Raw genomic sequence first — 115,343 nt, 5'->3', positions numbered from 1 at the left:
ATAATAATTGTAAATAGTATTTTTAATTAATTTTCGATTAAATTAACCTTAATTAGCTCCAATTAAAAGCAAAGTTACAAAAAGTTTAAATTTAGGAATTTATGAACAATAAAAAGCAAATGGCGCATTTTGCGCATGCAAATGGTTTTCCTTCTGGCTCATATCGGGCGCTTTTCGATACGATTGCACCCACACTGGACGTTTTTGCATTGGATAAGTTTGCACATAATCCTAAATTTCCTTTGAATGATAATTGGCAGAACCAGGTGGAAGAGCTAATTGACTTTGTGAGTCAACACACCAAGAGGCATCAGCAGGTGCTTGCTATTGGGCATTCCTTTGGTGGCGTTATTTCTTATATTGCATGTTGTCAGCAGCCTAAGCTTTTTAACGGTCTTATTATGATCGATCCTCCGTTGATTACTGGCTTTGCCCGCTTCATCTTTAAGTTTGCAAAAAGCAATCCCTTGATTGATCGAATCACACCAGCCCGCAAAACCAAAGTGCGTAAAGAGCGCTGGCATAAAAACGAAGACCTTGTATCGTATTTTAAGCAGCGCGCCTTGTTTAAAAATATGGAAGAGCGCTGTATAAAAGATTACGTGACAAGCGTTACCCGTCTTCACCAAGACGAACAGAAGTTGTTATTCGACAGAGACATTGAGGCGAACATCTTTAGAACCATTCCGCATAATCTGCCTGAATATTACGGAAAATTGCAGTGTCCGGCAGCGCTTATCACTGCACGTTTTACTGATGTGTGCATTCCGCGTTTAAGAAATCCTTTTTTAAAAGGCAATCCGAGTGTTCAACACATTGAGCTAAACGCTGGCGGACATATGGTACCGCTTGAACATCCTGAGTTACTCGGACACCGCATCAATGAGTTGATAAATGCATGGTATTAGTTACCTCAGTTGTAGATAAGCGATATTTGGTGCTGTCGCTTATCTGGAACGAGCTTAATATGAATTACAAGGCTTGTAGCATTTCACGTGTTACGAGTACGACACCACCAGGTGAAACTCTAAAACCGCGGGCTCTATCTTCATCGTGATTAACACCAATTTTCATGTTGTCAGGGATTTGGCAGCCGCGATCTAAAATGGCTTTTTTAATGTGGCATCGCTGGCCTACTTCTACTCCCGGCAATGCAACCGTTTCTTCCATGACGCTATAGGATTTCACACGCACATTTGAAAAGCAGATTGTACGCCTTAAGGTCGCACCGGAGATGATACAACCACCTGACACCACTGAATTGAGTGCCTCTCCACGACGATCGTCTTGTTCCCAAACAAATTTAGCAGGCGGAAGCTGTTCCTGATACGTCCAGATGGGCCAGTTTTTATCATAAAGATTGAGCTCGGGAATCGGCGCAACAAGTTCCATGTTGGCATCCCAATAGCTATCAAGCGTACCTACATCTCGCCAGTACGCATCGTTTTTGGCACTTGCTCTAAAATCGAAAGCAAAGACCTTGTAGTTGTCAATGATGCTAGGAATGATGTCTTTACCAAAATCGTGGTCAGAGTCTTCGTTTTGACTGTCTTTTTCCAGTTGTTCAAATAAAAACTCAGTATCAAACACATAATTACCCATCGATGCCAGGCAGTAGTCTGGCTCACTTTTTAAAGGGGTAGGGTTTTCAGGCTTTTCTTTAAAGTCAGTCACCTGATTATTGTCGTCCACTGAAATGACACCAAAGGCATTACGCGCCTGTTCAATAGGAACAGAAATACAGCTCACCGTCATTTGGGCGCCAGATTCAACGTGCTTTGCCAGCATGGGCCCGTAGTCCATCTGATAAATATGATCGCCCGATAAAATCATGACATATTTTGGCAATTCGTCACGAATAATATCGATATTCTGGTAAACGGCGTCGGCTGTGCCTTGATACCAGTCCTCAGAAAAGCGCTGAGAAGCAGGCAAGACCTCTATAGATTCGCCTAGCTCTTTTTTAAAATGTCCCCAACCGCGCACAAGGTGACGTATTAACGAGTGCGATTTGTATTGAGTTAGGACACCGACATTTCGAATGCCGGAATTGATGCAATTTGAAAGGGGAAAATCGATAATACGAAATTTACCGCCAAAATAAAGAGCAGGCTTGGCTCGCCAGTTTGTCAGTTCATAAAGCCGTGAGCCTCTTCCACCTGCAAGAACTAATGCATAAGTATCGCGCGTAAGATTACTGATGTAGCGATTATTGATTCCTGACATTACTGTTCCCTTGTTTTGACTGTTTTGACTGTTTTGCTGTTGTTTTTTATAAAATAACTTAAGTGCATTACCGACTGCTAGAAGTCTTTTTTACAACTTATTTACATAGTAGTGTAAGCCCGTCATGGCTTCAACATTTAACAAATATATTTCGCCTTTTGATTTTAAGGCTGTTTCAATCTGCTTCTATGCTTACAGTACGGCGTCGTTCTACAGCGGGCGTGTGATCAACCGCTTCATGCCAAAGTTTAAAAAATGCCTGCGTGATCTTTTGTCTGAGCGGAATACTTTCTTCTACCGGGCAAAAAATATCGACAGCGATACAGATTTTGGCAAACTGATTGGTATCTACAGAAAAGTGCGGTTCAATGGGAATAAATTCTACATCTAATCGCTTTTCAATCACGCCTTTGTAGCGCTCTGCAACGTCCACAAAATCCTCGCAAAAAACCTTTGCCTGTTCTCTTAATTTATCAACAACTGGAAAAACGTCAATGGTGGGTTCACAAGTAATGGTAAAACTACTTAGGGTGTAGCGCCGCAAAAAATTGAGGTTTCGAACCGGCTTTAGTAAGATTTGATGATTGGGAATGAAGAGGTGCTTGCCCGTGTAGGAGTTGCTGTGCAGGTCAACTTCCAGCATCGTTATTTTTGTCCAGTCAGCCGCAATCACTTCGCCTACACCTTCATTAATTTGTATCCAGTCGCCGATCCTGAAAGGACGTGAACTTATATAGTAAAAGTAACCTAAAAAGCACTGGAGATATTCTCTTGTAGCAAAAACAATGGCTACCATAAAGGCTGCAATTGAAAAGGTAAAAGCCTGAATTTCATTCGCCCAAAATACAATCAGGATGAAGACCAAGGAAATATTCAGGGTATTTCGCATGGTATTTACTTTTGAGCGATACCCCTGCTTTTTACGCTTACTGTGATTAATGATAGCGCGCCCTAAAAATGATTTAATCAAGGCTACGCCAATGATCAGGCCAATGCTGATGATGGCTTTCTGCATGGTGGGGTCTGACATATACTCGTCAAAAATCCACATATCGATCCTTTTTTCCTGTGTGCCGTTTCAAAGATAGTGTTATCTTCAAAGTCAGTATTTTTGAAATCTTTGTTAGATAAGCATCTGTTGTAAAAAAGAATCTTATCGCGAAACGCCAAGGTTTTATACAAAAAGAAAGTAAATAATAATATGAAAAAAAGCACACGAATTGGGCTAATTTTGGTCGGTAACAAACTCAGTGATTTGTTACTTTCAGCTAAAACAACGCTTCCTACTTTGATGACGGGAGCAGGGGCACCTGCCTGGATGGCGCAATTGCTCGTGCCTATTCGAGAGTCTGGCGCTCTCTTACCGCAAATGGCCTTTGCGTATTTTTTAAGAAATCAGTCTCGTCGCGATTTGGCCTGGCAACTGAGTATGCTCTTGCAGTTTATTTCAGGTGTGCTGATGATTGCATTTGGTTTGAGCTTGGAAGGTAAAACAGCAGGTTATGCAATCCTTGCATCGCTCACTGTTATGGCCTTGGCAAGAGCGCTATCTTCTTTAACAACAAAAGATATTCAAGGCAAGCATATTGGAAAAGGGGATAGAGGAAAGTTGCTTGGTAGCGCTTCAACCTTTTCAAGCTTAATTAGCGTCACCGTCGCGATTTTAGCGTTGCTAGGTTCAGATAAGTTATCCTCCAACCAGTTGATTGTGATTGCGACTATTGCACTTAGTGCCAAACTGGTCTGCATGTATTTAATGCGACCATTAAAAACCTGTGTGGATACACAAGCGCGAGCGGTTGAGTCGGGTTTGTATTTTGACAAAGCCCTGGCAAAATTTGTGGTAGTACGCTCGCTTTTTGCGCACACCGCCTTGCTCGCTCCCTTATTTGTGCTGACCTATCAAGGAGATTTGGTCAATATTCTCGCGTATCTCATTATTGCGCAGGCCGTTGCAAATTTTTTGTCGGCTTACATTTGGGGATGGTTGTCAGATAAAAGCGCGCTTTGGTGTATGCGTTTAGGCGCTATCATTGCCATTATTGCATCTTTGGTCTTACTCATTTTGCCAAATACTACGCCCGCCCTTCGTGAAAACATCTACTTTGTAGTAGGTTTGTTTTTTGTGCTTGGAATAGGGCACCAAGGGGTGAGAACCGGCAGAAAGATTTACGGAGTAGATATTGCCGACGAGCAACACAGAACAGAATTTATCGCTACATCCAATACCTTGGTGGGTGTAGCGATTTTGGTCTTGGGCGTTTCTTATTCAATTGTGAACGCTTTCTCCCGAGACTTAAGCTTGACCCTTATGATTGCAGGTTTAAGTCTTGGCGCAATCGGCAGTCTGTTCTTAAAAAATGAAAAATAAAAAAGCTCAATGTCTTTAAGCTTTAAGTGCTTTGCCGACTTTCGAGCCATTGGCGCGATCTAATCTAACGCTGATGTCATGACCGACATTAATGAGTTTGTTTAAATCTATGCCGGTTTCGATATGCATGTTGCTAAGCATATAAACTAAATCTTCGCTGGCTAAATTCCCCGAAGCGCCTTGCGCATAAGGACAGCCTCCTAAGCCGGCTACAGACGAATCAAAGCACTGCACACCGTTTTGTAAACCAATTAGCACGTTCGCTAGTGCCTGCCCATAGGTGTCGTGCATATGCATGGCAAGTTTCTCAACAGGCAACTGGCTAATGAGTAAATTAAGGAGTTTCTGCGTTTTAAGTGGCGTTCCTACCCCAATGGTGTCACCTAAAGACACTTCATAACAACCCAGGTCTAGGAGGGTTTTACTGATATCCAGCACCGCTTCTGCGTCAATTTCGCCTTCGTAGGGACAGCCTAAAATACAGGATACATATGCCCTGACCGGAATCCCTTTAGAGGTAGCAGCTTGTATAAGTGGAATGAATCTGTCTATGCTTTCGGCAATGCTACAGTTGATATTCTTTTGCGAAAAACTCTCCGAAGCTGCGCCAAAAACGGCTACTTCGTCAGCATCTGCGCTTATTGCATCTTCAAAGCCTCTTGAGTTTGGTGTTAACGCTGAATAGACGACACCGGTTTTGCGTTTTATTTTTGTTAGTACCTCATGAGAGTTTGCCATTTGAGGGACCCACTTAGGCGAAACGAAACTCCCGGCTTCAATGCGCCTGAGCCCGGTATCTGAAAGCGCATCAATTAATTTCACTTTATCGCTAACGCTTAAAGGGGTTTTCTCGTTTTGCAAGCCATCGCGAGGACCAACCTCTACAATGCTCACCTTTGAAGGGACATCCAGTTTAAAACTCATATCGCCAATCTCATCATTTTTATTCCTTCTTATTCGTCGGCTTCAACGATTAAAAGCGTGGCGCCGCCGTCTACTCGCTCACCCGCCTGGAAAAAGCATTCGCCTACTGTTCCATCGAAAGGCGCTTTAAGACTATGTTCCATCTTCATTGCTTCAACAATGGCAATCGCATCACCTTTACTGACTTTATCCCCTGATTTGACAAGTATATCCACTACTGTGCCGTTCATTGGGGCAGCTATTTCTCCGGCCCCGTGCGCTTCGCTATCTTCACCTAAATCCTTGTCAGGAATTTTCGCAATAAGGTGTTTATCACTTGTAAATAAATGCAGGCTTTGCCCTTTTCGGATGATATCCAGGTGATATTGTTTTAGGTCAACCTGAATGCGACATTTAAGATGTTGAAATGAATCGGTGGATTCAGATAGCTCAGGATTTGACAGTTCGCTAATGCGAACGCGCTGTTCACTTGAGTCTTCTGCGGCCTTTTCAGCTTGAGCATGTGCAAACGAAAAAACGCGTTGATTATGCCTTGATGCATTCTCATCGCTCAATAGGCACGAAAGTACATGAGTTTCACCTTCGAGTTCAATATGACAGGATGGTTCCAAACGATGATTTAAACGGAAGCCCGCAAATTTAGAAAAGGGCGTGTTGGCGCTTCTTGCCTGTGAAGTATTTTCATCGTTTTGTTCTGCGCGCTCGCAAACAAGAGAAGCGTAAGCCAACATTGAAAGTGATTCAAGATCAGACGCAAGCTCAGGTTTTTTCAAAGCATCCGCATGGCGTTCAACAAAATCGGTTGTCAGTTGGGCTTGCGTAAATGCATCACTCGAGGCGACGCGTAACAAATAGTCAATATTGCTGGTGACACCAACAATATGATAGTCATTCAACGCTTTTATTAACTTCAAAAGTGCCTGCTCACGATTTTCGCCATGGGCAATGAGTTTGGCAATCATTGGGTCGTAGTAAATTGACACTTCATCCTGACTGACCACGCCAGTGTCGACTCTTATGCCGTCTCCTTGAGGAATTTTTACATAATTTAATACGCCCGTTGCAGGCAAAAATTCATTGTCTGGGTCTTCAGCATAGATGCGCGCTTCAAACGCATGACCATTAAAGCTTAACTCATCCTGGGATTTGGGAAGCCTTTGATTATCAGCAACTTGTATTTGCCAGGCAACCAAATCCTCTGAGGTAATCATTTCAGTGACAGGATGCTCCACTTGCAAACGCGTATTCATTTCCATGAAATAAAAACGCCCGTCGCTATCAAGCAAGAATTCTACTGTACCCGCTCCGCTGTAGTTAATCGCCTTGGCGGCTTTTAATGCGGCTTCACCCATTTGCTTTCGCAAAGTGTCAAACATGCCGGGAGCGGGTGCTTCTTCAATAATTTTTTGATGGCGACGCTGCACGCTGCAGTCTCGCTCAAACAAATACACGCCATTTCCGTGATTATCACAAAACACCTGAATTTCAACATGACGCGGCTGGGTGAGATATTTTTCAATCAACATATGATTGTCGGAAAAGCTCGCCATCGCCTCTCGTTTTGCTGCCTCTAGCGCTGCTAAAAAGTCCTCGTCCTTATGCACTTGTCGCATGCCTTTTCCGCCGCCTCCTGCCGCGGCTTTTAGCAAAACCGGGTAAGACATTTTTCTGGCTTGCTCATGCAAAAAAGCAGGGGATTGCTCATCACCATGATAGCCAGGAACAAGCGGCACACCGGCTTTTTCCATGATGGCTTTTGCTGCCGATTTTGAGCCCATTGCCCGAATCGCTTCAGGCCCAGGCCCGATAAACGCAACTCCCTTTTCTTGACAGGCTTGAGAAAACGCTGCGTTTTCAGATAAAAAGCCGTAACCGGGATGAATCGCATCCACATTCAGACGCTTGGCATGCTCGAGTATTAAATCTCCTCGAAGATAACTTTCACTTGCCGCAGAGCCCCCTAAATAAACAGCCTCATCTGCCTGCTTTACATGCTGCGAATTTGCGTCTGCATCAGAGTAAACGGCAACCGTTGATATTCCGAGCGCTTTTGCGGTGCGAATAATGCGACATGCAATTTCCCCGCGATTAGCAATAAGGATTTTTTTAATCATTTTGAGTTATCCAGTTTGCTTTTCGCTTTTCCAGGAATGCATGCAAGCCTTCCTGTCCTTCGTCCGACACGCGTATATGGGCAATCGCTTCACTGGTTTTATCTAAAAGCGAATCATTGATGGGAAGTTCAGCCACTTCAAGCGCCAATGCTTTCGCTTTGGCGACTGCTACAGGTCCATTTTTAAGGATATCACCGATAATGATGTCAATGGTTTTATCCAAGTCTTCTTCACTTACGGTTTCGTTTAAAAGGCCCAAACGGCGGGCTCTTCTCGAGGATATGACTTCAGCCGTCATAAAAAGGCGTTTTGCTTCGCGCAGTCCTACGGCCTGGATCACATAAGGAGAAATTGTGGCCGGTATTAAACCAAGCTTGACCTCACTTAAACAAAACTTGCTTAGCTTTGACCCCACGGCAATATCGCAACAAGCAACCAAACCAACGGCGCCTCCAAAAGCCGCACCTTGCACTCGCGCAATGGTTGGTTTGTTAAGCGTGTACAGTTTGTTCAACATTAATGCGAGTTGCTGGGCGTCTTCTTTATTTTCTGAAAACGCATAATTAGCCATCTTTTGCATCCAGTTTAAGTCTGCGCCTGCACTAAATGATTTGCCCTTGGCCTGCAGTATCATCACCCGCACTTTGTCGTTACTGGAGACCTGGTCAAAAATATCGATTAGCGACTGTATGACATGTTCGTCAAAGGCATTATGGACTTCTGGTCGATTAAGCGTGACTCGCGCAATGCCCGAAGCATCAATTTCAAGTTCTACCTTTTGCATAATTTCTCTTCTTTATTCACGCTGGCCTAAAAGCCAACTGAGCAAATATTATCTTTCCTGCTTGATAAGCGCATGTTGCACTTACATTCTAAATACACCAAATTGGGTATCTTCTATGGGTTTATTCAATGCGCTGGCAAGCGACAAAGCAAGAACTTTGCGCGTATCAGCAGGGTCAATCACGCCGTCATCCCATAATCTGGCAGAGGCATAATAAGGGTGACCTTGTTTTTCATAGGTATCAATGACCGGTTGTTTGAGCGCTTGTTCCTGCTCTGAGGTAAACTCCTCACCAGCGCGCATCGCCTGCGATTTTTTCACCTGCGCAAGTACACCGGCGGCTTGCTCGCCTCCCATGACTGAAATTCGTGCGTTTGGCCACATGAACAAAAAATGAGGGTCGTAGGCACGCCCGCACATGCCGTAATTGCCTGCGCCAAAGCTACCGCCAATCAACACCGTAATTTTGGGTACTTTTGCACACGCCACCGCGGTCACCATTTTAGCGCCGTGCTTGGCAATACCGCCTGCTTCGTACTGTTTGCCAACCATAAAGCCTGTAATATTCTGTAAAAAGACAAGCGGAATTTTTCGTTGTGCGCACAATTCGATAAAATGCGCCCCTTTTTGTGCTGATTCAGAAAACAATATGCCGTTGTTTGCAAGTATGCCCACTGGATACCCGTCAATGTGCGCAAAACCACAAACAAGCGTTTCTCCATAGAGTTTTTTAAACTCATCAAACTCACTACCGTCAACAATGCGAGCAATGATTTCTCGCACATCGTAGGGCTGGCGGCTGTCTTTGGGGATAATGCCGTAAATCTCGCGACTGTCAAAAAGCGGTGCTCTGCTTTTACGTCTAACAACATGTTCGTTTGATGGGCGATTAAGTCGTTTAACGGCGTCTCTGGCAATTTCCAGGGCGTGTCGGTCATTATTCGCCAAATGATCCACTACACCCGATGTGCGGCAGTGCACGTCACCACCACCGAGTTCTTCAGCGCTGACAATTTCACCCGTTGCGGCCTGAACGAGTGGGGGGCCTCCCAAAAAGATGGTGCCTTGCTCTTTTACAATAATCGATTCGTCAGCCATGGCAGGGACATAGGCCCCTCCTGCTGTACAAGAGCCCATGACAACGGCAATTTGTGGAATATTCTTTGATGACATATTGGCCTGATTATAAAAAATCCGTCCAAAATGCTCACGGTCAGGGAAAACTTCATCCTGTCTGGGAAGGTTAGCGCCACCGGAGTCCACCAGATAGATACAGGGCAAATGATTCTGGTCTGCAATCATTTGTGCACGAAGATGCTTTTTAACGGTAAGCGGGTAGTAGGTGCCACCCTTTACGGTGGCATCGTTTGCGACAATCATACATAAGGTTCCGCCAACTTGACCTATTCCAGCTACAACACCTGCACAGGGAACGTAATCATCGTATGCCTGATGTGCAGCTAGTTGCCCAATTTCCAGAAAAGCACTGTCTTTATCCAACAAGGTTTCAATGCGCTCTCGAGGAAGAAGTTTACCTCTTGATGTATGTCGCTCACGGCTTTTTTCGCCGCCACCAAGCATGATAGTCGATACCAAATTATGCAGATCGTCTACTTGCTTTTGCATGTGCTGCTGATTAAGCGCGTAGTCTTCACTGTTGGTATTGATAGAAGAGTTGAGTACAGGCACAAACACTCCAAATATGTTTATTAGCGTTTATTACATTCGCATAACTATAGTCAATATGCGGGATAAAAAAAGGCACTGTTTATACAGCAATAAATTAAATCGACAATGCCTCTTGGGCGCGTTTTCTCGCAAATTTAAATGCGGGCTTAAGCTGACTCGTTAAATAGTTCCCGCCCAATTAGCATCCGTCTTATTTCAGAGGTGCCTGCGCCTATTTCGTAAAGCTTTGCATCTCGTAATAAGCGACCTGTGGGGTACTCGTTGATATAGCCATTTCCGCCTAACAGCTGGATTGCATCTAATGCCATTTTAGTCGCCAGTTCAGCAGAATAAAGGATTGCGCCAGCGGCATCTTTGCGCGTGGTTTCACCTCTGTCACACGAGCGAGCCACTGCATAAACGTATGCACGCGCTGCATTCATTTGGGTGTACATATCGGCGACTTTTCCTTGCACCAGCTGGAATTCGCCAATGGATTTTCCAAACTGGGTGCGGTCGTGAATGTAAGGTACAACGGTGTCCATACATGCTTGCATTATGCCAAGCGGACCGCCCGAAAGTACTAGTCGTTCGTAATCCAGACCACTCATTAAGACCCTTACGCCACCACCTTCGCTGCCAAGAATGTTCTCTTCTGGTACTTCACAATCCTCAAATACAAGCTCGCAGGTGTTTGAAGAACGCATGCCTAGTTTGTCGAGTTTTTGCGCCTGGCTAAATCCGGGTGTGTCTTTTTCAACAATAAAGGCCGTAATGCCCTTTGACCCTGCAGTGACATCAGTTTTTGCGTAAATAATAAATACATGTGCATCTGGCCCGTTGGTGATCCACATCTTGTTGCCATTGAGAATGTATTTGTTGCCTTTTTTGTCAGCTCTTAATTTCATGCTCACTACATCTGAGCCAGCGTTTGGCTCACTCATCGCAAGCGCACCGATATGTTCACCAGACACCAGATTTGGTAAGTATTTTTCTTTTTGAGCCTGATTACCGTTTTTGTAAAGCTGATTAACACAAAGGTTTGAATGCGCCCCGTAGCTTAATCCAATGCCGGCGCTTGCGCGGCTTATCTCTTCCATCGCAACTGTATGTGCAAGATAGCCCATATCTGAGCCACCAAACTCCTCGCTCACCGTTACGCCGAGTAAGCCCATTTCACCCAGTTTTGGCCAAAGCTCATTAGGGAAACTGTTTTTCTCATCTGCCGCCTCTGCCAAAGGTGCAATCTCGTTTTGTGCAAAACTATTTACATGCTCTCTAAGCATGTCGATATCTTCACCTAGGCCAAAATTTAAAGTTGGGTAGGGCGCGTTTATCATGCAACACCTCGTGTTATGTCGTTAAGTTCTTCTTTACATCGTGCTTCAACATCATCCAGCTCATTCATCAGCATTTGAATGTCGTTTAACTGTTGCTCAAGCACCGCTCGTTTTTGTTCGGTTAATTGCAGCATAGTTTGTAACTGAGCTGCCGAATTTGGATTTGTATCATACAACTCAAACAGTTTTTTAATTTCAGCCAAAGAAAAGCCAAGCCGTTTTCCTCGCAAAATCAACTTCAGCCGCACTTTATCCTTTGTATGATAAATGCGAGCTTGCCCTTCACGAACAGGCTCTAATAGTCCCTGTTCTTCATAAAAGCGAATTGAGCGAGGCGTTATATCAAAGTCTTTCGACAACTCGCCAATAGAAAATGTTTTCAAATTTGTCATCGACTTACCAAAACTGTTTGCTAAAACGCCACAAAAATTACTTTTTGATACGGCGTTTTGCCATAAATCCGTTAATATAAATAAATTGTTAGCATAATGTACTTTACGTTTACGTAAAGTCAAGTTAACGTAAACGTAATGTTCAGCAAGAGTGCGTTATTACACTTACAACTAGCTATATTTTGCGGTGATATAACACCAAAGTCGTGTTCAAAGCTGGCAGGCTTCATCTATAGTAGTGTAGACACAATACAGATTTGCGTATCAGTAAAAATACGCGTGGGCTTTCTTACAGAATAGGAATTAAACATGAGTGAATCAGTGGTTATTGTTTCGGCAAAACGCACGCCAATGGGCGGTTTTATGGGAGGTCTCTCGACCGTTGCTTCGCCAAGCTTAGGGTCATCGGCAATCAAAGCGGCACTTGATGGTGTGAGTGTTGATGCCATCGACGAAGTGATTATGGGTTGTGTCTTGCCTGCTGGCCTTGGACAAGCGCCTGCTCGCCAGGCAACCTTAGGTGCTGATTTGCCGCTAAGTGTAGGTGCCACAACTATCAATAAGGTGTGTGGTTCAGGAATGAAAGCCATCATGATGGCGCATGATTTAATTAAAGCCGGTAGCGCAAGTGCAGTCGTTGCTGGTGGAATGGAGAGTATGTCTGGGGCTCCTTATTTACTTAGCCAGGCGCGAGGTGGTTATCGAATGGGGCATGCGCAAACCTTTGATCATATGATGCTAGATGGACTTGAGAATGCATATGATGGCAAGGCCATGGGTTGCTTTGCGCAAGATACAGCAGACGGTGAAGGAATTACCCGCGAACAGATGGATGAGTTTGCTGTTGCTTCTTTAACCAAAGCCCAAATGGCGATTAACGATGGTACATTCAAAGACGAAATTGTGCCAGTCACCGTTTCTTCCAGACGGGGTGATGTAACAGTGGATACCGACGAAGGGCCAGGAAATGCAAGAATTGATAAAATTCCAAGTTTGCGTCCAGCGTTTAAAAAAGATGGAACGGTAACGGCCGCTAACTCAAGTTCTATTTCAGATGGTGCAGCTGCCCTGGTCATTATGTCTGAATCAAAAGCCAAATCTCTGGGGCTACAACCACTGGCGCGAGTAGTGGCTCATGCAACAAACGCCATCAAACCCGAAGACTTTACCGTCGCGCCAGTGGGTGCAATAGAGAAGGTGCTTGATAAAGCATCTTGGTCAACTGACGATGTAGACTTGTTTGAAATTAACGAAGCGTTTGCCATGGTTACGATGCTGGCGATTAATAAATTAGGCCTCGACAGCGAGAAGGTGAACATTAAAGGCGGCGCCTGTGCACTTGGGCATCCTATTGGTGCATCAGGTGCGCGAATTGTTGTTACCCTTTTACATGCACTCAAACAAAAAGGTCTCAAAAAAGGTGTTGCGGCGCTTTGTATAGGTGGTGGTGAAGGAACTGCGCTTGCGGTAGAAATGTTTTAACATAGATCGCAAAAGCAATTTTTAAAAACGCCCTGTATTGGGCGTTTACTTTATTAGGTCACATAATATTTGCAAAAGCATTTCAAAAACTACATTTATATTAACGACTTAACATATAATCGGCGATAAAGTTTTAAAAATGGTGAGCGAGTTTTCATAACTCATCCTTGAATATATACAGTTTGTTTAGAGTTCTTCCGTATCCCAGCAAATGACCCAATGGGTTGTTTATCACCTTAGACCACTTAAACGATGCGCAAAAAACAAGATGGCTAGCAATCTGTTATATAATTTAGTAAGAAACCTAAGTAGTATAAAAATAAGACGATTGCTGGTAGAAAAATGACTCAATTGTTAACTATACAAGGAATGTTTAGAAATGGCGTTTTATCAGTTACTTTTAGAGGGTAGAAATTTCGGCTTTATCTTTAATGAAAAAATTGTAAAAGGTGGTTTTTACACAACCAGATGGGTTAAAGCTAACTCACCCGAAGAGGCCGAAGAAAAAGCGGTTGAACTTATCAAAAACGATCACTCACTAAAACATATGCTTGTGCAATCTATTGATACGAAGCCGATGATTTTTCTTGAAGAAATAAGCACTGTGAGTTGGTTTACTTATTTTAGGAAAAGTCCGGGTAACGGATATACGTTGTATGATGAGCAAAATAGTTAACATAACATTAAAGACAGACGTTCGCAAAGAGCGCGATCGCCGCTTATTGGAATGTTAGAATTTTTTACAAGTATAGGGATATCCGATGAGAAGAGGTCGATATTATCTTGGGCGAGTCGTTAAAATAAATCTCGATCAAAAAAGCTTGATGGATGCGATGACGAACGCTCCAACTATCACGATAGGAAAGTTCGACTGGACTATAACTGATATCGAGGACAATAGGGAAGATGAATTTCCATATGTTTTCGGAAAGCTGTCTAAGTATGCAAAGGATGGTCACGCAAAAGTAATTGACGAGATTAGCCGTTCACAAGTAGACACTGACGTCCCCAACTTACTTGAGGCTAGCTCATCATTTGTATATTTGCCCGAATGCTCAGGGATAGCGTTTTTGCATGTGTGGAATGGAATACAAGAAGACATATTTCCTCGGCGATTCAAGTCTGTAATTGAAGGAGCCTTTGATGGTTTTATGGTCGCTTGTGATGTCGAGCCAATATCTGATTATAGAGCATTCACTAGCCGACTAAAAAGACTGAGTCATTTTACAGAGTTTTCAGCAACAGTTTTCCCGCCAAACCCATTGTTCGGTCGGTTGTGGGGCAACCTAAATGAGTATATTAATAGACGAAATGCATCTGAAGTAGCAATCAAAGAGCAGACTTCTGAGTTAAAAGGCCTGAAATCAAAAATTGTTGAATTGATGGATAGGATCATGGAGTCACCAGACTATGAACCTGAAGAGATTCCTGCGATAGGCGATGCAGCAATCCTTATGGCTGCAGATGGTTATGGGAGAGGTAAAGTAGTTGGTATTGAAAAAGGCGATGAAGTAGTTATAAAAACAAGTGACACACAAAAAAGTTTTCTTCATGAAAAAGAGCCGAAGCCACTAGAACTTGCTATAAAGGCAAAATCCCAGTTTGATAAAGTTTCAAACGAAAGAGATATGAAACATCAATGAAAGCGTTCTACTATTTAAGGGTTTTCTTTATCAGCTATGAGTTCGCTTTTCTAATTTTTAGCGCGGCCATATATATCCTCTTCGGAGAGTTTCTTGAAGAATATTTCATCTTAGTTTCAATAAATGAGGATGCTTTAAAATGGGCTATGCTATTCCCTATTAGTATTGCTGGTTGGACATTAAGAGAAGGTGTTAGTTTAATGTTCCCTGATGACAAAACATCAAAAGTTCTGCATGAATGGCCTGATTTCTGGATGCTTAAAGTTCATTTTAATGTCGGCATTATTAACAGTATTATTTTTCTTCTGCCGTGCATAGCTGTCTGGCTTGTCGGCGGTCTCAATAAATTTGATGGCATTTGGTTGTTTTTTATGTTTGCCGTTGCGACATAACTCAATGCATTTAGTTTTTATACCGCCAAAATCTGCATTCGGAGCGCTTTAATTAAGGCTCGTGAGTAAAAAAATTCTAATAAGCGTGTTGATGAGGGCGCTCGCAAGCTTGTGCCTGTTCTGCGGGTTTTATGTGCCAGTGGTAACCAATGAATACTAAATCCTATATTAATTACTTTAATGAATTAGCGTCTTTAAGCAGCAAAGAACAATTAGAGGTTTTGGAAAAAGCTAGATATTGTGATGTAACAGCACATGATTATCGAAGGAAGTCAAAATGAATGATTTTCAAAAAGCAACCAAGCGTGTTTCCGTATCGAGTGGAGAGTCTGCTCGTATTCTGCGGGAGCTGCAAGAGTTGAGTCAAAACGAACTAGCGAGACTCGCTAATATCCCTCAATCTACAATTTCTGCAATTGAAAATGACCGTGTTAATCTTGGCATTGAAAGAGCTAAATCTCTAGCTAGAGCTTTAAGGTGTCATCCTGCAGTTCTTGTTTTCCCTGGTTGGGATGTTGAAAGTGAAAACGCTGCATAACAAGCATTCAAGCGGTTAAAATAAAGAGCAACTTTTACCGCTTAGCTCAGCACTACCGGTATTGTTTTTCTTTTTGCATCGTTTTCAGGCTTGTTTGCTTCAGGGCAAAAGCGTTGGAAGTGATTCTATTATCGTTCGATAATAGGTTGATACTCCCAGTTGCCATCAACAAGCAACACGCGAGACTTTAAGGTCTCTTTTTGTGCCCTGAAGATTCGCTTGTTCAGGCGAACTACTAATCCCGGGAACATTTCTTTGTTGGCAATAATGCGTGCGTTAGTTTCGTAATCTTTTTTGGCAATCGCCAAATCACTTTGAATTTTACGCAACCAATTTAGCAATTGACGCTCTTTGTCGATAGTGCTGTCTAATTGTTTGAGTTTCTTTTTCAGAGAACGTGGAATTTTACGAGCGTTTATCTTGCTTAAAATGACTTCGTGGTCAGCATTTTTAGATACGAGTTCGTCAAGAATGTCGTTAATGGCGTTCAAGCGTTCAGTCAGTACATTAAAGCCTTCTGAATAATCAATTTCCAAGGCACTACCAGACACTGCGCCTATGCTTCCTGCTCTTATACCCTTGTAAGCTGTAATTTTACTGGCGAATAAATTTCCCATGGGCTTTTCGATATCACCCACGTAAATTTCACCTTTACAGGTGATCCTTGAATAAGCAAGTTGACGCTTAACGTTCAAATCTTTTTTGACGTTAATATCCAGGCCCTGACCGTGCTGCAAAAAGATACTGCCATCAGCAATTAGCCGACAGTCCTCATCATTCATTTTGCCTGTAGCGCCTTGTGTAATGATGATATCGCCGCCTGATTTTATGAAAGCTGACTCAACAAAGCCATTAATGGTAATGTCACCCTTGGCAATAATCTGCATGTTTTCAGTTACGTCACCGTTGACGATCACCGCGCCCTCATAATTGATATTGCCCGTACCAACGTTCACACCTTTAGTAACAAAAGTATCGTCAATCGTCATGACGTTATTTTCAAATTTGGGCTGACCTGCTAATTCCGACAATATCAAGTTTTCGTCGTGGGGAGCAATTCTGGTGTTCTTGCCTAATTTTATTGCCTCCCAGTTTCCCTTATTCGCCTGTATTTTACGTCCGCTAACGCTAAATCCCTCTCGTCCTTTGCTCGGGGATACACGCTTTGCTACAGGTGAATTTGCTGTTACGCATAAAATATCGCCCAAATTGCGCATATCGACTTTATCACCGTCTTTTTCTTGCGGGCGCAAAATTCTATCCAGGGCATTGGGAACAAGAGGTACGATTTTTGACGGGCGCCCATCCCTTGGCGGTAAGCCTTTTGCAATTACATCAGATAAAGTTTTACCGGCATCGGTCTCGATAGCTTGACTGAGAAGATTTTGAATGCGCTTTTTGCTAATGCCTCGCTTAATGCCTTTTGATATAAGCAATTGCTTTACATCGCCATAGGCCGGAGGAGCAACGCTAGGGTTTGCTGTAATGCTCATGCTTACTGACATTTGATCAGTGGCAATGTCTATTTTAATGCCTTCCAGTTCGCCTGAACCATTTTCATGGTGCCCTGCGTGCATATCAGCAGTTTTACTGTTTGACGCGTTGCTCGGACTTATAGATTGTGAAATGGGATCAACCTCACCCGTATCCTGCGCTTGCTTGATGGCTTTTGCGAGCATTGTGATTTTCTGCGCGTCTAGCGAAAAGTGAGCGTGTTCAGTTGATTCAAGCTCTTGACGCAAAGTGTTTTCATCACACGTTCCGTCGAACAATAGAGGGTCGACTGTCACAATCAGTTCGTTGCTTGCACTGTTTACACTAAAAGAAACACCACTCATCCAAATAAAACCCTAATAAGTGTGACGGGTCTGTCACATTATTTATCTTAACTTACAACTCACTCGCGTAACGCTCTAGCGCGCGCAAGATAGCTAATTTGTTGGCATTCCCTGCATGCTCTTGAACCAAACTTTCAATAGATAATTGAAACGCTTCAATGCTTAAATATCCTTGATTACCTGATTCAATGAACCTTGATTTTCTGTGCGCCTGCCAGCGAGCAAGCATTGATTCATTCATTTGCGCTGGATAGTTTCGACCAATGTACCTAAATAACTGCCGCTTGATATCACCATTTGGCAAATTATCATAAATAGCCGTTAAAGACACTGGTTTGCTATCTCGTATTTGACTCATCACCGCTTTATCGGCCGGGCCTGGAAAATCACGAGTATAAAGTTGAGTATCGATATCTTGGTCGCTTGTGTCGGTAAATGGTTTATCAAATACGGCGATACATTTTTGTATGATATCGCTGCTTTGTTTTAATTGTTGATAACGGTGCAGACACAATTGGCGATCAATACCTAAACGCTGTGCGAGCTCTGGCGTCAACATCTTAGCCGGTGCCACAAAAGGACATTTATTAATGGCTATTTGCATAAAGGGCATTTGTTTACTGGCAAATAAGTCTGAAACAAAGTCCGGGTCGCTGAATGCATCAATATCGTTATCCAAAAGCGTGTCGGTGTCTTTGCTAAGATTAACAGCCAATACAATATTTTTGTTTTGCGGATGAAAACACAGCGGCATCATCCAGGCGCAACATCCCTGCGACGAATCAATAAATCCGGAAACATACAAAAAAGCTTGCTGCTTATAAACATCGATTATTTTAGCTACCTCATGTTTGTTACGAAGCGAAAAGAAAAAGTGGTAAAGTTTTGGATGCTTTTCTTTTATTAATTTAGCCATGCCGATAGTGGCGTACACATCGCTCAGTGCATCGTGCGCATCCGCGTGTTCAATACCGTTAGCCTTGCTCAGCATCTCTAATTTAAAGCAGGGTTTTCCATTTTCCTCATATACTGGCCACTCAATACCATCAGGCCTTAGCGCATAAGCTGCTCGTACCAGGTCAATAATATCCCAACGGGAATTGCCGTTTTCATATTCACGTTCATAAACAGGATAAAAATTTCGATAAAAGAGATGGCGACTGACTTCTTCATCAAATTTAATACTGTTGTATCCGGCGGTGCAGGTTTCAGGAAGTGACATCAGTGCGTAAAGTTTTTTAGCAAACTCCGCCTCAATATAACCATCGCGCAAACTTTGCTGTGGGGTAATACCTGTCACCAGACAGGCCTCAGGATGAGGTAAATAATCATTAGGTATTTGGCAGAAGTAATTTAAAGGTTTATCGATTACATTCAATTCCAAGTCAGTACGGATCCCCGCAAACTGAACCGGAAAATCTTGCCGAGGATTGACACCCCAAGTTTCGTAGTCGTGCCATAAAATACTGCTCATAATACCCTTTTATTGTTGTTAGCCATAAATAAATCAAACAAAACGCGTCATACCCTGTCCAATTGAAGTGATTATTTTGTGCTTTATGTTTAGAAAATTTAAAATTAAATCAGATAGATAACTAATATTTAAAACGCAAGTATCTGTTTTAAAGATATATTCTAGTTTTTACCAAATTAACGCTTATTTAGATTGATTATTACTTTTAGGAAGCCGTCAATTATTTGACTCACAGCGCTAAGTCAAACCTCAAGTATATCTTCAAAATGCAACTTATAAAAAGTAATAAGTGAAGAGGTTTTAATGGCATTTCATACTAAAAAATCTTCATCAGTCAAGGCTACACTTAGTGAGTGGACGCAACATGTAAGGAGAGGGACAATGAAAGAGTCAAACTTTGGCGAAGCTGAACTTGCTCATGCATACGGGGCAACGGCGTCTTTTACATTAAAGCCATCTAACGGGTTTATTCCAAATGTAATGCCTTTTTTTTCCATCCGTAAACTTAGACTGGTTTACAACGAATTGTGCAGTGACGAGGATTTTGAATTCAAGGATTTTGAGCATTTTAAACGTCATGTCTTAAGTTCAGTCGCACCGCAGTTAGAATTAAATAAGTGGCAAGCTATTGCGGCCCGACGTTAAGGCTGATTAGCTTGTAAGAGATTAGCTATTTCAAGCTGATTAACATTTCCTGATAAAATTAATAAAACATCGAAGAGCCTAAAAGCTTTTCGATGTTTTTTATTGGCTTGATGCTGTTTGGCGTTTTGATCTTGTGTTTGTGTGTGCTAATTTGGTTTTCGTCATTTAATTCTTCAAGTATAGGAAATGCTTATGTTTAAAGCTCTGTCTTTATGCCGCCCGGTTTTATCTAAGGTCTCATATTTTGTATCACCACTTTTAAAACATAAACGTAGCGTTTCAGCGGCTTGTTTAGCGCTATCTGTGCATTCGTTTGCCTTAGCAGCAAGCGACCCCGAGGTCGCCATTGCCATACATGGTGGCGCAGGAACAATCACTCGTGCGGATTTGAGCGCCGAACAGGAGGCGGCCTATAAAGATGCCATCGATGCCGCGCTTGAGCTTGGCTATGCGCAGCTAAAAGCAGGTCAGCCCGGAGAAGAAGCAATTATCGCGGCAATCACTTATTTAGAAGATTCGCCTTTGTTCAATGCTGGTGTTGGCGCGGTTTACACCTTCGATGGTACGCATGAACTTGACGCATCTATCATGCGCGGAAACGATTTACAGGCAGGCGCCATATCCAGCGTAAAAACAGTAAAAAATCCTATTAAGCTTGCTCGTTTGGTAATGGATAAATCGGTACACGTGATGCTATCAGGCGAAGGCGCAGAGTCTTTTGCTAAAGAGCAAGGGCTGGAAATGGTCAGCAATGAGGTGTTTAACACTGAGCGACGAGCAAAAGCGTTAGAGCGCGCTAAAGCCCGAATAATGGAAGAAGAAAAATCGGCAAATCAGGATGCCTCGACTTCTATTTATTCAGACGCCGAGTTTAACGACTTTAAATTTGGCACGGTGGGTGTGGTCGTGTTAGATGCACAAGGCAATATTTCGGCAGGCACATCTACAGGCGGGATGACTGCCAAGCGTTATGGTCGGGTAGGGGATTCGCCGATAATTGGTGCGGGTACTTACGCTGACAACGCATCTTGCGCCGTATCGGCTACCGGACACGGTGAGTATTTTATTCGTTTTAATGTGGCGGCCGATATTTGTGCGCGCATGAAATATCAAAACATTAGCCTTCAGAAAGCGGCCGATACCGTAATCAACGACGTTTTGGTAAAAGCAGGCGGTGAGGGCGGTGTTGTTGCTATTGACGCAATGGGAAATATTGCAATGCCCTTTAACTCCGAAGGCATGTACAGAGGAAGTATTGATAAACAGGGAAAGAAAACGGTGCTGATTTATAAAGATCAATAGACCCTAATTTTCCCTGTTCAATTCGTTTGTGATGTTTACTGGAATGGACATCGTGTGCGCTTGTCCCTACAATCTTGCACCCAATTAGATTGATATTAGGAGCAGCCAGGTTTTGGCTGTTTTTTGAGCAACGACAGTCATGACATCCATTTCACTTGATTCAGCCATTGTGCGCTGTATGCAAAAGGACCAATATCGCTTTTCGCGTCAGTTAAGCGATATTAATCGGCTTAAAGACGAGGATGCCAAGCAGGAGAAACTTGAGCAGCTAATGCTTCGTATAGCTGGCTCGCAGAAACTGCGAGAATTACGCCAGCAGTCGCTGCCTGAAATTTCCTATCCGGATTTACCGGTTGCCCATAAAAAAGACGAAATAAAAGCACTGATTGAAAAACATCAGGTTCTCATTATTGCCGGTGAAACGGGCTCAGGGAAAACTACTCAGATCCCTAAAATGTGCCTTGAGCTTGGACGTGGCGTAGCGGGTTTTATTGGTCACACACAACCAAGACGACTGGCTGCAAGAAGTGTCGCTAATCGTATTGCCGAAGAATTAGACACCCAAGTTGGTCAAAGCGTTGGGTTCAAGGTGCGCTTTAGCGATCAGGTTGGCGATACCAGTTTGGTAAAGCTAATGACAGACGGGATCATGCTTGCCGAAATTCAGCAAGACCGTTTTTTAAATCAGTACGATACGATCATTATTGACGAGGCGCACGAACGAAGCCTCAATATTGACTTTTTGCTTGGTTATCTTAAGCAGCTTTTGCCCAAGCGTCCTGATCTTAAACTTGTTATTACGTCGGCTACTATCGATCCCGAACGTTTTTCGACGCACTTCGACAAGGCTCCCATTATCGAAGTAAGCGGTCGAACTTACCCGGTTGAAATACGCTATAAAGATCCCGCTGAATTTGCTACATCCAAGTCTGAAGCTAACAGGTCAGGATCTGCCAAGTCGAAGCAAGAGCAATCCCAAGGCGCCGAGGTTGACACCTCTCAAATGCTGTTAGATGCGGTGGATGAACTGATGCGGGAGGCACCGGGCGATATTCTGGTGTTTTTAAGCGGGGAGCGGGATATTCGCGACGCTGCCGATGAGCTTACTCGACACCTTGCACATACTAAATACAAAAATACAGAAATTATCCCACTATATGCGAGGCTTTCTGCTGCTGAACAAAATCGCATATTTTCTGCCCACGCTGGAAGACGAATCGTTTTGGCAACGAACGTGGCAGAGACCTCTTTAACAGTGCCAGGAATTAAATATGTTATCGACACAGGTGTGGCGCGTATTTCCCGTTATTCACAACGATTAAAAGTGCAGCGCTTACCAATTGAAGCGATTTCACAGGCATCGGCGAATCAACGTGCCGGGCGATGTGGTCGTGTTTCAAACGGTATTTGCATACGCCTTTACTCTGAAGAAGATTATCTGGGGCGGCCGGAGTTTACCGATCCGGAAATTGTTCGAACCCATTTATCAAGCGTTATTATTCAAATGCTCGCCTTAGGCTTAGGTGAGATAAAGCGTTTTCCGTTTGTTCAGGCACCGGACGACAGAAACATCAACGACGGGGTTAAACTGCTTGAAGAACTTCAAGCCGTTGAACGCGCGAAAGGTCGCCTTCGATTGACGCCTATCGGGCGCGCGATGGCTCCCTTGCCGCTAGACCCTCGTTATGCGCGCATGATACTGGAAGCAAAATCGTTTGATGCTGTGTATGAAACCATCGTGATCACCTCCGGTTTGTCTGTACAAGACCCGCGCGAGCGCCCGCAGGACAAACAGCAACAGGCCGACCAGGCTCACGCAGAGTTTGCCGACAATGATTCTGATTTCATCAGCTTGCTGAATTTATGGGAAGCCTTTAAACGTCAACAAAAGCAACTGAGTAACAGTCAACTGCGCAAATGGTGCAAGCAACATTTTATTCACTTTCAGCGTATGCGAGAGTGGCAGGATATTGTGAGTCAAATCAAGCAGACCCTGATTAATATTGATTTACGAATAAACTCGCAACCAGCCGATTACGAGGCGATTCATCGCTCCTTAGCGATTGGCCTGCTGTCGCAAATCGGCATGAAAGATAAAAATAGACAGTATTTGGGCGCGCGGAATAGCCAGTTTATGATCTTTCCCGGCTCTAACGTTGCCAGGTCGCAGCCAAAATGGATAATGTGCGCCGAACTTGTTGAAACCTCTCGCTTATTTGCTCGTCAGGTCGCAAAAATTGAACCGCAATGGTTAGAATCAATCGCGAAACACGTTGCCAAATACCACTACGCAGAGCCCCATTGGAGTAAAAAGCGTGGAGCGGTAATGGCCTATTTAACTATTCAGCTTTTTGGTTTACCAATCGTTACGAGGCGCATTGTTAACTACAGCCAAGTTGATGCGAAAGTGTGCCGCGATATTTTTATCCGAGAAGCGCTTGTAAATGCCCAAACCAATCTGAATTATGATTTTCTTACGCATAATCAGAGGCAAATAGAAACGGTCGAATTATTAGAAAAAAAAGCGCGTAGAAGAGACATTCTGGTGGATGAAGACATGCTGTGTTACTTCTACGATGAAAAACTGCCTGAACATGTTGTAAGCGAAGTCAGTTTTAAAAAGTGGTGGAAATCGGTATCTACAAAACAACCCCGTCTGCTGCATTTTGACTACGAAGACTTACTAAAGCGTGACCCAAGCGGTATCTCTGCATCTGATTATCCAGATACCTGGCGTCAAGGCAATTTACAGCTAGCCCTGACTTATCATTTTGAGCCAAATCAGACGCTAGATGGTGTTGCCATTCATATTCCTGTTGGCTTGCTTAATCAGGTTCAAGACATTGGTTTTGACTGGTTGGTGCCTGGCATGCGGCACGAACTGATCACAAATTTAATTAAAAGCCTGCCAAAGCGGCTTCGCCGGAACTTTGTTCCAGCGCCAGATTATGCCTTAGCTGTACTCGAAGACATTTCTATGACAGGCAAAAATGGAGCGCCGGTGCGCATCGTAGACGCTGTGGCCAATAAGCTGTTTCGAATATCAGGGACGCGTGTTGAATCTGAGGATTTTGATTTAGATAGTATAGCAACTCATTTGCGTTTTAATTTTGTTGCCAACGATAGTCAAGGCAAGATGCTGGCATCAGATAAGTCACTTAATCAACTAAAAGCAAAGCTAAAAGGAGAGCTGAAAGAAACCATTGAGAAAGTGGCTACGCCAGCCCTGGAAAAAGACGATGTGACAAGCTGGGATTTCGGTAAATTACCTGAGACATTTACACAAAAACAAGCGGGATACGAGATTAAAGCCTTTCCAAGTCTGGTACTGGAAAATAATACTGTAAAGGTAAAGTTGTTGGATAACGCCAGTAAGGCGCATTTAGCGCATCAAAGAGGCTTGTATCAACTCATCAAGATGAATGTCCCTTCGCCTGTTAAATATCTTCAGGAAAAGTTACCTAACAAAGCGAAACTGAGCCTGTATTTTAATCCTTTTGGTCAAATTAAGCCTTTGATAGACGATATTATTATTGCAAGTATCGATAGTTTAGTGTGTGCGCAGCAAGCGCCGGAAACTGTGCGTTCAGCGGAAAATTTTAAAAAAATCTGCGACCATGTTCGAATGAATATCAACGATAAGGCGCTTGATATTGCCAAGCAGATTGAAACCGGGCTTGCTCAGGCTAATAAGGTAAGCAAGCTGATAAAAGGCAATATTCCGCTAAATATGATCAATAACGTCAAGCAAATTCAAATGCATTTGCAACAATTAGTATTTAAAGGCTTTGTATCTGACTTTGGTGAAGCTAAGCTGCCAGATTGGAATCGCTATTTAACTGCTCTGGTAATGCGCGCTGAAAAATTAAAAATTGATGTGAACCGGGACAGACTTAATCAACTGGAAGTAGATAAAGCAGAACAAGCCTATGAAGCTTTAAAAACCGATTTGAAAAACAAGCATCAAGACCCTGCGCAGGCAGAAGACATTCGATGGATGATAGAAGAGCTCAGGGTATCGTTATTTGCGCAGCAGTTAGGCACAAAGTTTCCGATTTCACTGAAACGCATTCAGCATAAAATTGCCGAGTATAAATGAGCATTTGCAATAATCTGTTGACAGATTATTAACAACTCCCTATAAATGGCATTCAACATTTTTGAAACGAGAGGTATGACTATGTTGGGTTACGACGATAAACGGAATTTCTATCGAATGATGGTGAATTCTCCGTGCGAGGTGTCACTGCTAGACAATCCATCGGCTACATCTTTCACTGCAGTTTGTCGCGACATCAGCGCAACAGGCATGTCACTCGAACTTGAGTTGCCGGGTATTGAACTGGGCACGCTTCTCGACATCACAATCGACTCAAATAATGACCAAATTCCTTCACTGGAAGCAAAGGCAAAAGTAGTTCGCTGCGATGAAGGCGACGACAACTCTTGCCTGGTGGGTGTAGAAATAAGCGAAATGAAGTAAGAGGCTAACGGTTTTTATTTGTCTGTTTTTGACAGTTACACCTGAGCATGTTTATCGCCTGATTAATATTGCATCGCCTTGCTCGTCTGTCGGCTTGGCTTTGAAATCTTGTTCTTTCATTTCCCGCCACTTTTCGGGCGGTAAACACCAAATTCTATCTTCAGGTGTTTGCGCATTTTCGTGTGGTAGCGACTGAATCTTCGTATAATCATGATTGCATTTCAATTGTTCGTACTGAGCAAGCCTCATGTTATGAAGCGCTCTTGGTTCTGACACCTCACTCGGCGTAAGAAATATTCCCAAATCTCTTAAAAATTCGCCAGCAGAGAGGCTACTGCTGAAATGAATAAGTGCAGGTGAAATTAAAAAACCGAAGGTGATAGGAGATAGCCACCAAAACAATATGGGCGTAAAAATATAGGTGAGCGCTGCCCACAGCAAAGCGATGCAAATTAGCAGGTAAGTTCTTTTAAAGGATTCCTTCCACGGCACACGACGGCCTTCACGACCCTGAGCTTCCCATTTGATACTCGAGCCGCACAATACGTTTAGCACAAAATAGGCATGAAAGGCCATCATGAGAGGCGCGATTATAATTGCGAATACCGTTTCGATTAACATGCTAATGGTGAGTTTGAAGCGGCCACCAAAGGGTTTAGCGTGGTAAAGCAGGGCGATGATAAGGCTCATGAATTTGGGGCCAATTAGCATAAAAGCCGTTGCGCCAAGCATAAAGAATATGGTGGCGGATTTATCAACAGACCATATAGGAAAGAGCTGATAATTTTGCGTAAAAAATACCGGATCGCTGGTAGCTCTGACGATCCCATCTATGGTGCTTAGAAATAATAACAAACACCAAACGAGCGAGGATATATAAGCAAAGGCGCCCAGAAAAAAATGCAAGCGACTTAAATTTCGCATACCTGCAATATTTAAAAGCCCTAGATGTTGCATGTTCCCTTGAACCCAACGGCGATCGCGTGAAGCATAATCAATAATATTGGACGGTAACTCTTCGTAACTGCCCTCCAAATTCGCCAATAGGTAAACATCATAGCCGGAGCGGGCTAATAGTGCTGCCTCTACAAAATCATGGCTTAAAATATCGCCGCCAAAAGGGGGACGGCCTCCAAGAGACGGCAGTCCGCAAGATTCAACAAATGCAGATATTCTAATAACGGCGTTATGTCCCCAATAGTTTGAGGCATTGGTTTGCCAAAACGCTTGCCCGTTTGCCAAGGTTGGACAGTATAAACACGCCGCAAATTGTAAGAATCGACCGAAAAAGGTGGCACTTCTGACGGGAATGGGCACAGTTTGCAATAAGCCTGTTTTTGGATTGGCCTGCATATGTGAAACCAAACTGATTATGCTGTGAGACGTCATTAAACTGTCTGCATCAAAAACGGTCATTGTTTCGTAATGCGCGCCCCAGCGTTTGCAGAAGTCAGCAACGTTGCCAACTTTTCTGTTCGTATTTTTCTCTCGTCGCCTGTAATACAAATTGGCGCTTGAGCAAGTAGCGTTATTGCGTATTCTCTCTACGAGAATTTGCCATGCATTGTGTTCGGCCTCAATGAGTTGCTTATCTTGCGTATCGCTAAGCATGAAAAAGTCAAAGTGTTCAAGGTTGCCCGATTGAGCTATCTCAATAATACTCGCTTCCATGCCTGCCATGATCCTGCTTGTGTCCTCATTATATACAGGCATTATGATCGCATGCTTGCCACTTACCAACTGCGTGGAAAAGTCAATGTCTGGTTTACGTTTTAAAGATAAAGGGTCGAGCTTAAATAATTGAAGGATAAATCCAATGCTCGCACTATAAAATGCAGCGGCTATCCACACAAAGGTTAAGGTAAATAGAAACAGTAGAACGGCTTCCATTATTGTTATGCCCGATTCAGAGAATATATCTCCCATTGCCCATCCACCTGCAATTGCTGTAGAAAATACGCAGGTAGCGTAGAGGTATTTGCGAAAGCGTAACGCACTTGGACGGATGTTTAAGCTGTCGCGGTTTTGCCTTTTCGCTTTAGTCATTCACTTCGCTCTCTTTATATACGTAATGCCAGTATTCGCTGATTGCTTTACCTCTGAACATCAAATTGGCACGTAAATCTACTACATCTGAATCATCCTTTGTCTTTACCTCAAAGGCTAGGCGCCATGTTTTGTTATCCGGTAATTTAAACACATTAACGTTGCTGATTTCGCCGCCCAAGGCATTTACTTGTGCTTCCATTTTTACTTTTGAGTCAACAAGAGCCAGTTTGTCTGAATAAAAATCAACAATCATTCTTCTGTGAGTCTTTTCAGGTGGATTCGGTTCGCCGGGTATTGCTCCCCATGCGTTCGCGGTTCGAACAACATAGGCACGTTGTAAAGATGATGGATTATGGTGTACGGTCGAGATGACATAGTTGAAGGCCATGGATTCACCGGCCTTAAGGGGCTGCTTTGGTACCCAATAGGTAACGATGTTGTCGTTAGTTTCAGAATCAGTCGGTATCTCGACCAACTCCACTCTTCCTTCTCCCCAGTCTTGACTTGGCTTAACCCACAGTCCGGGACGTTTATGATAGTTAGCTTGAGCATCCTGATAATTTGCAAAATTAATATCGCGTTGGAGTAGCCCAAATCCCTTGGGATTGACATTACTGAAAGACACTACAGAAAGCGCTCTGGGGTTAACAAGCGGTCTGAACAGCCATCTATCGTCTGAGGTATGCACAAGCAAACCGTCAGAATCATGCACTTGCGGTCTAAAATCATCAAACTTTCGCAGGCTTGCACTACCTTGTAAAAACATGCTGGTTAGTGGCGCAATGCCAAGCTTGTTTACGTCCTTACGAGCATATATTTCACTCTCTACCGATACGCTGGTGTTGATATCAGAAGCAACCGTAAATTTATATGCGCCACTGACAGATTCACTATTTAGCACCGCAAATATTATTAAATGCTCCTGATTGTCGTCAGGTTCGATTACGTAAAACTCAGAAAAAAACGGAAATTCCTCGCCATTTGGCTCTGCTGTATCAATCGCAAGTCCTCGTGCCGAAATGCCATATTGCTGAGAAGGACCGACCAAGCGAAAATATGACGCCCCGAGAAACACCATCATTTCCTGCTTATTTACCTGTTCACTCAAAGGGTAATGCACACGAAAACCCGCATAACCTAAACCAGACGATTCGATGTCTTTCAGGCTTTCAGAAGGGCCATAATACTTAAATTGGTCTGAAGAAAAGTTGAGCGTTTTGACACTTTTATCTTTATTGACGACTTTGATGGTAACAGGGTCAGTATATAAAAAGCCCGGATGAAAAAACTGCAGCTCAAACTGTTTATCTTGATGCCACAAGGACTTGTCAGGATCAAAATGAATAGCCATGTATTGGTCGTAATTCATATTTGAATATTGTTCAGGAATATTGGCTCCCGTTCGTTCAAAAGGTTTTTCTGATAATTTTTTTGCTTTATTTTTAACTAGTCGAAAAGTGGACTGGATATGATCTAAGCTTTTGGGCGTGTCATCTGAATTCACTTTCGCCATTTTATCCGCATTTTCACCTTCAGACGCCTGCGTTTTTTGTTTCTGCGTTTGCTCGTTTATTTCCTCATTGCTCTGTGGACTTGCTTGCAGTCGATTGTTATCAACTGCAGCACTCTCAGCAATACATAAAAAGGAGACGCTTAATAGCACAAGCGCAATTTGAATACTGAACATTTTCGGTAACTTCATATGATTTCCCTATAAATGACGTCAGATACGACAATGCCGTGTACAAACACTTGTCATCGCAAGAGCGACGAGTCTGACAGTCAGCACATTGTTTTTTAAAAACCAATCAGCAGGTTTTGTACCTGAATAGCGCGATTCAATGTATCAAGAGAATTAGATTAAAAACCTATGTTTAACAATAAGTTAAATCAAAGTCTTAATGGTTCGTAAGCTTAGGATTCACCATACAGCGAGAAAACATTTTGCTAGATGGGAATTTTTGAGTGCAATTTCTGTAATTATTTCAAGTTAACAAAAGACGCAAATTTAAAAAAAGTCTGTTATGCGAAACAAGGCAGTAGATGCAAATTTACGGAAGCGCAACAGCGTAACAGCGCAACAGCGCAAAAAAATAGAAGAATACTCAAGCCTTCATTGAACAAATGTTTCTGAAGAAAAGATAGGGCACTTAAGAAAGCCTGCATTTTGGCAAATTATGTATGATTGTTACCTATTAAATGCAGGCTTAATTTGCAGTTACAAAGTAACTAAAGCGTGTATATCTTAATTGTTATTTAAAACTGGTACTCCAGGCCTATTGCAGCCTGCTTAAGGTCGGTACTAAAGTTTGCATCGTCGATGTCGTCCAATACTTCCTCTGTATCTAAATCGGCGTCATAAAGGGTGTAATCAACGGTCACGGCCAAATTTGTCGTGAAGCTGTAAGACACGCCGATACCGGCATACAGTCCTTCATCTTCATATGTGTCTTCAATACCTGCAAGGGTATAATCAGTATCATACCAAAGCTGACCCAATTTTCCTCTGATAGCAAAAGCATCTCCGAGAGGGAAACTCAAGCGAATTCCCGCGCCAAACCCATCCGTATCGGCATTAGCTAAATCACCACCATAGCTTCCAAAATCGACGTAAGCACCTTCAAGTGCAAAATATTGATTAAATTGATAACCCCCTAATAGTTGATAGGCATCCTGATCGTCATCAAAATCATCTTCACCATCTACTTTGAGATAGCCATAATTGGCGCCTACATAAAATCCGTTATCTTTCTCATCATCATATTGAGCATAACTTGATGTTGATACAGCGCCTAACAATAGGCAACTTGCAGAAAGAGTAGCAATCGACAAACGATTTATTGTGTTTTTCATATTATTCTCCTTTGCAGGTTTTATACATTCGTCGAGCCTTATACAACTTGCGTTCCAGATAAAAGCGAATAAAATTTTTCTAAAAAAATATAATGCAAACAGATAGATACACGCTAAATTAACATGGAATTTCCTAGTGTTTTCTGCATCGTTTAATTTTTGTACTGTAAATATTTCAAGTTGAAGCAGCTAGGGCGTTCTTATGTCTGGCAAGGGGTAGAGCCCATTAGTCGAAAAATAGCGACACCGTCATCAATCATTAAAATCATTAAAAATCAATGACTTATTTTTATTGTAAGTATTACAGACTGAATCTGTCTTGTCTTGGCCACGATTCTCGCCGTCTTCTTTTTACATGATTTTTGTAAATCATTGAAAAGTAATAACAATATCGGCTTGGCATCATAAATGTATTAGTGACAGTGAAGCGCATGAAAGTGCGTCATTACTAAAACATTAGGAGAATCATTATGAAACTTACAAAAACTGTTTTATTTCCCGTAGCGTCTACTGTTCTTGCTTTAGGCATCGCATCTTTTTCAATGGCGAATGAAGATACCTTTACTTCATTAGATACCAACGAAGATGGCGTGATCTCAAAAGAAGAAGCGCAAGCGCATTCCACATTGGCATCAATGTTTGATGATGTAGATGCAAATGGGGATGGCGTTATTACCTATGATGAGTTCAGCACAGCAGGTCTGGGCGAATAATAGCGTTGTTCTTTTAACGAACATTTAAACCAAAACAATCTTATTTTTGAGGGAAAATTATGAAAACGAACAATAAATTAGGCATTTTGTTTACGGTAGCTGCATTAAGCGCCGGGATCAGCTTTGCTTCGCAAGCAAATGAAGGTTTTAAAGCTTTAGATGCTAACGAAGACGGCATGATCACTAAATCAGAAGCTGAAGCCAACGAAACCGTGTTTGAAAACTTTGAGCTTATTGATTCAGACGGTAACGGCACTATCAGCCTGGAAGAATACGAAGCGGTAGGTCTGTAAATCCAGATTGTACATCCCCTTCGGGCCATGGATGGCCATTATCTCTACATCCTTTACTCACCTAGCGTTTCACGCAAACCAAGCCTTTAAGATAGCACCCTTCCGGAAAGGCGCTTGATACCAAATGATCACTGTCTTGTTCAAGACGCTGAATATAAGCCAATGCACAATTTGCATCTAGTGCGGCATCTGCCACTATTTTGTTAAACAAATCCTGACTGACTAATCCGGAACAGCTAAAGGTCAGCAATACACCATTGGGTTTTAACAGTTCACAGGCTAATCGATTGATATCTTTGTAACCGCGAGCCGCTCGCTCCAAATGCCGCTTGTTTTCCACAAACTTTGGCGGATCCATGACGATGAGGTCAAACTTGGTATCCTGTGCTTTATAATCCCGTAAGAGCTCAAAAACATCCTGTTTAAGGTGCGTCACGTTTTGTGCTATTCGACTGTCAAAATTATGCGCAATATTACGCTTTGATGTCTCCAGGGCAGAATCTGACACGTCAACATTGGTAACATGCGCTGCGCCATGTTTTAGCGCATAGAGTGCAAAGGTGCCGGTATAGCTAAAACAATTGAGAACATGCTTGCCTGAGCCATCATCATGCGGTGCACAATACTCTCCGGCAATCATGCGATTTTTTCGCTGGTCCAAATAAAAACCGGTTTTGTGACCTGCAATAAGATCCACTTCGATTTTTAATCCATTTTCATGAATGCTTACCTGTTCTGGTAAGGTCCCGATATGGGTGTTTATGACAGGCTCAAGGCCTTCTTTTTTACGGACTTCTACGTCGCTTCTTTCGTGAATAACGTGATTGGGAAAAAGACTCACCAGTGCATCCACAATTTTACTTTTGTGTTTTTCAGCCCCTGCGCTCAATAACTGCATGACGATAACATTCGCATATTTATCGATTGTGATACCTGGAAGTCCATCAGATTCGGCCGCTACCACTCTAAATGCATCAGTATCGGACTTAGTTAGCCAGGTTTGTCTGACCTTAAGCGCGTTTGCTATTTTTGCTTTAAAAAAATTGTTATCGATCGCTTCGCTTTGATCAAAACTCCATACACGGACACGAATTTGTGAATTTGGGGAATACGCGCCTTTGGCCAAAAATTCGCCAGAGCTACTTATAATATCTACGGTTGCACCAGAGTGAAGCTTACCGCTGGAGCTTGCAATAGCCCCCTCAAAAACCCAGGGATGACGACGTTTTAATGATTTTTCTCGTTCGGGTTTTAATATTACCTGCGCCATTACTATTCTTCCTGTTCAAAGCCTTCATCTGTTAACAAATGCCCAGACTGAGCTGCTTCTCGTGCTAATTCATCAACACGCTCGTTTTCTACCTGACCTGAATGACCTTTTACCCAATGCCAGTTAATAGCATGTTTTGCGCATGCGGCGTCCAATTGCTTCCACAAATCAACGTTTTTAACCGGCTTTTTAGCTGAAGTGCGCCAGTCGTTCTTTTTCCATGTTTTGATCCACGACTGAATACCGTTTTTGACATATTGGCTATCGGTATAGATTTCGACTTTGCATCTTTCTTTAAGCGCATTCAAGCCAGCAATAGGGGCAAGAAGTTCCATGCGATTGTTCGTTGTATGCTTAAAACCTTTTGACAGCGTTTTTTCATGTTTGCCAAAAATCAGCAGGGCGCCATACCCGCCTGGACCTGGATTGCCAAGGCAAGATCCATCTGTGTATAAGGTAACCTGTTTCATTACAGCGTCTCTTTTTGGCTGTTAAGTTCAATTCAGGCGCAGTATACTTAGCTTGCCTGCAAAAGCGAAATTTGAATTTATTCAATTTTAATTATCAATAAAAAAGCAAACCCACAGGAAGGCTAATGCGTCAAATTGTTCTGGATACTGAAACTACCGGCATTGACCCTTTAGAAGGTCATCGTATTATCGAAATTGGCTGTGTAGAGATGGTAGATCGCAAGCTCACCGGCAATAACTATCATGTTTATATTCATCCACAGCGTGAAGTTGAGCAAGAAGCAATTGACGTTCACGGTATCACCAATGAATTTTTGGAAGATAAACCCAAATTTGCAGATATCGCTGAAGAATTTATTGCATACATAAGAGGCGCAGAGTTAGTTATTCACAATGCACCTTTTGACGTAGGCTTTATGGATCATGAATTCAAATTGGCAGGCAAGAATTTACCTGTTACGTCTGAGATTTGCAGCGTTTTGGATACGCTTGAACTTGCACGTAAAATGCGTCCGGGTAAAAAGAACAGCCTCGACGCGCTTTGTAAAGCCTATCATGTGGATAACAGTCATCGAACCTTTCATGGCGCCTTGTTGGACAGTGAAATTTTAGCCGATGTCTATTTACTGATGACAGGCGGGCAGGGCGCTTTAAAATTTGCTCATGGCGATGAAAGCGCGAATGAAGGTAAGCCAAGCGATATTATTCGAATTAAGTCAAAACCAAGCCTAAAGGTTATTCGGGCAAATGCCGATGAACTAGCAAAGCACCAAGCATATCTAGACGGCATTGAAAAAAAAGCAGACAGCGTTATCTGGCGTAAATCGCCGGAATAAAAAATTACTCCGCTCACTCACATACTTTTGGGTGGCGCTATTTTTTGTGTTTGCAGCAGTTGCTGCAAAGGCGCAAACCTTTACTGATACAACATATGATGCTTCAGGTGCGCTTACTTCCTCTGAAGCATCTGTTATCGATAAAGTTATTCCCATTGGTTCTGAATACGAGAATAGTATTCCCGTACTTAATAATCGATTCCGTATTGATTCTGATGTTGAGAAAGTGGTTTTAGTGTTTTTTCGCACCTTTGGTGCCAAGCCTGTGGTGCTTGTGCAGCCAGATGGAAGCAAACTTTATCTCGATAACGATCCAAATGACGACAGCTATCATTGGTTCGAAACTGATACTTACGACATGATTGAGCTTACTAACCCAATGCCAGGACCTTGGCAGGCACTGGGCGAAATATTGCCTGGCAGTAAAGTAATGGTTATTGCTGACCTAACGCTCATTGTCGATCCTATTCCGCAAATCATATTTTCGGGTGAAACCATCAAGCATACTGCGTTTTTAAAAAATGCAGGTAAGCGCGTGAATTTTACAGAGTTCAGAGACGTGGTGGCCTTATCTATCGATTTTATGAGTACGAACCATCCAGATCATGAAAATTTTGGTTTGGGCACTAAAAACATCGCGCGCTTTTTAGATAATGGTGAGGGTTTAGACGAAGCGCCAAGTGACGGTGTGTTTACAGGTGAATTTGATTTACGCATTACCAACGGTGAATGGCAGCCGGTTTTTAGTGTTCGCACGCCTTTATTTAGTAGAGAGCGCACTGGCGAAAAAGTGGTGCTGTTGCCAAACCCCATTCATATAGACCACATTGAAGATGAAACGGAAGCAGGGTTTCACACTATTAAAATTTCAGTGGATGAAGAACACCTTCTTCCGGAAAGTTTAATTTTAGACGGAACCCTTCGAAACCCCGAGGGTGACGCAGAAAAATTTAGCATCACTGAAACAGGTAACTACCAGCGTGAAATTACAATCGTCAATTCCGGTTACGGCATTTACAGGGCAAACATGACCGCATATGCGACCACCGTAGACGGAAGAGAAATTGTTGTGGAAGTACCCGAATATACTTTTGTAACACGTGAGCCAGTCGTCATTGAAGAGCCTGTAGTAATACCAGAGCCAAGTGCACAAGAACTTGAAGCGATGCGACAGGAAAAGCTGGCCCAAGAGCGAAAAGCACTTATTGTTGATATATTGGCCTTTAATCTTTCATTGCTATTTATTGGCGTCATTGTGATTTTGCTTATTGCTGATAAGCGAAAGCGCCCAGACAGCCATATAAGCCTGCAAATGCTCAATTCCCTGAAGTCTCTTGCACGGTTTATTCCAAAAAAGAAAGCGAAAGACACAAGTGTTGAAGCTGACTCAAAAGCAAATACTTAAGTCGGTTTCAAAGAACTATCCGTTAATGCTTGCCTGTTAATTAGTCAAGTGATGCGCGCCAAGTAAAAAAGCAGTTGACTATCGTATGCCTGCACCGTATTATCTGCGCCGCACTTGAGGGCAGGCTGGAAGATTTCTGGTACGCTCACAAGCTAATGTTTATGCGGAGTGGTAGTTCAGTTGGTTAGAATACCGGCCTGTCACGCCGGGGGTCGCGGGTTCGAGTCCCGTCCACTCCGCCACTAAACATTCGATGTATGTGTTGTTTAACAGCAACAATGCGGAGTGGTAGTTCAGTTGGTTAGAATACCGGCCTGTCACGCCGGGGGTCGCGGGTTCGAGTCCCGTCCACTCCGCCATTTGTACATCAGCCTCAAATAAGTATTTTCCCTGTGCGGAGTGGTAGTTCAGTTGGTTAGAATACCGGCCTGTCACGCCGGGGGTCGCGGGTTCGAGTCCCGTCCACTCCGCCATCATTCTTAAAGATATACTCAATACCTAAATAGTGACTTTCTCGTTTAATCACTGCCTATCAGGCAAATTTCGGTTTGTTTTTATTGGGAAAAAAAGCACTTACGTGTAAACTTAAGCCAAACTTTAGCCATTTACACAAATTGTTGTCTTTTCATGCCTTCACACATTCTGCACTGCAACGCTATCACTAAATCTTATTCTGAAGCAGATAGCAAAGTCACGATTTTACAAGATGTTTCTTTATCGCTTGCTCAAGCAGAAACCCTGGCTATTTTGGGCAGTTCTGGTTCAGGTAAAAGCACGCTTTTGCATATTCTGGGCACCCTGGATTTGCCTGATAGTGGCGAAGTATATTTTCAGTCTGATTGTCTCAGTACGATGAACGCGAGCAAGCAAGCCGCATTCAGAAACCAAAATTTAGGCTTTGTTTACCAGTTCCACCACCTTTTACCCGAATTTGACGCGACTGAAAATGTCGCGATGCCCCTATTGATATCAGGACAGCCGAAAAAGCTAGCGTTTGAAAAAGCATCGGCCTTATTAGATAAAGTGGGACTCAGTCATCGCTTAACCCATAAGCCATCGCAGCTTTCAGGTGGAGAGCGTCAGCGAGTTGCGATTGCCAGAGCGCTGGTCAATTCCCCTAAAATTATCATGGCCGATGAGCCAACCGGTAATCTGGACGCTACCAGTTCAGGGCGTATTCTGGAGCTTATTCAATCCATCAATGCAGAATTTAATACAGCTTTTATTATTGTCACTCATGACCAGTCACTTGCGTCCAAGTTAGATCGCACCCTCGTGCTTACCAACGGCCACCTGGAGGCAAATTAAGGTGCTGACGTCTACATTTGTCAGGTTTATTGCTGGCCGCTTTGGCGTTAGCAAAAAACAAGATGCGTATATCGCTTTTGTATCAAAATCATCGACATTTGGCATTGGTCTTGGCTGTGCGGTGTTAATTTTATTGCTATCCGTAATGAATGGCTTTGAAACAGAATTAAGAGAGAAACTACTTAACTTTGTTCCCCATGCCGAGTTTATTCATGCCTCCCCTGAGGGAATTGAAAATCGCCCTGAGTTTATGAAGAAACTCGCTGATGATCCTCGTATTGATAAGGTATTTCTGCTGAATAAAGTATCGGGCCTTTTACAAAAAGGCACGCAGATTAAATCCCTTCAGCTTTCAGGTATCAATCAGACGTATTACGCTGAAAAATTCTCAAAGTACTTTGATTATGCGCTTATTGCGGATAAGCCTAACGCCATTATTTTAGGCAGAGAAGTCATGTCGTCATTAGGACTACAATCTGGTGATAGTGTGCAAATTGTCTTACCTCAAGTCACAGAAGATTTGTCTTTTCAGGCAACAAAATCAAAATGGCTTGAAGTCGCCGGTGAAATATCTCTTGGGGGCGATATTGATAATTTTATTGGGATCGTTAATCAGGAAAGTCTGTCTGAAATGCTGTCGCTTGGTGAAAATGTCACGCATGTAGAAATTCGTCTGCACGATCCTTTTCAGGCTTTTGATGTGGTGCGGGAATACGGCTGGGAATTTGATCAGGCCATTTACATGTCGGACTGGACGCGAACCCACGGCCATTTGTATCAAGATATTCAGCTTGTGCGAACTGTCATTTACATTGTTTTGGTACTAGTGATATGCGTTGCCAGTTTTAATATTGTTTCTTCTCTGGTGATGTCGGTTAAAGAAAAAAGTCGAGAGATTGCCATATTAAAAACGATGGGAGCCAAGGATGCACAAATACGCAGTATCTTTATTCTAAAGGGATTAAAAAGCGGATTGCTAGGTGCAAGTATGGGAAGTATTCTGGGCTGTTTGTTAGCGCTGTATCTGGCCGCAATCATTCGTGGTATTGAAGCCTTATTCGGGATAAGTCTATTTGATTCTGGTATTTATTTTACCAACGCGATCCCATCTGAGCTCAATGTATTCGATATTATGCTGACCTTTAGCCTTGCGTTAATCATCAGCGTAATGGCGACTTTATATCCGGCTTCTAAAGCAGCAAAAATAAGACCGGCGTCGCATTTGCACTAAAAAATCGAGAGCAATCAGGAGCAATCAAGCGCAAATGCAACACCGTCTGTTTTGTCCGCCTCAGCTATTGTGACCTTCCACTTTTCCTGCTTCTACCATTTCATCGGAGAAAGGGTCAGCATTATAGACATCTTCATCCAAAACGCCTTCTGACTTTGAAACGATTGTGGCAATGGTGCAGTCGCCAGTAACGTTAACAACCGTGCGTGTCATATCCAATAATCTATCTATACCCAATATCAGCGCAATGCCCTCAACCGGAAGATTTACCTGCTGCAGCACCATCGCAAGCATAATCAAACCAACTCCCGGCACGCCAGCGGTACCAATCGATGCCAAGGTAGCGGTTAGAACCACCATAAGTAAATCGGTAACAGATAAATCCACGCCATACACCTGTGCAATAAATACGGTGGCAACGCCCTGCATAATGGCTGTTCCATCCATATTAATGGTTGCTCCCAATGGGATCGTGAATGAGGCGACGCTTCTATCAACACCCAGTTTTCGCTGCGCTGTCGCCAATGTGATAGGCAAGGTCGCGCTACTGCTCGATGAGCTGAAAGCAAAAATAGCGGTGTCTTTCATTTTTATCAGTAAGGTAAGCGGGTTCAAGCGAGCCAATAAAATGAGCAATGTGGGGTAGGTGATAAGTGCGTGCAAAATCAGCAGGAAAAACACCAGAAAGAAATACACTAAAATGTTACTAAATGCAGCGAGTTCTGTTGTTGCAGCTAGCTTCGCCATTAAAAAGAAAACACCATAGGGAGCCAGCTCCATAATGATCAGAACAATTTTCATAATAATGTCGTTGACCATTTCAAAGGCTTTCTGCACTTTTTCACCCACTTCACCACATTTAGCCATCGCAATACCAAAGAGCACGGCAAATACGATGATTTGCAACATATTACCTTCTGCCATCGCGTTAATGGGATTAGACGGAAACATATCGATGATTACCTGGGCCAAACCGGGTGCCTGACTCGGTGCAAATTCCGCTTCTGTATCAATTACAAAGCCGTCGCCAGGTTTGACAATCAAGGCTGCCACCAATGCAAACGTAACGGCAAGACAAGTGGTTAATACGTATAATCCTACAGACTTTCCGCCCAGCCGTCCCAGTTTGGACGGGTCAGATAAACTGCTTACGCCACAGACCAAAGACACAAAAACCAAGGGGACAACGAGCATTTTCAGGCTGTTAATGAAAATTGCGCCACCTATATTAAATATACCATCGACAAAAAATCCATACGTAGAAAATGCCATTCCAAATATATTGAAAACGCGATCTCCGCTATCATCAAATGACATTTGTAGTAAAGCACCTATAACGATTCCGGCAAACATGCCGATAACTATCTTCAAGGTTAAATGCGTTTTTTGAGAGTCTTGCGACATAAGACGACCTTTTTGTTCTGATTATATGTCTATAGACCCCAAAGACTAGCAAGTTAAACGCAAAAGCTAAACCGATTTTTAACTAAGAATGTCAGCTTTGCTAAGGCCCGGCTATGTCAATAAATTTAAGACAAGGTAGCAACATGAAACAACTAACCCGATTAATTTGGCTATTCTCATTCACATGGCTTCTTGTAGCATGTGGCGGCGGTGGTTCGCTTCAACGAGGAGACACCATCGATTCTGGTGATCAGCCTCCACCAAGCTCAAGTGCTCCAGTAATGGATCTCAGTATCGAACTATTCAACTCTGCTGGTGAAGTATCAACAGAGCTTTCAGATGGCGCACCCTTGACCGTTCGCGTAACAGTGACGGAAGATGGCTCACCTAAGTCAAACGAGTTGGTCACCTTCTCGTTGAGCCAGTCTGATTTAGCCGAGTTTGGAAACGATACGGGCACGGCCTTGACTAATGCCGAAGGGGTCGCTGAAATCAACTTGTTAGTAGGTTCTTTATCAGGAAGCGGCACGGTATCAGCAAGTATTGCGGGTGACGTGTCCAAGTCAGCAGGTTTTGTCTCATCTGGTTTAGTACAGCTTGCTCCTTCTTCACTGGAATTATTTGCAAGCGCAATACAAATGGCCTCCAGTGGTTCTGATGAAATTGAAATCATTGCGGTTGTGAAAAGTGAACAGAACATATTGCTGCCAGATGTAACGGTTAACTTTGCTGCAAGCTCTGGTGCGTCTTTATCGGTTGTGAATCCTCAAACCGCGAACGATGGCACCGCTCGCGCTTTGTTGTCAACGGCGAACAACCCTGAAAATCGCGTCATTACTGTTACTGCGACTTCTGGTGCCTTACAGGAAACGGTAAGCATTAATGTGACAGGTACAGAGGTCAATATCAATGGACCAAGCTCGGTCATATTAAATGACTCTGCGCCTATTACCCTGGTTTTGTCAGATTCAGACGGCAATGGTATTGGTGGACAAACAATTGACCTAAGCGCGAGTGCAGGACAGCTTGACAATATTGCGCCAGTGACAAATTCCAATGGCCAGGTAACCGTTAATTACACAGCAACACAATCGGGTTCAGCTACAATAAGCGCTTCAGCGCTCAATAGCACAAACACCTTCAACGTAAACGTGCAACAAGATGACTTTAGTTTTGTTGCTTTGCCAACTGAAGGATTGGCCTTAAATACACCTCACGAAATTCAGGTTCGCTGGTTTAAAAATAACTCGGCTTTTGCAAATGGAGATGTAACGGTTACGACATCGCGCGGTGAAGTAAGCGTAGGTGGCGTTGCAACAAACCGGGCTACCACCGACGCAAATGGTATTGCGACATTTACTGTTACATCAGCTTTTGCCGGACCTGCTTCTGTCTCTGCCGTTGGCACAGATAGCAGTAACTCACAGGTGACGGCACGCGGTAGAATAGAGTTTGTCGCTCAAAACGTAGACAGTGTGTTTGTCGATGCAACGCCCGATTTAATTGGTCCTGAAGGTCAGACATCCACCATCACTGCCGTAGTTCGCGATGAAGATGGTAATTTGGTGAAAGGTAAAACCGTTAACTTCAGACTTTTTGCTGATTCTACGGGCGGCAGCGTGTCTCCTAACTCAGCGATTACAGATAGCAACGGTATTGCATCAACAGTATATACATCCAGTGCAGTGAGCTCACAGGATGGCGTAACGATAGAAGCTGAAGCAGACGGAATTACAGCTTTGACCAGCTTAACCGTGGGTGACAGAGCGTTTGATATTTCAATTGGTACCGGCAATATCATTGAATCGCCGGATAATGCGACTTATAAGAAAGACTTTGCCATATTTGTATCGGATGCAGCAGGGCGCCCAATTCGAGATGCACAGTTAACTGCTACTTCTACTCCACCGCTTGCAAATGCTTATACTAAGGGTTTTTGGGTGTGGTTAGATGAAGAAAGAACATGGGCGGCGGTTGGAACAGTCACCTGTCCAAGCGAAGATGTGAACGGAAATGGACGTTTAGATGCTGGCGAAGACACCAATGGTGATGGGCAGCTAACGCCGGGTAATGTGGCAGTGGTGTCTTTCATTGATGGCGTGACACGCACCGATGCAAATGGGCAGGCAAATATAAGTTTACGCTATGCCAGACAATATGGCGCATGGGTTCGAACCATTGTTAGTGTAAGTGGTCAATCGTCGGGGACAGAGTCATCAGAGCAACAAACCTTCGGGCTTGTGCCGTCGGCTGCTGATCTAAGTCAGGAAAATGTGTCACCACCAGCCAATCCTTTCGGAAGTTCATTCAACTGTAATGACACTGAATAAAAAACGAATCTGAAATAAAAATACAACGTCCGCCTAAATAAGCGGACGTTTTTATTTCTGAAACGGGTAAACGGAACCTAAACCTAATAATTGCGTTAACTCATCCAATGCAGTTCTTGACTCATTTAAGAGCTGAGGATCTATTAAATCGTCTGCGTGTAAGCGGTCTCGATAGTGCTTATTGATCCATTGCTGTAACTGCGTGAATTTTTCTTCATTCGTCAGGCATGCAGCATTCACGGCTTGCTGTTCAGCATCACTTAATACGACTCTCAAACGCAAACAGGCAGGGCCACCACCATTTTGCATACTTTGTTTGACATCAAAATACCGGACATCTTTGATTGGCGTATCTTGCGAAATGAGCGCCTCTAGGTAGCCTCTGACAGGATCAGATTGCTGACACTCCATTGGTGCTATAATGACCATTTCACCAGAAGGCAGTGAAATAAGCTGCGTATTGAACAAATAGGTATTCACTGCCTCTTGCACGCTGACCTGTTCGCGTTTTACTTCAATGAAATGAAAAGGATTTTCGCTGTTGAGATCATAGGCGCGTTTGATTTGTTCTTTGACATTCGCGGTATGTAAAAACGCATCCTGATGGTAAAACAGCACGTTTCGGTTACCAACGGCAATCACATCGTTATGAAATACACCTGCATCAATGACGTCGGGATGCTGTTGGGCGTATACCGTTTTAGCCGGATCTAATTGATGCAAGCGCGCTATTGCCTGACTTGCCTCAATGGTTTGTCTGGCTGGATACTTCTGAGGCGTTGCTTGACTGTCGTCAAATGCATGTTTTCCATAGACAAAAAACTCAACGCCAGCATCATTATATTGCTCACAAAAACGCGTATGATTTGCCGCGCCTTCGTCTCCAAAATGGTCATTATCAGGCAGGTGTTTGTGATGCGCAAAATGCGCCTCATTATTGAAAATTGCCTTTAAAATATTACCGGTTACTTCAGGCTCGATAGACCGATGAAATTTATTTGTCAGATTTGCAGGCGTAAAATGCACGCGCGAATCTGCGGTATCTGCGCTGGGTGAGACGGTTGCAGCATTTGCCGTCCACATACTGGATGCACTGCAACAAGCAAGGAAAATGTGAGGAGATTGTTGATAGGCTTTTTGCATAACTTGAGCATCAGTACCTGAAAATCCCAAGCGTCTTAGTGCATAAATATCGGGGCGCTCTTGTGGGGCTAAAATTCCCTGCATCATGCCCATATCAGCTAAGGCTTTCATTTTATCCAAGCCTTGTAAGGCGGCTTGCTTTGGATTACTGACGGCATTGGCATTCGATTTGGACGCAACGTTGCCATAGGACAAACCGGCATAGTTATGAGTAGGGCCCACTAAACCATCAAAATTTGCTTCTACTGCTTTCATGACGTACTCTCCGTTGCACTTTCAATATTTTTTACAAAGTGCGGTAAAAACGCGGCTATTAACCCCTACATCTACAGACAAATATTTTGATGGATAGAGATAAAGCGCGTTAGGGTGACTGGAAATTAGGCACGATTATACGGAGAAATTTTATTTTTCCAATGTCTCACTAAATAAAATTTGAAGAAAAAGATAATAAAAACAAGTACTTTATGCAATGTGTGCGACATAATTAATTAACTCAACTTGTTTTCTATTCACTTTGTAGATATATGTTAAAAAAGCAAATTCATATCAAATTAACTATCAAGACGCCAAAAGAACAAAGTAAGCGTCTATAAAATAAAAGGTTTTCTTATTTAATGGGTAAATCATTAGTAATTGTTGAGTCTCCAGCTAAAGCGAAAACGATAAATAAATATTTAGGCAAAGACTTTATCGTGAAATCGAGCGTGGGACATGTGCGTGATCTTCCAACAAAAGCGCTCGGCAAAATCCCGCCTAAAAAACCGGCGAAAGAACTAAATGCCTGGTCAGAGGATAAAAAAAGTCGTTATTTAAAAGATTATGAGTATCAAAAGCTCATTGACCGAATGGGCGTTGATCCCCAGCAAAACTGGCAAGCCCATTACCAAATCTTGCAAGGCAAGGAAAAGGTGGTAAGCGAGCTTAAAAAACTGGCCAAAGAGGCCGACACCATCTATCTCGCGACGGATTTGGATAGAGAAGGGGAAGCTATTGCCTGGCATTTGCAAGAACTGCTCAAAGGCAAAGATAAGCAGTTTCAGCGAGTGGTATTTAATGAAATAACACAATCGGCAATTAAAGAGGCCTTCTCTCACCCCAGCGATTTAAATATTGCTCGTGTAAATGCACAACAGGCACGACGATTTTTAGACCGGATTGTTGGTTTTATGCTGTCTCCCTTACTGTGGAAAAAAGTTGCGCGAGGCTTATCTGCCGGGCGAGTTCAGTCGGTAGCGGTGCGTTTGGTGGTAGAAAGAGAAAGAGAAATCAAAGCCTTTGTACCGGAAGAGTTTTGGGATGTACATGCGGATTTAAGCACGCAGAAATCTGAAAATTTGCGCATGCTGGTTAATAAAGAAAAAGGCGAATCCTTCAAGCCTAAGAGTAAGGCACAAACCGATAAGGCACTTGAGCAATTAAAATCGGCTCAGTACAAGGTTGTTAGTCGCGAATCTAAACCAACGCAAAGTAAACCCTCGGCGCCATTTATTACCTCTACCTTACAGCAGGCAGCAAGTACTCGCCTGGGTTTTGGCGTGAAGAAAACCATGACTATGGCGCAACGTTTATACGAAGCCGGTCATATTACGTACATGCGTACTGATTCAACGAATCTAAGTCAGGAAGCCATAGAAAGCTGCAGAGCCTTTATCAATTCGAATTTTGGCGATAAATATTTACCCGCAAATCCAATACGATACGGCAGTAAAGAGGGTGCTCAGGAAGCGCACGAAGCAATAAGACCATCAAACGTGAAAGTCAAAGCGGCAAGCCTCAGTGATATGGAGCGCGATGCGCAACGACTTTACGAACTTATTTGGCGTCAATTTGTGGCCTGCCAAATGACCAATGCAAAATATGATGCCACCACTGTAAAAGTGGCAGCAGGCGATTTTGAACTGAGCGTGAAAGGACGTGTGCTGGTTTTTGACGGTTGGACGGCCGTTCAGCCGCAGGTTAAGAAAAAGGATGATAACGACGGTGAGTTGCCTGATGTCAAGCAGGGCGATGTACTTTCACTGAAAAAACTGGATCCCAAGCAGCATTTTACCAAACCGGTTGCCCGATTTAATGAAGCGTCGCTGGTAAAAGAACTGGAAAAGCGGGGAATTGGACGTCCCTCAACCTATGCAAGCATCATTTCGACCATTCAGGACCGAGGCTATGTAAGGCTCGAAAATAAGCGCTTTTATGCAGAAAAAATGGGTGAAATTGTTAACGATAGACTAGTTAACAACTTTAGTGACCTTATCAGCTATGATTTTACTGCGAACATGGAGTCTCGCCTTGACGATATCGCCCATGGCGAGCTTGACTGGAAAAAGGTCCTTGATAGTTTCTATGAGGAGTTTTCTGAGCAATTGGAAAAAGCCGAACTGCCTGAAGAGAAGGGCGGAATGTTACCCAATCAGGCTGTACCCGTGGATATTGATTGTCCGGCTTGTGGGAGACAAATGAATGTCAGAACGGCATCTACAGGCGTATTTTTAGGCTGCTCCGGTTATAATCTTCCGCCGAAAGAACGTTGTACGCAAACAATGAATCTCACGCCCGGAGATGAAGTAGTTAAAGTGTCTGACGAAGAAGAGTTAGAGACTGAAGCTTTGCGAGCGAAAAAGCGCTGTCCGATTTGTGCTACTGCCATGGACAGTTATCTTGTGGATGAAAACCGTAAGTTGCATGTGTGCGGAAATACGCCAAGCTGCCCAGGTTACGAAATCGAGACCGGTGAGTTTAAACTCAAAGGATACGATGGCCCCATCATTGAGTGCGATAAATGTCAAAGTGATATGGAGCTTAAAAACGGTCGCTTTGGAAAATATTTTGGCTGTACAAATCCGGACTGTAAAAACACGCGCAAGTTACTTAAAAACGGAGAGCCAGCGCCACCTAAAGAAGATCCCGTGTTTTTGCCTGAATTAAAATGTGCAAATTCAGATGCGCATTTTGTGCTGAGAGATGGTGCGTCGGGTATCTTTTTAGCTGCCTCTACCTTTCCCAAGTCAAGAGAAACAAGAGCGCCGTTAGTAAAAGAGTTGGCAAGATTTAAAGATCGCATCTCACCAAAATTTTACTACTTGGCAGATGCGCCACAGCAAGATCCAGACGGCAATGACACAATTGTGCGCTTTTCGAGAAAAACGAAACAGCAATATGTAATGTCTGAGGATAGTAAGCAAAAGGCCACTGGATGGTCAGCGTGGTATCAAAACGGTAAATGGATTGCTGACGACAAACGCAAAGATAGTAAAAAAGACAGTAAAAAAACAACGGCAAAGAATAAATAACATGGCAACTTCATTACAAGATCAACTACTTAAGGCGGGGCTTGCTGACAAGAAGCAAGCCCAAAAAGCGAACAAAGAGCGCCATAAAAAAGTAAAAACCAAGCAAAAAAACAAAAAAGCCGTAATTGTTGATGAAGCAAAAGAGGCGGCCCAGCAAGCCTTGGCGCAAAAGCGGGAAAAAGACAGACAACTGGCTGAGAAACAGCGAGAAATCGCCCAGCATAAGGAATTGGAAGCGCAGGTAGCGAATCTTATAAAAACCAACGCGCAGCCTAAAAATAATGGTGACGTCGTTTTAAACTTCACACACGACAATGTTGTGAAGCGACTTTATGTAAACGAGCGCACGCACAAAGATGTTGCCGACGCGAAACTGGCGGTGGTTTCCTATCAGAACAATCAATATGAGCTGGTTCCGCTACCGGTAGCTGATAAAATCAAATCGCGCTTGCCAAGCGCAGTCATCTACATCGCTGAAACGGCTGACAAGAACCGTGAGCAAGCTAAATCGGATGACGACTGGTACGCTGACTATGACATTCCAGACGATTTAATGTGGTAAGGTTTTTCGGCGATTTTTAGTCTGGAATGGAAACCATAGCGTGCAATTTGCCAAGGCTTAATCCAGGGTTGGCGTCAGCAATGTTATACCGGTTGCTTTTCCAATTGCATTCCACAGCACGCCTACAATTGAATTCCAGACTTTTTCAAGCGTAATCATCAGCAGTCCACGCAAGGTTTTGGCAAAATTAAGCGCCATATCTTCAAGGGAGTCTAAAAAATAATCTCTCAGTTCTTCGTCAATTGCACCACTGAGTACTCCCTGTGCAATTAAATTGGCCTGAGTAGCCAGTGCTTTTAACTGACGCTCTGAAAAGCCGCGAAGTTTAGTAATATCCTCGTTAATAACAGTTGAGGCAGCCTGGGTAATCTCTTGCATAAGCGCGGGAATATCTATCGCCATGGTTATATCCTTATCGTTCTAGAAATGATTCGTAGGTGATAGCTTGATCCAAAGATATCAGGATCTCGTTTTTGAAGGTGGCGACAATAATGGGTTGTAGTCCATTTGCGCAGTCTTGCTCCTGCATTTTAGCAATACTGCTTGCGACCTTATCTAATGCTGCTGCACTGGCTGCTTCATCCATATCTCCTGTGTTCAAGCCTCTCGCGCTAAGCGCAGCGTTAATTTTTTCTAACATATCACTGTCGGGCATCGGGCGAGCTCTTGATTGCAAGGCCAAGGCTTCAAACTGTCCGATAAGCTGGAAATAGCTATTTTGTCGCTGCTCACAGGTATTTGCTCGAGTTCCCGAAGATGTTTCAGCCAAAAATATGAGCGTGTTAGCGGAGGTATCAAGTAGTTGATGATATAAACGCTGATCAAATTGCGGTGCCAGCTGCACCGTGCAAGCACTGAGGGCCACGACGAAAAAGAGTAGGGATGCTGCCTTCATCATATTAAATACAGTACGCATTTATTTTCCTTTGCATTTCTTTTACAAATAAAAGCTAAATACCCATTTACTTATCCATTAACACTGCAAAATCGATACTTCAAGAAGGATACTAGAGCGCTTTAAACAACAATAGTTCGTTTAAAGATAGCGAATAAATGCTAAAAAGTAAAAGCCCACAACAAAGTGGGCTTTATTGAGTTTAGCTATATTTTGTAGCTATATTATGTGTAGCTATCTGTTCAGGCAGATGGCGGTCTTGCCATTGGTGCACTCGATTTAGACGAGGCATTCGCGATTACCGCCGGATTACCTTTGGATTCAAAAGCGCCACGGTTTTCGTCGGTCATTGCGTGTGTTTCACGCGGCTCTGGCATAGTAACACTTTCAGGTTTCGCCATTGGGTGAGATACCCGGTGAGACGCTTTTCGTGCTGGCTTACTCACCTGGATTGACTCACTGTCTGCCTCGCTTGCTTCATCGAGTGCGATTTCAGCCTGCACAGGAGATGTTTCAATACTTGACGAACTTGGCTCCTTACCCGGTTCGGCCGCTGTAGATTCTTCGCTGTTTTCAGCGCTAGGACCTTTCGCAGATATCGCCTCTTTTTGATTTTCTAGTGCTTCAGCTTTCGGTGCTTCAGCCTCTACTGCTATGCTTTCATTAGCCTTTTGTGGATCGTCAGTATCTGCATCAAACGATAACTCAGGCTGTACAACAGAGCTTTCATTGCTCATATCTGATTTCTGATTAGCCTTTTTCACTTCTGTCGGCTTGCTTACGTCAGATTTTGTCTCAGCAACAGTGTTTTCTGACGCCTTATCATTTGCCTTATCACTTGCCTTATCACTTGCCTTATTGTTGGCAACTGCAGCATCGGAAGGGCTGCCAGTATCTTTATCATTTGCTTCAGCAGCATCTGCATCAAGTGCTTTTTCTTTGGCTTGCTTGCGCTTTTGTCCGGCAGCGCGAGCATGTCGTGGAGAGCGACGCGTTCTTTCACGCGATTTTGTTTCACCCTCCTCTTGATCAGGCTGCTCATTTTGACTATCCGCTTGAGAAGCATCGACTGTGCTGCTATCAGCAGACTTTGCTGTATTATGTGCTTCATGTGGTGTTTCATGTGGTGCTTCATGTGCTTCTGTTTCGGCCACAGTTTCTGTTTGCTGTGTGGTCAAAGTCGATGCAGCATTGTGTGTACTTTCAATTTTTTCAATCGGATTATCAACGCTAGCGCTGTCCGTATTTTCAAGCTTACTGTCAGTTTGTGATTGCACTAGCGGACTTGCTTCCTGCGCGTCAGTTTCATCAATCACTCTTACGCTCGGGCGGGCTGGACGTCTTTCACGACGTTTAGCAGGAACCCTTTTACGTGCTTCTTTTTTTGCAGGAGCGGCTTGGTCCTGATTGCCAGAATCAATCTGTTTTGTATCGTTCTGACTTTTATCTACGCTTTCATTATTCGCATTAACACTACTTGTTGTGGCAGCAGATTTATCGGCTGTTCGCTTATTGTTGCGCCCACGTTGTTTATTTTCGTTTCTGCGCTCGTTAGTGCTTTCATTTCGAGACTCTGTTTTATTTTCAGCACGATTATCGTCACTCTTTTCGATGCGGTTTCGGTTGGCACCTTGACGACGTTTGGCATTACGATTTTGTGGACGTTTTTTGTTGTGAGTTCGTTTTTTAGGTTGCTCTTCTTTCTCAGTAAAGAGTCCGGAAAGCCATTTACCGATTTTCTCAAACAAACCGGGCTCGCTTTTTGGCGGTGTAACAGGAGCCTGAGGTGCCTGACTGGGTGCTGTCATGCCTTGCAGGGCAGGTTGTTCGCGCTTAACAGGTGTTGCAGACGGGCTATCGACTTCGTTTTCCGGCTCTTTTACCAGCTCTACGTTATAGCTGATATCGTTAACTACTTCTGATGGTTTGCGACGCAAAATCTGATATCTTGGTGTATCGAGATTTGGATTCGGAATAATCAGTAAGTTGACTTTATGTCGCGATTCCAGGGACTGAATTGACTGCCGTTTTTCGTTAAGTAGATAAGTGGCAACAGCAACAGGTAACTGAGCTTCAATTTGTCCGGTGTTGTCTTTGATGCACTCTTCTTCAATGATCCTTAATACCGATAAGGCCAGAGATTCGTTTCCACGAATGGTTCCATGACCATCGCAGCGAGGGCAAACATTGTGGGCAGACTCACCGAGAGAGGGGCGCAAACGCTGACGCGACATTTCCAGTAGGCCAAAACGTGAAATTTTACCCAACTGTATTCGCGCTCGGTCGCTTTCAACGGCCTGCTTCATTCGGTTTTCAACTTCGCGCTGGTGTTTAACCGGCGACATATCAATAAAATCGATAACCACCAAACCGCCTAAATCCCGTAAACGAAGCTGTCGTGCTATCTCGTCAGCTGCTTCTAGGTTAGTGTTAAAAGCGGTTTCTTCAATGTCACCACCCTTAGTGGCGCGAGAAGAGTTGATATCAATCGATGTGAGAGCTTCTGTAGGGTCGATAACAATTGAACCCCCTGAAGGCAGGCGGACTTCTCGCTGAAAAGCCGATTCAATTTGGCTTTCTATTTGATAATGCGAAAATAAGGGAACACTGCCTTGATAACGTTTAACTCGATTCACAAAGTCAGGTCTGACAATTTCAATGTGTTGCAAAGCCTGCTTGTAAATGGCTTCACTGTCGATAAGGATTTCACCAATATCACGTCTTAAATAATCGCGGATTGCGCGGACTATGACATTACTTTCCTGATGAATTAAGAACGGGGCAGGACGTGATTCGGCGGCTTCGCTGATCTTTTCCCAATAATGTAAAAGCACGCTTAAATCCCATTTAAGCTCTGCTGCAGATTTACCCACGCCGGCAGTGCGAACAATCAGCCCCATTCCATTAGGTACTTCCAACTCGCTCATGGCAGCTTTTAACTCGCTACGCTCATCACCTTCTATACGACGAGAGATACCGCCAGCGCGAGGGTTATTTGGCATGAGTACCAGATAACTTCCCGCTAGTGAGATGAAGGTTGTAAGTGCAGCGCCTTTTTGACCGCGCTCTTCTTTATCGATTTGCACAATCACTTCTGTGCCTTCACTCACTACTTCTTTAATGTTGGGGCGGCCTTCAAATTTGTAGCCTTTGGGAAAGTAGGTTTTTGCGATTTCTTTAAGAGGGAGGAAGCCGTGGCGGTCAGCGCCGTAGTCTACAAATGCAGCTTCGAGACTTGGCTCAACGCGAGTAATGGTGCCTTTGTAGATATTGGCTTTTTTTTGTTCGTGCCCTGGGCTTTCTATGTCAAGATCGTAGAGTTTTTGGCCATCTACTAAGGCCACGCGCAACTCTTCTTGCTGAGTTGCGTTGATTAACATACGTTTCATATTGTCTAGCTCTGTTATTCATCCAGACCTAGTAGCAAACAGATTGTCTGCAGAATCTCTCGATTGTGCGAAGTTCGTATCAAATTAGGCATACAACATGGCGTATGCTGGTGATATTTCTTGTTTTGTTTCTGTATCGAACAAAGCTTTTCCATTGCAGATGCCTGTTTCGTTTTACAGGCTTTTCTGTAACAGCAACAAGTGCTTTGTTAAAAATCTATTCACTACTTCAGTCTTTTTGACTTATTGTATTGGCTCAAATGATCTAAGTTTCGCCGCGAGTTCAAATTCGTTTTCGGGACAAAGATTCATCATTTGAACATGTAATTTACATTTCATTTAGCTTTTAAGTTGTGCCGGTAGCTATTATCTCGTTAAAATATCCAACTAATGCGTGATGTGATTGTGCTAAGTCTCTTAATTTCTGTCACTTGGATTTTTACTTAGGCTTGGGCTTTTTACCCTTCACTGAAACAATCACCATTGAAAGCCACGTTTTTATTCGTTATCAGCTTTAACGGATATGCAACCTACGTGCACAAGTGGTGATAATATCACATAAATTTTTCTTGAGATATGTAATTGTCGAGAATATTTACAGTTTTTTATAAGGTCGTATGACAAATAACTTCGATAAAGTCCAGCTCATCACAATAAGCGAAGATGAACAGGGGCAACGGATTGACAATTTTTTGATTCGCACAATGAAGGGCGTGCCAAAAAGTAAAATCTACCGCATCTTGAGAAAAGGGGAAGTGCGTGTGAATAAAGGGCGCGCCAAACCTGAGTATAAATTAAAGACAAACGATGAATTAAGACTGCCACCCATCAGGCTGGAGCCTCCCGGGCTCAATGAAATTGACACCTCGAAAATCGGCTATCTTGAAGCGGCGATATTGTTTGAAGATGAACGCCTGATTGTGATTAATAAACCCTCAGGCATTGCTGTGCACGGAGGAAGTGGCCTGAGTTTTGGTGTTATTGAGGGGCTTCGGGCATTGCGTCCGAATGCATCTTTTCTGGAATTAGTGCATCGTTTGGATCGCGACACATCAGGTGTCCTATTGATTGCCAAAAAACGGTCTGCTCTTCGTAATTTGCATGAACAGCTAAGGAACAATCAGGTCGATAAAATCTATCATGCCTTAGTGAAGGGACAGTGGCCTGAAAAACGACATAAGGTCAAAGCGCCATTGTTTAAAAATACTTTGCAGGGAGGTGAGCGTGTGGTGCAAGTATCAGAAGAGGGCAAACCCAGTGAAACGCAGTTTCGTATACTGGCGAGCTTTCAGCATGCCACCTTGGTAGAGGCAAAACCGATTACCGGTCGCACTCATCAAATCCGAGTGCACTGCCTGCATGCTGGTCATCCTATTGCCGGAGATGATAAATATGGTGATGCCGACTTTGACAAACATATTAAGTCCCTGGGATGTAATCGTTTGTGTTTGCACGCTGCTCAAATTCGATTTGTTCATCCTAAAACAGGTGAGCAGGTCAAATTTTCTGCGCCATACGACGATAAATTACACGAACTATTAGAAGAAAAAAAAGATGCGATTTAGTCATATAATTTTTGATTGGGACGGCACAGTGATGGACTCCGCGCCAAAAATTATTTCATGTATGCAGTTGGCTGCGAAAAAGTCGCAGTTACCCATTCCTTCAGCGCATGATGTAGCGCAAATAATAGGGATTAGTTTACGGCCGGCCATCGCAAAGCTGTTTAATATTACTGAACGCCGCGCAAATGAGGTTGCTGAGCATTATTCCGCTATTTTCATTGGCGAAGACCAAACACCTTGCCCACTTTTTGAAGGCGCAAAGCCTACACTTGCCAAACTTAAGCAGCGGCATATTTTGGGAGTTGCCACGGGGAAAGCGCGCAGGGGGCTTGAGCGTGCTTGGGAAAATACCCAATCGGCTCATTTTTTTGATGCATCCCGGTGCGCAGATGATGCTGAGTCCAAACCTTCTCCAGATATGCTTGAACAGTTGCTTGAATATTGGCAGGTTGAACCGCAGCAAGTTCTTATGGTCGGAGATACCGTGTTTGATATGCAAATGGCTGAAGCAATTGGAATGCCGCGACTTGGTGTTTCCTATGGAGTTCATAGTGCAGAAGCGCTTGAGCAACATCGACCGATCGCTATCATAGACAGCTTTGCAGACATTCTGGAGCACGTTTAATTCGATTAATTTATATCGGTAGATTGGTATTTCGATGAATCGATAACAGCGCTGGCTAATCGTTATACAAAACGCTATACAAAAAAGGATGCGATACATGAAGATGATCAATATTAGTAGAATCAGTGTGAGAAAACTCTTGCTTCTTTCGGCGTTGGTGACCTTGGTTTTTTCTATACAAAGTGCGTATGCCCAGACCGTAAGAACAATTGCTGTTACCGGCACAGCAAAAATGGATGTGGCGCCCAATGCGTTTACGATGAACTTTACTTTTGAAGACAAAGGCGCAGATTTAGTCAGCATCAAAAGCGCGGTAGACAGAAAAGTCGAGAATGCAACGCAAACCTTACTGGAGAAAGGTGTCAGCGAAAAGAACATTCGTTCTATGGATGTGACGGTTTATCCCTGGGTCGAAAATGTGAGCAGAGAGCGCATCAATAAAGGGTTTGTATATCGTCGCACCGTTTATTTTACGCATGATAAAATCGACACCTTTGATAGTTTAATCAAGGATATTGCAAGTTTGTCGCCCTCGCAAATTGGACAATTGGCGCTCATTAATGAGGATGTGGAAAGCTTGCAGCAGAACCTCATAAATGAAGCCCTGGAAAACGCCAGAATTAAAGCTGAAGCGATGGCGAAAACAATGAAAATGGAAGTAGGGCATCTCATTTTTATGAGTGACGGTACAAGACCACCAGAGAATATGTTCAAGAACGATGGAAGAATGCGCATGGCAGATGCTGCAGAATCATTTTCTCAGTCTTTACCGGGAGAAAATACGCTAAGTGCTCAGGTCGAAGTGGTATTTGAAGTACACACCTTGTCGCGAAACTAGCGCAGCTATTCACGACACTTGGTTTTTACACTATTTAGAATAGGAAACATGCTTGAATCAAACAAACTTGAATCAAAAATCCATGCTTTATTCTCAGTTGTGCTTGCAAGCTAAAGCAATTATTGAAGATGAAACTGATCTCATTGCAAATTTGGCTAATATCAGCGCCTTACTTTTTAATAGCCTCGAAGATGTCAACTGGGCCGGGTTTTATTTATTGAAAGACGGGCGAGACAATACGCAACAGTTGGTACTTGGTCCTTTTCAGGGACAAGTGGCATGCATTCGCATCAATATTGGAAAAGGCGTTTGTGGCACTGCCGCATCAACTTTAAAAACGCAAGTGGTTGAGGATGTTCATCAATTTGCAGGCCACATTGCCTGTGATGCTGCGTCGAATTCAGAAATTGTGCTTCCTATTATTATAGATGGACGTTTGATAGGTGTGCTTGATATAGATAGCCCGAAATTTGCAAGGTTTGACAATGATGACGCTGTGGGCCTGGAAAATCTGGTCAAGATCTTGATTGAGCAAATTCGCAAGGGCGAAAAATAAGAAAATGAAGCATTTGGTCGATATACATATGGTGTTAAGCACGCCAGAGGATATGGAAGATTATCACGACGATCCAGAAGCTGCGAGCGACTCGCTCAATATGGTACTGCACATGGTGTATGACAAAGCAGACGATGACATGGCTCCGGATAAGTTAGAAGAATACCTGACGAACACTTGGGAATATTGGCATCAGGAGCGTCATTTAGCAGATATTGAGGTTGACGATTTACTCGATTGGGTGGATCATCTTCTGAATAATTGAAATAATGCTGACAAGAGCCGCTTTGTATTTTGCTAACGCTTTTGCAAATCGCATTTCCAACACTCAACATAAGATAATTTGATGGAACAACAAAAACTCACGAACGTTAAAGAAACACTCACTTTTTTAGCCGAGCGTTTTCCAAAATGCTTCGTATTAGAAGGTGAAGTAAAGCCTCTTAAAATAGGTATTTTTCAAGATTTAGCTAAGGAGTTGGAAGACTCTGAGCAAGTTAGCAAGCGATTATTACGCATGTCGCTTCGTCACTATACCAGCGGATGGAAATATTTAGCCTCGGTAAAAGAGGGTAATCACAGAGTTGATTTGCATGGCGAGTTAGGCGAAAAGGTCGAGGCTCAGCATGCTGAACATGCGCAAGAGCAGCTAAAGGAAAGCAAACAAAAAGCTGCAGAAAAGCGTCAGCAGCAACGCGCGCAGAATAAACCTGAAAATAAAAGCGGTAAACCCAAGCGGGCTCACAGAGCAAACATTCCCGGGGGCACTAAATCGGCAGCGGAGAAAGCTCAGCGTAAAGGAAAAGCTCCGGCACACGCAAAGTTAAATGTTGCGCCATTGACCGAAAATGCATTAAAAGTGGGTTTAAAAGTGTCAGTAAAAGTAGGCAAGCAACCAATGCCGGCTGTTGTTACCGAGGTGGGTAAAGATGGTGTTTTTGTGCAACTAAATTCAGGAATGACAGTCAAAGTGCAACAACAACAGCTTCGGGCGTTGGTGGAGTAAGCATTCATTTATAAGGTACCGCAAATGCAGAAAGTGCAGCAGAAAGTGCAGAAAAAAGTGCATAAGAAAGTGCAGATGAGAGCGAAATCAAAAATGCGCTCATTAATACGCAAAACAGGCTATAGCATCATCGCTATGGGGCTTGCACTCAGTTTAGGCAGTGCGCAAGCGAAGGTAGTGACTGAGAAACTTGTCATTCCAGAGCTGGAGCAAGAAAAACAGCATTCAATCGCGGCAAAGCGCATTTCAGACCTTTTTACCCGCGCGCACTACAAAAAGGTTGATATTGATGACGCCTTGTCCGAAAAGGTATACGAGCGCTATTTAGATGCGCTTGATATCAGTAAACACTTCTTCTTAAGTTCAGATATTGCGAAATTTGCAGAAAATCGGGATAAGTTCGATGAAGCAATTCGAATCGGTGATTTGCAAATTGCCTACGATATGTATGAGCAGAATCTGCAGCGCCGTCAAGAGCGATACGAATATGCACTAAGTCTTCTGGATGAACCTTTTGATTTTGCCAAAGAAGGCGACAAGTTTTATTACGATAGAGAAGATTCGGACTGGGCGGGCAGCACGGCTGAATTGGATGAACTTTGGCGTCAACGTGTCAAATATGATGCTTTAAACCTCAAGCTGGCAGATAAGACGTGGGAAGAAACCCAGGATATTCTTCAAAAGCGCTATAATCGTGCTATCAAGCGTTTGACCCAAACTAAAAGCGAAGATGTGTTCCAGGCAGTCATGAATTCATTTGCCCGAAGCATAGAAGCGCATACAAGCTATCTCTCTCCGCAACGTACGGAACGTTTCCAAATGGATATGAATTTATCCTTTGAGGGCATAGGTGCTGTGCTTGAGCTTGAAGATGATCACACAACCATCAAGAGCGTTGTAGCAGGCGGACCTGCTGACAAATCGGGTGAAATTAAGCCAACGGATAAAATCATTGGTGTTGCACAGGAAGACGAGGATGCCTTTACGGATGTAGTGGGCTGGCGCTTGGATGAGGTGGTAGAACTTATTAAAGGGCCCAAAGGCAGCCAGGTAAAACTTCAGGTGCAAAAGGGCGGTACAAGCAGTAAAAAAGTAGTAGAAGTCGCCATCACGCGGGACAAGATTAAACTTGAAGATAGAGCAGCAAAATCCGAGATTATCGAGCAGCAGGAAGGCCCAAATGCCGGTAAGAAAATTGGCGTGATTGAAATTCCTTCTTTTTATCATCAGCTTCACGTTGATGTAATGAAGCTGCTTAACGAACTTAAGAGTGAAAATATTGACGGGTTGATTGTAGATTTACGCGGTAATGGCGGTGGCTCGCTGCCCGAGGCTGTTGCGCTTAGCGGCTTATTTATCGATAAGGGCCCCGTGGTGCAAATTCGTCATGAAAGTGGTCATATCGAAGTTAATAGAGATAAAGACGGTTTAGTGCAATATGACGGTCCACTTACCGTACTGGTTGACAGATTTAGTGCATCGGCGAGTGAGATTTTTGCTGCGGCTATGCAAGATTTTAATCGTGCAATTATCATCGGTGAACAAACCTTCGGAAAAGGCACTGTACAACAGCATCGCTCATTGAGCCGCGTTTATGACTTTTTCGACAATAAGCTAGGTGCGGTGCAATTTACCATGGCAAAGTTCTATCGTATCAATGGTGGCAGTACGCAGCACAAGGGTGTTAAACCAGATATTTTGTATCCAACTGCGATAGATCCTGAAGAGTGGGGTGAAAGCAGGGAAGAGAACGCCTTGCCGTGGGATAGTATCCGCAGAGCAAATTACACAAGCTTGCCAACCACATCTAACACGGTTGATATCTTAACTGCCAAGCACGCTGCAAGAACGCTTAAAGATCCTGAGTTCCAGTATATCTTTGAAGATATCGAAGAGTACAACAAGAACAAGGATAAAAAATACATTTCCTTAGTTGAAGCTGAGAGAATTGCTGAGAAAGAGGAAAGTGAAGCGAAACAGCTTGCACGAATTAATGAACGTCTTGAGCGCTTAGGGCTTGAAAAGCTTAGCTCGCTCGAAGAAGATGTGCCAGAGGCGCTTGAAGAAATTGACCCGTTTTTAACTGAGGCGGCGAATATTACCTTCGACATGATTGATTCAGGTAGCTATGCCTTCCACCGTGGACCTTAGTGAATAAAAGAATAAAAAGATACTTGCGTAAAACCAAGTATCTTTTTTTATGCAAGATACAAATTTAAATAGACTCAATATACAAATCAAACTGTTCTACAAATATTAAAAGCGCTACGCGCATGACATGGACTACCCGATGTATTAACATCGGGAATAATAATAAAAAAAGAGGTAGTTATGGCAGCTCGTGGCCTGTTTACGTCAAGGATTGGTTTTATCCTAGCCGCTGCTGGCTCCGCAGTGGGATTAGGCAATATTTGGGGATTCCCGACAAAAGTAGCTGAAAACGGAGGGGCGGCGTTTGTTGTCATGTATTTATGCATGGCCTTTTTACTTGCCTATCCCGTTTTAATGGCGGAACTGATTATCGGTCGTGCAAAACGCAGAAACATGATCGATGCACTTCACAGTATTTCAGGCAATTTTTTAGGCACGCTTACCGGTAGTATCGGCGCGATAACTGTCATACTTATTCTGTCTTTCTACGCTATAGTCGCCGGCTGGATGACATCTCACCTGGTAGATGCCACTTTATCAGTGGTTTCAGTAAATATGCCTTGGTTAACTGAAGGTTCAATTGCACGTAACATTCTGTTTATGGCAATTTTTCTGGTCTTTACCTGCATTGTGGTCATTGGTGGCGTAACAAATGGGATTGAGCGCTGGTCAGTGCGTTTAATGCCAACACTTTTATTATTGATTATCAGCTTGATTGTGTATGTCAGCACGCAAAACGGTGCTATGGACGGCTGGAAAGCATTTTTAGTACCCGACGTTGCTCGGGTGCTTGAGCCTGGCTTAATGATTGACGCAATGGGACAAGCTTTCTTTTCCATGTCATTAGGCGTTGGCACCATGCTTGTTTATGGTTCATACATTCAAAAACAGGAAAATTTACCCAAGCTGGGTGCATCTGTCGCTTTGGTCGATATTGGTGTGGCTATTTTAGCAGGGATGTTAATTATTCCGGCCATGTACGTTGCTTTGGCCAACGGGGTTGAAATATTCGATCAGGGCAAATTAATAGAAGGTCCTACGCTTATCTTTCAGGTGTTACCTTCTTTATTTGCGACTATGGGCTTTGTTGGAACTATCGTCGCGACTGCATTTTTTGCGCTTATGGTTATCGCGGCGCTGACCTCATCTATCAGCATGCTTGAAGTACCTGTTGCGTTTTTAGTAGACAATAAAGGAATGCGTCGTAAAAAAGCCACGATATTGTTAAGCCTGCTGGTATTCGTATTAAGCAGTATAATCGTGCTGAACTTCGATGTATTGTTCGGGTTTGTGATAACGCTTACAACGGAATATAGTCAACCGCTTTTAGGGCTTGTGCTTTGTATATTTGCTGGCTGGATCTGGCGGCGAAATGAAATTCTCACAGAGCTAAAGCAAGGCAATGAAAGCGCTGAGCAAAGTCTCTTTTGGAAAATTTGGCCTTGGTATGTCAAATTTGTATGTCCTGTGGTCATTGCCACAATGTTTTACCGTTCGGTGGTTTAATGATGCAAGCAACACAAAAAACACCCACTTTAGTTGACGCGCTTATCCCTATCATTGTGCTAATTATTCTGATGGGAAGTTCGGTCTATCTATTTGGCTACGATTCTTCTTATGGTCCAAATCAGATAGCCTTACTCATTGGAATGTTTCTAGCAGCGCTTATCGGTTTAAAAAATGGACACACCTGGAAATCGATAGAAGAGGGGATCGTTACAGGCATTTCAATGTCATTAGGGGCATGTCTTATTTTACTTGCGGTAGGTTCTCTAATTGGCACATGGATGTTGGCCGGCACAGTGCCAACGCTTATTTATTATGGCTTGTCAGTTTTAAATCCCACTTTCTTCTATGCCGCAAGCTGCATTATCTGTGCGATTGTTGCAATGAGTATTGGCAGCAGTTGGACAACCGCAGCTACAATAGGCGTCGCCTTGATTGGCGTTGCCACAGGCATGGATTTGTCTCTTGCTATTACTGCAGGGGCAATCGTATCCGGAGCGTATTTTGGGGATAAGTTATCCCCTTTATCTGAGACCACTAATTTAGCGCCAGCGGTGGCCGGTACTGATTTATTCGAGCATATAAAATATATGCTTTGGACGACGGTGCCCAGCTTTTTAATCGCGCTGGTTTTATTTTCAATTCTTGGTTTACAGGAAGACAGTGCGAATGTAAGCGACAGAATCGGCGAGATGCAAGGGATATTGCTTCAAGAGTTTTCAATTGCCTGGTATAACCTCATCCCCTTATTTGCCTTACTCGCACTTGCTATCAATAAAGTGCCTGCCTTTCCAGCAGTATCTATTGGCGCAGCGCTTGGTGCCATATGGGCGCTGGTTTTCCAAACAGATTTAGTATCAAGCATGATGAGTGATTCATCATTTAATCCATTTATAACAAGTTTAATGGTGGTTTGGACTGCACTGTTTGATGGCGTAAGCTTCTCAACTTCAGATGAGAGTTTGAACGACTTGCTTTCGCGAGGCGGAATGTCTTCAATGTTAAACACTATTTGGTTAATTATTTGTGCGATGTCCTTTGGTGCCGTATTGGAAAGAGTTGGATTGTTGACTGCAATTGTATCGGCAGCGCTAAAGGGAGCAACAAGTGCAGGGGCCATGGTCTCGCGTACAATTTTAACTTGTATTGGAACAAACCTGGTTACCGCGGATCAATATATCAGCATCGTGATGCCAGGGCGTATGTACAAAGAAGAATTTGAAAAACGCAATCTTCATCAGCTCAACCTGTCTCGCAGTTTGGAAGACGGAGGCACGATCACATCACCGTTGATTCCCTGGAACACTTGTGGTGCCTATATGCACAGTGTTTTAGGTGTTCATCCATTCAGCTATATTTTTTATACGTTCTTTAATCTAATTAATCCGATTTTAGCTATAATTTATGCATACTTTGGAATAAAGATATTACGATTAGAGCCACCGAAGGTTGAAATTCGGAATTAGCGCTTAAAGGCAAATGTAACAATATTTCGACTAATGAACGAGTTGTAAGTTAGGCGCAAATGCGTAAACATTCTTTTAATAGTTAGTGCGTCAACGCTTTAGGATTTTATATGTCATCAACTTTGATTGCCAAACGTCGTGCAGATTATAGAGCACCTGATTTTTCTATCCCATCTATCAACTTGTGTTTCGAATTATCTCCCGAAAAAACGGTGGTCAGCAACACAATGAAAGTCACGCGTAACCATTCTGGCGCAAGTAAACTGTTTTTAGATGGCGAAGACATAGATTTGCTAAGCCTGCACATAAATGGCGTTAAAGCTAGCGAGGATAAAGAGTATCGATGCTTAAATGATGGTATTGAAATTGATTTTTCGCAAACAGCGGCGTTTACGAATAACGCGGGTGAGTCTATCGAGCTTTGTATTAAAAATACCATTAATCCAGCGGCGAATACCAGCCTCGAAGGCCTGTATTATGTAAGTGGAGCCTATTGCACGCAGTGTGAGGCAGAAGGATTCCGTAAAATCACGTATTTTGCAGACAGGCCAGACATACTTTCTATTTACACAGTAAGCATTATCAGCGATGACGACAAGCTATCTTTTTTGTTAAGTAACGGCAATAAAGTTGAAGATACAAAACTTGATGATGGACGCCGCAAAGTCGTCTGGCACGACCCATATTACAAACCGTCGTATTTGTTCGCCCTTGTTGCGGGTGACTTCGATTGTTTAGAAGACGAATATACGACAAGTGAAGCACGAAAAGTAAGCCTGCAAATATTCGTGGATAAAGGGCGCTTGCATCAGGCTCGCCATGCGATGGATTCATTGAAAAAAGCCATGCGGTGGGATGAAGAGCGTTTTGGCTTGGCCTACGATCTGGATATTTACATGATCGTGGCTGTGGATTTTTTCAATATGGGCGCCATGGAAAATAAAGGTTTAAACGTATTTAATTCAAAGTTTGTTTTGGCAGAACCGGAAACTGCCACTGACGAAGATTATTTTAATATCGAATCAATAATTGCTCACGAATATTTTCATAACTGGACAGGCAACCGCGTTACCTGCAGAGACTGGTTTCAGCTCAGTTTAAAAGAGGGACTGACGGTATTTAGAGATCAGAAGTTTTCTGAGGACATGAGCAGTGAATTAGGCTGTCGTATTAAACAGGTAAAGGTCATTAAAGAGCACCAGTTTGCTGAAGACGCAGGCCCAATGAGTCATCCTATTCGCCCTGATGAAGTAATAGAAATGAATAATTTCTATACAGTTACGGTGTATGACAAGGGAGCGGAAGTTATTCGCATGCTTCATACTTTGCTTACTCCTGAGGGGTTTCGCAAAGGCATGGACTTATATTTTGAACGCCACGATGGACAAGCGGTGACCTGTGATGATTTCGTACAGGCCATGCAGGATGCAAATGAGCATGATTTAAGCCATTTTAAACGCTGGTATGCGCAATCAGGCACACCCGTAATCGACATTCAGAAGCTTGATGACGCATTTGCATTCACGCAAATTAACGAGGCGACCGCGGACCAGAGCGAAAAAGAAACGCTTTATATTCCAGTAAATTTTTCGATTCTCGATAAAGATGGGCATGAACATTTCGCACCGGAAGCAAAAGAAGGTACTTTCGTTTTAGAAAATGAGACTGCCAAGGCAACTATTCCTGAAGCAATAGATTCTGCAGTACCTGTGATCCTTTCGAATTTTTCAGCACCAGTGAAAGTTCGATATCACTATACAAAAGATGAATTAATCCATATTGTTCAGCATGCATCCAGTTATTACGCAAAGTGGGATGCCAGTCAATTACTGTACAGCATGCTTATTGCCGACCGCTATCAACGCTTGGGTGCCAGTTTTTCAAAGGATCCAAGCATAGCAACCCAAGCGGGCGTTAAAGCAAGTGCCACTATTAACAAATTGGTCGCGGTGTTTAGTGAGCTTGAGGTACCGAAAGATGTGTTCGCACAACTTCTTAGCCTTCCAAGCATTGAAACCTTATCCAATGATTATGTCAATTTGCGGCCTCTAGCGCTACTTGAGGCGCGTGACCATATTATGAAAGAGTTGGCAGTAGCCGCTTATGAGCTGTGCTTATCGCAGTTTGAATCGCTTAAGCACTCTTTTAATGAACCTTATGTCTATGAGCAAGAACAGGTTAATGCACGAAGTTTGAGAGCTGCCTGTATGCAGCTATTGTCATGTTACGCCGAATTGTCTTCTACACATTTTGATTTACAGTCTGTTTATCAACAAGCGAATAATATGACAGACAAACTTAATGCGCTCAAAGCGGCTCAACAATTTGATATTGCTCAGTTTGATGCGCTTATCTCCAGATTTGAGACTGATTACCGACATGACAGCGTTGTAATGGACAAATGGTTTGCATTGCATGCAGGTGCCAAGCGCGCGGATATATTGGCACGCCTGGACTTGTTGCGGGCGCATTCGTCATACTCAATTAAAAATCCAAACAAAGTACGTGCACTTATTGGCAGTTTCGCTTTCTACAACACGCAAGGATTTCATGCGGCAGATGAAAGTGGCTATAAGTATTTAAGCAATTATCTGATTGAATTGGATAAAATTAATCCGCAGGTTGCTTCGCGCTTGATTACGCCCATGCTTCAATTAAAACGCTATGAAGCATCACATCAACGAATGATAAGAATGCAATTAGAACGTTTGATTACGAGCAAGGGACTGAGTAAGGACTTGTTCGAAAAGCTTTCCAAAACGCTAACGCAGTTTGAAGCTCAGGAGCCAGCTCAGGAATAATGAGCCAAGGATGAAAAGGGCTTATGATCCTGAATAGGAATATACAAATTAAGAAGTAGGGCAGATGAAGCGTTACGAGTTTGATATCAGTATGAGCTATGCACACTGTAGTGATTTATATTCAGCTTCTATACGCTTTGTGATTGTTCAAGCGCACTCCGGTGAAAAGATTCGCCTTCCAAAAGAAAACCTGAAGCGCTTTTTAATGCCAGACGGTATACACGGTCGTTTTGAAATGCGTATCAACGATCAGAACAAGATCCTGAGCATAAATCGCATTGCTTAAGTGCACTTGTTCAAACAATAAGCACTTGAGCAACAATTTATGTAAAAACTGTCGACTTATTTGTTAACTGGTACGATTAGTTCTTGCGAATGATGTAAAATGATGTAATCATTTTGTTAATTGAACACTAAAGTCTACACTGATCGTAATTTACGATTGTATTGGAGAAGGTAATCCCATGACAAATAAGCCTAGTGCATACAAGAAGTCGACAATAGCAATAGGTGTTGCTGCTGTTTTGGCTGCTGCGTCGCATAGTGCAAACGCAGCGAATTGGAACTTTGGCGACCTCGAGGTCACGTTCGACTCTAACTTTACGCTTGCAACCAGCATTCGAGTAGAAGATAGAGATTTCAGTTTGATTGGGAACAGTAATCATCCCCAATTTGACTGGTCAGGTTACAACGCAGCGACTAACATCATTTACCCGAGCGCAGATGTTTGGGCTTTGGCGGATGGCGCATATTCGACTAATGGCGACTTAGGCAATCTTAACTTTGACCCGGGCGAAGCGGTATCGACCCAGTTTGTTGGCTTGCACGAACTGGAATTGCAATATAACAACTTTGGTTTATTTGCGCGTGGTTTCTATTTCTACGACTTTGAGTTAATGGATCGCGATCGCGATTGGCAAAATCCAATTACCGGCGTAACAAGTGACCCTTGTAAAGATGACATTGCCAGAGATCTGCAGTGTCGTGACATTCGATTGCTCGACTTTTTTGTTTACAGTGACTTCTACATGGGCGACATGCCGGTTAGCTTGCGTGTAGGTGATCAGGTGGTTTCATGGGGTGAAAGTACTTTCATTCAGCACGGTATCAATACCACTAACCCAATTGATGTGCCGCGGGCCTTGTCTCCAGGTGCAGAGTTAAGAGAAATCTTTATTCCGGTAGGAATGGTTTATGGCTCTATTGGCTTAACTGATGAAGTGAGCTTATCCGCCTATTATCAATACGAATGGCAGCGTTCGTGGCTCCCGGTTCCGGGTACATATCTTGCGACGAACGATTTTGCAGGAGATGGCGGTTCGTTTAACAATATTCAGTTAGGCTTTACGGGTAACCCGGATATTGATGCAGATACGCTGATCACGCAGCTAAATGAAATCGGTAACGCTTTGCGTGCAGGTCAAATAGATCCGGCAACCGCATCTCAGCTCTATCTGGCTTATCCAACGAAAGTGGCAGTAAGAGCGCCAGGCGATGCCGCGCATGAAGATGCGAGTGACTCTGGTCAATATGGTGTACGTGTAACGTGGTTTGCGCCTGAATTAAACGAAACAGAGTTTGGTTTTTATCACATCAACTATCATAGTCAGCGTCCGCTGGTTTCAGGTATCACATCTGACTTTACTGCTCAAGGAATCGGTCAGGATTTAGCATTCCTATCCACCAATCTGGTGACTCGCGACAACGTAACGGAATTGGGAGCATTCACTGAGTCTCGATTCATTTATCCTGAAGATATCAAGCTTTATGGGTTCAGCTTTAATACAAACGTGGGTGAAACCGCGCTCTCGGGTGAGTTCTCCTATCGTGTGGATGAACCTTTGCAAATCGACGATGTCGAATTGCTGTATATGGGTATGCCAGAGCAGTTAGCAAATGCGGGATTACGTCCAGATTTGGCCGGTATTTCGCAGTTAAACAACATTGGATTTGACGTAGGTCCGGGCGAGACTGCTCCGGGTTTCTTGTTGTCTGATACATGGCAGGCTCAATTTACGGCGTCTCACGTCTTTGGCCCTATGCTTGGTACCGATAATTTAATCTTATTGGGCGAAGCGGCTTATGTTTCAATCGAGGATTTTCCTGATCCGGAAGTTATCCGCCTTAATGCTCCGGGAACGGCAAGAACGCCTTCTTTAGAGCCAGTCCCTGGATCAAATCCGCCTAACTTCAGAGAAGGTTTGCACATTGGACTGTCAAATGGTCCTGAAACCAATCCTTTCGCAACTGAAACCGCTTGGGGCTACCGACTACTTGCTGTTGCTGATTATAACAGTGTCTATGCAGGTATGAACTTGAGAGTGAGAGCGACGTTTTCACACGATGTTGACGGGACAACACCTGATCCATTGTTTTTATTCCAAGAGGATAGAAAGTCAGCAAACCTTTCGTTTACTTTTGATTATTTGAGTAAATGGTCTTTTTCTGCTTCATATAATGCGTTTTGGGGCGGAATCGGCACTGCTAATCAGTTAAGTGACCGAGACTTTATTTCCTTCGACATTAAATACGCAATTTAAGGACGTTATAATGATAAAGAAATTTGGTGTAATTGCAGCGAGTATTGCAATCGCAGTAGCCAGTCATTCAGCCCTTGCAAATGTGACCGAGGCAGAAGCGGCTAAACTTGGTGCTGAACTAACGCCCTTAGGTGGAGAGAAGGCAGGAAATGCTGATGGCAGCATCCCTGCGTGGACAGGCGGCATTACGACTCCACCTGCAGGTTACGAGCCAGGCGGTTTCCACATTGATCCATTTCCGGAAGACAAACCGCTGTTTACTATTACAGCGGCTAACTATAAAGAATATGCAGATTTTTTAAGTGATGGTCAGAAGGCCTTGTTTGAAGCCTATCCTGATACCTATAAAATGCCGATTTATCAGACTCGTCGCACCGCATCAAACCCTCAGGCAGTTTATGATGCCACAAAGGCAAATGCGACACGTGCAGAGTTGCTTGACGGTGGGAATGGTTTAAAAGGTGCGGCAATTGGTATTCCATTCCCCATTCCGGAAAACGGATTGGAAGCAATCTGGAATCATATTCTTCGCTATCGTGGAGAAGCTGTGCAGCGCTATGGCGGTCAGGCAGCGGTAACTGCCGGCGGTGCATATAACGTTATCGGCTTTGATGAAACTTTGATGATCAAATATGCGGAAGAAGGCATCACGCCGGAAAAACTCTTAGAAGATAATATCCTGTTTAAATTTAAGCAGTCTGTGACAAGCCCTGCGCGTTTAGCTGGTACTGCCTTGCTCGTGCATGAAACGGTAGATCAGATAAAAGAACCGCGCCAGGCATGGACTTACAATACAGGCCAGCGTCGCGTGCGTCGTGCGCCAAATATTGCTTATGATGCACCCGGAACGGCGGCTGATGGCCTACGTACCACCGACGATTTTGACATGTTTAACGGTTCACCAAACCGCTATAATTGGGAATTAAAAGGCAAAAAAGAAATGTTTATTGCCTATAACAATTATAAGCTTCACAGTGATCAAACCTCTTATGAAGACATTTTACATGCTGGACATATTAATCCTGAGCTGACACGCTTTGAAAAACACCGTGTATGGGTGGTTGAAGCGACCTTGAAAGATGAGTTCCGTCACGTTTATCAAAAGCGTACATTTTATATCGATGAAGATAGCTGGCAAATCCATGTAGCGGATATGTATGATAATCGTGGTGAGTTGTATCGTGTTGCTTTGGCTTATGGTGTAAACTATTACGATGTTCCGACCCATTGGTCAACGCTGGACGTTTATCATGATTTGAACTCTCGACGTTATTTAGCCGTAGGTTTAGATAACGAGGAGCAAATGTATGACTTTACCGTTCGCCCAAGCGATGTGGATTTCACGCCACAAGCACTGCGGCGAGAAGGCAAGCGTTAATATCAAACGGTTGGCTTAGCCAACCGTTTTTTTTTCAACTTTTTATTTAATGATTAGGATGCGTGTGAATAAACATTTTGCTGCTTCTATTGCTTTAATTTCAAGTGCTTTGTTATGCAACGTTGCTGAGGCACAAAGCGAGTCTGCCTTTATGGCGCCTTTAGTCAAAGAATCGATGCTTTTGGATGTTGCAAAGGCCAATCAACTTGTTGTGGTAGGAGAGCGCGGTCACATTTTAAGTGGAACGCCTCAATCGCTGACGCAAGTCAGTGTCCCTACACAAGTCACTTTAACTGCGGTAGACGGAATAAACGATATCTATATTGCTGTAGGGCATGATGCAACGATTCTGCGTTCAAGCGACGGTGGAAAAACATGGACAGAGGTTTTCAGTAAAGTCGAAATAGACCGACCATTTTTGGACGTAATGTTTTTAAGCGAAAACGAAGCCTTGGCAATTGGCGGATATGGACTGTATTACAGGAGCACAGACGCGGGAGAAACCTGGGAGCTAGAGCAAGACAACACTTCCTTGCTTTCGCAAGACGATGTGGATTATCTTGAAAGCATCGCTGATGATCCTGAGTTTTATCAGGAAGAGCTCAATTACATATTCCCGCATTTTAATCGTCTGAGTAAATCCAATGGCAATCTCTTTCTGGTTGGAGAAGCCGGGCTTATTGCTCGAAGCACGGATAATGGCCGCTCGTGGGAACGGTTTGAAATCGACTATTATGGCTCATTCTTTGATGTGCAGGAAATAGCAGATAATCAGCTACTGGCAGTTGGTTTGCGCGGTAACATGTACCTTAAAGACGGTTTTGATGAGTGGGAAAGGATAGAAACATGTATTACCACTTCATTAAATACCATTGTTAAAACCGAGCTTGGGTTTTATGTGGTTGGAAACAATGGTGTCGTTTTATCCTTAGACCCGGCTCGTTTAGGTCAGGATGAAACGCAGGCGCCTAATAACGAAGGCTGTGAAAGGCACATTGCGCTTACTCGTATTCCATCTGATATTTCTTCTTCAATTAGCAATGCATTTGTTGCAAACGGTGAACTAACGGCCGTAAGTGCAAATGGCCTTCAACCCGTAGAGTAGTTTGAAGTATGAACGCATTTATTAACACTTTAGAAAAAGCTGTCTTTCGAAATCGCGTCATTTTGATTGCTATTTTTACAGCGATTACCGTATTTTTAGCTTATCAGGCATCCCAATTAAAACTCGATGCCGGTTTTACAAAAAATATTCCGCTCAATCATGAGTATATGCAAACCTACATTGAGCACAAAGAAAATTTTGGTGGAGCAAATAATATCCTGGTTTCAGTTTGTGATACCGAATCAGAGATTTTCAATACTGAATTTTTCGATACGCTCAAAGCTGTACATGATCAGGTGTTTTTCATCAATGGTGTGAACCGCTCACTCGTGGTTTCGCTGTTTGCTCCTTCCACACGGTTTACCGAAATTGTTGAGGGTGGTTTTTCCGGTGGCCCGGTTATTCCCGCCGATTTTAATTCCAAAAACCCTGCGCACCTTGAGTTGGTAAGGAAAAATATAGACAAGGCAGGCATCGTTGGGCGTCAGGTGTCCAATGATTTCACTTGCGCCATGGTCACAGCGCAGTTGTTGGATATCGACCCTGAAACCGGTGAACAGCTTGATACACTGGCAATAGCGGATGAGTTAGAACGCCAAATTCGTGGCGAATTTGAGACCGATCGCATTAGCATTCACATCATTGGTTTTGCAAAGATGATTGGTGATGTTGCCGATGGTGCGAAAGACGTTGTCATGTTCTTTGGTATCGCCATCGCGATAACGGCTATCATGGTTTTCTTCTTTTGCCGCTCCATTATGCTAACCGTTTTACCGCTGGCTTGTTCTTTTATAGCTGTAGTATGGCAATTGGGGCTACTCATACTCTTTGGTTTTGGCATGGATCCCATGTCCATTCTGGTGCCATTTCTGGTATTTGCGATTGGTGTAAGCCATGGCGTTCAAATGATAAATTCTGTGGGTAAGCGCGCAGCTCAAGGAATGGATATAAAAGTCGCGTCACAGCATGCCTTTAGAACCTTATTAATTCCCGGTGGCATTGCGCTGTTATCAGATACGGTAGGCTTTATGACCTTACTGGTCATTGATATAGGCATTATTCGCGAGCTTGCCATTACCGCCAGTATGGGGGTTGCCGTTATTATATTAACCAACCTTTTGTTGCTGCCGGTCTTGATGTCTTATGTCAAATTGTCAGAAGCCAACAAAGCGCGTTATGAATCTCATGGTGAAGAGTCACAGCTTTGGAAAGCGGTTTCAAACTGCGCCTCTAAAAATGTAGCGATTGTGATTGTAACAGTGACAAGCCTTTTATTTATTTGGGGATATTTCCAGTCTCAGCAAATGAAAATAGGGGATTTGCACGCGGGAGCGCCTGCGTTGCATGAAGACTCCCGCTATAACCAGGATACCTTCCTCATCACCGATAAATATGAAATTACGGTAGATTATATTTCGGTGATTGTCGAAGGACCTGAATCAGCGTGTACCGATTACGACATAATGTCTGCAATGGACGATTTCCAGTGGCGAATGCAGAACGTAGATGGAGTTCAGTCTGCCATTTCATTAGCTTCTGTGGCAAAGCAGGTCAATGCCGGATATAACGAGGGCAACCCTAAATGGCAGGTTTTACCGCGTAATCAGGCGACAATGGTGCAAGCGGTTTCTCGCGTGCCGACCTCGTCTGGTCTGTTGAATGCCGATTGTTCGGCTATGCCAATTATATTATTCATGGAAGATCATAAAGCAGAAACAATCAATACGGTTGTTGATGCAGTAAAAGAGATTAGAACGCTTTACGAGACGGATGATTTACAGTTTAAGCTAGCTTCCGGCCCGGTAGGTGTTATGGCTGCAACAAACGAAGCAGTGGAGTCCTCGCAAAATCCAATGCTTTACTATGTATTTGGTGCCGTTATTTTGCTTTGTTTAGTGAGCTTCAGATCACTACGTGCAACGCTTTCTGTTGTTATTCCGCTATATGTCGTGTCTATTCTGGCGCAAGCCTTAATGACTTATCTGCAAATTGGCCTGACGGTATCAACCTTACCCGTTATTGCGCTTGGCGTGGGTATTGGTGTCGACTATGGCATTTATATTCTGTCGACCATGAACGATAAGCTACGAGACGGTGAAAGTGCGCAGACCGCCTACTACGAAGCTTTAAAAGAGCGCGGCAGTGCAGTGCTGTTTACCGGAATAACTTTAGCGATTGGTGTCAGTACCTGGGTATTTTCATCACTGAAGTTCCAAATGGATATGGGAATTTTGCTGACCTTTATGTTTGTTGTGAACATGTTGGGGGCAATTATTGTACTTCCGGCGATTGCCAGACTACTTTGGTATAAGACGGCTAAAAAATAATTGTTCATAATTATGCGAGCAGATTTTCTATAGCGAGCCGATACTAGCGAGTAAATGTTCGTCATAGTGTTGCGATTTGTAGCGAAGTTGTACGTAATTTATGCATAGTTATAGTAAGATGATTTATCAAGGAGTCTAGTGGCTCCTTTTTTTATGCACTTTACTTGCTTGCTTATTCAAGTTGTAAAAACGGCGTTAATTATTTGCGCAAAGTAGCTAGTAAACTATTAATTTTTTTAGGAAAATACCGTTAACAATGGACAAGGTCTCAGACCGAACGTTTAACACACACAAATATCGAGAGTGATCATGACGGTTAACCACCATCAACATTCCGTGCTACTAGACAAAGTGCACTCATTAATTGGCGAAAAAGTCGATGCAAAAGATGCTGAGTTAGTGCAGCAATTTGCAAAACTATTGTATAAGAATATGTCGTTTGACGACCTGCACGAACGAAGCGATAGCGATTTATATGGCACAGTATTGAGCTTATGGCGTCAACTTCAGGAAAAGCAGCAGGGGACGCCTTTAATCCGCGTCATAAATCCTGAAATTGCCAAGCATGGCTGGCAGTCGTCTCACACCGTCATTCAAATTATTGTGGACGACATGCCATTTCTGGTCGATTCCATTCGCATGGCAATTAATCGTCTGCACATTACAGCGCACTTGCTACTTCACACGCCTATGCACTTCAAGCGCAACGCGCAAAACAAAGTCACTGAGTTTGTGAATCCGGACGAGCGTGAGCAAGCTCATATCACTGAAACCGTCTTCTTCATTGAAATTGACAGACAATCCAGAGGATCTGACATCAAAGCACTTACTGAGGAATTGCACTCTGTGGTATCAGAGGTGTCATTATCGGTATCTGATTGGAAGCCGATGCGCGAAAAGCTGGCCGGAATTACTAAAAATTTCGACAAGTCAAATTCGCAGGCCAGTGCGGAAGTTAAACAGCAAGGTAAAACGTTTTTAAATTGGCTGAACGATCATAATTTCACCTTAATGGGCTATCGTTATTATGAAGTGAAAGCCATCGAAGGCGACCATCGCTGGATACCCGATAATGACAGTAGTCTTGGACTGATGAAAAACTCAATCAGTGATAAAGCAAGGCTGCTATCTCAAATGCCGGCAACCGCGAGAGACGAAGCGCTTTCCAGTAATCCGCTAATGCTGACAAAAACCAACTCACACTCTCGCGTTCATCGTCCTGCGTATATGGATTATATTGGTATTAAGGAATTTGATAAAAAAGGTCAGGTATGCGGCGAGCATCGCTTTTTAGGTCTTTATTCTGCGTCCTTTTATAACAGTAGTGCAACTGATTTACCCATGCTCAAAGAAAAGATTGACCGCATGTGTAAGTTATCAGGTTTTGATCAAGGTACGCACGCATATAAAGCCTTCGTTAACATCGTTGAGACCTATCCTCGTGATGAACTATTGCAAACATCGGATGAAGAACTTGCGCAAATTATTCTTGGCATTTTCCAAATGCAAGAACGCGGTATGTCCAAGCTATTTGTTCGCCGAGATACTTTTGGTCGCTTCTTTTCCTGTATGGTTTATGTGCCAAGAGAGCGCTATAACACGCAATTAAGAAAAGACACGCAAGTCTTGCTAAAAAAAGCATTCAACGCAGTAGGAGAGGTCGAATTTAATACCTATTTTTCTGAATCGGTATATGCGCGTACTCATTATATTGCCCGTGTTCAAAATAATAATATGGAGTTCGATGTGAACGATATTGAACGCAATGTCATTGAATTAACCAAATCGTGGCAAGACAAGCTCAATGCTAAAATCAACGCGTTTTATGGTGAAGCGAAAGGGAAATCGGTTGTTCGCAAGTACGACAATGCCTTTTCACGTTCTTATTCAGAGCAAAATTTACCCAGCGCTGCCTTGGTAGATATTCAGCATATTGAGACGCTCCATAAAGATACACCGCTAGATATCCTGTTCTATCGTCCGCAGGAAGAGGGCAGCGAATCAGATATTGTTAAGTTAAAGCTTTATCACGCTGACGAACCGATTCATTTGTCGGACGTGCTTCCAATGCTTGAAAACTTTGGACTAAGAGTAGTAGATGAGAGTCCTTACAGAGTGACTAACGATCAAGGTCAAGTAAGCTGGATCATGGACTTTACGATGCTCCATAAGCAAAGTCACGATTTTGATATGGAACGCGCGCAGGAGCTTTTCCAAAGTGCGTTTTCAGATGTATGGAACGCAGAGCTGGAAGATGATGGCTTTAACCGGCTAATACTTGGCGCATCAATTCCCGGACGGATGGTCACAATTGTGCGTGCTTACGCCAAATATATGCGTCAAATTGGTTCGTCATTCAGTATTGACTACATCGCCAATACGCTTGCGTCTTATCCAGACATAGCAAAAGATCTCATCACTTATTTTGACTTGACCTTTTGTCCGAATATAAAGCGTAATGCGAAAAAGCGCGATGGCCTCGAACAAGACATTATTAAAAAACTTGATGCTGTGTCGAACCTGGATGATGACAGAATTATCAGACGTTACCTGGATTTGATAAACGCGACCTTACGTACCAACTTTTACCAAACTGACGACAATGGGAATACTAAACACTATATTTCCTTTAAGCTTAAGCCGAGCGACATCCCAGAAATGCCGCTACCTCTGCCGAAGTTTGAAATATTTGTCTACTCGCCAAGAGTAGAGGGTGTTCACTTGCGTGGCGGAAAAGTTGCTCGCGGTGGTCTGCGCTGGTCTGATCGAATGGAAGATTTCAGAACTGAAATTCTTGGTCTGGTAAAAGCGCAGCAAGTCAAAAATACCGTCATTGTCCCCGTTGGTGCCAAAGGCGGTTTTGTATGTAAACGCATGCCAAAAGATGCCGACAGAGCTAGTATTCAGGCGGAAGGCCAAGCATGTTACAAAATCTTTATCCGTAGCTTGCTGGATATCACAGACAATATTATTGACGGCAAAGTAGTTGCACCAAAACAAGTTGTGCGACTTGATGAAGATGATCCCTATTTGGTTGTAGCCGCCGATAAAGGAACGGCCACCTTTTCTGATATCGCTAACGGTATCTCTGCAGAATTCAACTTCTGGTTAGGTGATGCTTTTGCTTCTGGTGGCAGCGTTGGCTATGACCATAAGAAAATGGGGATCACTGCAAAAGGTGCGTGGGAATCAGTGAAACGTCACTTCCGTGAATTGGGGATTGATTGTCAAACTACTCCTTTTACTTGCGTCGGCATTGGTGATATGTCGGGTGATGTGTTTGGCAACGGCATGCTATTGTCGGAGCAAACGCGAATTGTGTGTGCATTTAATCACATGCATATTTTCTTTGACCCAGACCCTGATCCGGCCGCAACTTACAAAGAACGCCAGCGTTTGTTCGCCGATCCGAGTTTGACATGGGATGATTATAACCGTGAGCTTATTTCAAGCGGCGGCGGCATTTTCAAGCGCAGTGAGAAATCCATAAAACTCACACCTGAAATGAAAAAATGGCTTAATACCAAACAATCCGCCATGACTCCCAACGAGCTCATTCATAACGTACTGAAAATGCCGGTAGATTTAATCTGGAATGGCGGAATTGGTACCTATATCAAAAGTTCGAAAGAATCACATGCTGATGTAGGTGATAGAGCCAATGACAGTTTGCGCGTAAATGGAAAAGACGTTCAGGCGCAAATCATTGGAGAGGGCGGTAACCTCGGCATGACCCAACTAGGTCGTATTGAATACGCGGCTAACGGCGGACGAGTTAATACAGACTTTATTGATAACGTGGGCGGGGTGGATTGCTCAGATAATGAAGTAAACATAAAAATCCTGCTTAATAGCTTGGTAGCCAATGGTGATTTGACGCTTAAACAACGTAATAAGCTACTTTACGATATGACCGACGACGTAGGTGACATCGTTATTGAAGATTGCTACCGACAAACGCAGTCTATCTCAATCACGCATCTTGCTGGCGTAAAACAACTGAAAGAACAACTGCGTTTTATTCATGCACTAGAGCGCGATGGCGCTTTAAACCGTGAGCTTGAGTTTATTCCAAGTGATGATGAAATATCGGAACGCGTTGTTACAGGTCAAGGCCTTACACGACCAGAACTTGCAGTACTGGTTGCCTACGGAAAAATGGTGCTTAAAGAAGAACTCAATATTAAGGAAATCACCGATAACGCTTACTATGAAAGGCACTTGCTGAACGCATTCCCCAGTATATTGCGCGAAAAATACCGCGCGCAAATGCAGGAGCACCCGTTGCGGCGCGAAATCATTGCAACAAAGTTAACCAACGAGATCGTAAATGATATGGGGCTTAACTTTGTTTTCCGTTTAATGGAAGAAACCGGTGCATCGGTGGCTGAAGTCGCACATGCCTACACCATCGTTAAAGGTGTATTTAATATGGGCGCGCTTTGGTCAGATATTGAAGATTTGGATAATGCGATTGATGCTACTGTGCAGCTTCAAATTCTTGATGACATGCGCCGCACGCTAAGACGCACCGCACGATGGTATTTGCGTCATGGTGATAAACAGGCCGATATTCAAACCGCAATCGCCCGTTATCGTGAATCTTTCGACGTGATTGCGAAGAATCTGCCTAAGTATCTTGTCAGTAAAGAGATGGCGACCGTTGAGAAACGTACCGAGCAGCTAAAATCGCATAACGTTCCAGAGGAACAAGCATACAAGGTTGCCAGTTTGAGCAATATGTTCTCAAGTATGGATTTGGTGCAGATAGCTGAAGGAGAAAAACGACCAGTGGATGTTGTTGCCCGTTTATACTATCAAATGGGAAGCAAATTTGAGCTGCATTGGTTCTTGGAGCAGATTAATCAGCAGACTGTATCTAACCACTGGCAAGCGCTTGCACGCGCATCCTATCGCGAGGAATTAGACTGGCAACAACGTGCGCTAACTATCGTTTTATTAAACTCGGCACCAAAAAGTAAAGATGCTGATGCTATTCTTGAAAGCTGGATGGCGGATAATAAAATGAAGTTATCACGTTGGTATCACATGATGGCGGAGTTTAAAACCTCAGAAAATCATGAATTCGCCAAGTTTTCTGTCGCTTTGCGCGAATTGATGCTGTTAAGCATAAGCGCAAACCATTAAACTATAGCCTCTGCAAATAAAAGCCCTGTTCGCAGGGCTTTTTTGTAAGGCGGATTTGGCGACTTATTTAGGCTGAAAATAGGGCCTAACAAAAAACAAATAAATATCATTGGCCTTCTTGAGAAGGCATGTTTAATTTTGTCAGTAATTTTGTCAGTAATTTTGTCAGTTTGGACGCGCTGTGTATTCGATTATTCAAAAGTTATTATTAAATTGTGACCCTGAATGGAGTCACGATGTGTCGATTAGTTTTCTTAAATCTTCAGGTAAAAATGCGCTTAGCGCGCTGTATTCACAGGATATTCCAGAGAAGCCAGTTACCTGCTTTGGCATTGAATTTAAAAACCCGATCGGTTTAGCGGCTGGCCTTGATAAAAACGGAGAATGCATTGATGCCTTTGGCAAAATGGGATTCGGTTTTGTTGAAGTAGGAACTGTGACGCCTAAAGCACAGCCAGGTAACGAAAAGCCGCGCTTATTCCGACTGCCAGAGTTTGACGCCATCATTAACCGAATGGGTTTTAACAATAAAGGCGTTGATTATCTTGTTAAACAGGTTGAGGCATCAAATTACCAAGGCGTCTTGGGCATTAATATAGGCAAAAATAAAGCAACCGCAGAAGAAAACGCGCTTGACGATTACTTACATTGCCTGAAAAAAGTCCATGCCCATGCTACATATGTGACGATTAATATTAGCTCTCCTAACACCCCCGGTTTGCGTAATCTGCAATATGGGGAAGCGCTTACACGTTTACTGGGTGGGCTGAAAAACGAAGTCGAAAATTTGAATACAAAGCATCAAAAACGCGTTCCGCTCTTAGTAAAAATTGCGCCGGATCTGGACCAAATCGCCATAGAGCAAATCGCCAGGACTCTACTTGATACACAAATGGACGGCGTTATTGCGACGAATACCACCCTTGACCGAACGCTTGTGGCAGGCCATAAACACGCAGAAGAAGCGGGCGGTTTGAGCGGTCGAGTACTATGCCAGAAAAGCCTCGACGTTACTAAAGCGTTGAATGTCGCTTTAGAGAGTAAGATTCCAATTGTCGGTGTCGGTGGAATTTCCAGTAAAGAAGATGCAAAGGCTCGCTTTGAGGCTGGTGCAAGCTTATTGCAAGTGTACTCTTCATTTATTTATCAAGGTCCAAAATTAATTAAGGCGCTTGTAGATGCCTATTAAATCTTTAGAAAAGACGCAGGAAGCCTCCCAGAACGACACTGTGCATAATGCGATGCACGACATTATTCTGATTTGTGCAAAAGGATTAGATGAATTACTGCTTAAAGAAATTCATAGCATAGTTGGCGATGAGCGTCCCATTAAATTATCGCCCGGACAATGCAGTTTGCGCGCAAGTCTGGCAGAAATTTATGCCTTAAATTTACACAGTCGTTTAGCCAACCGCGTTTTGCTGGTATTAAATTCAGGTCAAATTAAAACTGCTGAAGACATGTACGAATTAGCCTATGCGATTCAGTGGCACGCGCTTTTTGATGTCTCGCGCAGTATTGCGGTGCGCTTTAATGGCACAAATCGCCTCATTAGAAATACGCAGTTTGGCGCACTCAAAATAAAAGACGCTATTGTTGATAGGTTTGTTAAGCAATGTGGTCAGCGTCCCGACGTTGCTCGACAAGCGCCTGATATGCAAATATACGCGCGACTGCGTCGAGATAAGCTTGACATTTGTCTGGATACGTCCGGTGCAAGTTTACATCAGCGAGGCTATCGCATAGAAACCGGTGATGCGCCGCTTAAAGAGCAGGTAGCGGCAGCGATACTGATGCGAAGTGGATGGCTCGATGCGCTTGAACAAACGCCGGAAACGGCGCTACTCGACCCAATGTGTGGAGCAGGCACGATAGCCATTGAAGCGGCGATGATGGCGACTAAGCGTCCACCCAATTTATTCCGGGAAGAGTGGGGCTTTGAACACTATCTTGGTCATAATGAAGCGCTTTGGCAGTCTCTAAGAAAAAGCGCCTTTGCTGCAATAAGAGAGACTACTGCTCCTATCTACGCTTACGATATAAGCACCAAAGTAATTGATATAGCGATAGAAAATGCAAAACGAGCTGGGGTTGAGGGAATCATCCAGTTTAAACAATGTGATGTATTAGATGCCAAGGTAGATTGTCCACCAGGCTACATCGTTAGTAATCCTCCTTATGGCGAGCGTTTAGGTGATTATGTTAGTTTGCTGCCGCTTTATGATAGCTTAGGCAGGCACTTGAAAACGCATTTTGCACACTGGCATGTATCGCTTTTATCAAGTGATGAACAGCTACTTAAAGCCTTGAAGCTTCGCTTTGACAAAAAATATGCTATTAACAACGGGAAATTAGACTGTGTTCTTATGAACTACATACTCAATGATAAAAATCTTGAGCAGTTTGATAAACCCGGAGTAGGCGCAAAAGACGCATCATCAATGGCAAATGATGATGAAGGCCAGCACCCTGCAGATGCGAATGATGAATTTTCCAATCGCCTGAAAAAAAATAAAAAGCGACTGGAAAAGTGGCTCAAGCGCGAGAATATACAAGCATATAGGCTCTATGATGCTGACTTGCCGCACTATAATTTTGCGATTGATATTTACGACGACTGGGTCATCATGCAAGAGTATGCGCCGCCAAAGTCGCTTCCTGAAAAGGTCGCGCAGGAGCGTCTTCAAAAAGCCTTGCTGAGGCTTCCGAAAGTCTTACAGTGTGATACTAAAAAGCTTGTGCTGAAAACCAGACAACGTCAATCAGGTAATAGTCAGTATCAGAAGCGTGATAACTCAGGAAAGCGCGTGGTAGTTGAAGAATACGGCGCCAAGTTTTACATCAATCCAAGCGATTATTTAGACGTAGGTTTATTTCTTGATCACAGAACAACCCGGCAGATGTTCGCCAAACGTGTCCATAAAAAGCACGTGTTAAATCTGTTTGCTTACACCGGAAGCGTATCGGTCCATGCAGCGCTTCACGGCGCGGCGAGTGTGACCAGTGTGGATATGTCGAAAACCTATGTGAACTGGGCAAAAGACAATTTTATTTTGAATGGGCTTATTGCAAAAAGTAACGCGTACAATAAAAATGCAAGCGAGCAAATTCAAGGCAAACATGGTCTATATGTGTTCGAACAGGCAGATTGCCTGAAATGGCTTGCAAATCGCGCCAATAGCGCCTTGCCAAAGTATGATGCGATATTTATTGACCCGCCGTCGTTTTCCAACTCTAAACGCATGGACGATACGTGGGATGTGCAGCGCGATCATCTGTCATTACTCGAAAATGCGGCAAAGTGTCTCAACCATAAAGGGGTGCTGTTTTTCAGTAATAACCTTCGAAAATTCAAGCTGGATGAAGAGGGCGTGAAAGCGCTTGGACTGCAGGCAAAAAATATATCGCAAAATACCTTGCCAGAAGACTTTAAGCGCAACCCGAAAATCCATCAATGCTGGGAAATCCATAAGATATGAAATCAGAGCAGCAGTCAGTTGCTAAAACGCAAAATAACGAAATAGAAATTGCCTTGTTCACGGGTGAGCACTGTGAATTATGCGATAAGGCTGAGCATATATTTGAGCAAGTGCAACAGAGTCAAGTGTCGTTTTCACGCTTTCATTTGAAAAAATACAATATTCGAAAAGATCCCGAGTTATATCACCTGTACGCCCTTCGTATTCCCGTGCTCAAACGCGTTGATACGCAAGATGAATTAGGCTGGCCTTTTGATGATATGCAGTTAAAGCAGTTTTTATCATGAATCTTATACAACTAAAAAATGCGTCGATTTTATTCGGCCAACCGCCGCTTATAGACGATGCCAACGTCAATATTCAGACTCAGGAACGTGTTTGTATTTTAGGGCGCAACGGAAGCGGGAAATCTACTTTATTAAAAGTGCTGAGCGGTGAAACCAAGCTGGACGATGGTCAGCGAATTGTCGCAGGCGATACAATAATTTCTCGCCTTGCTCAAGACCCGCCAGAGCATGTAGATACCAGTATCTATGATTACGTGGCAGAAGGTCTAGGTGATAACGCTGAGTTGATAAAAGACTATCACCATCAGGCCGATTTGCTTGCAAGCGATCCGTCTGAACAGGCGCTGATGAAACTGCAAAATTTACAAGAAAAGCTTGATGCGAAAAATGCGTGGCATCTGGAACAGCAAATTGCGAACGTGCTTACTCAACTGCAGTTGCCTGCCGAGACACAACTAAAGGACTTATCGGGTGGATGGCGACGTAAAGCCGCGTTAGCTCGAGCATTGGTAAGTCAACCAGACGTGCTATTGCTTGACGAGCCTACCAACCATCTTGATATCGATATGGTCAAATGGCTTGAAAAAGCGCTACTTAATTTTAGCGGTACGCTTGTATTTATCAGTCACGATAGAAGTTTTATCCGAAACCTTGCTACAAGAATTATTGATATTGATCGCGGGCAGGTAAAATCTTATCCGGTCAAATACGACACATACCTTGAGCAAAAAGCGCACGACCTGGAAGTCGAGGCCACGCATCAAAAGGAATTTGATAAAAAGCTGGCAAAAGAAGAAGTGTGGATCCGACAGGGTATTAAGGCGCGAAGAACGCGAAATGAAGGTCGGGTAAGGGCTTTAAAGTCTTTACGGGAAGAGTATAAAGCTCGCCGCAATGTGGTGGGTTCTGCCATCATTAAAGGAAACGATGGTCAGCGTTCAGGCAAGCGCGTGTTTGAGCTTGAGAATGTTAGTTTTGGATACGAAAATAAGCCTCTCATCACTGACTTAAGCTTGTTGATTGCAAGAGGAGACAAGCTTGCGTTAATTGGTCCTAATGGCTGTGGAAAATCCTCGTTTATTAAATTATTACTGGGGGAAGAGGAGCCAAATAGCGGTGAAATTCAGCGCGGCGTTAACCTGGAAATCGCTTATTTTGACCAGCACAGAAGTCAGCTTGAGTTACACAAACCTTTGATTGATGTCATTGCTGATGGAAAGCGCGAAGTGATGGTTAACGGCGCGCCACGACATGTTATAAGCTATCTGCAAGATTATTTGTTTACTCCTGAGCGCATGAATGCGCCAGTATCAACCTTGTCTGGAGGCGAAAAAAACCGGCTGATGCTGGCAAAATTAATGCTTAAGCCCAGTAATTTATTGATTCTCGATGAACCAACCAATGACCTCGATGTCGAAACGCTAGAATTGCTTGAGTCGCTTTTAGTGGAGTATTCAGGGACGGTGTTGCTCGTCAGTCACGATAGAGAGTTTATTGACAATGTTGTTACAACCTCTTTAGTGTTTGAGGGAGGCGGCGTGATAAACCAATTTGTAGGCGGTTATTCAGACGCCGCACAGTGGTACGCCGAGCGAGATTCCCTTTTACAAAAACAAGAGCAGCAAAAACAACAGCAGGCGTCTAGCCAAGCGGTTCGGGCTAAGGAAAGTGCACAGGAAAGCCAAAACAAGGCTACTCAAAAAAAGCCTAACAAGTTATCATACAAAGATAAATTGGCGCTCGAGCAACTGCCGAAACAGATTGAACAATTAGAAACAGAGATTGAAGCGCTGCAGGAGAAGATCAACGCCCCTGCGTTTTTTGAGCAGGATGCGACAGAAACTCAGCCAATCCTGGATGCCTTACAAATAAAAGAAAACGAGCTTGAACAAGCCTTTGAGCGCTGGGAAGCATTAGAAGAAAAACAGAACAACGAGTAGTTACAGGATATTGAATGAAATTGAATAAAGTGATGGGTGCAGTCGCCCTTGCTCTTTGCACTACACCACTGTTGGCGGGTGCCACTGCTTACGATGTACAGGAATTGCCTTTAAATGATATTGCCGAGAATCAATTTGCGACATCTATAGATAATACAGGCCTGATTCTCTCCACCGTCCAGCTTCCATTTAATCAGCCAATAAACATGGCTTTATTTAATGTTGATAGTTTTACCAGTTTGACAGACCCAGACGCAGCAGAAGCAGGGCAGTTCAATGATGAAGATTATCGTATTGTGGTCAATACTTTCAGAAATGCAGCTGCCGAGTTTTCTCTCACTAGTCAAAAGCTTGCTGCACAATTGGCCTACACCACTGATGGTGTGAATGCAAACTACGTCAATATGTTTGATACCGAGACAGAAGAAACGGGTGGTTTTACATTTGGATTAAATACCAGTGTGGCCGGGTCGGTGAGCGGTGCCTACATTATAGGCGACGGTCCTACACCCTTTTACACGGTTGATTTTACCGATGCTGATGGGAATGATATTACCTTTAATATCAATGATGTTCAGCGCAGAGGCTTTGTGCAATTTGGCGAAACCGTGACGCCGCTTATGCCTATCGACGATACCTTTGGCGGAATAAGCGTGCCGCGAGCCATCAATGAAAACCTTCAGGTAGTTGGTTATTCATCCGTTGATATTGGCGATGCCATCACTAACGCAATTGAGGCTTGTCAGGCTGATGATCTCGAGATACCTGTTGAGGTGTGTGAATACGATCGTCGTCGAAGCATTCAAAGCTCGTTTGTTACTCGCGCTACACTTTGGCAACTTGACGCACAAGGGCAGGTTGTATCGTCTCAGTTTTTTGATCTGAGTTTTGAACCTGATGAAGACGACAATCGGCCATTTGTTAATGATGCGCTAGATATCAATAATTCAGGAATTGCGGTCGGCAGCGGCATTATTACTTTTGGCGATAACGGTGATAGAGCCACCAACGCGGCCATGATATTTGAAAATGGCCTTGCCACGCGCATGTTAGATGATGACGACCTGTTACCCAATTATGCAGTGGGGATTAATGACAATAATATTATTGTTGGCTATCAAACGCAGTTTATAAATAATGTGGGCCGCAATAAGATGTTTATCTACAACAAAGAGACCGGTGACCTCGACTTCCCGTCAGACTTTTTTGTGAGCTCCTCCACGTTTCCAAGAGATATCAATAATAATGGCATTGTAGTAGGCGATGCAGAGGTTACTTCCACATCACCACGTCGCAGAGCAGGTTTTGTTTATGATATTGAAGCAAATACATTTCTGGATCTAAACACGCTAATCGCTTGCGATTCACCTTATAGCATCATAGGTGCAAACAGTATTAACGACGATAACACCATTGTTGCTGACGCGACTGTTTTGCGAGCTGAGCGTAATGAACGGGGTGAGGTGATACTGGATGAAAACGGCGAAGAAGTATTAGAAACGCAGGTTGTTGCGCTAAAACTTACGCCAAACGGTGAAGATGCACCTGAGTGCTCCCCATCAGAAGAAGAAGTCGCAGCAACTGAGCGACAGGGCGCGTCTGGCAGCGTATTGATGCTTCTGATGCTTGGCGCATTTGCATTATTAAGACGCAAATCTCTGGCGAAATAGAACGGATTTACTTTCTGGATCTTCATGAGGCCACGTATATCGTGGCCTTTTTTATGCCTGGTTGGTTTTAATAACAAGACTCGCTATAAAGCATGTTTTTTATACAAAAAAAATCCTAAAAGCAAATGACTAGTTTTCAACAAGTTATGAGTTTTGTCCTAAATGTCAGCATGTTTTGCCTTGAATTAGTATAAATCTTCGCGTATTTCTATGGATGTGACATATTTATTACTGCTGCAAACGAGCTGAGTGAAGTGTTCACAGCGTTTGAGTTTTGCGTTATTTTTCGGTGTTAATCGATATGTCCATTCTTTCAATTAAGAGAGGTAAGCATGAAGAGACAAAAAAGAGATAAGTTGAGCAGGGCTCACGCAAAAGGTTATCAAGCAGGAATTGCTGGGCGCTCAAAAGAAAACTGTCCGTTTCAAACAAGTGATGCACGATCGCATTGGTTAGGTGGATGGCGAGAGGCCGCAGGTGACCGACAGCTGGGCATAAATACACGCTAGGCCGGTGCGATAATAAATACCTATTTTTTATAACAACCAGAATTACAGACAAACACGCCAGATATTAATCTGGCGTTTTTGTATTAATTGATTTGCTGATGTCGGGTCACCTTGGTGCCTTATCTTCGAGAAGGCAGTTTACGCAGAGCAATAAGTGCCAGCCCTATCGCAAAGCCCATTATTAAACCGCCACTTAATTGCGAACTGGCGCCAAATATTGTGTCGGATTGATGCAATTGGGTGAGGTAAAAGCTAGTTACAAAACACAAACAAATAACGGCAGGGATTAAGGCCGCAAGCCTGGAAACGTTTTTCATGAGCTAAATCCTTTTAATAACTACAAAAAAGATCTTGAACATTCATATCTAAAACTATTTGGGTATGAATGTTCAAACCTGCGTATATTTTAATCGGATTAACTGGATAATCAATCTAAAAATTAGTGCATGCGTGCCTTACTGATGAAGTTACTTTCGGCGAGCGAGCCTTAAATCAAAACGCGGATGTGTCTTGGAATAATCCAACTTTTAAGTCTTTAGCGGTGTAAATCACTCTACCATCAACGGCGACACTGCCATCTGCTAATCCCATAAAAAGTTTGCGTTTAATGACTCGCTTGAAATCAATACGATAAGTGACCTTTTTGGCTGTAGGTAAGATTTGACCGGTAAATTTAACCTCACCAACCCCCAGAGCACGACCTTTTCCTGGGCCTCCAGACCAACCTAAGAAAAATCCGACTAATTGCCACATTGCATCTAAACCTAAACAGCCGGGCATTACTGGGTCGCCCGGAAAATGGCATTCAAAAAACCACAAGTCTGGGCTGATGTCTAATTCTGCCTCAATATAGCCTTTATCAAACTCACCACCCTCATCAGTGATGGTCGTGATCCTGTCCATCATTAGCATATTAGGGGCAGGGAGTTGACTATTTCCTGGGCCAAACAATTCGCCACTACTGCACTTTAATAATTCTTCGCGAGAAAACTGGTTTTGCTTTTCAGTCATAAATACATCTTCTTATTAAAATCAGTGCGTAATTTAGCGTACACGTGTACGCTAAACAACTCTGAACAGTCATTAATTTTTACCTTGATGTAAAATGTCTGGACTTTAAATGGCTGAAGCTGCAAAGTAAGGGTAACGCGTAATGCGTCAAAGGCATATAAAATAGGTAAACATGCAATAAGCAAGAAAATAGTAATAACGCAAAATAGAGCGACTAATGCGAAACAAAAAACTACAGGCAAATGCTGAAAAGCAAAAACGCTACAGAGAACGACAAAAAGCCTTGGGTAAGAAAATGGTGAGAGGCTACATCACGCCCGAAGCGATGGCTAATTACGAGGAAATTGTTGAAAAAACCAACTGGACAGACAGCGACATACTTTCTAACGCCATTCGTATTACTTATGCCGCTTACAAAAACGGTCAAATTCGGCTGTTAAACAAATGGCTACTAGAAGATGACAAAAAGAAAGCCCTGGCAAAAGCCAAACAACAAGCTAAAACAGATGACAAAGATGATAGCCTGCGCCAATAACCCGCAACTACGGATCCTTTAAGGCATGCATTTGCGATTAGGGCGTGTTTATCTTTGCTGCAAAATCATACAGCAAAGATAAACACGCCCTAGTTTAAAACCGAATGTTGATACAAAATGCGCTTGGCGTCCTGTTTTACATCTTCTCGCTCTCTATACGACCATAATTTTTCGCGAGCTGCCCTGGCTGCTTGCTCCACATCAATAATAGGTAAGCAGTAGTCTCGTTCGAGCTTAAAATCATACATTGCCGCTTCTATTGGTGGGATAGTCCACGGGGCGTGGATGTATGGCTCTGTTAGATTAGTCAGTTCAGGAAGCCATTGTTTGATGAACTTGCCCTGGGGATCTTTGTCTTGAGATTGTTTAATGGGGTTATATAGTCGGATGGTGTTGGTGCCAGTTATACCAGCCTGCATCTGAAATTGAGGATAATGTATCCCGGGCTCAAAATCTAAAAACTGTCTGCCCAAATGCACCACACCTTCACGCCAATCAATATCTAGTTGGTGGCATAAAAAGCTCACCAGCATAGCTCGCATTCTAAAGTTTAAATAACCGGTTGCTATCAGCGCGCGCATAGAGGCGTCTACGATTGGAATACCCGTTGTTCCGTTTTTCCAGGCGCTTAGACGCTTTTCTGCTTCTACACCAGTTAGATAAGGATAATCCTGATAGCCATGGTTAACTGCTCGTTTTTCCATTTCACATTCGGATTCAAACTTTTGAATAAAATGGCAGTGCCAGCTTATCCTCGCTTTAAAAGCATTAACCGAACGCCGCCAGCCTTGTTTATTCTGATAACGCTTAGAAAACTGGTATACCTGGCGAATGCTGATGTTACCCCAGGCAAGATAGGGAGATAAGCGAGAGCAGGTTTTTCGAGCTTCCAGCGGCTTTCCAATGTTGCCAAAATATGCCTTTCCACGCGCTTTGAAAAAATCATATAGCACATGCCAGGCGCGTTTTTCGCCGCCTTTCTGAAATTGCGGGGAAGGTGTTTTCCAGTCAGATGGAGCATCAAACCAGAGCGATTTGGCAACCTGCAGAAAATTCGCCTGCGCGTGGTTTTGAGAGCTATTTTGGTGAGCTGAATCAAATCTGACGCTTAGCAAATTAAGCGCCGACAAGTCTGGATCGGCTGTTGCGCCAGACATTCTTTCCTGCCAGTGTTGTCGCCAGGTAAAACGATGATTAAGGGGGCGTTTAACCGCGCCATAAGGGGATTCATGCCAGCTTACCTGATTTTGACTACACCAGTTTTTCAGTGCTTTGTCTCGTTCAAAAGTATAAGACAAGCCGATTTCCTGATGGCTATAAATCTCACGCAAGCCAACTGCCCGTAAAGCGCTAAATACCGTCAGTGCGTCGCCCCCTAACACATGAAAATACTGAGTATTTGGCTGATGGCTGTTTTGACTATTTTGACTATTTTGACTATTTGTATTTGCATCAGCAAGCTGGTCTTGCAGATCCTCAATTGATTCATAGATAAAACGCCAGTGCCGTACATCCATATGCGGGTCCACAAGCATGTCTGGCTCAACAATGTAAATCAAGGCAACAGGCAAGCCTGATTTTGCTGCATTGACCATGGGTTGATGATCGCGTAAGCGTAAGTCGCGCTTAAACCATACCGCGCAAAAATCGTGGCCTTGCGGAGCAGGCGGCGAGGGGCTTATTGATGTAACCATTTATTGATAAAAACGCGCTTGGGGTCATAGGTATCAGTCTGCTTTTGTAAGTTAAACTGCCTGTGTCCACGTGGGTCGCTCCCCACACCGGCCAGGTATTGCCAATTACCCCAGTTGCTGGCCACGTCAAAATCGATTAGCTGTTGTTCAAAATAGGCAGCGCCATAACGCCAGTCCAGCCCTAGTTCATGTACAAAACAACTTGCTACGAGTTGTCTGCCTCGATTAGACATAAACCCGCTTTCATTTAACTGCTTCATGCATGCATCGACAATATCATAGCCGGTATCTCCTTCACGCCAGCTTTTAAATGCTTCTGAGTTTAGGCTTGTGTCGGGAGTCTTGTTCTGAATGCCTGCAAAAGAAAATAACTTTGCGCCGTGTTTAATATGCTGCCAGTGGAAAAATTCGCGCCATAAGAGTTCAAAAAACAGCCAATATGTAGAGTCGTTTTTTACTTTCTCGCGCTCGTATTGCTTGAGTCTATCGTTTATATAGCTCGGTGAAATGCAGCCGTGTGCTAAAAAGGCTGAGAAGCGACTTGAAAATTCCCACCCATCCAGACCATTGCGCGTTTCTTTATATTCCGCGATGCCGTCACTTTCAAAAAAATACTCATCAAGGCGAGCAAGTGCGGCGCTCTCTCCACCAGCATATTTGCCTAGTTCTTCATGGGAAGATAATTCAAAATCAGGTATTCCACTGGTATCGAGTTTGGCGAGATTGAGCGCAAAGTCGGCTTTGCCTTTGCCATTGCTATTGTTTAAATCACCTTCTGATTGACGAGGTTCAGCGTATTTTTCTACTTTTCGGCGAAAAGGGGAAAAGGTGTCTGGCATATTTTCCAGCGAAAACGGAAAATCAGAAACAGAATAAAGGTAGTTGCTGTTTTCGATAATAAATTGCACCGGTGTCTGTGCTTTGCTGTGCCCGCTTTCTCCTGCATTTAGACGGTCTTCGGCAGACGAGTCTGCTGCTGGATTAAAGCCATTTTGTAAGGATTTAAGCTGTTTTCGCTCATTAAAACCAGCGTGCATTTCGACCGATATGTGCGTAATTTCATTCTTCTGACATAGCGAGTTAATTGTTTCTACAGCATTACCTTTGGCAATAATGAGATCGCTACCCATACTTTGCATGCGCTCTCTTAGGTCTCTAAGCGCACTTTCAATGAACGCAAGCCGTTTGCTTCCCAGATGTTTAAAGCCCCACTCGTTTTCTTCAAACCATGCATCTTCAAACACGAATATGCCTATTTGTGAATCGGTATGTTCTGAGAGCTTACGAAGCGCCTGGTTATCCAAAGTGCGAAGGTCATGCCGAAACCAGTGCAAACCTATTTTATTTGAGGCCATAAACTAAAGTCCTGCTCGTCATTGCCGCGTTTTTTAACATTTACTTTAATCGCGATGAATACTTGAGCATTTGTTTACAGCGCTGACATAAAATTCGATCGGTTTATTGGGCTATCCAGTACAAAAATGCAAATAAAAGTTTACTACACGGGTATTCTGAAACTATGACAACAAGCATCGTTTGGTTTCGTCAAGATTTGCGCATAAACGATAACCCTGCCTTGAAAGCAGCATGCGACAACGGGAAAGTAATTCCAGTTTATATCTTAGATGAGAGCGCACCGGAAAAAGCGCAGCTAGGTGGCGCTTCAAAATGGTGGCTTCATCATGCATTGAACGATTTGGCAGATTCCTTTGAGCAACAACTTATTGTAGAGCAGGGTGATGCTAAAGAAATTCTTCACCGTTTAGCCGATGAATTTAACGCAACACATGTTCTTTGGAACAGGATGTACGAGCCTTGGGCCCGTGAACGAGACGCTGATATCAAGTCAAGTTTCAAAGACAGCAATGTAGTTGCAAAAAGCTTAAACGGCTCGTTGCTGTGGGAGCCATGGGAAATATCGAAAAAAGATGGCGGTCCTTATAAGGTCTATACGCCTTATTATCGCAAAGGTTGCCTGAATCATAGCGAGCCACGCTATCCTTTGGACAGACCGGAAATTCAATGCCACAACAAGGTGAAAAAAGAGGCAAAAAGCCAAATAGACAAACTTAAGCTTCTGCCTGATATACCGTGGGATAAAACGATGCGTGAATTCTGGACGGTGAGTGAAAAAGCAGCAGGCAGTAAGCTTCACTGGTTTTTAAATAATGCGATCACCGAATATAAAGATCAGCGAAATTTACCTGCTGTTCGCGGCACGTCTCAGCTCTCCCCCTATTTGCATTTTGGGCAAATATCACCCAATCAGGTTTGGTACGCCATTAAAGATGCATTTCACGGAAATACATCTGGAGAGGGCGTGGATACTTACATGAGCGAACTTGGCTGGCGCGAATTTTCCTATCATTTGCTTTACCACTTTGACGATATTCAAAAACGCAATTTTAATGATAAGTTTAATGATTTCCCCTGGCGCAGTTCTGATAAAGATTTAAAAGCCTGGCAAAAAGGGCAAACGGGTGTGCCAATTGTTGACGCAGGCATGCGCGAGTTGTGGCAAACCGGCTATATGCATAATCGCGTGCGAATGATTGTTGGTTCATTTTTGGTTAAAAATCTGCTCTTGGATTGGCGAAAAGGGGAGCGCTGGTTTTGGGATTGTCTGGTAGATGCAGATACTGCCAGTAATTCTGCAAGTTGGCAGTGGGTAGCAGGTTGCGGCGCGGATGCAGCGCCCTATTTTCGTATCTTTAATCCCGTATTACAGGGCGAAAAGTTTGATAAGGAAGGCGAGTACGTTAAGCAATATTGCCCTGAATTAAAAAAACTGCCAAAAAAATATATTCACAAACCCTGGGAAGCACCGCAAGACGTTTTAGAAGAAGCTAACGTGAGCTTGGGCAAGGATTATCCTGAGCCCATCGTGGATCTTAAGGATTCACGAAAACGCGCTTTGGATGCTTTTGATCAGATTAAAGGAAGTAACTGATATGGCAGCTAAACGTTTATGCATTTTACTAGGCGATCAACTGAGCCTGCGCACTGAATCCTTAAAACACATTGATAAATCAAAGGATATGGTGATGATGGCTGAAGTGCGCGAAGAAGCCACCTATGTAAAGCACCATAAAAAGAAAATCGCTTTTATATTCTCTGCGATGCGTCATTTTGCTCAAACGCTGAAAGAGGAGGGCTACAACCTTTATTATACGCAATACGATGATAAGGATAATCATGGCTCTTTGTATGCGCAGGCTAAAGCATTAATTGATGCACATGACATCAGCGAGATCTTTGTTGCAAAAGCCGCAGAATATCGTTTGCATCACGACATTTTGACTTGGCAGGAAAAGTTAGGCGTTCCTCTCACTATTTGTGCTGATAATCGATTCATGGCCCAAGAAGCTGAATTTAAAAAATGGGCTGACGGACGCAAGCAGCTTCGAATGGAATACTTTTACAGAGAAATGCGTAAGCAGCATAATATCTTGCTCGAAAATGGGGATCCCATTGGCGGGAAATGGAATTTTGATAAACAAAACCGTGATAGTCCTGATAAACAGCTCGATATTCCCGCGCCCACCAAATTTGAGCCTGATGATATTTCAAAAGACGTTATCGCGCTTGTTGAGCGGGAATTCTCTTCACACTTTGGCGATATTCAAGATTTTCATTACGCTGTCACTCGTGAACAGGCCTTAGTAGTACTCAAAGAGTTTATTGAATATCGCCTCGAAGATTTTGGTCAGTATCAGGATGCCATGGTTCAAGGGGAACCGTGGATGTATCACTCCCATGTAAGCTTTTACATTAATACCGGACTTCTATCTGTGCAAGAATGCATTAGCGCAGCAGAGCAAGCCTATATTTCGGGGCAGGCGCCTATAAATTCGGTTGAAGGCTTTATTCGACAGATACTGGGCTGGCGCGAGTATGTACGTGGTTTCTACTGGTATTTTATGCCAGCGCTAAAAACGTCTAATTATTTAGAAGCCCACCGTAAGCTACCTGATTTATATTGGGGCGCCGATACAAAAATGAATTGTTTGAAGCAGTGCGTAAAAGAAACCAAGGAAAATGCCTACGCACACCATATTCAACGCTTAATGGTGCTTGGAAATTTTGCACTTTTAGCCGGATTGTCGCCAGACGAAGTAAATGAATGGTATCTCATTGTATACGCTGATGCATATGAATGGGTGGAACTTCCTAATGTAAGCGGGATGATTTTATTTACTGATGGAGGCAAGCTTGCAAGTAAACCTTACGCAGCGAGCGGTGCATATATCAATAAAATGTCCAACTACTGCCAACACTGTGAATATAGCGTTAAAGAAAAGTCTGGTCACCAGGCATGTCCTTTCAATTATCTTTACTGGGATTTCCTGATCCGCCACAAATCCAAGCTACAAAAGAACCAGCGCATGGCAATGATCTATTCAACATTGAACAAGATGGACGAAAAAAAGCTTGCTCACATGCAAGATGATGCAGCCGTATTTTTAAATAAACTTGATAATAACGACTATATTTAGACGTTTATGAGAAAATCGCATTTGCCTGAAAAAATTTGTCCAGTGTGCAAGCTTCCTTTTAAATGGCGAAAAAAATGGGAGCGAAACTGGGATGATGTTAGGTATTGTTCTGAACGATGTAGGCGCAATAAAAAGGGAAGCTAAAAATTTATAGAAGACACTTACGCTTGTACTTGCTAGCATTTTGGCTCAAAGAGAGTAGAGCCTATTAAGTTGTAAGTGTCTCAAATGTCGTATAATAATTCAAATAAGCATACTATCGAACTACAGCATTCGTCACCTAATGAAATGACAGAATGTGGGACTTATCATTTTTTTGACGAGCAAGCATCTGCTTATAGCTCTAATGATCAGAGAATGATGGAATTTGCCCTTTGGGGCTCGGGTTTATCTGCGTGGTGGTGGCAACGTGCGACCGACGCTATTGAAGTAAAATCCTTCTTTAACGGTCAATATAGACGAGAAAGCCTCTATCATAGTTTTGAAGCCTTTACTCAATCTGTGCATCAAAGCGATGTGAATGAACTCAGGCGTAAATGGCGAGCGATTTTTGAAGAGAATCTCGTTAGCTTTGAGCTTCGCTTTAGACTTTATGTCGCAGATGAATACCGATGGATTTTGTTGAAAGGCCGTGTAACCGCTTCGGACGACATGGGGGTACAAGAACTCGTTGGGACCTTCAGAGATATCACCTCAGACAGAGTTAAAGATGCACACACTACCTTAATGAGCTATGCATTTGCGCAAACATCGCAAGCCATGCTTATCTTAGACAGTCATCTCAAAATTATTGATGCTAACAGTGCTTTCTATAATCAGATTGATCTCTATTTTTCACCCGTGGAATCAACACCCTTTTATGAATTTGTGGCACTGTCAAAGTCAGATATGCTGGCGCTTAAAAACCATGGTGCCCTTAAACAGCAATGTGAATACATCAATTCGCAAAATAAGCGCATTCCTATTTCACTTTCGATGAATTTATTTCATACGTCTGATGTTGAGCAGGATTATTACATTGCGGCGATTAATGATTTAAGTGAGCAACTCGCTACAGAAGAACGATTGAATCAGCTCGCCAATTTTGATGAACTGACAGGACTATTGAATCGCCACGCATTAAAGAATGAACTTGAGCGCGCGCTTGAGAAACAAGAAAAATTTGCATTGGCTTATATCGACTTGGATGGATTTAAGCAAATTAATGACGCCTTTGGTCACGAATTTGGTGACAAGGTCTTAGCTAAACTGGGAAAAGTGTTAATTGAGTCGTTTGCACATCAAGCCGTCATAAGCCGTTGGGGAGGCGATGAAATAATTGCTTTGATCGAGCTTGGAAAAGAGAAAGAAGAAACTTTAAGTCAAATAACAGCATCGTTTGTGACTCAGTTGTTAAATTGCATTCAGTGTTTAGAAATAAAGGAAAATGGTCAGCGCTTTTCGTTAAAAGCGCAGGCCGGCGTCGCGTTTTACCCCGATGATGCTAATGATGCAACTACGCTGATCAAGCATGCAGATGCGGCACTATTTAATACTAAAAATGCCAGCCACAAGAATGTTGCCGGCTTCAGGCAGGGCTTCCAATTTTATACTTCTGGTATGAGCGAAGCAAAGCGTGAACAATTTATATTTGTAAACGATATCAGAGAGGCGCTTAGCAGACGGGAATTCAGTTTTGTTTTGCAGGGTAAATTTTCTGAAAAAAGACATCTCATTGGAGCGGAAATTCTTTGTCGCTGGCATAGCCAAAAATATGGACAGGTCTCGCCCGCACGCTTTATTCCGGTTATAGAACATCATGGAATGGAAGAGGCATTAGGAGAGCTCGCTTTAGAAAGCGCCATGCAATATCAACAAAGCTTGCAAAGTGTGGGAATTTACATTCCTATTGCGGTAAATATTTCTTCCAAACAGTTTTTGCAAAATAGTTTTGTTCAACTGGCCTATCGCCTGTTGAATCAATATCAGATTGCGGCTGAAATGATCGAACTGGAAATTACCGAGTCAGTGTTTATGGTTGATGAACATTTGGCAAAAGAAACCTTATCCTTAATCAAAGCCTTGGGATTTAAAGTGTCATTAGATGACTTTGGAACCGGTTATTCAAGCTTAAGCTACTTGTCGAAATATGACTTTGATGTCATCAAAATTGACCGCCAGTTCATACTGGATTTAACTGAAAGTGAGCGCGCTCAGCGCCTGTTTCAAGCAATTTTAAATATGTGCCAGGCGCTAAATATGGACACTGTGGTTGAAGGCATTGAAACCGAGAAGCAATTTTTAATGCTTAGTCAATCAGGGGTAAAAAACTTCCAGGGTTTTTTACTTGGCATGCCCGTGGCCCTTGATAGTTTTATCGAATCCTATCGTGCATAAGAAGTTCAATTAAAGCGTATTTACTGTAAAAATCGATAGGGCGCTTGTAGCATTAGTTGTGCGCTGTCAGATAATTAAGCATTAAGCCAGTGCCAATAGCTAAACCAACGCTTAACAAGGTGCCTAACATAATGTATTCAGTAAGTTTCCGGTCTTGTTCTCGTCGCATATCCCCAAAACGAAACACGCCTTTTGCCGCCAGTAAAAAACCGACAGCTGCAAATTGCCCTAACAAAACAAAGGTGATGACTAAAAAGCGTTCAAATACGCCAATCCATTCGCCAGCGTTTTCGAGTCCCTGATTGCTTGTTTTTGCCTCTAACTGCTGCGTATAACGGCGCAAAGACAGTTGAATGATCAGTGAAAGAGGTTTGTATGCAAACAAAAAACCTGCAAGAACGATAAGATGGTCAAGTGTAAGAAAGCCGCCAAAAGACGCCTGCCATTTTGATAAGTCAGGCTCTGAGACATACGCGCAAACCAAACCCAGCATTACAATATGTGCAATCTGATCGGTCAGGAATGACCATAAATGGAAACCTTGATAGGTCTTCCAAATATCAATCGCGTAATGACTCACTACAATCGTTAACAAAGCGAAAAGGGCAAGGTAGCTAAAGCCCAGCATGGTAAAAAGCACGATGCTATTTAGCGCCAGGTGAGTCAAAATGTGTTTTAAAAGGCCAATCGAACGCGCTTTATATTTGATCTTGCTTTGTATCCAGGCGTCTTTTTGCAAGTAAAAGTCTGCAATGAGATGCACAAGTAATAAAAGAATAAATAAGCTCATACCGACATGTCCTTTGCGCTGGCAACCGTTTGTTCAAAATAGGCGATGCAATCTCGCAGTAATTCACTACCGCCTCGTTTCAGATGGACTGCAACATTTTGTCTTGTCATAGTTAATTTGTCAGCAATAAGATGCTGCTCGCAAAATTGATTCGCAACATAGTGATATAGCACCTGCGCCTGTTTTTGCGTAAGCCCCTTAAGATGACGATTCAAAAAAGACGTAATTAAATTAATACTTGCCTGCAGGTCAGGAAAGGGAATGAATTGAATAGTGATATCGCCACTTGCGCTTTTATCTAGCGTTCTCCCAGAACATACAAACACTTCCCCCATATTCTCCGAAATCGCTTGCTTAGGCGTTTCCTGGAAACCAAAAGCTAGTGCCTGTGTTAAGTGAACCGGGGTGTCTTCAAACGCAAAGAGTAACTTTAACTTAAGTAACAAAGCATGCCGGAATGCAAGTGAAGGCGAAGCATATAACACCTGGTAAGCATCACCTCGAAACACACTAAACTGATTGTCAGTATGCTCGTTTAATTGTGCAAGTTCTTCTTTGATTAAGGCGTTGACCCTTTCAAAGAAGGTACTTGGCATTTTAGTCGAATCGACTAAGTCGCTCGTTTCAACCGCTATAAACATTGACATCACCTAAATATCCATCAACACTATCGAGTATAACTCAATAAAAACAAGTGGCAAATATAATTATTTGCTTTTATAAGTAGCAATTTAAATAGTTTGCTTTTGCGCGGTGAAATTGAACTGTATTTTAGCTGTCAAGCTTTAAGTGACGCGCAGATCTTGATAAGAATAAGAATATGACTTTCACACTTAACCGTATCTATTTATTAATCGGGCCTCTCGCTGCCTATTTTGCCTATTGGCTATGTTTGAGTGTTTTTTTATTTCCTGAGACTGCTGCCATCACGGCAGGTATTACCTTGCTCACTGTCATATGGTGGGTGAGCGAAGCGATCCCCATTCCAGTTACTTCAATCCTGCCTTTTGCCTTGCTTCCTTTATTTAATGTTTTAAGTCACCAGGAGGTCAGTTCCGCACTTGGCAGTCACGTGATATTGCTGCTGATGGGGGCATTCATGCTTTCGAAGAGCCTTGAAAGAGCAGGTGTGCATAAGCGTCTGGCCTTGATTATGGTAAATGCTATAGGCTCTAACAGTAAAAAACGTTTAGTATTTGGGTTTATGGTAGCAACAGCTGCATTAAGTATGTGGATTTCAAACACTGCCACTATTCTTATTATGCTTCCGATAGCGCTTGCTGTGCTGTCTCAAATTGAGGACAGGCCGCTTAAAGTTGCGCTGATTTTAGGTATTGCTTACTCGGCAAGTGTTGGCGGTGTGGGCACCCTGATTGGCACGCCACCAAACGTGATATTTGCCGGGATTTACGAACAGCAGTCAGGTCAGGAATTCAGCTTTGTAAAGTGGATGATAGTAGGCATTCCTTGTGTCATTTTGGCGATCCCGTTAATCGCATTATGGTTAACGCGCAAGTTGCGCGGTCCCTTAGCAGTAGATTTACCTGATATGGGCGCATGGCAGGTACAAGAGAAGCGTACTCTTTTAGTATTTGGTTTAGCAGTACTTGCATGGGTTACGCGTAGCGAACCATTTGGAGGCTGGGCAAGTCTATTTGGCATTACTGAGGCGGGCGACAGTACCGTTGCACTTGCTGCAGTCATACTCATGTTTATTGTACCTAATGGTCGTGGTGAAAAACTGCTTGATTGGAAAACAGCAAGCGACATTCCTTGGGGAATGCTGTTGCTCTTTGCCGGCGGGATAGCCTTAGCAAAGGGTTTTTCTGCGTCGGGTTTAAGTCAGTTGATTGGAGATGGATTAAGCACTTTTACTCAATTCCCTTTGCTAGTCACGCTTCTGCTATTATGCCTTAGCGTAACTTATTTAACAGAGATTACGTCTAATACAGCAACTGCAACGCTTTTAATGCCGATACTATTTTTAGTTGGCTTAAATTATGGCGTAGATCCGGCGCTTCTTATGATCCCGGCAGCAATGGCGGCAAGTTGCGCCTTTATGTTGCCGGTGGCTACAGCGCCTAATGCTATCGCCTACGGAACGGGCGAAATCGAGATTCGGGATATGGTAAAAGAGGGAGCGGTATTGAGCTTTTTGGTCTCTATACTTCTGGGCTTTGTAAACTATTTTATTTTAAGCGCTCTGTCGTAAGTGCTCTTTTTTAAGAGCTCTTTTTTAACTCCTCCTTTTAAGTGCTCTAGCTTAAATGCTTTCTTTTGAGTGCGTTGGCTAAAATGAAGTGCATTTAGTTATTATTCCCAAGGCCCAAATTTTAACGAGAACCTGTAAGATGAAAATTATTGTAGATGCGGATGCTTGCCCAAAAGTCATTAAAGAGGTCATATGCAAGGCAGCCAATCGAACTCAAGTCCATGCGTTGTTTATAGCTAATCACTATATTCCGTTGCCAAACTCTCCCTATTTAACGGGGGTGCAGGTTCAGTCAGGATTTGATGTTGCCGATCATGAAGTGGTCAGCAGAAGCGAAGCAGGGGATTTAGTTATTACTTCTGATATTCCCCTTGCAGCCGAGGTCATTGAAAAGGGTGCTCACGCTTTGTCGTCCCGGGGTGAGTTATTTGACAAGCAAACCATTAAAGCACGTTTAAATACGCGAGACTTTATGGAAACAATGCGGGCGAGCGGTTTTCAAAGCTCAGGCCCGCCACCTTTATCACAGCGAGATAGAAAAGCCTTTGCCGATAATTTAGATCGGATCCTGGCCAAACGCTAAGTGTTGAAACATTAATGCTTATTTAGCAGAGTAATAAGACTTGAGGTATCAAAACGACCCCCACCGTTAGCTTGTACCTGCGCATAAAACTGGTCAACTAGGGCCGTTACAGGCAAAGTGCTTTTGTTTCGCTTTGCTTCATTTAAGACAATATCAAGGTCTTTGCGCATCCAGTCCACTGCAAAACCAAAGTCAAACTCGTTTTTTACCATCGTGTGGGCGCGATTTTCCATTTGCCACGACTGCGCAGCACCCTTACTGATAACATCAACGACCTGCCTTATATCGAGTCCCGCCTGCGTCGCAAAATGCAAGGCTTCTGATAAACCTTGTACAAGGCCTGCAATACATATTTGATTAACCATTTTGGTCAACTGTCCTTTACCGACACCTCCCATCAGGGCATGTTTTTGTGCATAACAATCCAAAATAGGAATAACCTGTTCATAGATGGATTGCTCACCGCCTAACATCACGGTCAGTTTGCCGTTTTCAGCGCCAGCTTGACCACCTGAAACGGGGGCGTCAAGAAATCTCAGCCCCTTGTCTGCACAGGCCTTGCCAAGTTCAATGGCTAATTCGGCTGATGTTGTTGTGTGGTCAATCAGGATCGCGCCACGTTTCATACCAGATAGCACGCCTTTATCGCCATAAACCACCGAGCGCACATCATCATCGTTACCCACACACATCAATACCACATCTGCATTTTTAGCGGCCAAAACTGGCGTGTCTGCAATGGAAGCGTCTGGATGATTATTGGTTTTTTCATCTAGCCATCTGTGCGCTGTAGAGCCTGTTCGATTATATACTGTTACTGAGTGCTTGCCGCTGAGCACATGTGCGGCCATAGGGTAGCCCATTGCGCCAAGACCAATAAATGCAACTTGCATAAAAGTTTCCTTTTTCAAAGCGTGTTTATCTTTGCTTATCTTTGCTTATCTTTGTTTATTAATTTTGTTTGTTTAAATGCTTGTCGATATACTGCTGAAATTCATTGTTGTCTCGACATTGTACCGTACCGCCAAACAATCCGGTAATGATGGAGATACCTTTTTTAGCAGCATTGGCACAGTCTACTTCAATTTTTCGAAGCGCTGCCTTTAGTAGCGCTTGACGGCATTATCTATTCCGCTTTTATTTATTGGATGTTTGCGGCTTGACGAATCGGTTAATAATGGGTTATTCGCTAAATGACATTCTTACCTGAGGCATTACCCGGTACATAGAGACTATCAGGAGTGCGTGGATAAATGCAGATGCACTAACGAAGGTTTAAGGCTAGCCATTGAATAGCGCTAAATTTGCGTTATCAAAGTTTTGAAGCGTTGGCAGAGCGTTAATAATTTCACTATCACTCAGTCCCCACCATTGCCCCAAACTTGCAGCAAATTGCTCAACGGCAAGCGTGGGTATCTGCCGCCCGTTGCCGGCGTCCAAATCATGCCCAAAGTCAGCGGGTGGCACATCGCCAAATACACTGTTACCTCGCACTGCGCCGCCCATTACAATTTGGTTGCCACCCCAGCCATGATCGGTGCCGTCACCGTTAACGGTAAGCGTGCGACCAAAATCTGAAGCAGTAAAGGTTGTTACATTTTGTGAAAGTCCAAGCTCAATCATGGCTGAATCAAATGCCGAAAAGGCGCCGTCAAGCTGTGAAAGTAGGGTGGGTAAGTCAGCCGCCTGATTGGAGTGCGTATCGAAGCCGCCTATGCCGACGAAGAAAATCTGACGATTGGTTGACAAACTATTTCGAATAGAGATGGTTTGAGCCACGGCACTCAACTGACTACCCAGCCCGTTTTCAGGAAATACTGTGCTTAGTGTGGGGGCAGAAGCGCGCGCGGCATCAAATATAGCGTTTGTTTCTATACCACTTCTGAATTTATTGGCGATGTCTTGTGCCAAAATATTACTACCCTCAAAACCTTGGGCGAGAAAACGCTCTCGTGCAGATTCTAGAAAATTGCGCAAACTGCCTTGTGAGCCGCTAGCGTTTCGCCCATCTAAAATGTTAATACCGGCGTTGCCATTCAGCGAAATTTGATAGGGTGACACCTGTGTGCCGGTGAGGAAAGGCCCGACGCTTGCGGTGGACAGGGTAGCGAATTCTCCCACACCCCCATTTGCGCCAGAGGAGAGCATGGCATCCGCAAACAAACCACCCCAGCCGAACTGTGCGCCTTCTGGTGCACTGGCTTGCCAGATTGACTGCTGGTCGTTATGCGAAAACAGCCGAGGTGGCAGTTTTGCAGAGCCGCTAGCGAAGCCTTGTGCGGTGACCGGCTCGATTAAGGGGCCCACGTTGCTCACAATAGCCGCGCGGTTTTGGTCAAATAAGGCTTTTAATTGCGGCATTTCCGGAGGTAGCGCAAAGGCTCTGCTCCCAAAGGCTGCTTGGTTGGCAAGATTTAGCGGCAATAAATTGTCTCTTGCACGCGCACCATCATACCGATTCAACAGCGATTGGCGTATGCTTGCAAAACGGTTATAAGAGGCTGTGTCGTAGGGAATTAATAGGTCGTGACCGTCAAGTCCGCCGAATAAAAACACGCATACAAGCGCCTTGTAGCCATCAGTTTCTGCCGCATGTGCGGTGAGCGTTTTCGGTAAGCCGAGCCAACCAGCGCCGGCAATTGAAGAGTACAGTGAGTAGCGTAAAAAATCACGTCGAGATAATGGCATCATATTCTCCTTAGCGCTGAATCAGATAGTCGGGGCTGGACATGATCATAGTGACGGCATAAGCCACCAGATTTGCTTGCCCTTCGCTGTCTTGCAATGCGCTTCTTGGATATTCATCAAGCGTTGCAATTAAGCCTTGGCGGGTGCTTTCGGTCATACTGGAATACAAAAGTAGTTCATCGAGGTAGTCAACTAGCGCCGCTGAATCACTGGCCAGTGGCAGGGCCTCACTGTAGTCAGGTACAAAGGTGCTGCGCGCACGATCAGCATCGAAAGACGCGCCAAAGCGCACAAATACCGGACGCATTTGTTCAAGATTCTCAGCTTGAGATTGAAAAGCACCAAATGACAATAAATTGATGTAGCCCGGAATACTGGAGGCATTGACAATTTGCAGCTCTGGCGCGACCAAGCCGGCCTCTGCAGACAGGGTTCCGGGTGCAACATAACCGGGGCGATAAAAATTAAATACCGACGGTGAGCGATAGGGATGTTGGCCGAGTACGCTTAAAGATGAAGTATCATACAGCGCCGATACGTATTCAGGCGTTGTCATGTCGGTTTCAAATGCGCGCATAAAATGGGTTAGGCGCAGCACCGGTTCGCGCACTTTACCAAAGGTGTCATCAGATAGGGCAGAGTCTTGTTCGGTATCTGGGTCAAACAAAATTGCGGAAATTGTGGCTTTTAAATCTCCTTTGCGACCGTCGCCTACCTCTGTACCGTTAGGGAGCGTGAAACGTCCTTGATTGAAAGCGGTGGCAACTCGCTCTACGTATTCAGGGCGTGGATTACTGGTTACAAAGCGCTGAATCAGCTGCTTGGCTACAAAAGGTCCAACGTTGGGATGCGACATAATATGCTCCAGCGCAAGCCTGATGGAGGTTTCGCCATCAGTATTAGCAGCAATGGTATAGTCCAAAAAGGTCTTTTCTTTTGCTGAATGCCGGGCGTTGTTCATATTAAGTGGTTTTGATGTTGCCTCTCTGATTTGTGCAAGCCGCCCAACAAGACTTTGCTCTAAGTCGAGCCTAGGATCGTCTAAGCCGGTAAACACTCTGGCAAGGCCGGTGATATCAGTATTATCATAAACCTCAATAGCATTACCGTTAGCATCGAGCACTAGCGTTCCGTCGATGTTTAACTCTACCAGTCCAAGGGTGAAAAGTTGCAAAATTTCGCGCGCGTAGTTTTCGTCGGGCACACTTCCGGTGGTTTCATCTGCCTTTTCATTGCCTAAGTATGTTAAGTATTCAGCCATGGCCGGTGTATAAGTTATCGCCTGTAGCAGGTCTTGATAGTTGCCAAAGGCATGTTCAGCCAACACGTCTTGGTAATAACCGACCGTTTGCGGAAAGATGCCTAACAAGCCACCGCTACCATTGGATACCACCATGATTTGCGACAATGCAAAAGCCATACGCTGCCTGAGCTGGTCTTCACCATGCACCGCATTGCGGTAAAACACCCAAGTAGTGGCACCCTGATCAAACGCATCTGCAATCATGCCAGAATTTGGGCTAGCCATGTCATAATACTCTTGTACCTGCGATAAATACGGCGACACAGGCTTTTCAAATTGCTCAAGTATCCAGTCTGATGCGCTGGTGTTGAGTAATGTCTCTACATCGCTTGACCTAGGACCAAAAGTCGCCATGGTAAGAAATCGGGAGGTCGATGCTGCATTTGCAAATTTGCCTTCTGGTGTGGGGCTAGGGTCAGGCACAGGGGGCGGCGTAGGCGCTGGTGCAGCTGAAGGTGGCGGGGTAACACTGCCTGTATCTGAATCTGAAGAACCGCCGCCACACGCGCTTATCAATAGCGCTACTAATATCACTAATTGCAAGCGTGATTTGCTCATCTTTCTCTCCCTTATTACGCTTGTCTTTTAACAATTGCACTTCGGATTAAGTGCTTGTTGAACGTAAACCCTTAGGTGGAGAATACTGATACTGACTGGGTCAAGACAAGCGCCAATCGTTATCTTTACTCAATATTTACATTTGCTTGACCCAGCTTTATTTTACCAGTGATTTACTTGGCCTAGGGAGTGTTAAGATTTTGTGCTCTTTTTAAGTTTATGCGCCAGTGCTAATTGTGCTGGTTTTACCAGAGTATGGGCGCGATCTTCCATTTGCCATGACTGCGTAGCACCCTTACTTTAAAGCGTGTTTATCTTTGTTTATTAATTTTGTTTGTTTAAATGCTTGTCGATATACTGCTGAAATTCATTGTTGTCTCGACATTGTACCGTACCGCCAAACAATCCGGTAATGATGGAGATGCCTTTTTTAGCAGCATTGGCACAGTCTACTTCAATTTTTCGAAGCGCTGCCTCTCGCTGTTCAGCCCTTGCAAGCGAATCAAAGTCTGGAAGGTTTAAATCAGGTGATACTTTCTGTCTCATATAGGCCTTTGCTTCCTGTTCAGCCATGTTTTGAATAGCCTGTGCATTTTGCTGCATTTGATAGCGCTGGACGGCATTGTCTATTGCGCTTTTATTGTTTAAGTGTTTGCTGCTTAGCGAATCTGTTGGTAGCGACTTATTCGCATCAGTGTTTGTTGCCGTATTTTGCAAAATTTGAGTGGAAGGTGAGCTTGCAGATTCATTTACGAGGGGCCTTGATTTGCTTTCTTGTTTGACGGTGATATCGCTGGTAGCACTGTTTTGAGGTTCCGCTTGTACGCTATTTTCCGAGCGTGTCGACGAATCCAGATTAGCATCATTTGTCGAATCTTTGAGAATAGGGAAGTCTTGATTCTGTTCTGTCTTTATCTGTTCTGGCTTTATCTCCTCTGGTGTTCGCTCTTGCGAAGAAGGTTTAGGAGTTTCAGGAACCCGAACAAAAATATAGCTTTCTAAAGGCGCGGAGTTATTGCTTGATGGATTTTCGCTAAATGGCACTTTTACCTGATGCATTACCTGGTACATAGAGACGATTAGCAGTGCGTGGATAAATACAGATGCACTAACGAAAATTATCATCCATTTTGTGGTTTTAAGCTTATTGCCAATACTTATAGAAACGGATGAACGAGCCCGAAATCCCTCAGGTTCATCGTCAAGTACGATGGTGTTTATATCGATAAAATGCAAATTAGACAATACACGATAAAAATAATATTAAGTCAAATAAAGACTTAAGTTGTGTGTAAAGGTTCAAGTCAGTGAAGACATACAAGGCGCTAACAGTCTACATCGACTACAGAAATTGAGCAGTTGTCTGGCGCAAAAGAATCATAAATGACATAGCATCCTTGCGACATTGAAATGCCAGAAGTGGGAAGTTGATAGCCGATGAGGGTGTAGCGATTATCTATCCTGGTCTCAAAGTCTGCTTCAATTGTACCCTGCATAAAGTCTAATAAGTTTAGCCGGTCACCACCTTCTGCAATGCTCTCAGGGCACAGGCTACTGTAATGAACCTCTACCTCGCCAAAACCAAAATCAACCAAATATTCAGTTTGAACGGGACTTCCTGTGATGGTGTAGGGATTTACACTTGTGGGCCGCAATCCGCCTGCACGCGCCTTGTTTTGAACAAGTTGCGTCGTAGATTTAATTTGAGAGGCCAGATTTTTTATACTGGCTCGTTTTGCGTCACTACCTAGTTCGATAAATCGAGGAGCTGCGACAATAGTGATTATCCCCAAAATAACAATAACGATAACCAGCTCGACAAGAGTAAAGCCTTTATAGTTTAAAGATAAACCTGGTAGCGAGTATTTTTCGTTTTTTATCATGAACCGATACAAATATTTAGCAAAATTCGCTCAATTGAAGCGCACAGTGAGTTTCTTAATAATATAGCGGCGAATCTACTCAATAGTTTAGCCTTGGAAATTTTTGGTTATTTGCATTCCAGGGTTGGGATTAATTCGACTATTATGGATACATCCTCTATTTGTCCATAAATATGTTGGATTGGTATAAAAATAACACACTGAACTACCTAATTCTTTGCTTTATTTGAAAACAGCTTCATCGATAAAATAAAGAAATAGGGCGCAAAAAATAGTACAAAAATTGTTGCTGAAGTAATTCCACCTAATACGCCGATAGAAATAGCATTTTGCGCACCCGAGCCCGGTCCTGACGCAAAGGCCAGTGGCATGACGCCTAGAATAAAAGTCAACGAAGTCATTAGTATTGGTCTGATGCGCTGCTTTGCGGCTTTTACAGAAGCATCATATGCCGACATACCGTTTTCAAAATTAGTCTTGGCAAACTCTATTATTAAAATGGCATTTTTTGCTGCAAGCGCAATCGTCATCAAAAGACCAATTTGAAAATACACATCGTTGGCTTGATTAAAACTGAAGGTGGTCATTACTGCTCCAAAAATACCAAGTGGTACGGTAAGCATAATTGCCAATGGAATGCTCCAGCTTTCATACAAAGCAGCCAAAGCCAAAAATACCGCTATTACAGAAATAAGGTAGACAATCCATGCTTGTCCTGCAGATTCTTTTTCTTCAAAAGACAAGCCTGTCCACTCTACAGCAATGCCTTCTGGTAGCTGCTGCGCCAATGAGGCTATCGTATTTAGAGCTTCACCTGAACTCACACCACTTGCTGCCTCACCCTGAATTTCAAGTGAAGAGCTTCCGTTAAATCTTGTAAGCTTAGGTGCGCCAAAGGTCCATTCGCCACTTCCGAATTCTGATATTGATACCATTTCACCGCTCATGTTTCTGACATACCAGCGGTCGATGTCTTCGGGCAACATGCGATAAGGCGCGTCGGCTTGGGCATAAACACGCTTGATTCGCCCATCTCCCAAATAATCGTTGATATAACTTCCGCCTAAGGCAGTACTCAGTGTTTGATTTATGGTATCAAGCGATACACCCATAGCTCTTGCTTTAGAAGCATCAATATTAAAGTCATACTGCGGACCAGGAGCAAGACCATTAAATCGTACACGTGTAAGGCCATCATTTTGATTGGCCAACTGCAACAACTGATCCTTGGCCTGATTCAGTTTCTCCTGACCTAAATTTGCCCGGTCAACGAGTTGAAACTCAAAGCCGCTTGCGTTACCCAAGGCGCTTATAGCTGGGGGGACAATTGGAATAATAAACGCGTCTTGTATCCTCGAAAGGCTTGCGCTTGCTTTGTCACTAATTTCAAACACGCTTTTACCTTCACCGCGCTTTGACCAATCAGCCATCTTGATAAATGCAATACCCACATTCTGACTATTCCCGGCAAAACTGAAGCCGGCAGCGGTGAACAAACCTTCGACTGCACCGTTCGTCTGATTGAGATAAAAATCTTCGACCTGCGCGTTTTTTTCCAGTGTTTGCTGTAAAGTTGAACTTGCTGGTCCCGTTATTAATGTAAACATGCGGCCTTGGTCTTCGTCAGGCAAAAATGCGCTGGGTATTTTCAAAAATACGCTTATAGCCACGCCAATTAGCACAACAAAAACTACAGGTAAAACGATGTAACTCGCCAACAGCTTTTCAAGCAAAAATGCATGCCCGGCTTTTAGTTTGCTAAAACCTTTATTGAAGAGGCCAAAAAAGCCTGTATTTTTTTCCTTTTTTCCCTGTTGTAGCACTCTGGCGCACATTGTTGGCGAAAGACTTAATGCAATAAAAAGCGAAATTCCCATTGCAACAGATATGGTCACTGCAAATTGCCGGTATATAACACCCACGGACCCTTCAAAAAAGGTAATGGGAATAAATACCGCCCAAATAACGGCAGTAGTTCCCAATAGCGCGCCTGAAATTTCTTTCATAGCTTCTTTGGCCGCCTGCTTTGGAGAAAGGTCAGAATCATTCTCCAGTTTATTTTCGACGTTTTCAGTCACAACGATGGCGTCATCTACCAACATTCCAATGGCAAGCACCAATGCAAATAAAGTCAGTACGTTAATGGAATACCCAAGCGCATATAAGCACGCAAAGGTGCCTAAAATAACAACAGGAATAGCAATGCCGGGAATAATGGTTGCCCGGGCACTTTGCAAAAAGATATAGATAACCAGTACAACTAAAACAATGGCAATCACCAAGGTTTTGAACACCTCTATGATGGAGGCTTCTATAAATGGCGAGATATCAACCGGGTAAGCGATTTCCAGTGCTTCGGGTATGATATCTTCAAAATCAGTGACACGTTCTTTAACCGCTTTGATCGTCTCAAGTGCGTTTGCGTTAGGTGCAAGCTCTATGGCAATGCCTGAGGCAGGTTGACCATTGTAGCGTCCAATGACTCTGTAATTTTCTGCGCCTACTTCAATGCGTGCAACATCACCTAGTACCACGTTTGCACCGCTTTGATTGACTGTTAATAATATATTTTCAAATTCCTCGACCGTTTGAAGCAAGGATTGAGACGTGATTGTTGCATTTAGCTGTTGCCCGTCAATACTTGGCGTACCACCAATTTGCCCGGTTGCCAACTGCACGTTTTGTTCATTTACTGCTTGAACTATGTCTGCCGTTGTTAGCTGATACTCATATAATGCATCAGGCTGCAGCCATATGCGCATAGCGTGCTGGGGTCCAAATGTGGTTATTTGCCCAACACCATCAACACGGCTCAAAGGTTCTTCCAGGTTTGAGGCCAGAAAATCGGATATTTCATTGCGTCCATACGATTCATCTGTTGAGTAAAATCCTAAAATTAGCGCATAGCTACTTCCGGCTTTTTGCACGGCTAAGCCCTGTCTTTGGACAACTTGCGGTAAAGACGACTCTGCCTGGGAGACTTTATTTTGGGTTTGTACCTGTGCGATATCGGGATCGGTACCTGGCTCGAAAGTTAGTGTTATGGTGGCTTGACCTGACGATGAGCTACTAGATTGAATATAGCGAAGGTTGTCTATGCCGGTAAGATTTTGTTCAATCACTTGAACAACGGTTTTTTCAAGAGTTTGCGCAGAAGCACCAGGGTAGGTAGCCGATACTGTTACCTTAGGTGCCGCTATATTTGGATATTGTTCCACCGGTAACGAAAGGATCGCGAGCACACCCGCACCCATAATGGCAATCGCTATTACCCAGGCAAAAACGGGACGTTTAATAAAAAATGTTGAAATCATTATTTGTCTTCTTTTTCGTTCTGTGGTGCCTTAGACGTAGCGGTTTCCTCTTGAGAAAAGCTTACATTTACTTTGGTTTCAGGACGTAGTTTCATTAAGCCTTCGATTATAACGATATCGCCTTCTTTAAGCCCCTCGCTTACGATCCAGTTATTTTTAAAGCTATCATTTGCCTGAATAGAACGTTTTTGAGCCATATTGTTATTATCTACAATCCAAAGCGTCTTGCTTCCGTCGGGTTCAATACTGACTGCTTTTTGAGGTACAAGAATAGAGGGCTCTTGATTTAACTGCTCAATGCGAGCCTTGACGTACATCCCCGGAATAAGTTCACCATCAGAATTTGGGAAAATTGAACGAAGTTTTACGCTGCCCGTGGCTTCATCTACCGTTAGATCAGTGGCAATAAGCTCGCCGGTTTCAGAATAGGGGATGTCATTTTCCGCCAAAAACAGTTGCACAGACGGTCCGCTACTTGAAGTAGCTTCTGATGAATCTGTCGACGCCTGCTTTTGTTTGCTTTGGACAGCAGCAAATGTTTTCACTTGTTCAATATGAGAAACAGACAGCGTTAAATCAACGTAAACGGGATCAAGTTGCTGTATCACAGCTAAAGCTTCATTTTGCTGGGCAGTGACTAATGCGCCTTGCGTCACCGATGAGGGGCCGATATAACCAGAAATTGGCGCATACATCTTGGTGTAATCCAAATTAAGTTCAGCGCTTTGCACTGCAGCTTCGGCCAAGGCCACGTTGGCCCTCGCTTTTTCACTTGCGGCTTGCGCATCTTCATACTCTTGCTCACTTACCACTTGCGTTGCCACTAAGCTTTTTAAGCGGGACTCCCTTGCCTGAGATACTTTTAATTCAGCCTGAGCATTCTGCAATTGGGCTTGAGCGCTTTGCAGTTCTGCCTCGAATACGGATGGATCAATTTGATACAACTGTTTCCCTTTTTCTACAAAGCTACCTTGCGAAAAAAACAAACCTTCTATTATTCCACTTACTTGCGGACGTATTTCTGCGCTGTTAAAAGCCTCAACGCGCCCAGGAATAGTTGATTGTTCTTCAATCTTTTGCGTTGTAATTTCAATTGCAGTAACAGGAAGTGCAGCTTGGCTTGTGTCAGGGGCACTTTGAGTTTCTTGGTTTGACGTCTGGCTTTGTTCACTGCAGGCAAGTAAGAAGGAAATGCATCCTATGAGTACAATACCTCTAATTGTCATAATCTCTCTCATAATCTCTCATTGGTCAATGTTGAAAGGGTTGTGCGCCTGACGTACGCAATCCATATATCAATTTCTACATCGCAGAGAGCTGACAGATCATTAAATTGCGATAAGTTGTTAGTGCTTTTTTCCGTTCTTGCCATTTCCTCGCATTTACTTTTATTACTCGCAGCCTTACTCAACGATCTAATTTTGGGTAAAGGGGAATCGATTTGGGCTATTTTATTGCTTTGTTTATATTTAGCTGGAGCTTGGGTAGCAGCTTTTATAGCCAGATTAAATATCTCTTTTATAGAACAACGAGCGTTTTTTAAATTAGCCGAAGTAACGGTGCATTCAAGTTATAAACTGCCTCGAAACAGATGGTTTATTGCGCTTCCGATTTGTTTTTTTCTTAGCGTATTTGCTCTTGGTATAACAAGTCTTGGGCTTGGCATCCATAAATTTTATGAATAAGAAACCGAACGAATTGCCGCTGTGCAAAGTTACCAAAAAACAAAGAGAGATAATGAGATAGATGTAACACCTGCGGCTTTAGACAAATTATCAACAGCAGAAGCGTTGCGTCACGCAAAGGGCTTATTTACCGCTTTTTACCACAAGCGCGAGTATGAGCAAAATCAATATAAAGCGCTTAGGAACCTTGATTATTTGGTTGAAAAACGAGACGAGCCGCGCGCGAAATACATTTTGGGTTTAGTGGGTGAGCGTCAAAATAGTCTTCTACTAATAAATGATGCGGCTAATGCGGTAGATGTTTACACAAAAATTTATTTAGCTAGTGAGTATGCTTGTAATGGTGACATAGAGCGAGCCGACGATTTATTAAATCGTTTATATAAAGTTTCGTTTAATCGCAAGGCGAGAGAAAAAATTAACGACATGATGAAAAACGCCTATTCAGTATGAGTGTGATCCCGATATTCGGTATCAATTTGAACGAGACTATTTATTGTAAATCATTGTCAAATTAGCAAGCTTGAGTAGTTTTTTGATCACGTTGCTTTGTTTAAATGAAGAGCCTGCATCTGTTTACCTGCATCTGATCAAAGAAGCAGTAGACTGACAACGAATTCAATCCATTCAAGGATAGTATTGAATGAATACATCACTGTTTACAGATTTTGTAGTAGTCAAGCCTGATCAAACCAGCAAAATTGAATCAGCCGATCCCATGTTGTATGAGCGTCTCGAGACCGATTATAAAGGGTTTAAAGGCTGCCAATTAGTTTCATGCTATGAGTTTGAAAAAGATTGGGACATTTGGGAGATGCATCCGAAGGGGGACGAAATCGTTGTGCTTATGTCAGGTAAGGCTAGCTTGTTTTTTGAAACCGATACTGACACCAGCGAAATGTTATTAAGCAAACCGGGAGATTTTTCTATTGTGCCTAAGAACACATGGCATACTGCGAAGATATTCACGCCGTCTAGGTTGATGTTTATTACACCAGGGGAGGGCACTCAGACCAAAAAAGTAATTACCTAGCATTAGTAAACTAAAATCATATTCTAAAGCTAACGCAGAGAAATATATAGCGCCTATACTTTTTAATTTTGGGCATACCAGTATTCTTATTGATCGATTTCACCTAGTTATCGTTGAAATAAATACAGTAAAAGTTGGAGGCAGAATATGTTTGTAAAACAACCTACAATGGCAGATTTGTTCACTCAATTGGGATTAGAAAGTTCTGATGAAGCAATCGAATCATTTATTGAACAACACAAGGGCTTAAATGAAACGACATATTTGCATCGAGCACCGTATTGGAATGATGCACAAGTTGCATTTTTAAAAGAAGCGTTGATAGAAGATGCTGCATGGGCAGAAGTGATTGATGAGTTAAATGCAAGACTGCATTAATGAAGTCGCAAAACTGACTAATCAATGACGTGAATTAGTCACAAGCAACTCTCTCTAGGATATTATGGTTTTTCGAATTCGGATGGCGAGTTAGCGACTTTTTCTAGTGCGCGCTTGTATCGCATCTTAACAGTGCTTAACTTAAACTCCGTGATATGCGCAATTTCTGAAAATTCTAAACCGCCCACTATCCTGAACACTACGATAGAGCGGTCTTCAACACTTAAAGTGTCCAACCATTTATCGATTTGCTGCTTGCTCTCGTCTACAAGACCTCTTGTTTGCTCCGCTTCCACATACGCTGCTTCATCCACGTCTACCATTTCAAGCTGTTTCTTTCGCAATTTTGAGAGTGCCAAGTTATGCGCAATCTTATATACCCAAGTTTTAAAACTGGCGCGCTCTTCAAAGTTCACAAGATTATTAAATACCTTGAACATGGCGTCACTAACCGTTTCCTCAGCTTCTTCCATAGAGCGTAAGTAGCGATAACATATTTTGACCAGAGGCTTATGATATCGTTGAAAAAGCACTTCGTAGGCTGCTGTCACATAGGGAAGTTGAAGTTTTGCTATTCGCACCAATTCACTATCGTCCATTTGAGACAGCCGATCAGAGACACGATTTAACTCGTGCTCTGTAGTATTCATTAATAGTTCCCTTTATGACTTAGAGCCAAGTCTCACGATAGTAAACTGTTTAGTCAGCAATTCCTGATTGGGAATACTCAATTGTTTTCCGTCTTTATCTTCCAGTAAGGTATTTACTGTGCTGACCATAACGACATTTCCAACAAAATCGTCAATTGTTACCTCATCGCCCGGTAAAATTTGCTCTCGCGCGTAGATACCGGACACAATACTGTTAGCGACTTCTTTGCTACCTAATCCAAGCGCAAGCGCCATTGCAACACCAAAACTGGCAATTAACACGGTAAAAATAGTATTAAGTAACTCTGTTTCCAAATTGAGTTGTCCTACTACCAGCGAAAAAGTAATAAAAAGTACAAAAAATTGAAGAAGTCTTCCTACGGATGAGCCATAGTCAACGCCAAGATTTTCTAATGAATTTTCTACTTGCACTTTTGCTTTTGACGCTAAATAAAGTCCGATTAATGCAATAGCAAGCGCGCCCACAATCTTAGGTAAATATAGAACAAAGTCATCGAGAACTGCAGAAATTCGTTGTAGCCCCAATGTTTCGGATGCTGCCACTAGAATGATCAACACAAAGAAAATATGAAGAACACTACCCACTAACTGAGACGGTGTGGATTTAAAACCAAGTGCTTTCAAAGCCTTTTCAATGCCCAATTTATTGCATAATTTGTTGAATCCAATTCTTTCAACCAGTTTCGCTACCCATTTGGTGATAACTTTTGATAAGTACAATCCAATTAGTACCACAATAATTGTGGCAATTAGGTTGGGCAAGAAGCCCGCGATTTCGGTCCAGAATTTTGAAAGCGCATCTGTGAAAGACTGAGTCCACGCATTAATGTCCATTGTTTTTCCTATCTATTTATGAGTTGTTCACGTAGTTTTTGTTAATCATTTTTTAGCTCATTTAAGTTGTCGCTTAACGTGTTTTCTGTGAAGAACACGTTGCTGTTTTGCTGAATAGGCCGAGGCACCAAGTCCGAGAAGCACCACCCAAACCCAACCCACGAAGATGCTCATTACGTCTTTTGCAGCGCTCACTCGTTTTGTGCGTCTTAGTACTTTTTGAAGAGCAATTTTTTCGTTGCTTGTTTCCGGCTCTTCAGCCCAAAGTGCTTTAAGGCGTTCTTCATTACTCATTTTATTCTCCTAAACAAAAAAGCGCTCCAAGATGGAGCGCTTCGGTTCTATTACGCATTATTTATCAGTATTTCAACACGGCGATTTTCAGCACGACCTTCTGGCGTCTCATTTGTTGCCACGGGTTTATCTTTGCCATGCCCTGTGAACGACACGCGATTGGGTGCTATTTCGCTGACTTGTGTAATGAAATTAGCAACCACTTCAGCCCTTGAAGTTGACAACGCTTTATTGAGTTCATTACTGCCTATCGAATCTGTGTGACCAGACACAACCACAGTGGCATTCGGAAAACGGTTTATGGCATCAGTGATCTTGTTAAGCATCACAAAGTTTGATGATTCAATTTCACTAGCGCCCGACTTAAATGAAAAACCATGTGCTCGAATTAGTACATTGTCACCTTGTCGATAGACCGTTGCTTCTTTATCGGTGAACATCGATTGTACCGCAACAAATCTTGCTGCATCGGCCTTTTCTTTAGCAATTTCCTGCTCACGCAATAATTGAGCTTGCATCAGCGCATCTGCATTATCTTGAGCAAGTTTACTTTCTCGATTCTGTGTTTCAGTCAGTTGTGCAGTCAATACGCTATTGTCACTTGCCAGTGCAGCGATTTGCTCTCGCAAATTCGCCACGACTTCTTTATTAGTATTATTAAACTGCACCTCTTGGTTAATCGGTGAGACAACAGCACTCAGTTGCTCCTGATACCATAGAATTTTTTGTTCTTCATCAAAGTCGGCATTTTCAAAAATAGCATGAATGTCCGCTATCCCTTGAGCTTGGTTTACTAACCATATTGCTCGATTTGAATGAATATTAGCTTTTGCAGTATCGGTTCGATTAACCTCAAGTGTATCAAGCGCTAGTTTTAGTTCATCTTTTGCTTTTGCTACTGTTCTTGGTGCGATATCGTCTAAATCATTCTTTTCAGCATCTTGCACTGCTTTTTGCGCAAAACTAAGCATGTTCTTTTTCAATGCGCCTAGTTCAATGGCTAAATATTGATTTTTAATGGCTTCAATATCGCGGACCGCGCGTGCTTCCTGACCTTGCTCCAACTGAGCAATTGCTTCTGAAAAGTCTGCTTCTGCATCGGCAAAATCTTCAGGAGATACGGTAGATGCATTTACATTTAATGCTTTTTCGCGCGCACTTAGCACATCTTCAAATATGTATCTTGCCTTCTCGGATTGTTGTCTGGCTGCTTTTATTCTGGATACAGCTTCGTTGGCTGCCGCAGTGGCATTGTCTTTACCGGATTTAGCGTCTTTGAGTGCCGTGCCATAGGCTCTTGTCGCTTCTTTCATCTGTTCTGGCGCAAAAAATGCCAAGTTCTCTGCGTTAGCTTTTTGAATAAGCAAATTAGCTTCATTGATAACAGGATACTGCTGGAAAACATCGTTATCACTAACAGAAGGTTGAGTTGCGCAGCCTGAAAGTAACGCCATCGCCAAGCTGATACTGATAATTGTTTTATTCATTAGGGTTTATCCTTACATGGTAATGCCGAAATTGGCATTCACAGGTACTGACGCGGGGTATATCTAAAAAGTCACAACAGAACAAAAAAACCTGTGTTTTTGAACTTAAATTGAAGTGAATTCTACTCAAAATTTGTTGGGGCATTGATTTTTCTAATTCTTTGCTGAATTTTTTGCGATTGCAGTAATGCTGCATCCGCTTACTTTACCTTGGAAGTCAGGTTTACATCGAATGATATTAAGGAATAAATACCAAAAATTGTGACTTTCAAAAAGAAGACAGCGTCTATATACAGTGAGAGTAGGTTAGGGAGACGGCAGCGCAAATGCACTGCCATTTTCGCCGACCATTTCACACACTACGTCACATCAATGACACACGTTCACAGTCATTTAGTTGATGTGACCGGAATGGTCGGCTTTTTAAACATATCATCTGAATATCATACTGTTTCCACAATAGAAGAATGTTATAACACTGTAAATATTCATTCTTTTTAAGTCACTACAGACCAGATATGTTTGTTAAACAACCCACATTGTCCGATTTGTTTACCCAGTCGGGCCTTGAAAGGTCTGATGAAGCGATCGAATCATTTATTAAACAACATAAGGGCTTAAATGAAACGACCTATTCGCATCGAGCACCGTATTGGAATGATGCGCAAGTAGCATTTTTAAAAGAAGCGTTAATAGAAGATGCTGCATGGGCAGAAGTGATTGATAAGTTAAATGCAAGACTCCATTAATGAAGTCGCAAAACTGTCCTAAAAATGGCCTATATCGATATGGAATAAGCTTGCTTGGCTTGCTACAGTTACAAAAAATGGCTATCAGCTGATAGGTTAAACATGGAAAACAAAGTAGATAAGCAGAGAATAAAATTTTTGCGCAAGCAGAAAGCCTGGTCACAGCATCACTTATCCACTTTGTGTAATGTCAGTTTAAAAACAATCCAGAGAATTGAGAAGACAGGAGTTACTTCCTACGAAACCTTGCAAGCTATATCATCAGTTTTTGAGTTACAGCCATCAGATTTGCAGATTATCGAAAAGGAAATTGGACGGTCAAAAACACCTATTTTAGCGAAGCATTTTAATTTTTTGAAACGCAAAAAATTCGTTCTTAAAGGTATTTTGATAGGCGCGATATGTTGCTTCAGCATAGGCTTTATTCTTATAATGGCGCAGAATACTCCCATCCATAATCATCCTCAAAATACAGTCAAGACGCCGAGCGCTATCGATGAAGTTATAATTTATTCAGATACATTCAGTATGTTGCCAGATAAGGTTATAAATTATAAAGGTAATGTACAGATTGTATTTAATGACCATGTTGAAGCCGAGATATTATCTAACGAATATTTGATATCTGAAGGTAAAGAAATTTACAGAGGTGATGTTGTTGTAAAGCTTGGAAGCACCAAAATTACGACTGACTATTTGGAAGTAAACAGGTTCAGCGGACAGGTAATTATTTCAACGGACAGTTTGATGTCTACAGCAATATAGTATTTGTTAAATCATCTACATTACATCGTCGAACAAATTTACATCAGTGT

92 protein-coding genes and 3 tRNA genes are annotated in these 115,343 nt (G+C 43.2%); 58 read left to right on the top strand and 37 right to left on the bottom strand.

The annotated features are described in order from the left end of the window. Positions 1 to 101: 101 nt before the first annotated feature. On the top strand, positions 102 to 908 hold the full coding sequence (locus D6V41_RS00475) for an alpha/beta fold hydrolase (RefSeq protein WP_136249532.1): 807 nt from the start codon (positions 102 to 104) through the stop codon (positions 906 to 908). Positions 909 to 972: 64 nt separating this feature from the next. Here the strand turns inward: D6V41_RS00475 and glgC are convergent, their stop codons facing one another. Beyond that, positions 973 to 2,226, bottom strand: coding sequence for a glucose-1-phosphate adenylyltransferase (gene glgC / locus D6V41_RS00470; RefSeq protein WP_136249531.1), 1,254 nt, complete (start codon positions 2,224 to 2,226; stop codon positions 973 to 975). 175 nt (positions 2,227 to 2,401) lie between these two features. Continuing rightward, positions 2,402 to 3,277 (bottom strand): mechanosensitive ion channel family protein, encoded by an 876-nt coding sequence (locus tag D6V41_RS00465; protein WP_136249530.1) that lies wholly within the window; start codon positions 3,275 to 3,277, stop codon positions 2,402 to 2,404. 150 nt (positions 3,278 to 3,427) lie between these two features. On the opposite strand from D6V41_RS00465, the gene D6V41_RS00460 reads away from it, so the two are divergent. Then, positions 3,428 to 4,597, top strand: a complete 1,170-nt coding sequence (locus D6V41_RS00460) for an MFS transporter (protein WP_136249529.1) — start codon at positions 3,428 to 3,430, stop codon at positions 4,595 to 4,597. Between the two features lie 15 nt (positions 4,598 to 4,612). On the opposite strand, the gene D6V41_RS00455 is transcribed toward D6V41_RS00460, so the two are convergent. From D6V41_RS00455 to D6V41_RS00430, 6 genes are all read right to left on the bottom strand, one after another. Continuing rightward, entirely contained in the window at positions 4,613 to 5,521 is a 909-nt protein-coding gene (locus D6V41_RS00455; protein ID WP_136249528.1) for a hydroxymethylglutaryl-CoA lyase, read from the bottom strand. 29 nt (positions 5,522 to 5,550) lie between these two features. Then, positions 5,551 to 7,635: an acetyl-CoA carboxylase biotin carboxylase subunit gene (locus tag D6V41_RS00450; protein ID WP_136249527.1), complete on the bottom strand. Its 2,085-nt coding sequence runs from the start codon at positions 7,633 to 7,635 to the stop codon at positions 5,551 to 5,553. After that, a complete protein-coding gene (locus D6V41_RS00445; protein WP_136249526.1) occupies positions 7,628 to 8,419 on the bottom strand; it encodes an enoyl-CoA hydratase/isomerase family protein in 792 nt (263 codons plus the stop codon). The genes D6V41_RS00450 and D6V41_RS00445 overlap by 8 nt, the downstream gene beginning before the upstream one ends. Positions 8,420 to 8,500: 81 nt before the next feature. Then, positions 8,501 to 10,108, bottom strand: a complete 1,608-nt coding sequence (locus D6V41_RS00440) for a carboxyl transferase domain-containing protein (protein WP_136249525.1) — start codon at positions 10,106 to 10,108, stop codon at positions 8,501 to 8,503. Positions 10,109 to 10,254: 146 nt separating this feature from the next. Then, on the bottom strand, positions 10,255 to 11,424 hold the full coding sequence (locus D6V41_RS00435; protein WP_136250051.1) for an isovaleryl-CoA dehydrogenase: 1,170 nt from the start codon (positions 11,422 to 11,424) through the stop codon (positions 10,255 to 10,257). Next, complete coding sequence (locus D6V41_RS00430) at positions 11,424 to 11,819, bottom strand: MerR family transcriptional regulator (protein ID WP_136249524.1); 396 nt, start codon at positions 11,817 to 11,819, stop codon at positions 11,424 to 11,426. The genes D6V41_RS00435 and D6V41_RS00430 overlap by 1 nt, the downstream gene beginning before the upstream one ends. Before the next feature lie 309 nt (positions 11,820 to 12,128). Between D6V41_RS00430 and D6V41_RS00425 the strand changes: the two genes are divergently transcribed. The 5 genes from D6V41_RS00425 to D6V41_RS00405 all read left to right on the top strand — a co-directional run bounded on the left by D6V41_RS00425 (position 12,129) and on the right by D6V41_RS00405 (position 15,874). Continuing rightward, positions 12,129 to 13,301: a thiolase family protein gene (locus D6V41_RS00425; protein ID WP_136249523.1), complete on the top strand. Its 1,173-nt coding sequence runs from the start codon at positions 12,129 to 12,131 to the stop codon at positions 13,299 to 13,301. Between the two features lie 379 nt (positions 13,302 to 13,680). Beyond that, on the top strand, positions 13,681 to 13,977 hold the full coding sequence (locus tag D6V41_RS00420) for a hypothetical protein (protein ID WP_136249522.1): 297 nt from the start codon (positions 13,681 to 13,683) through the stop codon (positions 13,975 to 13,977). Between the two features lie 85 nt (positions 13,978 to 14,062). Next, positions 14,063 to 14,944, top strand: coding sequence for a hypothetical protein (locus tag D6V41_RS00415; protein ID WP_136249521.1), 882 nt, complete (start codon positions 14,063 to 14,065; stop codon positions 14,942 to 14,944). Then, entirely contained in the window at positions 14,941 to 15,336 is a 396-nt protein-coding gene (locus D6V41_RS00410; RefSeq protein WP_136249520.1) for a hypothetical protein, read from the top strand. Before D6V41_RS00415 ends, D6V41_RS00410 begins: the two co-directional genes overlap by 4 nt. A 277-nt stretch (positions 15,337 to 15,613) precedes the next feature. After that, positions 15,614 to 15,874, top strand: a complete 261-nt coding sequence (locus D6V41_RS00405) for a helix-turn-helix domain-containing protein (RefSeq protein WP_136249519.1) — start codon at positions 15,614 to 15,616, stop codon at positions 15,872 to 15,874. A gap of 128 nt (positions 15,875 to 16,002) precedes the next feature. On the opposite strand, the gene D6V41_RS00400 is transcribed toward D6V41_RS00405, so the two are convergent. Then, positions 16,003 to 17,712, bottom strand: a complete 1,710-nt coding sequence (locus D6V41_RS00400; RefSeq protein ID WP_136249518.1) for a DUF342 domain-containing protein — start codon at positions 17,710 to 17,712, stop codon at positions 16,003 to 16,005. 52 nt (positions 17,713 to 17,764) lie between these two features. Then, the gene (sbcB, locus tag D6V41_RS00395) at positions 17,765 to 19,186 is read right to left on the bottom strand and encodes an exodeoxyribonuclease I (RefSeq protein ID WP_136249517.1); all 1,422 of its coding nucleotides are present in this window, start codon (positions 19,184 to 19,186) and stop codon (positions 17,765 to 17,767) included. Between the two features lie 381 nt (positions 19,187 to 19,567). On the opposite strand from sbcB, the gene D6V41_RS00390 reads away from it, so the two are divergent. The 4 genes from D6V41_RS00390 (at position 19,568) to D6V41_RS00375 (ending at position 25,616) form a co-directional block, all read left to right on the top strand. Then, positions 19,568 to 19,831 carry a hypothetical protein gene (locus tag D6V41_RS00390; RefSeq protein ID WP_136249516.1) on the top strand — a complete coding sequence of 88 codons (264 nt, stop codon included), beginning with the start codon at positions 19,568 to 19,570 and terminating at the stop codon, positions 19,829 to 19,831. Positions 19,832 to 20,023: 192 nt separating this feature from the next. After that, positions 20,024 to 21,133, top strand: a complete 1,110-nt coding sequence (locus D6V41_RS00385) for an isoaspartyl peptidase/L-asparaginase family protein (protein WP_136249515.1) — start codon at positions 20,024 to 20,026, stop codon at positions 21,131 to 21,133. Positions 21,134 to 21,272: 139 nt separating this feature from the next. Further along, the gene (gene hrpA, locus D6V41_RS00380; RefSeq protein ID WP_136249514.1) at positions 21,273 to 25,232 is read left to right on the top strand and encodes an ATP-dependent RNA helicase HrpA; all 3,960 of its coding nucleotides are present in this window, start codon (positions 21,273 to 21,275) and stop codon (positions 25,230 to 25,232) included. 81 nt (positions 25,233 to 25,313) lie between these two features. Continuing rightward, positions 25,314 to 25,616: a PilZ domain-containing protein gene (locus tag D6V41_RS00375; RefSeq protein ID WP_136250050.1), complete on the top strand. Its 303-nt coding sequence runs from the start codon at positions 25,314 to 25,316 to the stop codon at positions 25,614 to 25,616. 51 nt (positions 25,617 to 25,667) lie between these two features. On the opposite strand, the gene mdoH is transcribed toward D6V41_RS00375, so the two are convergent. The 3 genes from mdoH to D6V41_RS00360 all read right to left on the bottom strand — a co-directional run bounded on the left by mdoH (position 25,668) and on the right by D6V41_RS00360 (position 30,518). After that, complete coding sequence (gene mdoH / locus D6V41_RS00370; protein ID WP_136249513.1) at positions 25,668 to 27,662, bottom strand: glucans biosynthesis glucosyltransferase MdoH; 1,995 nt, start codon at positions 27,660 to 27,662, stop codon at positions 25,668 to 25,670. Continuing rightward, positions 27,655 to 29,367, bottom strand: a complete 1,713-nt coding sequence (locus D6V41_RS00365; protein WP_136249512.1) for an OpgD/OpgG family glucan biosynthesis protein — start codon at positions 29,365 to 29,367, stop codon at positions 27,655 to 27,657. Before D6V41_RS00365 ends, mdoH begins: the two co-directional genes overlap by 8 nt. Before the next feature lie 554 nt (positions 29,368 to 29,921). Further along, positions 29,922 to 30,518, bottom strand: a complete 597-nt coding sequence (locus D6V41_RS00360) for a porin family protein (RefSeq protein WP_136249511.1) — start codon at positions 30,516 to 30,518, stop codon at positions 29,922 to 29,924. Positions 30,519 to 30,988: 470 nt separating this feature from the next. Here D6V41_RS00360 and D6V41_RS00355 point away from each other — a divergent pair, with 470 nt between their 5' ends. Then, positions 30,989 to 31,231: an EF-hand domain-containing protein gene (locus D6V41_RS00355; protein WP_136249510.1), complete on the top strand. Its 243-nt coding sequence runs from the start codon at positions 30,989 to 30,991 to the stop codon at positions 31,229 to 31,231. A gap of 59 nt (positions 31,232 to 31,290) precedes the next feature. After that, positions 31,291 to 31,524, top strand: coding sequence for an EF-hand domain-containing protein (locus tag D6V41_RS00350; RefSeq protein ID WP_136250049.1), 234 nt, complete (start codon positions 31,291 to 31,293; stop codon positions 31,522 to 31,524). Between the two features lie 61 nt (positions 31,525 to 31,585). Here D6V41_RS00350 and D6V41_RS00345 read toward each other — a convergent pair whose 3' ends face one another. Beyond that, the gene (locus tag D6V41_RS00345; RefSeq protein ID WP_136249509.1) at positions 31,586 to 32,794 is read right to left on the bottom strand and encodes a class I SAM-dependent rRNA methyltransferase; all 1,209 of its coding nucleotides are present in this window, start codon (positions 32,792 to 32,794) and stop codon (positions 31,586 to 31,588) included. 2 nt (positions 32,795 to 32,796) lie between these two features. Beyond that, on the bottom strand, positions 32,797 to 33,264 hold the full coding sequence (gene rnhA, locus D6V41_RS00340; protein ID WP_136249508.1) for a ribonuclease HI: 468 nt from the start codon (positions 33,262 to 33,264) through the stop codon (positions 32,797 to 32,799). 125 nt (positions 33,265 to 33,389) lie between these two features. Here rnhA and dnaQ point away from each other — a divergent pair, with 125 nt between their 5' ends. The 7 genes from dnaQ (at position 33,390) to D6V41_RS00305 (ending at position 38,044) form a co-directional block, all read left to right on the top strand. Beyond that, positions 33,390 to 34,100, top strand: coding sequence for a DNA polymerase III subunit epsilon (dnaQ, locus tag D6V41_RS00335; RefSeq protein WP_136249507.1), 711 nt, complete (start codon positions 33,390 to 33,392; stop codon positions 34,098 to 34,100). Further along, positions 34,054 to 35,505, top strand: coding sequence for a TIGR03503 family protein (locus tag D6V41_RS00330; RefSeq protein WP_136249506.1), 1,452 nt, complete (start codon positions 34,054 to 34,056; stop codon positions 35,503 to 35,505). Before dnaQ ends, D6V41_RS00330 begins: the two co-directional genes overlap by 47 nt. A 165-nt stretch (positions 35,506 to 35,670) precedes the next feature. After that, positions 35,671 to 35,747, top strand: a tRNA-Asp gene (locus tag D6V41_RS00325). A 40-nt stretch (positions 35,748 to 35,787) separates the two neighbouring features. Further along, positions 35,788 to 35,864 (top strand) — tRNA-Asp (locus D6V41_RS00320). Between the two features lie 37 nt (positions 35,865 to 35,901). Further along, positions 35,902 to 35,978, top strand: a tRNA-Asp gene (locus tag D6V41_RS00315). A 154-nt stretch (positions 35,979 to 36,132) separates the two neighbouring features. Continuing rightward, complete coding sequence (lolD, locus tag D6V41_RS00310; RefSeq protein WP_136249505.1) at positions 36,133 to 36,813, top strand: lipoprotein-releasing ABC transporter ATP-binding protein LolD; 681 nt, start codon at positions 36,133 to 36,135, stop codon at positions 36,811 to 36,813. 1 nt (position 36,814) lies between these two features. Next, the gene (locus D6V41_RS00305; RefSeq protein WP_241664376.1) at positions 36,815 to 38,044 is read left to right on the top strand and encodes a lipoprotein-releasing ABC transporter permease subunit; all 1,230 of its coding nucleotides are present in this window, start codon (positions 36,815 to 36,817) and stop codon (positions 38,042 to 38,044) included. A 60-nt stretch (positions 38,045 to 38,104) separates the two neighbouring features. Here D6V41_RS00305 and D6V41_RS00300 read toward each other — a convergent pair whose 3' ends face one another. After that, a complete protein-coding gene (locus D6V41_RS00300; RefSeq protein WP_136249504.1) occupies positions 38,105 to 39,448 on the bottom strand; it encodes a dicarboxylate/amino acid:cation symporter in 1,344 nt (447 codons plus the stop codon). A gap of 143 nt (positions 39,449 to 39,591) precedes the next feature. Between D6V41_RS00300 and D6V41_RS00295 the strand changes: the two genes are divergently transcribed. Further along, positions 39,592 to 41,778 carry an Ig-like domain-containing protein gene (locus D6V41_RS00295; RefSeq protein ID WP_136249503.1) on the top strand — a complete coding sequence of 729 codons (2,187 nt, stop codon included), beginning with the start codon at positions 39,592 to 39,594 and terminating at the stop codon, positions 41,776 to 41,778. A gap of 51 nt (positions 41,779 to 41,829) precedes the next feature. On the opposite strand, the gene astB is transcribed toward D6V41_RS00295, so the two are convergent. Continuing rightward, complete coding sequence (astB, locus tag D6V41_RS00290; RefSeq protein ID WP_136249502.1) at positions 41,830 to 43,176, bottom strand: N-succinylarginine dihydrolase; 1,347 nt, start codon at positions 43,174 to 43,176, stop codon at positions 41,830 to 41,832. Between the two features lie 362 nt (positions 43,177 to 43,538). On the opposite strand from astB, the gene topA reads away from it, so the two are divergent. Next, complete coding sequence (gene topA / locus D6V41_RS00285) at positions 43,539 to 46,211, top strand: type I DNA topoisomerase (protein WP_136249501.1); 2,673 nt, start codon at positions 43,539 to 43,541, stop codon at positions 46,209 to 46,211. Position 46,212: 1 nt separating this feature from the next. Next, positions 46,213 to 46,773, top strand: coding sequence for a DUF2058 domain-containing protein (locus D6V41_RS00280; protein WP_136249500.1), 561 nt, complete (start codon positions 46,213 to 46,215; stop codon positions 46,771 to 46,773). A gap of 57 nt (positions 46,774 to 46,830) precedes the next feature. On the opposite strand, the gene D6V41_RS00275 is transcribed toward D6V41_RS00280, so the two are convergent. The 3 genes from D6V41_RS00275 to rne all read right to left on the bottom strand — a co-directional run bounded on the left by D6V41_RS00275 (position 46,831) and on the right by rne (position 51,057). Further along, the gene (locus tag D6V41_RS00275) at positions 46,831 to 47,175 is read right to left on the bottom strand and encodes a hypothetical protein (RefSeq protein WP_168710916.1); all 345 of its coding nucleotides are present in this window, start codon (positions 47,173 to 47,175) and stop codon (positions 46,831 to 46,833) included. A 10-nt stretch (positions 47,176 to 47,185) separates the two neighbouring features. After that, positions 47,186 to 47,689, bottom strand: a complete 504-nt coding sequence (locus D6V41_RS00270) for a hypothetical protein (RefSeq protein WP_136249498.1) — start codon at positions 47,687 to 47,689, stop codon at positions 47,186 to 47,188. A 221-nt stretch (positions 47,690 to 47,910) separates the two neighbouring features. Further along, the gene (gene rne / locus D6V41_RS00265; RefSeq protein ID WP_241664375.1) at positions 47,911 to 51,057 is read right to left on the bottom strand and encodes a ribonuclease E; all 3,147 of its coding nucleotides are present in this window, start codon (positions 51,055 to 51,057) and stop codon (positions 47,911 to 47,913) included. A gap of 617 nt (positions 51,058 to 51,674) precedes the next feature. Between rne and rluC the strand changes: the two genes are divergently transcribed. The 22 genes from rluC (at position 51,675) to rmf (ending at position 83,954) form a co-directional block, all read left to right on the top strand. Beyond that, a complete protein-coding gene (gene rluC, locus D6V41_RS00260; protein ID WP_136249497.1) occupies positions 51,675 to 52,622 on the top strand; it encodes a 23S rRNA pseudouridine(955/2504/2580) synthase RluC in 948 nt (315 codons plus the stop codon). Beyond that, positions 52,612 to 53,247 carry an HAD family hydrolase gene (locus D6V41_RS00255; RefSeq protein WP_136249496.1) on the top strand — a complete coding sequence of 212 codons (636 nt, stop codon included), beginning with the start codon at positions 52,612 to 52,614 and terminating at the stop codon, positions 53,245 to 53,247. The genes rluC and D6V41_RS00255 overlap by 11 nt, the downstream gene beginning before the upstream one ends. A gap of 97 nt (positions 53,248 to 53,344) precedes the next feature. Further along, the gene (locus tag D6V41_RS00250) at positions 53,345 to 54,085 is read left to right on the top strand and encodes an SIMPL domain-containing protein (RefSeq protein WP_168710915.1); all 741 of its coding nucleotides are present in this window, start codon (positions 53,345 to 53,347) and stop codon (positions 54,083 to 54,085) included. Positions 54,086 to 54,167: 82 nt separating this feature from the next. Then, complete coding sequence (locus tag D6V41_RS00245; RefSeq protein WP_136250046.1) at positions 54,168 to 54,641, top strand: GAF domain-containing protein; 474 nt, start codon at positions 54,168 to 54,170, stop codon at positions 54,639 to 54,641. A 4-nt stretch (positions 54,642 to 54,645) separates the two neighbouring features. After that, positions 54,646 to 54,906 (top strand): hypothetical protein, encoded by a 261-nt coding sequence (locus D6V41_RS00240; RefSeq protein WP_136249494.1) that lies wholly within the window; start codon positions 54,646 to 54,648, stop codon positions 54,904 to 54,906. Between the two features lie 78 nt (positions 54,907 to 54,984). Beyond that, positions 54,985 to 55,647 carry an RNA chaperone ProQ gene (proQ, locus tag D6V41_RS00235; RefSeq protein WP_136249493.1) on the top strand — a complete coding sequence of 221 codons (663 nt, stop codon included), beginning with the start codon at positions 54,985 to 54,987 and terminating at the stop codon, positions 55,645 to 55,647. Positions 55,648 to 55,740: 93 nt separating this feature from the next. Further along, positions 55,741 to 57,798, top strand: coding sequence for a carboxy terminal-processing peptidase (prc, locus tag D6V41_RS00230; protein WP_421907469.1), 2,058 nt, complete (start codon positions 55,741 to 55,743; stop codon positions 57,796 to 57,798). Positions 57,799 to 57,978: 180 nt separating this feature from the next. After that, positions 57,979 to 59,304 carry a sodium-dependent transporter gene (locus D6V41_RS00225; RefSeq protein ID WP_136249492.1) on the top strand — a complete coding sequence of 442 codons (1,326 nt, stop codon included), beginning with the start codon at positions 57,979 to 57,981 and terminating at the stop codon, positions 59,302 to 59,304. Then, entirely contained in the window at positions 59,304 to 60,770 is a 1,467-nt protein-coding gene (gene nhaC, locus D6V41_RS00220) for a Na+/H+ antiporter NhaC (RefSeq protein ID WP_421907312.1), read from the top strand. Before D6V41_RS00225 ends, nhaC begins: the two co-directional genes overlap by 1 nt. Positions 60,771 to 60,880: 110 nt before the next feature. Beyond that, positions 60,881 to 63,571 (top strand): aminopeptidase N, encoded by a 2,691-nt coding sequence (pepN, locus tag D6V41_RS00215; RefSeq protein WP_136249491.1) that lies wholly within the window; start codon positions 60,881 to 60,883, stop codon positions 63,569 to 63,571. 64 nt (positions 63,572 to 63,635) lie between these two features. Further along, the gene (locus tag D6V41_RS00210) at positions 63,636 to 63,857 is read left to right on the top strand and encodes a DUF2835 family protein (RefSeq protein WP_136249490.1); all 222 of its coding nucleotides are present in this window, start codon (positions 63,636 to 63,638) and stop codon (positions 63,855 to 63,857) included. 178 nt (positions 63,858 to 64,035) lie between these two features. Then, positions 64,036 to 66,111: a DUF1302 domain-containing protein gene (locus tag D6V41_RS00205; protein ID WP_136249489.1), complete on the top strand. Its 2,076-nt coding sequence runs from the start codon at positions 64,036 to 64,038 to the stop codon at positions 66,109 to 66,111. A gap of 10 nt (positions 66,112 to 66,121) precedes the next feature. Next, positions 66,122 to 67,489, top strand: a complete 1,368-nt coding sequence (locus D6V41_RS00200) for a DUF1329 domain-containing protein (protein WP_136249488.1) — start codon at positions 66,122 to 66,124, stop codon at positions 67,487 to 67,489. Positions 67,490 to 67,553: 64 nt separating this feature from the next. Continuing rightward, the gene (locus D6V41_RS00195) at positions 67,554 to 68,594 is read left to right on the top strand and encodes a beta propeller repeat protein (protein ID WP_421907309.1); all 1,041 of its coding nucleotides are present in this window, start codon (positions 67,554 to 67,556) and stop codon (positions 68,592 to 68,594) included. 8 nt (positions 68,595 to 68,602) lie between these two features. After that, the gene (locus D6V41_RS00190; RefSeq protein ID WP_136249486.1) at positions 68,603 to 70,921 is read left to right on the top strand and encodes an efflux RND transporter permease subunit; all 2,319 of its coding nucleotides are present in this window, start codon (positions 68,603 to 68,605) and stop codon (positions 70,919 to 70,921) included. A gap of 309 nt (positions 70,922 to 71,230) precedes the next feature. Continuing rightward, on the top strand, positions 71,231 to 76,069 hold the full coding sequence (locus D6V41_RS00185) for an NAD-glutamate dehydrogenase (protein WP_136249485.1): 4,839 nt from the start codon (positions 71,231 to 71,233) through the stop codon (positions 76,067 to 76,069). Positions 76,070 to 76,250: 181 nt separating this feature from the next. Next, positions 76,251 to 77,258, top strand: coding sequence for a quinone-dependent dihydroorotate dehydrogenase (gene pyrD, locus D6V41_RS00180; RefSeq protein WP_136249484.1), 1,008 nt, complete (start codon positions 76,251 to 76,253; stop codon positions 77,256 to 77,258). 52 nt (positions 77,259 to 77,310) lie between these two features. Continuing rightward, positions 77,311 to 79,548, top strand: coding sequence for a bifunctional 23S rRNA (guanine(2069)-N(7))-methyltransferase RlmK/23S rRNA (guanine(2445)-N(2))-methyltransferase RlmL (gene rlmKL / locus D6V41_RS00175; RefSeq protein WP_136250043.1), 2,238 nt, complete (start codon positions 77,311 to 77,313; stop codon positions 79,546 to 79,548). Continuing rightward, on the top strand, positions 79,545 to 79,835 hold the full coding sequence (locus D6V41_RS00170) for a glutaredoxin family protein (protein WP_136249483.1): 291 nt from the start codon (positions 79,545 to 79,547) through the stop codon (positions 79,833 to 79,835). The genes rlmKL and D6V41_RS00170 overlap by 4 nt, the downstream gene beginning before the upstream one ends. Further along, positions 79,832 to 81,775 carry an ATP-binding cassette ATPase Uup gene (uup, locus tag D6V41_RS00165; protein WP_136249482.1) on the top strand — a complete coding sequence of 648 codons (1,944 nt, stop codon included), beginning with the start codon at positions 79,832 to 79,834 and terminating at the stop codon, positions 81,773 to 81,775. Before D6V41_RS00170 ends, uup begins: the two co-directional genes overlap by 4 nt. Positions 81,776 to 81,789: 14 nt before the next feature. Further along, complete coding sequence (locus D6V41_RS00160; RefSeq protein WP_136249481.1) at positions 81,790 to 83,445, top strand: DUF3466 family protein; 1,656 nt, start codon at positions 81,790 to 81,792, stop codon at positions 83,443 to 83,445. Between the two features lie 332 nt (positions 83,446 to 83,777). Then, positions 83,778 to 83,954 carry a ribosome modulation factor gene (rmf, locus tag D6V41_RS00155; protein WP_136249480.1) on the top strand — a complete coding sequence of 59 codons (177 nt, stop codon included), beginning with the start codon at positions 83,778 to 83,780 and terminating at the stop codon, positions 83,952 to 83,954. A gap of 119 nt (positions 83,955 to 84,073) precedes the next feature. Here the strand turns inward: rmf and D6V41_RS00150 are convergent, their stop codons facing one another. Continuing rightward, a complete protein-coding gene (locus D6V41_RS00150) occupies positions 84,074 to 84,271 on the bottom strand; it encodes a hypothetical protein (protein ID WP_136249479.1) in 198 nt (65 codons plus the stop codon). Positions 84,272 to 84,446: 175 nt separating this feature from the next. After that, on the bottom strand, positions 84,447 to 84,965 hold the full coding sequence (gene fabA, locus D6V41_RS00145) for a bifunctional 3-hydroxydecanoyl-ACP dehydratase/trans-2-decenoyl-ACP isomerase (RefSeq protein WP_136249478.1): 519 nt from the start codon (positions 84,963 to 84,965) through the stop codon (positions 84,447 to 84,449). Positions 84,966 to 85,182: 217 nt separating this feature from the next. Between fabA and D6V41_RS00140 the strand changes: the two genes are divergently transcribed. Beyond that, complete coding sequence (locus D6V41_RS00140; RefSeq protein ID WP_136249477.1) at positions 85,183 to 85,500, top strand: hypothetical protein; 318 nt, start codon at positions 85,183 to 85,185, stop codon at positions 85,498 to 85,500. Between the two features lie 89 nt (positions 85,501 to 85,589). On the opposite strand, the gene D6V41_RS00135 is transcribed toward D6V41_RS00140, so the two are convergent. Then, positions 85,590 to 87,194, bottom strand: a complete 1,605-nt coding sequence (locus D6V41_RS00135; protein WP_136249476.1) for a cryptochrome/deoxyribodipyrimidine photo-lyase family protein — start codon at positions 87,192 to 87,194, stop codon at positions 85,590 to 85,592. Continuing rightward, on the bottom strand, positions 87,179 to 88,549 hold the full coding sequence (locus tag D6V41_RS00130; protein ID WP_136249475.1) for a DASH family cryptochrome: 1,371 nt from the start codon (positions 88,547 to 88,549) through the stop codon (positions 87,179 to 87,181). The genes D6V41_RS00135 and D6V41_RS00130 overlap by 16 nt, the downstream gene beginning before the upstream one ends. A gap of 164 nt (positions 88,550 to 88,713) precedes the next feature. On the opposite strand from D6V41_RS00130, the gene D6V41_RS00125 reads away from it, so the two are divergent. From D6V41_RS00125 to D6V41_RS00110, 4 genes are all read left to right on the top strand, one after another. Next, positions 88,714 to 90,144 carry a cryptochrome/photolyase family protein gene (locus D6V41_RS00125; RefSeq protein ID WP_136249474.1) on the top strand — a complete coding sequence of 477 codons (1,431 nt, stop codon included), beginning with the start codon at positions 88,714 to 88,716 and terminating at the stop codon, positions 90,142 to 90,144. Between the two features lies 1 nt (position 90,145). Continuing rightward, positions 90,146 to 91,690 (top strand): cryptochrome/photolyase family protein, encoded by a 1,545-nt coding sequence (locus D6V41_RS00120; RefSeq protein ID WP_136249473.1) that lies wholly within the window; start codon positions 90,146 to 90,148, stop codon positions 91,688 to 91,690. A 6-nt stretch (positions 91,691 to 91,696) separates the two neighbouring features. Continuing rightward, the gene (locus D6V41_RS00115) at positions 91,697 to 91,834 is read left to right on the top strand and encodes a DUF2256 domain-containing protein (protein WP_136249472.1); all 138 of its coding nucleotides are present in this window, start codon (positions 91,697 to 91,699) and stop codon (positions 91,832 to 91,834) included. An 84-nt stretch (positions 91,835 to 91,918) separates the two neighbouring features. Continuing rightward, positions 91,919 to 94,066, top strand: coding sequence for a putative bifunctional diguanylate cyclase/phosphodiesterase (locus tag D6V41_RS00110; protein WP_136249471.1), 2,148 nt, complete (start codon positions 91,919 to 91,921; stop codon positions 94,064 to 94,066). 52 nt (positions 94,067 to 94,118) lie between these two features. On the opposite strand, the gene D6V41_RS00105 is transcribed toward D6V41_RS00110, so the two are convergent. Together D6V41_RS00105 and D6V41_RS00100 are read right to left on the bottom strand one after the other, a co-directional pair. Next, positions 94,119 to 94,856, bottom strand: a complete 738-nt coding sequence (locus D6V41_RS00105) for a DUF3307 domain-containing protein (RefSeq protein WP_136249470.1) — start codon at positions 94,854 to 94,856, stop codon at positions 94,119 to 94,121. Next, positions 94,853 to 95,497, bottom strand: coding sequence for a hypothetical protein (locus D6V41_RS00100; RefSeq protein WP_136249469.1), 645 nt, complete (start codon positions 95,495 to 95,497; stop codon positions 94,853 to 94,855). The genes D6V41_RS00105 and D6V41_RS00100 overlap by 4 nt, the downstream gene beginning before the upstream one ends. 179 nt (positions 95,498 to 95,676) lie before the next feature. Between D6V41_RS00100 and D6V41_RS00095 the strand changes: the two genes are divergently transcribed. Next, positions 95,677 to 97,068 (top strand): SLC13 family permease, encoded by a 1,392-nt coding sequence (locus D6V41_RS00095; RefSeq protein WP_136249468.1) that lies wholly within the window; start codon positions 95,677 to 95,679, stop codon positions 97,066 to 97,068. Between the two features lie 139 nt (positions 97,069 to 97,207). Continuing rightward, positions 97,208 to 97,651 carry a YaiI/YqxD family protein gene (locus D6V41_RS00090; protein ID WP_136249467.1) on the top strand — a complete coding sequence of 148 codons (444 nt, stop codon included), beginning with the start codon at positions 97,208 to 97,210 and terminating at the stop codon, positions 97,649 to 97,651. 11 nt (positions 97,652 to 97,662) lie between these two features. Here D6V41_RS00090 and D6V41_RS00085 read toward each other — a convergent pair whose 3' ends face one another. The 7 genes from D6V41_RS00085 to D6V41_RS00055 form a co-directional block, all read right to left on the bottom strand. Beyond that, complete coding sequence (locus tag D6V41_RS00085) at positions 97,663 to 98,544, bottom strand: NAD(P)-dependent oxidoreductase (RefSeq protein WP_179952524.1); 882 nt, start codon at positions 98,542 to 98,544, stop codon at positions 97,663 to 97,665. A gap of 388 nt (positions 98,545 to 98,932) precedes the next feature. After that, positions 98,933 to 100,342: a DUF1501 domain-containing protein gene (locus D6V41_RS00080; protein ID WP_206663227.1), complete on the bottom strand. Its 1,410-nt coding sequence runs from the start codon at positions 100,340 to 100,342 to the stop codon at positions 98,933 to 98,935. A 7-nt stretch (positions 100,343 to 100,349) separates the two neighbouring features. Further along, positions 100,350 to 102,200, bottom strand: a complete 1,851-nt coding sequence (locus D6V41_RS00075; protein WP_136249465.1) for a DUF1800 domain-containing protein — start codon at positions 102,198 to 102,200, stop codon at positions 100,350 to 100,352. Between the two features lie 324 nt (positions 102,201 to 102,524). Further along, positions 102,525 to 103,445: a hypothetical protein gene (locus D6V41_RS00070; protein WP_136249464.1), complete on the bottom strand. Its 921-nt coding sequence runs from the start codon at positions 103,443 to 103,445 to the stop codon at positions 102,525 to 102,527. 80 nt (positions 103,446 to 103,525) lie between these two features. Next, complete coding sequence (locus tag D6V41_RS00065) at positions 103,526 to 104,083, bottom strand: prepilin-type N-terminal cleavage/methylation domain-containing protein (RefSeq protein WP_136249463.1); 558 nt, start codon at positions 104,081 to 104,083, stop codon at positions 103,526 to 103,528. A 209-nt stretch (positions 104,084 to 104,292) separates the two neighbouring features. Continuing rightward, positions 104,293 to 107,397 (bottom strand): efflux RND transporter permease subunit, encoded by a 3,105-nt coding sequence (locus D6V41_RS00060; RefSeq protein ID WP_136249462.1) that lies wholly within the window; start codon positions 107,395 to 107,397, stop codon positions 104,293 to 104,295. Continuing rightward, entirely contained in the window at positions 107,397 to 108,623 is a 1,227-nt protein-coding gene (locus D6V41_RS00055) for an efflux RND transporter periplasmic adaptor subunit (protein WP_168710914.1), read from the bottom strand. Before D6V41_RS00055 ends, D6V41_RS00060 begins: the two co-directional genes overlap by 1 nt. A gap of 117 nt (positions 108,624 to 108,740) precedes the next feature. Here D6V41_RS00055 and D6V41_RS00050 point away from each other — a divergent pair, with 117 nt between their 5' ends. From D6V41_RS00050 to D6V41_RS00035, 4 genes are all read left to right on the top strand, one after another. Then, positions 108,741 to 109,082, top strand: a complete 342-nt coding sequence (locus D6V41_RS00050) for a hypothetical protein (RefSeq protein WP_136249460.1) — start codon at positions 108,741 to 108,743, stop codon at positions 109,080 to 109,082. 21 nt (positions 109,083 to 109,103) lie between these two features. Continuing rightward, positions 109,104 to 109,535, top strand: coding sequence for a hypothetical protein (locus D6V41_RS00045; protein ID WP_136249459.1), 432 nt, complete (start codon positions 109,104 to 109,106; stop codon positions 109,533 to 109,535). A gap of 190 nt (positions 109,536 to 109,725) precedes the next feature. Next, entirely contained in the window at positions 109,726 to 110,115 is a 390-nt protein-coding gene (locus D6V41_RS00040; protein ID WP_136249458.1) for a cupin domain-containing protein, read from the top strand. 147 nt (positions 110,116 to 110,262) lie between these two features. Continuing rightward, a complete protein-coding gene (locus tag D6V41_RS00035; protein WP_136249457.1) occupies positions 110,263 to 110,493 on the top strand; it encodes a DUF2789 domain-containing protein in 231 nt (76 codons plus the stop codon). A 62-nt stretch (positions 110,494 to 110,555) separates the two neighbouring features. Here the strand turns inward: D6V41_RS00035 and D6V41_RS00030 are convergent, their stop codons facing one another. From D6V41_RS00030 to D6V41_RS00015, 4 genes are read right to left on the bottom strand one after another with little or no spacing between them, the layout of a single operon-like run. Further along, positions 110,556 to 111,143: a sigma-70 family RNA polymerase sigma factor gene (locus tag D6V41_RS00030; protein ID WP_136249456.1), complete on the bottom strand. Its 588-nt coding sequence runs from the start codon at positions 111,141 to 111,143 to the stop codon at positions 110,556 to 110,558. 12 nt (positions 111,144 to 111,155) lie between these two features. Next, the gene (locus D6V41_RS00025; RefSeq protein WP_136249455.1) at positions 111,156 to 111,998 is read right to left on the bottom strand and encodes a mechanosensitive ion channel family protein; all 843 of its coding nucleotides are present in this window, start codon (positions 111,996 to 111,998) and stop codon (positions 111,156 to 111,158) included. A 57-nt stretch (positions 111,999 to 112,055) separates the two neighbouring features. After that, on the bottom strand, positions 112,056 to 112,292 hold the full coding sequence (locus tag D6V41_RS00020) for a hypothetical protein (protein ID WP_136249454.1): 237 nt from the start codon (positions 112,290 to 112,292) through the stop codon (positions 112,056 to 112,058). 50 nt (positions 112,293 to 112,342) lie between these two features. After that, positions 112,343 to 113,779, bottom strand: coding sequence for an OmpA family protein (locus D6V41_RS00015; RefSeq protein ID WP_136249453.1), 1,437 nt, complete (start codon positions 113,777 to 113,779; stop codon positions 112,343 to 112,345). A gap of 518 nt (positions 113,780 to 114,297) precedes the next feature. On the opposite strand from D6V41_RS00015, the gene D6V41_RS00010 reads away from it, so the two are divergent. Together D6V41_RS00010 and D6V41_RS00005 are read left to right on the top strand one after the other, a co-directional pair. Further along, entirely contained in the window at positions 114,298 to 114,528 is a 231-nt protein-coding gene (locus tag D6V41_RS00010; RefSeq protein ID WP_136249452.1) for a DUF2789 family protein, read from the top strand. A 102-nt stretch (positions 114,529 to 114,630) separates the two neighbouring features. Beyond that, positions 114,631 to 115,293, top strand: coding sequence for a helix-turn-helix domain-containing protein (locus D6V41_RS00005; protein ID WP_136249451.1), 663 nt, complete (start codon positions 114,631 to 114,633; stop codon positions 115,291 to 115,293). Positions 115,294 to 115,343 lie beyond the last annotated feature (50 nt).

It is taken from the genome of Ningiella ruwaisensis, from assembly GCF_004798935.1.
GTDB classification, from domain to species: domain Bacteria; phylum Pseudomonadota; class Gammaproteobacteria; order Enterobacterales; family Alteromonadaceae; genus Glaciecola; species Glaciecola ruwaisensis.
This window is presented reverse-complemented; position numbering and strand designations above follow the sequence as displayed.

What these genes read in the sequence shown, in the direction of transcription:
- D6V41_RS00460 (WP_136249529.1), top strand. Translation starts at nt 3,428, where the DNA reads ATGAAAAAAAGCACACGAATTGGGCTAATTTTGGTCGGTAACAAACTC.
- D6V41_RS00450 (WP_136249527.1), bottom strand. Translation starts at nt 7,635, where the DNA reads ATGATTAAAAAAATCCTTATTGCTAATCGCGGGGAAATTGCATGTCGC.
- D6V41_RS00410 (WP_136249520.1), top strand. Translation starts at nt 14,941, where the DNA reads ATGAAAGCGTTCTACTATTTAAGGGTTTTCTTTATCAGCTATGAGTTC.
- rmf (WP_136249480.1), top strand. Translation starts at nt 83,778, where the DNA reads ATGAAGAGACAAAAAAGAGATAAGTTGAGCAGGGCTCACGCAAAAGGT.
- rluC (WP_136249497.1), top strand. Translation starts at nt 51,675, where the DNA reads ATGACAAATAACTTCGATAAAGTCCAGCTCATCACAATAAGCGAAGAT.
- D6V41_RS00465 (WP_136249530.1), bottom strand. Translation starts at nt 3,277, where the DNA reads ATGTGGATTTTTGACGAGTATATGTCAGACCCCACCATGCAGAAAGCC.
- D6V41_RS00065 (WP_136249463.1), bottom strand. Translation starts at nt 104,083, where the DNA reads ATGATAAAAAACGAAAAATACTCGCTACCAGGTTTATCTTTAAACTAT.
- D6V41_RS00110 (WP_136249471.1), top strand. Translation starts at nt 91,919, where the DNA reads ATGTCGTATAATAATTCAAATAAGCATACTATCGAACTACAGCATTCG.
- pepN (WP_136249491.1), top strand. Translation starts at nt 60,881, where the DNA reads ATGTCATCAACTTTGATTGCCAAACGTCGTGCAGATTATAGAGCACCT.
- D6V41_RS00115 (WP_136249472.1), top strand. Translation starts at nt 91,697, where the DNA reads ATGAGAAAATCGCATTTGCCTGAAAAAATTTGTCCAGTGTGCAAGCTT.
- D6V41_RS00185 (WP_136249485.1), top strand. Translation starts at nt 71,231, where the DNA reads ATGACGGTTAACCACCATCAACATTCCGTGCTACTAGACAAAGTGCAC.
- D6V41_RS00205 (WP_136249489.1), top strand. Translation starts at nt 64,036, where the DNA reads ATGACAAATAAGCCTAGTGCATACAAGAAGTCGACAATAGCAATAGGT.
- D6V41_RS00250 (WP_168710915.1), top strand. Translation starts at nt 53,345, where the DNA reads ATGAAGATGATCAATATTAGTAGAATCAGTGTGAGAAAACTCTTGCTT.
- D6V41_RS00120 (WP_136249473.1), top strand. Translation starts at nt 90,146, where the DNA reads ATGGCAGCTAAACGTTTATGCATTTTACTAGGCGATCAACTGAGCCTG.
- dnaQ (WP_136249507.1), top strand. Translation starts at nt 33,390, where the DNA reads ATGCGTCAAATTGTTCTGGATACTGAAACTACCGGCATTGACCCTTTA.
- D6V41_RS00400 (WP_136249518.1), bottom strand. Translation starts at nt 17,712, where the DNA reads ATGAGTGGTGTTTCTTTTAGTGTAAACAGTGCAAGCAACGAACTGATT.
- D6V41_RS00345 (WP_136249509.1), bottom strand. Translation starts at nt 32,794, where the DNA reads ATGGCGCAGGTAATATTAAAACCCGAACGAGAAAAATCATTAAAACGT.
- D6V41_RS00225 (WP_136249492.1), top strand. Translation starts at nt 57,979, where the DNA reads ATGGCAGCTCGTGGCCTGTTTACGTCAAGGATTGGTTTTATCCTAGCC.
- uup (WP_136249482.1), top strand. Translation starts at nt 79,832, where the DNA reads ATGAATCTTATACAACTAAAAAATGCGTCGATTTTATTCGGCCAACCG.
- D6V41_RS00425 (WP_136249523.1), top strand. Translation starts at nt 12,129, where the DNA reads ATGAGTGAATCAGTGGTTATTGTTTCGGCAAAACGCACGCCAATGGGC.
- D6V41_RS00240 (WP_136249494.1), top strand. Translation starts at nt 54,646, where the DNA reads ATGAAGCATTTGGTCGATATACATATGGTGTTAAGCACGCCAGAGGAT.
- D6V41_RS00200 (WP_136249488.1), top strand. Translation starts at nt 66,122, where the DNA reads ATGATAAAGAAATTTGGTGTAATTGCAGCGAGTATTGCAATCGCAGTA.
- D6V41_RS00030 (WP_136249456.1), bottom strand. Translation starts at nt 111,143, where the DNA reads ATGAATACTACAGAGCACGAGTTAAATCGTGTCTCTGATCGGCTGTCT.
- nhaC (WP_421907312.1), top strand. Translation starts at nt 59,304, where the DNA reads ATGATGCAAGCAACACAAAAAACACCCACTTTAGTTGACGCGCTTATC.
- D6V41_RS00095 (WP_136249468.1), top strand. Translation starts at nt 95,677, where the DNA reads ATGACTTTCACACTTAACCGTATCTATTTATTAATCGGGCCTCTCGCT.
- sbcB (WP_136249517.1), bottom strand. Translation starts at nt 19,186, where the DNA reads ATGAGCAGTATTTTATGGCACGACTACGAAACTTGGGGTGTCAATCCT.
- D6V41_RS00125 (WP_136249474.1), top strand. Translation starts at nt 88,714, where the DNA reads ATGACAACAAGCATCGTTTGGTTTCGTCAAGATTTGCGCATAAACGAT.
- fabA (WP_136249478.1), bottom strand. Translation starts at nt 84,965, where the DNA reads ATGACTGAAAAGCAAAACCAGTTTTCTCGCGAAGAATTATTAAAGTGC.
- D6V41_RS00085 (WP_179952524.1), bottom strand. Translation starts at nt 98,544, where the DNA reads ATGCAAGTTGCATTTATTGGTCTTGGCGCAATGGGCTACCCTATGGCC.
- D6V41_RS00280 (WP_136249500.1), top strand. Translation starts at nt 46,213, where the DNA reads ATGGCAACTTCATTACAAGATCAACTACTTAAGGCGGGGCTTGCTGAC.
- D6V41_RS00040 (WP_136249458.1), top strand. Translation starts at nt 109,726, where the DNA reads ATGAATACATCACTGTTTACAGATTTTGTAGTAGTCAAGCCTGATCAA.
- D6V41_RS00430 (WP_136249524.1), bottom strand. Translation starts at nt 11,819, where the DNA reads ATGACAAATTTGAAAACATTTTCTATTGGCGAGTTGTCGAAAGACTTT.
- D6V41_RS00445 (WP_136249526.1), bottom strand. Translation starts at nt 8,419, where the DNA reads ATGCAAAAGGTAGAACTTGAAATTGATGCTTCGGGCATTGCGCGAGTC.
- D6V41_RS00360 (WP_136249511.1), bottom strand. Translation starts at nt 30,518, where the DNA reads ATGAAAAACACAATAAATCGTTTGTCGATTGCTACTCTTTCTGCAAGT.
- D6V41_RS00355 (WP_136249510.1), top strand. Translation starts at nt 30,989, where the DNA reads ATGAAACTTACAAAAACTGTTTTATTTCCCGTAGCGTCTACTGTTCTT.
- D6V41_RS00090 (WP_136249467.1), top strand. Translation starts at nt 97,208, where the DNA reads ATGAAAATTATTGTAGATGCGGATGCTTGCCCAAAAGTCATTAAAGAG.
- D6V41_RS00245 (WP_136250046.1), top strand. Translation starts at nt 54,168, where the DNA reads ATGCTTTATTCTCAGTTGTGCTTGCAAGCTAAAGCAATTATTGAAGAT.
- astB (WP_136249502.1), bottom strand. Translation starts at nt 43,176, where the DNA reads ATGAAAGCAGTAGAAGCAAATTTTGATGGTTTAGTGGGCCCTACTCAT.
- D6V41_RS00170 (WP_136249483.1), top strand. Translation starts at nt 79,545, where the DNA reads ATGAAATCAGAGCAGCAGTCAGTTGCTAAAACGCAAAATAACGAAATA.
- D6V41_RS00475 (WP_136249532.1), top strand. Translation starts at nt 102, where the DNA reads ATGAACAATAAAAAGCAAATGGCGCATTTTGCGCATGCAAATGGTTTT.
- D6V41_RS00405 (WP_136249519.1), top strand. Translation starts at nt 15,614, where the DNA reads ATGAATGATTTTCAAAAAGCAACCAAGCGTGTTTCCGTATCGAGTGGA.
- rlmKL (WP_136250043.1), top strand. Translation starts at nt 77,311, where the DNA reads ATGCACGACATTATTCTGATTTGTGCAAAAGGATTAGATGAATTACTG.
- D6V41_RS00160 (WP_136249481.1), top strand. Translation starts at nt 81,790, where the DNA reads ATGAAATTGAATAAAGTGATGGGTGCAGTCGCCCTTGCTCTTTGCACT.
- D6V41_RS00375 (WP_136250050.1), top strand. Translation starts at nt 25,314, where the DNA reads ATGTTGGGTTACGACGATAAACGGAATTTCTATCGAATGATGGTGAAT.
- rne (WP_241664375.1), bottom strand. Translation starts at nt 51,057, where the DNA reads ATGAAACGTATGTTAATCAACGCAACTCAGCAAGAAGAGTTGCGCGTG.
- D6V41_RS00150 (WP_136249479.1), bottom strand. Translation starts at nt 84,271, where the DNA reads ATGAAAAACGTTTCCAGGCTTGCGGCCTTAATCCCTGCCGTTATTTGT.
- D6V41_RS00060 (WP_136249462.1), bottom strand. Translation starts at nt 107,397, where the DNA reads ATGATTTCAACATTTTTTATTAAACGTCCCGTTTTTGCCTGGGTAATA.
- D6V41_RS00255 (WP_136249496.1), top strand. Translation starts at nt 52,612, where the DNA reads ATGCGATTTAGTCATATAATTTTTGATTGGGACGGCACAGTGATGGAC.
- prc (WP_421907469.1), top strand. Translation starts at nt 55,741, where the DNA reads ATGCGCTCATTAATACGCAAAACAGGCTATAGCATCATCGCTATGGGG.
- mdoH (WP_136249513.1), bottom strand. Translation starts at nt 27,662, where the DNA reads ATGACTAAAGCGAAAAGGCAAAACCGCGACAGCTTAAACATCCGTCCA.
- D6V41_RS00420 (WP_136249522.1), top strand. Translation starts at nt 13,681, where the DNA reads ATGGCGTTTTATCAGTTACTTTTAGAGGGTAGAAATTTCGGCTTTATC.
- D6V41_RS00190 (WP_136249486.1), top strand. Translation starts at nt 68,603, where the DNA reads ATGAACGCATTTATTAACACTTTAGAAAAAGCTGTCTTTCGAAATCGC.
- D6V41_RS00100 (WP_136249469.1), bottom strand. Translation starts at nt 95,497, where the DNA reads ATGTTTATAGCGGTTGAAACGAGCGACTTAGTCGATTCGACTAAAATG.
- topA (WP_136249501.1), top strand. Translation starts at nt 43,539, where the DNA reads ATGGGTAAATCATTAGTAATTGTTGAGTCTCCAGCTAAAGCGAAAACG.
- rnhA (WP_136249508.1), bottom strand. Translation starts at nt 33,264, where the DNA reads ATGAAACAGGTTACCTTATACACAGATGGATCTTGCCTTGGCAATCCA.
- D6V41_RS00025 (WP_136249455.1), bottom strand. Translation starts at nt 111,998, where the DNA reads ATGGACATTAATGCGTGGACTCAGTCTTTCACAGATGCGCTTTCAAAA.
- glgC (WP_136249531.1), bottom strand. Translation starts at nt 2,226, where the DNA reads ATGTCAGGAATCAATAATCGCTACATCAGTAATCTTACGCGCGATACT.
- D6V41_RS00135 (WP_136249476.1), bottom strand. Translation starts at nt 87,194, where the DNA reads ATGGTTACATCAATAAGCCCCTCGCCGCCTGCTCCGCAAGGCCACGAT.
- D6V41_RS00005 (WP_136249451.1), top strand. Translation starts at nt 114,631, where the DNA reads ATGGAAAACAAAGTAGATAAGCAGAGAATAAAATTTTTGCGCAAGCAG.
- D6V41_RS00365 (WP_136249512.1), bottom strand. Translation starts at nt 29,367, where the DNA reads ATGAAGTTACCGAAAATGTTCAGTATTCAAATTGCGCTTGTGCTATTA.
- D6V41_RS00130 (WP_136249475.1), bottom strand. Translation starts at nt 88,549, where the DNA reads ATGGCCTCAAATAAAATAGGTTTGCACTGGTTTCGGCATGACCTTCGC.
- hrpA (WP_136249514.1), top strand. Translation starts at nt 21,273, where the DNA reads ATGACATCCATTTCACTTGATTCAGCCATTGTGCGCTGTATGCAAAAG.
- D6V41_RS00080 (WP_206663227.1), bottom strand. Translation starts at nt 100,342, where the DNA reads ATGATGCCATTATCTCGACGTGATTTTTTACGCTACTCACTGTACTCT.
- D6V41_RS00300 (WP_136249504.1), bottom strand. Translation starts at nt 39,448, where the DNA reads ATGTCGCAAGACTCTCAAAAAACGCATTTAACCTTGAAGATAGTTATC.
- D6V41_RS00295 (WP_136249503.1), top strand. Translation starts at nt 39,592, where the DNA reads ATGAAACAACTAACCCGATTAATTTGGCTATTCTCATTCACATGGCTT.
- D6V41_RS00015 (WP_136249453.1), bottom strand. Translation starts at nt 113,779, where the DNA reads ATGAATAAAACAATTATCAGTATCAGCTTGGCGATGGCGTTACTTTCA.
- D6V41_RS00455 (WP_136249528.1), bottom strand. Translation starts at nt 5,521, where the DNA reads ATGAGTTTTAAACTGGATGTCCCTTCAAAGGTGAGCATTGTAGAGGTT.
- D6V41_RS00010 (WP_136249452.1), top strand. Translation starts at nt 114,298, where the DNA reads ATGTTTGTTAAACAACCCACATTGTCCGATTTGTTTACCCAGTCGGGC.
- D6V41_RS00210 (WP_136249490.1), top strand. Translation starts at nt 63,636, where the DNA reads ATGAAGCGTTACGAGTTTGATATCAGTATGAGCTATGCACACTGTAGT.
- D6V41_RS00140 (WP_136249477.1), top strand. Translation starts at nt 85,183, where the DNA reads ATGCGAAACAAAAAACTACAGGCAAATGCTGAAAAGCAAAAACGCTAC.
- D6V41_RS00415 (WP_136249521.1), top strand. Translation starts at nt 14,063, where the DNA reads ATGAGAAGAGGTCGATATTATCTTGGGCGAGTCGTTAAAATAAATCTC.
- D6V41_RS00055 (WP_168710914.1), bottom strand. Translation starts at nt 108,623, where the DNA reads ATGACAATTAGAGGTATTGTACTCATAGGATGCATTTCCTTCTTACTT.
- D6V41_RS00075 (WP_136249465.1), bottom strand. Translation starts at nt 102,200, where the DNA reads ATGAGCAAATCACGCTTGCAATTAGTGATATTAGTAGCGCTATTGATA.
- D6V41_RS00275 (WP_168710916.1), bottom strand. Translation starts at nt 47,175, where the DNA reads ATGGCGATAGATATTCCCGCGCTTATGCAAGAGATTACCCAGGCTGCC.
- D6V41_RS00105 (WP_136249470.1), bottom strand. Translation starts at nt 94,856, where the DNA reads ATGAGCTTATTTATTCTTTTATTACTTGTGCATCTCATTGCAGACTTT.
- D6V41_RS00035 (WP_136249457.1), top strand. Translation starts at nt 110,263, where the DNA reads ATGTTTGTAAAACAACCTACAATGGCAGATTTGTTCACTCAATTGGGA.
- lolD (WP_136249505.1), top strand. Translation starts at nt 36,133, where the DNA reads ATGCCTTCACACATTCTGCACTGCAACGCTATCACTAAATCTTATTCT.
- D6V41_RS00350 (WP_136250049.1), top strand. Translation starts at nt 31,291, where the DNA reads ATGAAAACGAACAATAAATTAGGCATTTTGTTTACGGTAGCTGCATTA.
- D6V41_RS00020 (WP_136249454.1), bottom strand. Translation starts at nt 112,292, where the DNA reads ATGAGTAATGAAGAACGCCTTAAAGCACTTTGGGCTGAAGAGCCGGAA.
- D6V41_RS00390 (WP_136249516.1), top strand. Translation starts at nt 19,568, where the DNA reads ATGAAAGAGTCAAACTTTGGCGAAGCTGAACTTGCTCATGCATACGGG.
- D6V41_RS00385 (WP_136249515.1), top strand. Translation starts at nt 20,024, where the DNA reads ATGTTTAAAGCTCTGTCTTTATGCCGCCCGGTTTTATCTAAGGTCTCA.
- D6V41_RS00270 (WP_136249498.1), bottom strand. Translation starts at nt 47,689, where the DNA reads ATGCGTACTGTATTTAATATGATGAAGGCAGCATCCCTACTCTTTTTC.